The sequence below is a fragment of the Streptomyces sindenensis genome, assembly GCF_014649035.1.
In the GTDB taxonomy this organism is placed as follows: Bacteria; Actinomycetota; Actinomycetes; order Streptomycetales; family Streptomycetaceae; genus Streptomyces; species Streptomyces sindenensis.
In genome coordinates this window covers 285,074-400,416 of record NZ_BMSG01000002.1, presented here as the reverse complement: position 1 = coordinate 400,416, position 115,343 = coordinate 285,074, and the positions used below count along the sequence as shown (strand labels likewise).

At 71.8% G+C, this 115,343-nt stretch carries 96 protein-coding genes, 1 tRNA gene and 1 pseudogene (2 of these 98 running past the window's edge); 48 read left to right on the top strand and 50 right to left on the bottom strand.

Annotated features, from left to right (window positions below; translation table 11 throughout):
* A protein-coding gene (locus IE145_RS05045) for a PucR family transcriptional regulator (protein WP_189519175.1) crosses the window boundary here: on the bottom strand, positions 1 to 419 show its start. The gene continues 655 nt to the left of window position 1, outside the view; only the first 419 of its 1,074 coding nucleotides appear in the window; the start codon lies at positions 417 to 419; its stop codon lies beyond the left edge, outside the window.
* Between the two features lie 378 nt (positions 420 to 797).
* Here IE145_RS05045 and IE145_RS05040 point away from each other — a divergent pair, with 378 nt between their 5' ends.
* The 4 genes from IE145_RS05040 (at position 798) to IE145_RS05025 (ending at position 11,243) form a co-directional block, all read left to right on the top strand.
* Complete coding sequence (locus IE145_RS05040) at positions 798 to 1,451, top strand: hypothetical protein (RefSeq protein WP_189519173.1); 654 nt, start codon at positions 798 to 800, stop codon at positions 1,449 to 1,451.
* An 87-nt stretch (positions 1,452 to 1,538) separates the two neighbouring features.
* Positions 1,539 to 3,665 (top strand): flotillin family protein, encoded by a 2,127-nt coding sequence (locus IE145_RS05035; RefSeq protein WP_189519171.1) that lies wholly within the window; start codon positions 1,539 to 1,541, stop codon positions 3,663 to 3,665.
* 378 nt (positions 3,666 to 4,043) lie between these two features.
* Positions 4,044 to 9,188, top strand: coding sequence for a DNA repair ATPase (locus IE145_RS05030; protein WP_189519169.1), 5,145 nt, complete (start codon positions 4,044 to 4,046; stop codon positions 9,186 to 9,188).
* A gap of 51 nt (positions 9,189 to 9,239) precedes the next feature.
* Positions 9,240 to 11,243, top strand: a complete 2,004-nt coding sequence (locus IE145_RS05025; protein ID WP_189519167.1) for an NAD-binding protein — start codon at positions 9,240 to 9,242, stop codon at positions 11,241 to 11,243.
* Between the two features lie 238 nt (positions 11,244 to 11,481).
* Here the strand turns inward: IE145_RS05025 and trpS are convergent, their stop codons facing one another.
* Complete coding sequence (gene trpS / locus IE145_RS05020) at positions 11,482 to 12,555, bottom strand: tryptophan--tRNA ligase (RefSeq protein ID WP_189519165.1); 1,074 nt, start codon at positions 12,553 to 12,555, stop codon at positions 11,482 to 11,484.
* Between the two features lie 322 nt (positions 12,556 to 12,877).
* Entirely contained in the window at positions 12,878 to 13,018 is a 141-nt protein-coding gene (locus IE145_RS05015) for a DUF6126 family protein (RefSeq protein ID WP_164873509.1), read from the bottom strand.
* 168 nt (positions 13,019 to 13,186) lie between these two features.
* On the opposite strand from IE145_RS05015, the gene IE145_RS05010 reads away from it, so the two are divergent.
* The 4 genes from IE145_RS05010 (at position 13,187) to IE145_RS04995 (ending at position 19,365) form a co-directional block, all read left to right on the top strand.
* Positions 13,187 to 14,278 carry an LLM class flavin-dependent oxidoreductase gene (locus IE145_RS05010; RefSeq protein ID WP_189519163.1) on the top strand — a complete coding sequence of 364 codons (1,092 nt, stop codon included), beginning with the start codon at positions 13,187 to 13,189 and terminating at the stop codon, positions 14,276 to 14,278.
* Positions 14,279 to 14,283: 5 nt separating this feature from the next.
* On the top strand, positions 14,284 to 14,943 hold the full coding sequence (locus tag IE145_RS05005) for an FMN reductase (protein WP_189519161.1): 660 nt from the start codon (positions 14,284 to 14,286) through the stop codon (positions 14,941 to 14,943).
* A gap of 140 nt (positions 14,944 to 15,083) precedes the next feature.
* A complete protein-coding gene (locus IE145_RS05000; RefSeq protein ID WP_032764491.1) occupies positions 15,084 to 15,506 on the top strand; it encodes a universal stress protein in 423 nt (140 codons plus the stop codon).
* A 148-nt stretch (positions 15,507 to 15,654) separates the two neighbouring features.
* Complete coding sequence (locus IE145_RS04995) at positions 15,655 to 19,365, top strand: ATP-binding protein (protein ID WP_229825332.1); 3,711 nt, start codon at positions 15,655 to 15,657, stop codon at positions 19,363 to 19,365.
* A gap of 73 nt (positions 19,366 to 19,438) precedes the next feature.
* Here the strand turns inward: IE145_RS04995 and IE145_RS04990 are convergent, their stop codons facing one another.
* From IE145_RS04990 to IE145_RS04970, 5 genes are all read right to left on the bottom strand, one after another.
* Positions 19,439 to 20,773, bottom strand: a complete 1,335-nt coding sequence (locus IE145_RS04990; protein ID WP_189519157.1) for a MerR family transcriptional regulator — start codon at positions 20,771 to 20,773, stop codon at positions 19,439 to 19,441.
* Between the two features lie 240 nt (positions 20,774 to 21,013).
* Positions 21,014 to 21,871 (bottom strand): ABC transporter permease, encoded by an 858-nt coding sequence (locus IE145_RS04985; protein ID WP_189519156.1) that lies wholly within the window; start codon positions 21,869 to 21,871, stop codon positions 21,014 to 21,016.
* Entirely contained in the window at positions 21,868 to 22,839 is a 972-nt protein-coding gene (locus IE145_RS04980; RefSeq protein WP_189519153.1) for an ATP-binding cassette domain-containing protein, read from the bottom strand. Before IE145_RS04980 ends, IE145_RS04985 begins: the two co-directional genes overlap by 4 nt.
* 127 nt (positions 22,840 to 22,966) lie before the next feature.
* Positions 22,967 to 23,536: an NADPH-dependent FMN reductase gene (locus IE145_RS04975; protein WP_189519151.1), complete on the bottom strand. Its 570-nt coding sequence runs from the start codon at positions 23,534 to 23,536 to the stop codon at positions 22,967 to 22,969.
* A gap of 135 nt (positions 23,537 to 23,671) precedes the next feature.
* Complete coding sequence (locus tag IE145_RS04970) at positions 23,672 to 24,079, bottom strand: hypothetical protein (protein ID WP_189519150.1); 408 nt, start codon at positions 24,077 to 24,079, stop codon at positions 23,672 to 23,674.
* 131 nt (positions 24,080 to 24,210) lie between these two features.
* Between IE145_RS04970 and IE145_RS04965 the strand changes: the two genes are divergently transcribed.
* On the top strand, positions 24,211 to 25,140 hold the full coding sequence (locus IE145_RS04965) for a hypothetical protein (RefSeq protein ID WP_189519149.1): 930 nt from the start codon (positions 24,211 to 24,213) through the stop codon (positions 25,138 to 25,140).
* 61 nt (positions 25,141 to 25,201) lie between these two features.
* Positions 25,202 to 25,447: a DUF2630 family protein gene (locus IE145_RS04960; RefSeq protein ID WP_189519148.1), complete on the top strand. Its 246-nt coding sequence runs from the start codon at positions 25,202 to 25,204 to the stop codon at positions 25,445 to 25,447.
* A gap of 45 nt (positions 25,448 to 25,492) precedes the next feature.
* Here IE145_RS04960 and IE145_RS04955 read toward each other — a convergent pair whose 3' ends face one another.
* Positions 25,493 to 25,894, bottom strand: a complete 402-nt coding sequence (locus tag IE145_RS04955) for an RNA-binding S4 domain-containing protein (RefSeq protein WP_189519147.1) — start codon at positions 25,892 to 25,894, stop codon at positions 25,493 to 25,495.
* Between the two features lie 127 nt (positions 25,895 to 26,021).
* Positions 26,022 to 28,091, bottom strand: a complete 2,070-nt coding sequence (locus IE145_RS04950) for a PhoX family protein (protein ID WP_189519145.1) — start codon at positions 28,089 to 28,091, stop codon at positions 26,022 to 26,024.
* A gap of 305 nt (positions 28,092 to 28,396) precedes the next feature.
* On the opposite strand from IE145_RS04950, the gene IE145_RS04945 reads away from it, so the two are divergent.
* Positions 28,397 to 29,959 (top strand): VWA domain-containing protein, encoded by a 1,563-nt coding sequence (locus tag IE145_RS04945; RefSeq protein WP_189519142.1) that lies wholly within the window; start codon positions 28,397 to 28,399, stop codon positions 29,957 to 29,959.
* On the opposite strand, the gene IE145_RS04940 is transcribed toward IE145_RS04945, so the two are convergent.
* Together IE145_RS04940 and IE145_RS04935 are read right to left on the bottom strand one after the other, a co-directional pair.
* Positions 29,893 to 31,224 (bottom strand): sensor histidine kinase, encoded by a 1,332-nt coding sequence (locus IE145_RS04940; protein WP_189519140.1) that lies wholly within the window; start codon positions 31,222 to 31,224, stop codon positions 29,893 to 29,895. The two genes, IE145_RS04945 and IE145_RS04940, sit on opposite strands and share 67 nt — an antisense overlap.
* Entirely contained in the window at positions 31,221 to 31,913 is a 693-nt protein-coding gene (locus IE145_RS04935) for a response regulator transcription factor (protein ID WP_189519295.1), read from the bottom strand. Before IE145_RS04935 ends, IE145_RS04940 begins: the two co-directional genes overlap by 4 nt.
* A 182-nt stretch (positions 31,914 to 32,095) precedes the next feature.
* Between IE145_RS04935 and metG the strand changes: the two genes are divergently transcribed.
* On the top strand, positions 32,096 to 33,709 hold the full coding sequence (metG, locus tag IE145_RS04930) for a methionine--tRNA ligase (protein ID WP_189519138.1): 1,614 nt from the start codon (positions 32,096 to 32,098) through the stop codon (positions 33,707 to 33,709).
* Positions 33,710 to 33,793: 84 nt separating this feature from the next.
* On the opposite strand, the gene IE145_RS04925 is transcribed toward metG, so the two are convergent.
* Positions 33,794 to 34,585 carry a L,D-transpeptidase family protein gene (locus IE145_RS04925; protein ID WP_189519136.1) on the bottom strand — a complete coding sequence of 264 codons (792 nt, stop codon included), beginning with the start codon at positions 34,583 to 34,585 and terminating at the stop codon, positions 33,794 to 33,796.
* Between the two features lie 238 nt (positions 34,586 to 34,823).
* Positions 34,824 to 36,617 carry an aspartate--tRNA ligase gene (gene aspS, locus IE145_RS04920; RefSeq protein ID WP_189519134.1) on the bottom strand — a complete coding sequence of 598 codons (1,794 nt, stop codon included), beginning with the start codon at positions 36,615 to 36,617 and terminating at the stop codon, positions 34,824 to 34,826.
* A gap of 165 nt (positions 36,618 to 36,782) precedes the next feature.
* Here aspS and IE145_RS04915 point away from each other — a divergent pair, with 165 nt between their 5' ends.
* Positions 36,783 to 38,900, top strand: coding sequence for an ATP-binding SpoIIE family protein phosphatase (locus IE145_RS04915; RefSeq protein ID WP_189519132.1), 2,118 nt, complete (start codon positions 36,783 to 36,785; stop codon positions 38,898 to 38,900).
* A 141-nt stretch (positions 38,901 to 39,041) separates the two neighbouring features.
* On the opposite strand, the gene IE145_RS04910 is transcribed toward IE145_RS04915, so the two are convergent.
* The 3 genes and pseudogenes from IE145_RS04910 to IE145_RS04900 all read right to left on the bottom strand — a co-directional run bounded on the left by IE145_RS04910 (position 39,042) and on the right by IE145_RS04900 (position 41,679).
* Complete coding sequence (locus IE145_RS04910; RefSeq protein ID WP_189519130.1) at positions 39,042 to 40,208, bottom strand: AI-2E family transporter; 1,167 nt, start codon at positions 40,206 to 40,208, stop codon at positions 39,042 to 39,044.
* Positions 40,209 to 40,273: 65 nt separating this feature from the next.
* Positions 40,274 to 41,036 (bottom strand): annotated as a pseudogene (locus IE145_RS04905) (pirin family protein).
* A 175-nt stretch (positions 41,037 to 41,211) separates the two neighbouring features.
* Entirely contained in the window at positions 41,212 to 41,679 is a 468-nt protein-coding gene (locus IE145_RS04900; RefSeq protein ID WP_006125898.1) for an SseB family protein, read from the bottom strand.
* 168 nt (positions 41,680 to 41,847) lie between these two features.
* Here IE145_RS04900 and IE145_RS04895 point away from each other — a divergent pair, with 168 nt between their 5' ends.
* The 5 genes from IE145_RS04895 (at position 41,848) to IE145_RS04875 (ending at position 49,370) form a co-directional block, all read left to right on the top strand.
* Positions 41,848 to 43,674, top strand: a complete 1,827-nt coding sequence (locus IE145_RS04895; RefSeq protein ID WP_189519128.1) for an acyl-CoA dehydrogenase — start codon at positions 41,848 to 41,850, stop codon at positions 43,672 to 43,674.
* A gap of 175 nt (positions 43,675 to 43,849) precedes the next feature.
* Positions 43,850 to 45,148, top strand: coding sequence for a M18 family aminopeptidase (locus tag IE145_RS04890; RefSeq protein WP_189519126.1), 1,299 nt, complete (start codon positions 43,850 to 43,852; stop codon positions 45,146 to 45,148).
* Between the two features lie 103 nt (positions 45,149 to 45,251).
* Positions 45,252 to 45,473 carry a DUF6458 family protein gene (locus IE145_RS04885; protein WP_189519124.1) on the top strand — a complete coding sequence of 74 codons (222 nt, stop codon included), beginning with the start codon at positions 45,252 to 45,254 and terminating at the stop codon, positions 45,471 to 45,473.
* Positions 45,474 to 45,606: 133 nt separating this feature from the next.
* Positions 45,607 to 48,477, top strand: a complete 2,871-nt coding sequence (locus IE145_RS04880; protein ID WP_189519122.1) for an AfsR/SARP family transcriptional regulator — start codon at positions 45,607 to 45,609, stop codon at positions 48,475 to 48,477.
* 170 nt (positions 48,478 to 48,647) lie between these two features.
* Complete coding sequence (locus IE145_RS04875; protein ID WP_189519120.1) at positions 48,648 to 49,370, top strand: DUF4232 domain-containing protein; 723 nt, start codon at positions 48,648 to 48,650, stop codon at positions 49,368 to 49,370.
* Positions 49,371 to 49,457: 87 nt separating this feature from the next.
* Here IE145_RS04875 and IE145_RS04870 read toward each other — a convergent pair whose 3' ends face one another.
* Positions 49,458 to 51,275 (bottom strand): NHL domain-containing thioredoxin family protein, encoded by a 1,818-nt coding sequence (locus tag IE145_RS04870; RefSeq protein WP_189519118.1) that lies wholly within the window; start codon positions 51,273 to 51,275, stop codon positions 49,458 to 49,460.
* Between the two features lie 64 nt (positions 51,276 to 51,339).
* Between IE145_RS04870 and IE145_RS04865 the strand changes: the two genes are divergently transcribed.
* Positions 51,340 to 51,831, top strand: coding sequence for an LURP-one-related/scramblase family protein (locus IE145_RS04865; RefSeq protein WP_189519116.1), 492 nt, complete (start codon positions 51,340 to 51,342; stop codon positions 51,829 to 51,831).
* 77 nt (positions 51,832 to 51,908) lie between these two features.
* On the opposite strand, the gene IE145_RS04860 is transcribed toward IE145_RS04865, so the two are convergent.
* Positions 51,909 to 52,700 carry a carbon-nitrogen family hydrolase gene (locus tag IE145_RS04860; protein ID WP_189519113.1) on the bottom strand — a complete coding sequence of 264 codons (792 nt, stop codon included), beginning with the start codon at positions 52,698 to 52,700 and terminating at the stop codon, positions 51,909 to 51,911.
* Between the two features lie 201 nt (positions 52,701 to 52,901).
* On the opposite strand from IE145_RS04860, the gene IE145_RS04855 reads away from it, so the two are divergent.
* Positions 52,902 to 53,726, top strand: a complete 825-nt coding sequence (locus tag IE145_RS04855; RefSeq protein ID WP_189519111.1) for a maleylpyruvate isomerase family mycothiol-dependent enzyme — start codon at positions 52,902 to 52,904, stop codon at positions 53,724 to 53,726.
* Positions 53,727 to 53,780: 54 nt separating this feature from the next.
* Here IE145_RS04855 and IE145_RS04850 read toward each other — a convergent pair whose 3' ends face one another.
* Both IE145_RS04850 and IE145_RS04845 read right to left on the bottom strand, forming a co-directional pair.
* Positions 53,781 to 55,088 carry an MFS transporter gene (locus IE145_RS04850; protein ID WP_189519109.1) on the bottom strand — a complete coding sequence of 436 codons (1,308 nt, stop codon included), beginning with the start codon at positions 55,086 to 55,088 and terminating at the stop codon, positions 53,781 to 53,783.
* Positions 55,085 to 55,771, bottom strand: a complete 687-nt coding sequence (locus tag IE145_RS04845) for a GntR family transcriptional regulator (protein WP_189519107.1) — start codon at positions 55,769 to 55,771, stop codon at positions 55,085 to 55,087. Before IE145_RS04845 ends, IE145_RS04850 begins: the two co-directional genes overlap by 4 nt.
* Before the next feature lie 141 nt (positions 55,772 to 55,912).
* Here IE145_RS04845 and IE145_RS04840 point away from each other — a divergent pair, with 141 nt between their 5' ends.
* From IE145_RS04840 to IE145_RS04830, 3 genes are all read left to right on the top strand, one after another.
* A complete protein-coding gene (locus IE145_RS04840) occupies positions 55,913 to 56,248 on the top strand; it encodes an ArsR/SmtB family transcription factor (RefSeq protein ID WP_189519105.1) in 336 nt (111 codons plus the stop codon).
* Positions 56,248 to 56,922, top strand: a complete 675-nt coding sequence (locus IE145_RS04835) for a cation diffusion facilitator family transporter (RefSeq protein ID WP_189519293.1) — start codon at positions 56,248 to 56,250, stop codon at positions 56,920 to 56,922. Before IE145_RS04840 ends, IE145_RS04835 begins: the two co-directional genes overlap by 1 nt.
* 86 nt (positions 56,923 to 57,008) lie before the next feature.
* A complete protein-coding gene (locus IE145_RS04830; protein ID WP_189519103.1) occupies positions 57,009 to 57,908 on the top strand; it encodes a D-alanyl-D-alanine carboxypeptidase family protein in 900 nt (299 codons plus the stop codon).
* Positions 57,909 to 57,993: 85 nt separating this feature from the next.
* On the opposite strand, the gene IE145_RS04825 is transcribed toward IE145_RS04830, so the two are convergent.
* From IE145_RS04825 to pdhA (IE145_RS04815), 3 genes are read right to left on the bottom strand one after another with little or no spacing between them, the layout of a single operon-like run.
* Positions 57,994 to 59,433 carry a dihydrolipoamide acetyltransferase family protein gene (locus IE145_RS04825; RefSeq protein WP_189519100.1) on the bottom strand — a complete coding sequence of 480 codons (1,440 nt, stop codon included), beginning with the start codon at positions 59,431 to 59,433 and terminating at the stop codon, positions 57,994 to 57,996.
* Positions 59,434 to 59,444: 11 nt separating this feature from the next.
* Positions 59,445 to 60,425, bottom strand: coding sequence for an alpha-ketoacid dehydrogenase subunit beta (locus IE145_RS04820; protein ID WP_189519098.1), 981 nt, complete (start codon positions 60,423 to 60,425; stop codon positions 59,445 to 59,447).
* Between the two features lie 2 nt (positions 60,426 to 60,427).
* Complete coding sequence (gene pdhA / locus IE145_RS04815; protein ID WP_189519096.1) at positions 60,428 to 61,588, bottom strand: pyruvate dehydrogenase (acetyl-transferring) E1 component subunit alpha; 1,161 nt, start codon at positions 61,586 to 61,588, stop codon at positions 60,428 to 60,430.
* 348 nt (positions 61,589 to 61,936) lie between these two features.
* Between pdhA (IE145_RS04815) and IE145_RS04810 the strand changes: the two genes are divergently transcribed.
* The 3 genes from IE145_RS04810 to IE145_RS04800 all read left to right on the top strand — a co-directional run bounded on the left by IE145_RS04810 (position 61,937) and on the right by IE145_RS04800 (position 64,316).
* Entirely contained in the window at positions 61,937 to 62,596 is a 660-nt protein-coding gene (locus tag IE145_RS04810) for a response regulator (RefSeq protein ID WP_189519093.1), read from the top strand.
* Positions 62,597 to 62,695: 99 nt separating this feature from the next.
* Positions 62,696 to 63,148, top strand: a complete 453-nt coding sequence (locus IE145_RS04805; protein WP_189519091.1) for a pyridoxamine 5'-phosphate oxidase family protein — start codon at positions 62,696 to 62,698, stop codon at positions 63,146 to 63,148.
* 136 nt (positions 63,149 to 63,284) lie between these two features.
* Positions 63,285 to 64,316 (top strand): phosphotransferase, encoded by a 1,032-nt coding sequence (locus tag IE145_RS04800; protein WP_189519089.1) that lies wholly within the window; start codon positions 63,285 to 63,287, stop codon positions 64,314 to 64,316.
* 132 nt (positions 64,317 to 64,448) lie between these two features.
* Here IE145_RS04800 and IE145_RS04795 read toward each other — a convergent pair whose 3' ends face one another.
* Positions 64,449 to 66,044, bottom strand: a complete 1,596-nt coding sequence (locus IE145_RS04795) for a protein kinase domain-containing protein (protein WP_189519087.1) — start codon at positions 66,042 to 66,044, stop codon at positions 64,449 to 64,451.
* A gap of 362 nt (positions 66,045 to 66,406) precedes the next feature.
* On the opposite strand from IE145_RS04795, the gene IE145_RS04790 reads away from it, so the two are divergent.
* The 6 genes from IE145_RS04790 (at position 66,407) to IE145_RS04765 (ending at position 74,010) form a co-directional block, all read left to right on the top strand.
* Positions 66,407 to 68,041: a protein kinase domain-containing protein gene (locus IE145_RS04790; RefSeq protein WP_189519085.1), complete on the top strand. Its 1,635-nt coding sequence runs from the start codon at positions 66,407 to 66,409 to the stop codon at positions 68,039 to 68,041.
* A 147-nt stretch (positions 68,042 to 68,188) separates the two neighbouring features.
* Positions 68,189 to 68,920, top strand: coding sequence for a hypothetical protein (locus IE145_RS04785; protein ID WP_189519079.1), 732 nt, complete (start codon positions 68,189 to 68,191; stop codon positions 68,918 to 68,920).
* 93 nt (positions 68,921 to 69,013) lie between these two features.
* Positions 69,014 to 69,637 carry a PadR family transcriptional regulator gene (locus IE145_RS04780; RefSeq protein ID WP_189519076.1) on the top strand — a complete coding sequence of 208 codons (624 nt, stop codon included), beginning with the start codon at positions 69,014 to 69,016 and terminating at the stop codon, positions 69,635 to 69,637.
* 79 nt (positions 69,638 to 69,716) lie between these two features.
* Positions 69,717 to 70,499 (top strand): ABC transporter ATP-binding protein, encoded by a 783-nt coding sequence (locus tag IE145_RS04775; protein WP_189519074.1) that lies wholly within the window; start codon positions 69,717 to 69,719, stop codon positions 70,497 to 70,499.
* The gene (locus tag IE145_RS04770) at positions 70,496 to 73,351 is read left to right on the top strand and encodes an FtsX-like permease family protein (protein WP_189519072.1); all 2,856 of its coding nucleotides are present in this window, start codon (positions 70,496 to 70,498) and stop codon (positions 73,349 to 73,351) included. Before IE145_RS04775 ends, IE145_RS04770 begins: the two co-directional genes overlap by 4 nt.
* Before the next feature lie 110 nt (positions 73,352 to 73,461).
* Positions 73,462 to 74,010, top strand: a complete 549-nt coding sequence (locus IE145_RS04765; RefSeq protein ID WP_006125928.1) for a bacterial proteasome activator family protein — start codon at positions 73,462 to 73,464, stop codon at positions 74,008 to 74,010.
* Between the two features lie 51 nt (positions 74,011 to 74,061).
* Here IE145_RS04765 and IE145_RS04760 read toward each other — a convergent pair whose 3' ends face one another.
* The 7 genes from IE145_RS04760 to pdhA (IE145_RS04730) form a co-directional block, all read right to left on the bottom strand.
* Positions 74,062 to 75,051, bottom strand: a complete 990-nt coding sequence (locus IE145_RS04760) for an NAD(P)H-quinone oxidoreductase (protein ID WP_189519070.1) — start codon at positions 75,049 to 75,051, stop codon at positions 74,062 to 74,064.
* 49 nt (positions 75,052 to 75,100) lie between these two features.
* The gene (locus tag IE145_RS04755; protein WP_189519068.1) at positions 75,101 to 76,243 is read right to left on the bottom strand and encodes a potassium channel family protein; all 1,143 of its coding nucleotides are present in this window, start codon (positions 76,241 to 76,243) and stop codon (positions 75,101 to 75,103) included.
* On the bottom strand, positions 76,201 to 77,961 hold the full coding sequence (locus tag IE145_RS04750) for a molybdopterin molybdotransferase MoeA (RefSeq protein ID WP_189519066.1): 1,761 nt from the start codon (positions 77,959 to 77,961) through the stop codon (positions 76,201 to 76,203). The genes IE145_RS04755 and IE145_RS04750 overlap by 43 nt, the downstream gene beginning before the upstream one ends.
* Positions 77,958 to 78,923 carry a DUF6457 domain-containing protein gene (locus IE145_RS04745; RefSeq protein WP_189519064.1) on the bottom strand — a complete coding sequence of 322 codons (966 nt, stop codon included), beginning with the start codon at positions 78,921 to 78,923 and terminating at the stop codon, positions 77,958 to 77,960. Before IE145_RS04745 ends, IE145_RS04750 begins: the two co-directional genes overlap by 4 nt.
* Before the next feature lie 84 nt (positions 78,924 to 79,007).
* Positions 79,008 to 80,438, bottom strand: coding sequence for a dihydrolipoamide acetyltransferase family protein (locus IE145_RS04740; RefSeq protein ID WP_189519062.1), 1,431 nt, complete (start codon positions 80,436 to 80,438; stop codon positions 79,008 to 79,010).
* A complete protein-coding gene (locus tag IE145_RS04735) occupies positions 80,438 to 81,469 on the bottom strand; it encodes an alpha-ketoacid dehydrogenase subunit beta (protein WP_189519059.1) in 1,032 nt (343 codons plus the stop codon). Before IE145_RS04735 ends, IE145_RS04740 begins: the two co-directional genes overlap by 1 nt.
* Entirely contained in the window at positions 81,466 to 82,626 is a 1,161-nt protein-coding gene (gene pdhA, locus IE145_RS04730) for a pyruvate dehydrogenase (acetyl-transferring) E1 component subunit alpha (protein WP_189519057.1), read from the bottom strand. The genes IE145_RS04735 and pdhA (IE145_RS04730) overlap by 4 nt, the downstream gene beginning before the upstream one ends.
* Positions 82,627 to 82,902: 276 nt before the next feature.
* Between pdhA (IE145_RS04730) and IE145_RS04725 the strand changes: the two genes are divergently transcribed.
* On the top strand, positions 82,903 to 83,478 hold the full coding sequence (locus tag IE145_RS04725; protein ID WP_189519291.1) for an Lrp/AsnC family transcriptional regulator: 576 nt from the start codon (positions 82,903 to 82,905) through the stop codon (positions 83,476 to 83,478).
* Between the two features lie 81 nt (positions 83,479 to 83,559).
* Here IE145_RS04725 and IE145_RS04720 read toward each other — a convergent pair whose 3' ends face one another.
* Entirely contained in the window at positions 83,560 to 84,168 is a 609-nt protein-coding gene (locus IE145_RS04720; protein WP_189519056.1) for a TetR/AcrR family transcriptional regulator, read from the bottom strand.
* Positions 84,169 to 84,325: 157 nt separating this feature from the next.
* On the opposite strand from IE145_RS04720, the gene paaN reads away from it, so the two are divergent.
* Positions 84,326 to 86,026 carry a phenylacetic acid degradation protein PaaN gene (gene paaN, locus IE145_RS04715; protein ID WP_189519055.1) on the top strand — a complete coding sequence of 567 codons (1,701 nt, stop codon included), beginning with the start codon at positions 84,326 to 84,328 and terminating at the stop codon, positions 86,024 to 86,026.
* Here the strand turns inward: paaN and IE145_RS04710 are convergent, their stop codons facing one another.
* The 3 genes from IE145_RS04710 to IE145_RS04700 all read right to left on the bottom strand — a co-directional run bounded on the left by IE145_RS04710 (position 86,027) and on the right by IE145_RS04700 (position 89,141).
* The gene (locus IE145_RS04710; RefSeq protein WP_189519054.1) at positions 86,027 to 86,716 is read right to left on the bottom strand and encodes a TrmH family RNA methyltransferase; all 690 of its coding nucleotides are present in this window, start codon (positions 86,714 to 86,716) and stop codon (positions 86,027 to 86,029) included.
* The gene (locus tag IE145_RS04705; protein ID WP_229825354.1) at positions 86,713 to 88,059 is read right to left on the bottom strand and encodes an HTTM domain-containing protein; all 1,347 of its coding nucleotides are present in this window, start codon (positions 88,057 to 88,059) and stop codon (positions 86,713 to 86,715) included. The genes IE145_RS04710 and IE145_RS04705 overlap by 4 nt, the downstream gene beginning before the upstream one ends.
* Positions 88,060 to 88,235: 176 nt before the next feature.
* The gene (locus tag IE145_RS04700) at positions 88,236 to 89,141 is read right to left on the bottom strand and encodes a DUF5819 family protein (RefSeq protein ID WP_189519052.1); all 906 of its coding nucleotides are present in this window, start codon (positions 89,139 to 89,141) and stop codon (positions 88,236 to 88,238) included.
* 88 nt (positions 89,142 to 89,229) lie between these two features.
* Here IE145_RS04700 and paaA point away from each other — a divergent pair, with 88 nt between their 5' ends.
* From paaA to IE145_RS04670, 6 genes are all read left to right on the top strand, one after another.
* Positions 89,230 to 90,363, top strand: coding sequence for a 1,2-phenylacetyl-CoA epoxidase subunit PaaA (paaA, locus tag IE145_RS04695; RefSeq protein WP_189519051.1), 1,134 nt, complete (start codon positions 89,230 to 89,232; stop codon positions 90,361 to 90,363).
* Positions 90,360 to 90,650: a 1,2-phenylacetyl-CoA epoxidase subunit PaaB gene (paaB, locus tag IE145_RS04690; RefSeq protein WP_010060350.1), complete on the top strand. Its 291-nt coding sequence runs from the start codon at positions 90,360 to 90,362 to the stop codon at positions 90,648 to 90,650. The genes paaA and paaB overlap by 4 nt, the downstream gene beginning before the upstream one ends.
* A complete protein-coding gene (paaC, locus tag IE145_RS04685; RefSeq protein WP_189519049.1) occupies positions 90,647 to 91,363 on the top strand; it encodes a 1,2-phenylacetyl-CoA epoxidase subunit PaaC in 717 nt (238 codons plus the stop codon). Before paaB ends, paaC begins: the two co-directional genes overlap by 4 nt.
* Positions 91,357 to 91,854: a 1,2-phenylacetyl-CoA epoxidase subunit PaaD gene (paaD, locus tag IE145_RS04680; RefSeq protein ID WP_189519047.1), complete on the top strand. Its 498-nt coding sequence runs from the start codon at positions 91,357 to 91,359 to the stop codon at positions 91,852 to 91,854. Before paaC ends, paaD begins: the two co-directional genes overlap by 7 nt.
* Positions 91,855 to 92,913, top strand: a complete 1,059-nt coding sequence (locus tag IE145_RS04675; RefSeq protein ID WP_189519045.1) for a 2Fe-2S iron-sulfur cluster-binding protein — start codon at positions 91,855 to 91,857, stop codon at positions 92,911 to 92,913. It abuts the gene before it with no gap.
* A 100-nt stretch (positions 92,914 to 93,013) separates the two neighbouring features.
* Positions 93,014 to 94,195 (top strand): acyl-CoA dehydrogenase family protein, encoded by a 1,182-nt coding sequence (locus tag IE145_RS04670; RefSeq protein WP_189519043.1) that lies wholly within the window; start codon positions 93,014 to 93,016, stop codon positions 94,193 to 94,195.
* Between the two features lie 110 nt (positions 94,196 to 94,305).
* Here IE145_RS04670 and IE145_RS04665 read toward each other — a convergent pair whose 3' ends face one another.
* The 4 genes from IE145_RS04665 to IE145_RS04650 form a co-directional block, all read right to left on the bottom strand.
* Positions 94,306 to 94,650 carry a rhodanese-like domain-containing protein gene (locus IE145_RS04665; protein WP_189519040.1) on the bottom strand — a complete coding sequence of 115 codons (345 nt, stop codon included), beginning with the start codon at positions 94,648 to 94,650 and terminating at the stop codon, positions 94,306 to 94,308.
* A gap of 182 nt (positions 94,651 to 94,832) precedes the next feature.
* Positions 94,833 to 95,762: a J domain-containing protein gene (locus IE145_RS04660; RefSeq protein ID WP_189519038.1), complete on the bottom strand. Its 930-nt coding sequence runs from the start codon at positions 95,760 to 95,762 to the stop codon at positions 94,833 to 94,835.
* Between the two features lie 93 nt (positions 95,763 to 95,855).
* Positions 95,856 to 97,289 (bottom strand): DUF2252 domain-containing protein, encoded by a 1,434-nt coding sequence (locus IE145_RS04655; RefSeq protein WP_229825327.1) that lies wholly within the window; start codon positions 97,287 to 97,289, stop codon positions 95,856 to 95,858.
* A gap of 118 nt (positions 97,290 to 97,407) precedes the next feature.
* Positions 97,408 to 97,758, bottom strand: a complete 351-nt coding sequence (locus IE145_RS04650; RefSeq protein ID WP_189519036.1) for a winged helix-turn-helix transcriptional regulator — start codon at positions 97,756 to 97,758, stop codon at positions 97,408 to 97,410.
* 146 nt (positions 97,759 to 97,904) lie between these two features.
* Between IE145_RS04650 and IE145_RS04645 the strand changes: the two genes are divergently transcribed.
* A complete protein-coding gene (locus tag IE145_RS04645) occupies positions 97,905 to 98,516 on the top strand; it encodes an FMN-dependent NADH-azoreductase (RefSeq protein ID WP_189519034.1) in 612 nt (203 codons plus the stop codon).
* Positions 98,517 to 98,763: 247 nt separating this feature from the next.
* Here the strand turns inward: IE145_RS04645 and IE145_RS04640 are convergent, their stop codons facing one another.
* Together IE145_RS04640 and IE145_RS04635 are read right to left on the bottom strand one after the other, a co-directional pair.
* Positions 98,764 to 99,594, bottom strand: a complete 831-nt coding sequence (locus IE145_RS04640) for a ScbR family autoregulator-binding transcription factor (RefSeq protein WP_189519032.1) — start codon at positions 99,592 to 99,594, stop codon at positions 98,764 to 98,766.
* A 284-nt stretch (positions 99,595 to 99,878) separates the two neighbouring features.
* Positions 99,879 to 99,961 (bottom strand) — tRNA-Leu (locus tag IE145_RS04635).
* 314 nt (positions 99,962 to 100,275) lie between these two features.
* On the opposite strand from IE145_RS04635, the gene IE145_RS04630 reads away from it, so the two are divergent.
* From IE145_RS04630 to pknB, 6 genes are all read left to right on the top strand, one after another.
* On the top strand, positions 100,276 to 101,130 hold the full coding sequence (locus IE145_RS04630; protein ID WP_189519030.1) for an FHA domain-containing protein: 855 nt from the start codon (positions 100,276 to 100,278) through the stop codon (positions 101,128 to 101,130).
* A gap of 10 nt (positions 101,131 to 101,140) precedes the next feature.
* Positions 101,141 to 101,659 (top strand): FHA domain-containing protein FhaB/FipA, encoded by a 519-nt coding sequence (locus IE145_RS04625; protein WP_189519028.1) that lies wholly within the window; start codon positions 101,141 to 101,143, stop codon positions 101,657 to 101,659.
* A gap of 129 nt (positions 101,660 to 101,788) precedes the next feature.
* Positions 101,789 to 103,288, top strand: a complete 1,500-nt coding sequence (locus IE145_RS04620) for a PP2C family protein-serine/threonine phosphatase (RefSeq protein ID WP_189519287.1) — start codon at positions 101,789 to 101,791, stop codon at positions 103,286 to 103,288.
* A gap of 21 nt (positions 103,289 to 103,309) precedes the next feature.
* Positions 103,310 to 104,710 (top strand): FtsW/RodA/SpoVE family cell cycle protein, encoded by a 1,401-nt coding sequence (locus tag IE145_RS04615; RefSeq protein WP_189519026.1) that lies wholly within the window; start codon positions 103,310 to 103,312, stop codon positions 104,708 to 104,710.
* Entirely contained in the window at positions 104,707 to 106,164 is a 1,458-nt protein-coding gene (locus tag IE145_RS04610; protein ID WP_189519024.1) for a peptidoglycan D,D-transpeptidase FtsI family protein, read from the top strand. Before IE145_RS04615 ends, IE145_RS04610 begins: the two co-directional genes overlap by 4 nt.
* 171 nt (positions 106,165 to 106,335) lie before the next feature.
* Positions 106,336 to 108,312 (top strand): Stk1 family PASTA domain-containing Ser/Thr kinase, encoded by a 1,977-nt coding sequence (pknB, locus tag IE145_RS04605; RefSeq protein ID WP_189519023.1) that lies wholly within the window; start codon positions 106,336 to 106,338, stop codon positions 108,310 to 108,312.
* 95 nt (positions 108,313 to 108,407) lie between these two features.
* Here pknB and IE145_RS04600 read toward each other — a convergent pair whose 3' ends face one another.
* The 6 genes from IE145_RS04600 to IE145_RS04575 all read right to left on the bottom strand — a co-directional run bounded on the left by IE145_RS04600 (position 108,408) and on the right by IE145_RS04575 (position 113,034).
* The gene (locus IE145_RS04600) at positions 108,408 to 109,148 is read right to left on the bottom strand and encodes a class E sortase (RefSeq protein ID WP_189519021.1); all 741 of its coding nucleotides are present in this window, start codon (positions 109,146 to 109,148) and stop codon (positions 108,408 to 108,410) included.
* A gap of 25 nt (positions 109,149 to 109,173) precedes the next feature.
* Entirely contained in the window at positions 109,174 to 110,607 is a 1,434-nt protein-coding gene (locus tag IE145_RS04595; RefSeq protein WP_189519019.1) for a class E sortase, read from the bottom strand.
* Entirely contained in the window at positions 110,604 to 111,242 is a 639-nt protein-coding gene (locus IE145_RS04590; RefSeq protein WP_189519017.1) for an aminodeoxychorismate/anthranilate synthase component II, read from the bottom strand. The genes IE145_RS04595 and IE145_RS04590 overlap by 4 nt, the downstream gene beginning before the upstream one ends.
* The gene (locus IE145_RS04585; RefSeq protein WP_189519015.1) at positions 111,239 to 111,427 is read right to left on the bottom strand and encodes a hypothetical protein; all 189 of its coding nucleotides are present in this window, start codon (positions 111,425 to 111,427) and stop codon (positions 111,239 to 111,241) included. Before IE145_RS04585 ends, IE145_RS04590 begins: the two co-directional genes overlap by 4 nt.
* Before the next feature lie 89 nt (positions 111,428 to 111,516).
* The gene (locus IE145_RS04580; RefSeq protein WP_189519013.1) at positions 111,517 to 112,224 is read right to left on the bottom strand and encodes a class E sortase; all 708 of its coding nucleotides are present in this window, start codon (positions 112,222 to 112,224) and stop codon (positions 111,517 to 111,519) included.
* Between the two features lie 42 nt (positions 112,225 to 112,266).
* Complete coding sequence (locus tag IE145_RS04575) at positions 112,267 to 113,034, bottom strand: DUF881 domain-containing protein (RefSeq protein WP_189519011.1); 768 nt, start codon at positions 113,032 to 113,034, stop codon at positions 112,267 to 112,269.
* 151 nt (positions 113,035 to 113,185) lie between these two features.
* On the opposite strand from IE145_RS04575, the gene crgA reads away from it, so the two are divergent.
* Positions 113,186 to 113,440: a cell division protein CrgA gene (gene crgA, locus IE145_RS04570; RefSeq protein ID WP_003967902.1), complete on the top strand. Its 255-nt coding sequence runs from the start codon at positions 113,186 to 113,188 to the stop codon at positions 113,438 to 113,440.
* 347 nt (positions 113,441 to 113,787) lie between these two features.
* Here the strand turns inward: crgA and IE145_RS04565 are convergent, their stop codons facing one another.
* Together IE145_RS04565 and IE145_RS04560 are read right to left on the bottom strand one after the other, a co-directional pair.
* Positions 113,788 to 114,690, bottom strand: coding sequence for a rhomboid family intramembrane serine protease (locus IE145_RS04565; RefSeq protein WP_189519009.1), 903 nt, complete (start codon positions 114,688 to 114,690; stop codon positions 113,788 to 113,790).
* Between the two features lie 194 nt (positions 114,691 to 114,884).
* Positions 114,885 to 115,343 carry the 3' portion of a peptidylprolyl isomerase gene (locus IE145_RS04560; protein ID WP_189519001.1) on the bottom strand. It continues 69 nt past the right edge of the window, so 459 of the gene's 528 nt are visible here — the last part of the coding sequence; its start codon lies beyond the right edge, outside the window — the gene reads right to left on this strand; the stop codon is at positions 114,885 to 114,887.

The following is a 115,343-nucleotide window of genomic DNA, read 5'->3' as shown; positions in this document are numbered from 1 at the left end:
CGGGAAAGCCGCAGGCCGAAGCGGGTCGCCCGCTCCGCGAGCCGGACCAGGTCGCTGCGACCGTAGAGCAGGTCGTCGATGAACTCCCGGCGCGCCGCCTCCTCCCGCCGCACGGTGAGGCGTTGGGCCCGCTCGAAGCCCTCGGCGAACGCGTCGACCGCCTGCTCCACGGCGGCCAGGAGGGGGTCGGTCACGGCAGGGGCGTTTCCGGCAGCGGCGCGGGGCCAGGCTTCACGGGTCTGCGCCAGATGCATCGTCACCAGGGCACGCAACTGATGGCCCGCGTCCGCCGCGGCACGGCCCAGCGCGCGGCGTTCTTCCAGTTCGTTACGTGTCAGACGTCGGCCGGTGAGGGCGACTTCACCCAGAATGCGGGCATAATCGCCCAGCATTTCCTCGGGAATACTCGGCTCGGCCACGCACTCTCCCTCAGCCTCGCAACAGTCCTGTCATTTCCCCAACGCACGCGGGGCGATGCCGGTGCCCGGCATGAGCACAGCGTAAAGATTGCCGGGATCCGGCAATGCATCGGGCGGGCCCCGGATGACAGGATCAGGTCAGCAAGAACACGGGGGAAGCACGGGGGAATCGGGGGAAGCACGGGGGAGCAGGGGGAACAACCCGGCCGCCGCGGCAGGTTACGACCACGCCGCGGCAGCCGGGCCCTGTCACCCGCGGGCAGACCACCGGGCACCCGCCGACCGGCCGCTCGCCGACCGGCCGCCCGCCTTCCCCGTACCGGATGACGAAAGCGCACGCCGCAGGGCGGATGCGCCGAACCGCAGGGGGTGGGATCGATGGACGAGTTCCTGAGCGCGGCAATCGGATTCCCCGCCGTCATCTTCGGCGCCGCTCTGGTCGTCATCGTCTGCTTCTGGCTGCTGGTGCTCGCCGGGGCCGCCGGCCACGACTCCTTCGACGCCGACCTCGACACCGGTTCGGTCGGCCTCGGCGGCGTACCGGTCTCCGTCTCGGTCTCCCTGCTGATCGTCTTCGCCTGGTTCGGGAGCCTGACCGGCACGGTCCTGCTCCGCCACAGCGACACCAGCAGCGCCACCCGCGCCGTGCTCGCGGTCGCCGTGCTCGCCGGGTCGCTGCTGCTCGCCTGGGCGGCCGTCCGCCTCCTCGTGCACCGCTTCCGCCGGCTCTTCCCGGCACAACCTCCGCCATCCCGGCTGGACTTCGTCGGAAGCGTCTGCACGATCCGCACCGGCACCGTCACCACGACGTTCGGCCAGGCCGAGGTCGTCTCGCGCGACGGGTCGACCGCCATCGTGCAGGTCCGCCGGGCCGAGTCCTCCCCACCCTCCGCCGGCTCCCCGGGGCCGGACGCCGAGGACTCGCCGCTCGTCACGGGCGGCTCCGGGCTCCTCTACGCGTACGACGAGGACGGCGAGTTCTTCTGGGTCGCGCCCTACGACGCGGCGCTCGATCCGGGCCCGAACAGCTGACGCTCCTCCGGACGTCGCCCTGAACCGCTGGTCACCCGCTACCGCGCGGTGCCACTTCCGTACCAACCAGCCGCCAAGGACTCTTCTATGGATGCCATCTCCCTGGGCATCGGCGTGCTCGTCGCCGTTGTCCTGCTCATCGTCATCGCCATCGCCTTCGTCGTCACCCGGCTGTTCCGCAAGGTCGAGCAGGGCAAGGCGCTGATCATCTCCAAGACCAAGAAGGTCGACGTCACCTTCACCGGAGCCGTCGTCCTGCCCGTGCTCCACAAGGCCGAGACGATGGACATCTCGGTGAAGACGATCGAGATCCGCCGCGCCGGGCGCGAGGGTCTGATCTGCCAGGACAACATCCGCGCCGACATCCAGATCACGTTCTTCGTCCGGGTCAACAAGACCGTCGAGGACGTCATCAAGGTCGCCCAGGCCATCGGTACGGGGCGGGCCAGCGACAAGGACGCCATCCAGCAGTTCTTCGCCGCCAAGTTCTCCGAGGCCCTCAAGACCGTGGGGAAGCAGCTCGACTTCGTCGACCTGTACACCAAGCGCGAGGAGTTCCGGGACCGGATCATCCGGGTCATCGGCACCGACCTGAACGGCTACCACCTCGACGACGCCGCGATCGACTTCCTGGAGCAGACCCCGATGGCCCAGCTCGACGGGGCCAACATCCTGGACGCGCAGGGCATCCGGAAGATCACCGAGCTGACCGCGATCGAGCACGTGCGGACCAACGAGTTCCAGCGCACGGAGCAGAAGGAGATCACCCGGCAGGACGTCGACGCCCGCGAGACGATCCTGGAACTGGAGCGCCGGCAGGCCGAGGCCGAGATCAAGCAGCGCCGCGAGGTCGACACGCTGCGGGCCCGCGAGGAGGCGGCCACCGCCCGGGTGCAGGAGGAGGAGCGGCTCGGCGCGCAGACCGCGTTCATCAAGACCGAGGAGCAGCTCGGCATCCAGCGCGAGAACCAGGCGCGGGAGATCGCCGTCGCGCAGAAGAACCGCGAGCGGGTCATCGCCGTCGAGAGCGAGCGGATCGAGAAGGACCGGATGCTGGAGGTCATCGGGCGCGAGCGCGAGACCGAGCTCAACCGGATCGCCGCCACGAAGGAGGTCGAGGCCGAGCGGCGCGAGGTCGCCGACGTCATCCGGGAGCGGATCGCGGTGGACCGCACGGTCGCCGAGCAGGAGGAGTCGATCCTCACCCTGCGCGCCGTCGAGGACGCCGAGCGGGCCCGCAGGTCGGTCATCATCGCGGCCGAGGCGGAGGCGCAGGAGAAGCTGGTCAAGGACATCAAGGCGGCCGAGGCGGCGGAGGCGGCCTCCACGCACCTGGCGGCCGAGCAGCTCACGCTCGCCGAGGCGCGGCTGAAGACGGCCGACCTGGACGCGCAGGCCAAGCTGCGGCTGGCGGAGGGCGTCCAGGCCGAGACGGCCGCGCCCGGGCTCGCCGCCGTGCAGGTCCGTGACGCGGAGGCGGACGTCACCGAGAAGGCCGGTCTCGCGGAGGCCGAGGCGACGGCGGCCCGGCTCAAGGCCGAGGCGGAGGGCGCGCGGCTCAAGGCGCTCGCCGACGCGGAGGGAACCCAGGCGCAGGCGACCGCCGACGCGGCGGCCATCGGCGAGAAGCTGAAGGCGGAGGCCGCGGGGCTCACGGAGAAGGCGGCCGCGATGGCGGCGCTGGACGAGGCGTCCCGTGCGCACGAGGAGTACCGCCTGCGGCTCGACGCGGAGAAGGAGATCCGGCTGGCGGGGCTCGACGTGCAGCGGCAGGTCGCCGAGGCGCAGGCGACGGTCCTGGCGACGGGTCTGGAGAACGCCGACATCGACATCATCGGCGGGGAGTCCGTCTTCTTCGACCGGCTCGTGTCGTCGGTCTCGCTCGGCAAGGCGGTCGACGGGTTCGTCGACAACTCGCAGACGGCGCAGGCGCTGGCGGGGTCGTGGCTGGACGGTTCGTCGTCCTTCACGGACGACCTGAGCCGGGTGCTGGGGTCGGTCTCCACGGGTGATGTGCGGGACCTGACGGTCTCGGCGCTGCTGATGCGGCTGATGGGGTCGTCGGGTGCGGCGTCGGGCCAGGTGGAGCAGTTGCTGGCGGCGGCGAAGGACCTGGGGCTCGCGGATCTGCCGGTGTCCTCGGTGGCCGGCGGCACGACGGTGGCTCCCGCGGCGGTGTCACTGAACGGGGCCGGGGCCGGGGCCGCAGGCTAGCCACGGCCGCACTTCCACAGCCCGTCCGGTGCTCGGGGACAGCCCCTCGTGCCGAGGGGGGCGGGCGAGGCGGGGCGGGCCGCCGTTCGCGGCCCGCCCGGCGCTTGAGGACGGAACCCTTGGCCCGGGGGGCCGGAAGGTCTGCGTGTGCGTCCCACGGGGGTGGGCGCACGAGGGCCTGGCCCGCCCGGCAGGGCGGGCCCCCTCCGGGCCGGGGGTTCCGTCCTCAAGCGCCGGACGGGCTGAAGACCCTGGCCCGGGCCCACACGCCAGGAGTGAGCCCGCCAGCTCGCAGGCCCCGTCCTCGAACGCCGGACGGGCCGAAGACCCTGGCCGGGGCCCGGCGGCACATGACGAAACACGTAGGGAGCCGTACGCATGGACAGCGACATCACCGACACCGCCACCGAGCCCCAGGGCGGCCAGGGCGGCCAGGGCGATGTGGACGCCGGGGCCTACGAGGTGCTGCGGCGACGGCTCTCGGCGCAGGCCGGGGAGCTCGTGCGGCGGGCCGAGGCGCTCAACGCCCGGCGGACCGAGGAGTTCGGCTCGACCGGACTGCGGCTCCTGGCCACCGAGCAGGTGCGCACCGAGCACGCCTCCGTCCCGCGTGACCTCGTCGCCGTCGGCGGCAGGCTCCTCTTCGGGTTCGAGCGGGGCCCGGGGGCCCGGGGCGAGGCCGGGGTCGACGACGTCCTCCTCGTACGGGAGGCCGGGACCGAGGACGACGGCACCGCTCCGCCGCCCCCCAGCACCCTCCTCGACGACGACGGGTTCCGGCGCGAGTTCGCCTCGCTCCACCGCTACTTCCGCGACGCCCGGCTCCTCCGCCTGCGCCGGGCCGGCGGCAAGCTCCTCGCCGTCTTCCGGACGGGCGAGAACGCCGAGGACATCCGCGTGCTGCGCTGGGCCCTGGGCGCGGACGGGTCGCCCGGGGCGTTCCTGGACGCCCAGGGCGAGCGCGACCACGTGTTCCCCCCGTCCCACGACTTCGACTGGACCGTCGCCGGGCGCGAGGCCCACCGCACCGGCCGCCACCCGCACATCGCCATCGGCAAGGACGGCGGCCTCTTCGTCGACACGCTCGGCGGCACCCTGACCGTCAAGGTCACCGACGACACCGAGTCGCCGGACGGGATCTACGAGGAGCCCGTCGACGAGCCCTTGCAGTCGCTGGCCGACGCCGACGTCGAGTACGCGGAGGTCGGGCCGCTGACGCTGCTGCGCGTACGGCCGTACAAGGAGACCGCCCGGCGGTATCTCGTCTTCAACTCGCTGCTGGGCCACGTCCGGCGGCTCGACTCCATCGGGCCGTCCTGCCACCGGCTCCCCGAGGACCAGGGGATCATCTTCCCCGGCGGCTACTACCTCACCACCGGCACCGCGAAGACCTTCGACACCGCCGAGGAGCTGACCGAGCCGGTCTTCGAGGGCGCGGTCCGCTCGCCCAACGGGGAGGACGTGCTCTACGTCTTCCGCTCCCGCGACGGCCTGCGCAGTCTCCTCCTCCCCTACAACCTGATCCGCCAGGAGGTCGCCACCCCGCTCACCGGGCGCGGGCACGCGCTGCTGGACGACGGAACGCTGGTCCTGCTGCGGGACAACCCGGACGGGCCGGCCCGTGTGCACCCGTTGCAGCGCTGGCAGACGCCGTACGTCTCCGATACCTACGCCGCCGCCCGGCCGACCGGGACCGGGCCGCTCGCCCGGACCGGCAACGCCGATCTGGTGCGCGGGATCTCGGACTGCCTCGCGCTCGCGCACGGCGTCCAGGACATGACGCCGACGACCGCCGTGTACGGGCAGCTCGCCGCCGACTGCGCCCGCGCCCAGGACCGCTACCACTGGCTGTCCGACCCCGAACTGGGCTCGCTCGGTGAGCCGTTGTCCGAGCTGCGGGCCACCGCGCAGCAGGTGCTGGCCGAGTTCTCCGCCGTACAGGATCTGACCCGGCGGGCCGCCGACGCGCTGGAGGAGACCGCGGGGCGCATCACCGCGCTCGTGCGGCGGGTGCGCGGCGAGGTGCCCGGGTCGGCGTCCGCGTGGGTCGAGCGGCTCACCGAACTCCGGCAGGCGCACGGGCACTTGGCCACGGTCGGCGAGATGCGGTACGCCGACGTCGAGCGGATCGCGGAGCTGTCGGCCCGGACCGAGGACGACATCGCGTCGGCCGCCCAGCGGGCCGTCTCCTTCCTCGCCCGCGAGGACGCGTTCGACGGGTACCACGCGGACATCGCGGGGCTCGTGGCCGACGCGGGGGCGCTGGAGACCGTACGGGACGCCTCCGCCGTGACGGACCGGCTGGCGGCGATGACGGAGGGCCTTGCCACCGTCACGGACGTCGTCGCCGGTCTCGACATCGGCGACGCCACCGTGCGCACCTCGATCCTGGAGCGGATCGCGGAGGTGCTGGGCGGGGCGAACCGGGCCCGCGCCACCCTGGACGCGCGCCGTCGGGAGCTGCTGTCGAAGGAGGGGCGGGCCGAGTTCGCCGCCGAGTTCGCGCTGCTCGGGCAGGCGGTGACGGGCGCGCTGGCCGCCGCCGAATCGCCGGAGGCCTGCGACGACCAACTGGCACGGCTGCTGCTCCAGTTGGAGAACCTGGAGTCGCGTTTCGCGGAGTTCGACGACTTCCTCGCGGAGCTGGCCGAGCGTCGCACCGAGGTGTACGAGGCGTTCTCGGCGCGCAAGCAGACCCTCCAGGACGAGCGGGCGCGGCGCGCCGAGCGGCTGGCCGGGTCGGCCGACCGGGTGCTGGAGACCATCGCCCGGCGGGTGGCCGCGCTGGACGATCTCGACGCCGTCCACACCTACTTCGCCTCCGACCCGATGGTCGCCAAGATCCGGCGTACCGCCGACGAGCTGCGTGAACTCGGCGACCCGGTACGGGCGGAGGAGCTGGACGGGCGGCTGAAGGCGGCCCGGCAGGAGGCGGGCCGCGCCCTGCGCGACCGCACCGAGCTGTACGCGGACGGCGGGTCCGTGATCAAGCTGGGCCGTCACCGGTTCGCGGTGAACACCCAGCCGTTCGACCTGACGCTCGTGCCCTCCGGGGAGAGCCTCGTCTTCGCGCTGACCGGGACGGACTACCGGGCCCCGGTCACCGACCCGGCGTTCTCGGCGGCCCGGCCGTACTGGGAGCAGCTGCTCCCCTCGGAGAACGCCGCCGTCTACCGCGCCGAGCACCTCGCCGCCCGGCTCCTCGACGAGCACGGGGCGAGCCGTCTGACCGCGTTGTCCGACGCCGAACTGGCCCGGCTGGTACGGGAGTCGGCGGCCGAGGCGTACGACGAGGGGTACACCCGGGGCGTCCACGACGAGGACGCCACCGCGATCCTGGCCGCCCTGCTGCGCCTGCACGCGGGCGCCGGGCTGCTGCGCCACGAGCCGGGGGCCCGGGCCGCCGCCCAGCTGTTCTGGGCGTACGGCGTGGACGCGGCGCAGCGCACGGCGTGGGCCCGGCGGGCCGTGTCGCTGGCCCGCGCCCGCGACACCTTCGGGCTGGCCCCGGCCATCGCCGCGCTCCAGGAGGAGTGGGCGACGGCGATCGAGTGCGGTCCGGCGGCCGCGGACGGGGTACGGCCCGAGGCCGTCGCCGCGTACCTCTTCGAGGAGCTGACGAGCGGGCCGGCCGGGTTCGTCCGGTCCGCCGCGGTCCGGACGTTCCTCGACGGGTTCCACCGGGCCGCCGGGCCGGACGCGTACACGCAGGACCTGGCGGCCCTGGGCGACGACCTGGCCGCCCGCAAGCAGCTCGTGGAGGGCTGGCTGGTCCCGTACGCCGAGTCCACGGGGGCCGTCGCGTCCATGGGGGCCGCCGGGGCCGCGGGAGCCGCCGGGGCCGCGGGAGCCGCCGGGGCCGCCGGGGTCGCCGGAGCAACGGGAACGGGCACCGGCGGCGGCGATCTGGCGGAGGCCGTCGCGGTGGAGCTCTGCCCGGAACTGGAGCGGTACGCGTGCGACGCGCCGCTCACCGAGCGTCTTGAGGGCCTCCTCGGCGACCACCCGCGCATCGCGGGCGGCGGGGCCCTCACCGTACGGCTCGACGAACTCCTGGCCCGTGCCGCCGAGTTCCGCAACGACATCGTGCCCGGGTTCCGCGCCTACCAGCGGCTGCGCACCTCCCTGGTGGACGCCGAGCGCGGGCGGCTGCGGCTGGACGACCACCGGCCGCGCGTGATGTCGGCGTTCGTCCGCAACCGGCTGCTCGACGAGGTGTACCTGCCGCTGATCGGCGACAGCCTGGCCAAGCAGCTCGGCACCGCCGACGCCGACCGGCGCACCGACTCGCAGGGCCTGCTCCTGCTCGTCTCGCCGCCCGGCTACGGCAAGACGACGCTCATGGAGTACGTCGCGGACCGGCTCGGCATGGTCCTCGTCAAGGTCAGCGGCCCGAACCTGGGCCACGACGTGACCTCCCTCGACCCGGCCCAGGCCCCGAGCGCCACCGCCCGGCAGGAGATCGAGAAGATCAACTTCGCCCTGGAGGCGGGCAACAACACGCTCCTCTACCTCGACGACATCCAGCACACCTCGCCCGAACTCCTCCAGAAGTTCATCCCGTTGTGCGACGCCACGCGCCGCGTCGAGGGGGTGCGGGACGGTGAGCCGCGCAGCTACGACCTGCGGGGCAAGCGGTTCGCGGTGTGCATGGCGGGCAACCCGTACACCGAGTCCGGCGAGCAGTTCCGGATCCCCGACATGCTCGCCAACCGGGCCGACGTGTGGAACCTCGGCGAGGTGCTGAGCGGCCGCGAGGACGTCTTCGCGCTGAGCTTCGTGGAGAACGCGCTGACCGCCAACCCGGTCCTCGCCCCGCTCGCCGGGCGCTCCCGCGACGATCTGACGCTGCTGGTGCGGCTGGCGGGCGGCAGCGACCCGGCCGCCCGCGCCGAGCACCTGGAACACCCGTACAGCGCTGCGGAGCTGGACCGCATCCTGGCGGTGCTGCGCCACCTCCTCACGGCCCGGGACACCGTGCTCGCGGTGAACGCCGCGTACATCGCGTCGGCCGCGCAGACGGACGCCACCCGCACCGAACCGCCGTTCCGGCTCCAGGGCTCCTACCGCAACATGAACAAGATCGCCGAGCGGATCGTGCCGGTGATGAACGACGACGAACTGTCCGCCGTCATCGACGACCACTACGCGGGCGAGGCCCAGACGCTCACCACCGGGGCCGAGGCCAACCTGCTGAAGCTGGCCGCCCTGCGCGGCACGCTCACCGCCGAGCAGGCGGAGCGGTGGGCGGCGATCAGCGGTGCCTACGTCCGTACGCAGGCGCTCGGCGGGCCGGAGGGCGACCCGATGACCCGGGCCGTGGCCGCGCTCGGGCTGCTCGCGGACCGGATCGCGGCGGTCGAGACGGCGATCCAGCGGGCGGCGGACCCCCGGCACCTGCTGGCGGGCGCCCAGGGAGGCACCAACGGCGGGGCTCTCAACGGCGGGACGGTCAACGGCGAGTCGGTCAACGACCGGCCCACCCCCGGTCGTCATGCGAAGATCACCAACGCTCCACACTGATCGGTACCGACCGGCACCGATCGGGAAGACCGAGCCGGAAGGATCACGGGCATGCTGGGTTTCGTGCCTCCACTTCCTCAGCAGCCGGGACGGCCGCCGTCCTCCGGCCACATGATCGTCTGCGGTGACGACGCCCTGGCGCGCCGGCTCGCCGTGGAGCTGCGCTTCATCTACGGGGAACGGGTCACGCTGCTCCTGCCGCCGGGCCGGGACGCGAGCGGCCCGCAGACCCCGATGACCCAACGGGGCCGGGCAGCGGCCCTGTTCGGCCGGATGTCGGCGGCGATGAACCGCGCGGGCCACGGCAACGGGGCCACCGACGGCAGCGGCGACACCAACGCCGGGGTCGAGGCCGTCCGCATCATGGAGGCCCCCGAGCCCTCCGACGACGTCCTGGAGGAGGCGGGCATCGACCGGGCCGCCGCCCTCGCCCTCGTCTACGACGACGACGAGCGCAACATCCGCGCCGCCCTGACCGCCCGCCGCTTCAACCCCCGTCTGCGGCTGGTGATCCGGCTCTACAACCGCAAGCTCGGCCAGCACCTGGAGGAGCTGCTCGACCAGGCGGCGGCCGTCGCCATGCCCGGTATCGACCCGGCGCTGCTGGACGCCTCCACCACCGTCCTGTCCGACGCCGACACCGCCGCCCCGGCCCTCGCCGCCACCGCCCTGACCGGCAGCAGCAAGGTCATCCAGGCCGAGGGGCTGCTCCTGCGCGCCGCCGAGCGCCCGCCGCCCGGCCCCGGCGAGAGCGCCGACCCCGGCCTGTGCACCCTCGCCCTGCTCTCCTCCACCACCAACGACCCGGCGGGCGCGGAGGGTTCGGACAGCAGCGGCGACGAGGCCCCGCAGCTCCTGCCCGACGAGCGCGCCCTCGCCGAGACGACCGGCCGGGGCACGGTGGTCCTCGAAGCGATCAGCCGGGCCGATCCGGCCCGACCCGCGACCCGGATGGGGGGCAGGGGCGCACCGCTCTCGCAGGTCTTCTCCCGCAGGCTGCGCTGGTCGGCCCTCGGCATAGCGCTCGCGGCACTCGCCCTGGTGGTCGCCTCGCTCCTCACCACCCGGGACGGCCTGGTCCACTCCACCTATCTGACCCTGCTCGACCTGCTGGGCATGAACGACCCGTCGGAGGACGGCACGACCGCCCGGAAGGTCATCCAGCTGCTCTCCGGCGTCGCCGGGCTGCTCCTGCTGCCGCTGCTGATCGCCGCCGTCCTGGAGGCGTTCGGCACCCTGCGCACCGCCTCCTCGCTGCGCCGCCCGCCCCGCGGCCTCTCGGGGCACGTGGTGCTGCTGGGGCTCGGCAAGATCGGCACGCGCGTCCTCATGCGCCTGAGGGAACTCGACATCCCCGTGGTCGTCGTCGAGGAGGACCCCGAGGCGCGCGGTATCCCGCTGGCCCGGTCCCTGCACGTGCCGACCGTCATCGGCGACGTCACCCAGGAGGGCGTCCTCGAAGCGGCCAAGATCTATCGCGCCCGCGCCCTCCTCGCGCTCACCAGCATCGACACGACGAACCTGGAAGCCACGCTGTACGCCCGCTCGGTGAAGCCGGACCTGAGGGTCGCGCTGCGGCTGTACGACGACGAGTTCGCGACCGCCGTCTACCGCACCCTGCGCACCGCGCACCCCCAGGCCCTGACCCGCTCGCGCTCGGTCTCCCATCTCGCCGCGCCGGCGTTCGCGGGCGCCATGATGGGCCGCCAGGTCCTCGGCGCCATCCCGGTCGAGCGCAAGGTGATGCTGTTCGCCGCCCTGGAGGTCGCGGGACACCCGCAGTTGGAGGGCCGCACGGTCGAGCAGGCGTTCCGGGCGGGCGCCTGGCGGGTCCTGGCCATCGACGCCACCCCGCCCGCCGACCGCAACCCGGACCTCGCCGCCCCGCCCCCGTTCGACCCGGAGGGCGCCCCGCCCCCGCCGTCCTCCGGCCTGGTCTGGGACCTGCACCCCGGCTACGTGCTGCGCGCCCAGGACCGAGTGGTGATCGCCGCCACCCGCCGGGGCCTCGCGGAGCTGCTGCGCCGGCAGCGGTCGGCGGTGCCGGGGCGGTAGGCCGGTTCGCGGGCGGTAGGCCGGTTCACGGGTGGTAGGCCGGTTCACGGGTGGGCGCATCACCGGCCGGCAGCACGGCTCGGGCGGGCTGACCGCGCGCCGGGCAGTACAACTGGGCGGGCGGATCGCGCGCCGGGCCGTACGGCTCGGGCGGGCAGACCGCGCGACGGGCCGTACGGCTCGGGCGGGCAGACCGCGCGACGGGCAGCCCGGCTCGGGCGGGCGGATCGCGCGGCGGCTACCGGAACGCGCCCATCGCCTCCCGGACCTCGTCCAGCGTGGCCTCCGCCAGGGCGTTCGCCCGCTCGTTGCCCGCGCGGAGCACCGACCGTACGTACGTCAGGTCCTTCGCGTACTCCGCCCGCCGGGCCCGGAAGGGCGCCAGGTGGGTGTTGACCGCGTCGGTCACCGTCCGTTTCAGAGCGGCGGCTCCGCCGTCGCCGATCTCCGCCGCGACCTCGTGCGGGTCCCGGTCGAGACAGAGGGCGGCCAGCAGGACCAGCGAGGAGACGTTGGGGCGGGCGTCGGGGTCGTACGTGATGAGCCGGTCCGCGTCCGTCGTCGCGCCCTTGATCAGCCGGGCGGTCTCGTCGGCGGTGGCGGAGAGCGGCACGGAGTTGGCCCGGCTCTTGCTCATCTTCGTACCGTCCGTGCCGAGCAGCAGGGGCGCGGCGGAGAGCAGGATGTCCGGTTCCGGGAAGACCCGGCCGTACCGCTCGTTGAAGCGGCGGGCGATCGTCCGGGTGACTTCCAGGTGGGGCGCCTGGTCACGGCCGACCGGAACCAGGTTCCCCTTGCAGGACAGGATGTCGGCGGCCTGGTGGACCGGGTAGGTGAGCATCAGCCCGCTGACCGTGGACTGCCGGGAGTGCGCGATCTCGTCCTTGACCGTGGGGTTGCGGTTCAGTTCCGCGACGGAGACCAGGCTGAGGAACGGCAGCATGAGCTGGTTGAGCGCGGGGACGGCGCTGTGGCAGAAGACGGTGGACCGGGCGGGGTCGATACCGAGGGCCAGGTAGTCCAGGAGCAGCCCGTCGGTGTACTCCGCCAGCCGCTCCGCGGTGTCCCGGTCGGTGATGACCTGGTAGTCGGGGATGAGGACGATGACGTCCACGCCGAGATCCTGGAGGCGGACCCGGTTGCGCAGGGAGCCGAAGTAATGGCCCAGGTGAAGGGAGCCCGTGGGGCGGTCCCCGGTGAGGACCCGGAAGCTTCCGGGGTCCCGGGCGATGCGGTGCTCCAGCTCGGCGGCATGGTTCTCCGGGCTGCGGGGCTCGGCGGTGGTCGTGGTCGTGGCCGTGATCGTGGTCATGGTGGCTGTCTCTCCTCGCGTGAGTGCGGTGTGAGGGACGGCCCCGCCGGTGAGCGCCGCTGCGCTCCGTCTCCGTGTCCGCGCCGTACGAGGGCAGCAGAAAGGGCCGTCCATGTCGAACGGCCCTGGTTCCGTGCAGATGCTGTGGCCGCTCCTAGGAGGAGCGCCACCAATTGCGGCACGGGACGGAGGTCATGAGGGGAAGCGTACCGCCCCCCGGGGATGCCTCGGGGCGCCTGGAGGGCTTCGACACACCTGGGGGGCACCTGGAGGGCTTCGACACGTCTGGGGAGCCGCAGGACGCCCGGGGAGGCCGCGGGCCCTACTTCGGGGCGTGCTCACCCACGTAGAAGAGGAGCCAGACGAACCCGGCGAAGAGGTGGGTCACGAAGACATAGACGAAGACGCGCAGGAACACTCCGCGCGCTTTCCACTCCTCGCCGTTGCTCTTCAGCTCGCCCACCGCTCCAGGGTACGCCCGCCCGGGAAGGCCGCACGGCCGCGCGGAATAGGACGGGGAGGGGTCCCGTTGTAGGGTGTAGTTCAACGTTCAACCAAATTGGTCAGGGCCTCCGGTCTCCGCTTCCCCGGATTCCAGGACTCCCGGCCAGGTCTCAGGAAGGCGGACGCCATGCAGTTCGGGATCTTCACCGTCGGGGACGTCACGACCGACCCGACCACCGGCCGGACCCCCACGGAGAACGAGCGGATCAAGGCGACCCTGGCCATCGCGCAGAAGGCCGAGGAAGTCGGCCTGGACGTCTTCGCGACCGGCGAGCACCACAACCCGCCGTTCGTCCCGTCCTCCCCGACGACGACCCTCGGCTACATCGCCGCCCGCACCGAGAACCTGATCCTGTCCACGTCCACCACGCTGATCACCACCAACGACCCCGTGAAGATCGCCGAGGACTACGCCACGCTCCAGCACCTCGCGGACGGCCGCGTCGACCTGATGATGGGCCGCGGCAACACCGGGCCGGTCTACCCCTGGTTCGGCAAGGACATCCGTCAGGGCATCCCGATGGCCATCGAGAACTACGCCCTGCTGCACAAGCTGTGGCGCGAGGACGTCGTGGACTGGGAGGGCAAGTTCCGTACGCCGCTCCAGTCCTTCACCGCCACCCCGCGCCCGCTGGACGGCGTCCCGCCGTTCGTCTGGCACGGCTCCATCCGCTCCCCGGAGATCGCCGAGCAGGCCGCGTACTACGGCGACGGCTTCTTCCACAACAACATCTTCTGGCCCATGGAGCACACCAGGAAGATGGTGGACCTCTACCGCCGCCGCTACGCCCACTACGGGCACGGCACCGCCGACCAGGCCATCGTCGGGCTGGGCGGCCAGGTGTTCATGCGGAAGAACTCGCAGGACGCGGTACGCGAGTTCCGCCCGTACTTCGACAACGCGCCGGTCTACGGCCACGGCCCGTCCCTGGAGGACTTCACCCGCGAGACCCCGCTGACCGTGGGCTCCCCGCAGGAGGTCATCGAGCGGACGCTGACGTTCCGGGACGCGGTCGGCGACTATCAGCGCCAGCTGTTCCTGATGGACCACGCGGGGCTCCCGCTGAAGACGGTCCTGGAGCAGCTCGACATCCTCGGCGAGGAGGTCGTGCCCGTCCTGCGCAAGGAGTTCGCCAACCTGCGGCCGGCCGGCGTTCCAAAGTCCGCGCCCGTCCACCCCGCGGTGACCGCCGCCCGGACCTCCCGGAAGGAGGGCTGACCTCGATGTTCGCCACCACTCCCCTGCGTCTCGTCGCCGTATCGGCCGGGCTGAGCCAGCCGTCCTCCACCCGGCTGCTGGCCGACCGGCTGGCCGCCGCCACCCGTGAGCGCCTCGCGGCCGAGCAGGACCGAGACGTCGAGATCCACGTCATCGAGTTGCGCGATCTCGCCGTGGACATCGCGAACCACCTGGTCAGCGGGTTCCCGTCGGCCGGGCTGCGCGAGGCGATCGACGCGGTGACGGAGGCCGACGGGCTGATCGCCGTGACGCCGGTCTTCACCGCCTCGTACAGCGGTCTGTTCAAGTCGTTCTTCGATCTGATCGAGCACACCGCGCTGACCGGCAAGCCCGTCGTGATCGCCGCGACGGGCGGTACGGCCCGCCACTCACTGGTCCTGGAACACGCCCTGCGCCCGCTCTTCGCCTACTTGCGGGCCGTCACCGTGCCCACCTCCGTCTACGCGGCCTCGGAGGACTGGGGTTCCTCGGGCGACGAGTACACCGAGGGCCTGCCGTCCCGGATCCGGCGCGCGGGCGGCGAGCTGGCCTCCGCGGTCCTGGGCCGTACGGTCTCCGGAGCCTCGCGGGCCCCGGGCCTGGACGACGGGGAGGACGCGGTCGTCCCCTTCGAGCAGCAGCTCGCGGACCTGCGGCTGGACTGAGGCGGGGCGATCGGGGCGGGGCGACCCTGCCGAGGCGACCGGGGCGGGTCATATCGACCCGCCTCGATTGCCCTGTTTGATTACAGTGAGACCGAATGCTGTACCAAGCACGACCGAGCGCGACCGAGCTGGAGGCAGATATGGGCAGGATCGTTGTGGGCGTCGACGGCTCCGACTCCTCGATCAAGGCACTGCACTGGGCCGTACGCCAGGCCGAGCTGACCGGCGCCACGGTGGAGGCCGTGAACAGCTGGGAGTACCCCGCCACCAGCTGGGCGTCGATGATGCCGGGCATGCCGGAGGACTTCGATCCGCAGGCCGTGGCCACCGTCTCCCTCACCGAGGCGCTGGAGGAGGCCCTCGGCGCCGCGGGAGCCGCCGCGGTCAGCAAGGTCGTGGTCATCGGCAACCCGGCCCAGGCCCTGCTGGACCGTGCCCAGGGCGCCGACCTGCTCGTCGTGGGAGCCCGCGGCCACACCGGCTTCAAGGCCACCCTGCTCGGCTCGGTCAGCCTCCACGTCACCCAGCACGCGCCGTGCCCGGTGACGGTGGTCCGCGACTGAGAGGGGCCGGGAACCGGCGGAGGGGGGCCGGGAACCGGCGGAGGGGGGCCGGGAACCGGCGGAGGGGGGCCGGGAACCGGCGGAGGGGGCGGCCCGCTCCGGGAAGAAACCAGGGGCCGTTGTCAGTGGGGGCTCCTATCGTGTGGTCATGACCCCTGCTCTCTTCGGGCGCGACCACCCCGCGGGCGTCCTCCGCTCGGAGATCGTCCGGGCCACGGACAGCCACGGCGGTCTCGTGCTGGTCACCGGCGAGGCCGGGATCGGCAAGAGTACCCTCGTCACGGACGCCGCGCACGAGGCACGGCGGCGCGGGGCACTGGTGGTCGGGGGTTCCTGCTGGGACTCGGACAACACCCCGGGGTACTGGCCCTGGGTGCAGATCCTGCGCGGCCTGCGCCGGTCGGCCACGGCGGCGGAGTGGGCGGCGGCCCAGGAGGCGTCGGACGGTCGGCTGGCCGTACTCCTCGGCGATCCGGCCGGGGTCGCCACAGGCGGTGCTCACGGGGGCGAGCCCGGCGCGGAAGCCGGTGCGGTCGGTGGGCGCGGTGGCGGGCCCCACGCGGACGGGGGACCGGGCGAGGGGCCGCCCGGCCGGGGTCCGTCGGATGGCCCGTCGGAGGGTGCCGAGACCTTCGGGCTCTTCGACGCGGTGACGACGGCCCTCGTCACGGTCTCGCAGAGCCGGCCGCTGGTGGTCGTCCTCGACGATCTGCACAGCTCCGACCCGGCCTCCCTGCGGCTGCTCGAATTCGCCGCCCAGCACGCCTGGTTCGAGCGGCTGCTGCTGATCGGCACCTATCGGGACGTCGAGGTGGAGGCCCCCGGGCACCCGCTCCAGCAGCTGATCCTGCCGCTGGTCTCACGCGCCGCCGCGACCCTCACCCTGACCGGCCTCGGCCGGGACGAGGTGGGTGCGCTGATGACGGTGACGACGGGCCGCGAGCCCGCACCGCAGCTGGTCGACGAGGTCCACCGGCGTACCGGCGGCAACCCCTTCTTCGTCGAGCAGACCGCCCGCCTCTGGCACAGCGGAGCTCCGGTCTCCACCATTCCGCCCGGTGTGCGGGAAGCGGTCCGGCAGCGGCTCGCGCTGCTGCCCGAGCCGGTCGTCTCGCTGCTGACCAGCGCCGCTCTGCTCGGCCGGGAGTTCCGCCGGCAGGTGCTGGCCGTCGTGCACGGCGCGCCGGTCCCCCATGTGGACCGGCTGCTGGAGTCGGCCGTCGTCGCCCGGGTCGTCGTTCCCCGCCCGTCCGGGCAGTACGCCTTCGCCCACGACCTCCTGCGCGAGACGCTGTACGCCTCGCTGGACGACGCCGAGGCCCGCGAACGCCATGCCGCCGCCGTACGCGCCCTGGACGCGCACGGCGGCCTCGCCGACGCGGTGCCGCCCGGCGCCCTGGCCCGGCATGCCCATCTCGCCGGTGCCGCGCTGGAGCGCGACCGCCGGATCGACCTGCTGCTGGCGGCGGCCCGGGACGCCTCGGGGCGCCTGGCCGACGAGGAGGCCACCGAGCACTACCGGCGCGCCCTCGCGGTGGCCTCCGGCGAGGACCCCGACCTCCGGCGGGCCACGCTGATCGGTCTCGACCTCGCCGGACAGCTCCGGCACGCGGGGGAGGCCGCCGAGGCGCAGCGCCTGCTGGACGGGGCGGTCGCCCGGGCCCGGGAGCTGGACGACCCGGAGCTGCTGGGCCGGGTCGCGGTCACCCTCCACGGCGACGGGTTCCTGGGCCACCACGGCGTGGCCACGAAGGGCCTGCTCGCCGAAGCGCACCGCAGGATCACCGGCAAGGAGGGCCAGGAGAGCCTCTCCGACGACCGGCTCGCCCAGGAGCTGGCCATCCACTTCATGGCGCTGGCCCGGAGCGGCTCGGACGACGAGGCGCTCGCCTTCTCGCTCTGGGCGCGCCACGACTCCGTGTGGGGTCTCGGTTCGGCGGTGGAGCGGCTCGGGCTGACCGACGAGATGACCGTCGTCGGCCGGCGCTCCCGGCACCTGGACATGGAGCTGCACGCGGCGTCCATGCGCTGGGTGGCGCTGCTGGAGCTGGGCGACCCGGCCTTCCTCGACCAGTTCCGTACGTTCGTCCGGCTCGCGCAGGTGACCGCGCTGCCCCGGTTCGCCCTGGGGGTCGCCGTCGACAGCAGTCTGATCGCCTCCCTGCAGGGCCGGTTCGCCGAGGCGTCCACCGCGCTGGAGGACGACTCGCTCGACCCGGAGAACAACGACCACGCGGCCTTCCGATTCATGGGGCACCACCTGCGCTGGGCGATGCACCTGCTCCGGGGCCACTTCGCCGAGGCCGAGGAGGTCCTCGCCGAGCTTCCGGCCTCCGGGTACCCCTTTCCCGGGCTGCTGGAGGCGCTCACCGCGGTGGAGCAGGGCGACGCCACGCCCGCGCTGCGCCTGATCGCCGAGCACGCGGACCGCGCCGCCCCCTACCCCCGGGCGTTCATGCCGCTCTGGCTCAGGCTGCTGGCCCAGGCGGCCGCGGTGACGGGCGACCCGCGTCTGATCGCCCGCGCGGAGGACGAGCTGACCCCGTACACGGGCCAGTGGGTCGTCTCGCTGTACGGGTGCGACATCGGCGGCCCCGTCGACCTCTGGCTCGGGATGCTCGCCGCCGCGCGCGACGACCAGGACGCGGCGGTCGCGGCGCTCACCGAGGCCGCCGCCTCCTCGGACCGCCTCGGCGCCCGCCCCTGGGCCGTACGCGCCCGGCTCTGCCTGGCCCGTTCCCTGCTCGCCCGCTCCGGTTCGGGTGGTGCCGGTGCGGGCGGGGCCGGCCAGGGTGCGGTCGAGACCGGTCAGGATGCGGGCGGTGCCGGTCAGGGTGCGGTCGGTGCGGTCGGTGTCGACGTGGCCGTGGCTCAGGGCTTCGGCGCCGACGACGCCGGGCGGGCGCGCCGGCTGCTCGGTGAAGTGGCCCGGGAGGCCGGCGAGTTGTCCCTGGACCATGTGGAGGCCGAGGCCGCCTCCCTGCGTACGCCCCCATCCCCGGCGGCTTCCGGGACCCCGGCCGCCGCGACTGTCGCCACTGCCGCCCTTGCCCCGGGTGCCACGGCTGCCGATGCCTCGGCGGCTACTTCCGTCTCACGGACCTCGACGCCGGACCAGGGGCCGATCCCGGCGTCGAGCCCGGCCCCGGAGTCGACCCCGGCGTCGAGCCGGAGCGCCGCCGGGTCGGGCCGTGGCGAGGCGGGGGGTGGCGAGGCGGGCGATGGCGAGGCGGCCGGGTCAGGCCATGGCGAGACGGCCGGTGGCGAGGCGGCCGGGGCGGGCGGTAGTGAGGCCTCCGACTCGGCCGGGCAGTCCGCCGAGTTCCGGCGGAACGGGCCGGTGTGGCAGCTGCGGTGGGACGGGGTGACCGTGCACGTCCCGGACGCCAAGGGCCTGCGGGACCTGCACAGCCTGCTCGGACTGCCCGGCGCCGACGTCCCGGCCGTCCGGCTCCTCGCCCCCGAGGGCGGGGACCTCGTCGTCGCGGCCGGGCAGCTCGGCGCCGATCCGGTGCTCGACGAAGAGGCCAAGCGCCGCTACAAGGAACACCTGGACCGGCTGGACGCCGAGATAGACCGAGCGGCCGCCCGGGACGACACCCAGCAGGTGGAGAAGTACGACCGGGAGCGGCAGGCCCTCCTGGACGAGCTGCGCACCGCGGCGGGGCTCGGCGGCCGGACCCGTCGGCTGGGCGACCAGACCGAGCGGGCCCGCAAGACGGTCACCGCCCGGATCCGCGACACCCTGCGCAAGCTGGAGACCCTGCACCCCTCGCTGGCCGCCCACCTCAAGGCCTCCGTGACGACCGGGACCACCTGCGCCTACCGCCCCGAGCACTCTCCCGCCTGGCGCCTCTGACCCACGGGACCACGTCCTCCGCCCCACGGAGCCTCGGCCTCCTGGCCCACGGGGCGCTGCGGGGCCGGCGCCGCTATTCCTCGACCACCACGTCGGCCACGGCACACGCCACGTTGTCGGGGGCGCCCGCCTCGCGGGCCAGGCCGACCAACCGGCGTACCGCCTCCTCCGGGTCCTCCGCCGCGACGACCGCCGCCCGCAGGCCCGCCGCGTCCACCACCGCCGACAAGCCGTCCGAACACAGCAGATAACGGTCCCCCGCCAGCACCTCCTGCAAGCGGACGTCGGGGCGGCACGCCACGGCCGCCGCTGCGGGCCGCGCCTCGCCGACCAGTGCCTTCAGCAGGAGCGCGGGCCCCGGCTGCGAAGCGACCTCCTCCGGGCTCAGCGAACCGTCGTCGAGCATCGACTGGACCAGGCTGTGGTCGTGCGTGATCCGGAACAGCTCCCCGCCGCGCAGCAGATAGGCGCGCGAGTCCCCTATGTGCACGAGTCCGAGCCGCGATCCGGTCCAGAGCATCGCGGTGAGCGTGGTCCCCGAACCGTCCGGGGTCTCGCAGGGCGCGACCGCGTCCCGGACCGCCCCCGCAGCCGAATCCGCCGTGTCCTGCAGGGCGTTCAGCAGATCCACGGAAGACAGCACACCGTCCCGGCCCCATGTGGAGGGCTTGAGCGCCCCGATCGCCGCGGCACTCGCCTCGGCGCCGCCCTCCCCGAAACCGTCCGCGACCGCCAGCGTTTGGGGGCCCGCGAACGCCGCGTCCTGGTTCGCCGTGCGCACCACGCCGATATCGGTCAGCGCGGCGCCCCGGATCGCCAGCGCCACGGGCCCCGCCCCCGGACCGCCCGGCAGCCCGGGCCCGCCCGAGGCTCCAAGGCTGCCCGGCGCTCCGGGCCCGACCGGAACGCCAAGCCCGACCGGAACGCCAAGCCCGGTCGGCGCACCCGCGCTACCCCCGCTCCTTGCAGTCCCCGCACTTCCCAGGTTCTCTGGCTTCCCTGTGCTCTCCCCGTTGTCCGGCATCCGCGACATCGTCCTGCCCTCCGCTGACAGATGGTCGACGAGGTACATCGCCAGATCGCGCCGGGCCGCCGTCTCGCTCTCCACCCGCGCCCAGTAGGCCCGGATCTCCACGGCCGCGGCACCCGCGTCGAGCGCCACGACCCGGCCGATCCGGTTCAGCGGCATGCCGATCCTGCGCAGCCACGCCACGAGCCGGGCCCCCTCCACCTGCGCCGGGTCGTAGTACCGGTAGCCGTTCACCGGGTCGACCAGGGCGGGCCGGAGCAGACCCAGTTCGTCATAGCGCCGGAGCGCCTTGGCGGAGAGCCGGGACAACCGGGCGAACTCCCCGATCGTCACCAGCTCCCCGCCCGCGGCGCCCATCGCACGGCCTTCGCGTGCCACCCCGTACCTCCTCGCACCGGACGCCTTCCGCCCGGCCCCACCGATGCTGGGCCTTCCCCCGCGGGGAAGGTCAAGGATGCCGGGGCGAGCCCTCCCGGGGCCCACCGGTGGATACGCGCCGGGGCCCACCGGTGGATACGCCTGGAGCCCACCGGCGGGCACCCCCGTGACCCGCCGGCAGGCCCCTGGGCCCATCGGTGAACAAGCGCGAAGGCCACCGGCGGGCGCGCCCGCGGTCGGTCACTTGCGGTTGTACAGCCGCATCGTCACCACGCCGAAGACCACCAGGAGCACCCCGGCCCACCCCAGCGACCAGGCGATGTCGGCGGCCGGCCAGTTGCCCGCCATCAGCTCGCGCACCCCCGTGGCGAGATGGGTGACCGGGCTGTTGTTCACGAAGGCCTGGAGCCAGCCCGGCATCGTCTTGGGGTCGACGAAGACGTTGCTGAGGAAGGTCAGCGGGAAGATCACCATCATGCTGACGCCCATCACCGACTTCTCGGAGCGCAGCAGCAGCCCGAACATGGTCCAGATCCAGGAGAACGCGAACGAGAACACGATCAGCAGGGCGACGCCCGCCAGCACGCCGAGCGCCCCGCCCTCGGGACGGAACCCGATGAGCATGCCGATGGAGAGCATGACCGCCGACGCCAGCAGATAGCGCAGGACGTCGCCGAGCAGATAGCCGACCATCGGAGCCGGCCGCCAGATCGGCAGTGTGCGGAACCGGTCGAAGACGCCCTTGGCGATGTCCGTGTTCACCGCGACACCCGTGTACATCGTGATCATCACGACGCTCATCACCATGATGCCGGGCAGCAGGAACTGGATGTACTCCTCCGTGGAGCCGGCCAACGCCCCTCCGAAGAGGTACGTGTACATCAGGACCAGCATGATCGGGAAGGCCGTCACATCGAAGAGCTGCTCCGGCACATGCTTGATCTTCAGCATGGCGCGCCAGCCGAACGCCAGCGATGCCGACAGTGCGCTGGGCCTCGGCGGGCGGTCCTGGCCCACCAGGAGCGCCGAGAGGCGTTCCTGGTCGGGCGCGGCGAGCGCGACGTCCTCGATATCCGTCTTGGCGGTCGCGGTGCTCATGCCGCCACTCCCTTCTTGTCCGTGAGTGCGAGGAAGACCTCGTCGAGGCTGGGCTGTCCCAGCGAGAAGTTGTCGACCGTGATGCCGCACCGGGCCAGCTCGGCCAGTGCACGCCCGGCGTGCTCCGCAGCGCCCTGCTCGGTGCTCTGCCCGTCGACCCGGGCGGTCAGCGCCACCGGGTCCGCGTCCAGCTGGACCTCCGCGTTCAGCGCGATCGCCAGCACCTTCTGCGCCTCGGCCCGCTGATCGGCGTCCCGCAGCCGCAGATGAACCGTGCCGGCGCCGACGGATGCCTTGAGCTCGCCCTTGGTGCCCTCGGCGATGACCTTGCCCTGGTCGATCACCGCGATCCGGGAGGCCAATTGATCGGCCTCGTCCAGATACTGCGTGGTCAGCAGGACCGTGGTGCCGTGGGCGACGACTGCCCGCACGATGTCCCACACCTGGTTGCGACTGCGGGGGTCGAGTCCGGTGGTCGGCTCGTCCAGGAACAGCAGGTCCGGGGTGTTCAGGATGGACGCGGCGATGTCGATGCGCCGCCGCATGCCTCCCGAGTAGTTCTTCACCTGCCTGCCCGCCGCCTCGCTCAGCCCGAACCCGTCGAGCAGCTGTTCCGCCCGGTTCCGGGCGGCCGGCCTGGAGTGACCCAGCAGCCGGGCGAGCAGGACGAGGTTCTCCGTGCCGGTCAGGTCCTCGTCCACCGAGGCGTACTGTCCGGTCAGGCTGACCCGGCTGCGGACCGCGTCGGCGTCCTTCACGACGTCCTTGCCGAAGACCCGGGCGGAGCCGCCGTCGGGGCGCAGCAGCGTCGCGAGCATGCGGACGGCGGTGGTCTTGCCGGCCCCGTTGGGTCCGAGGACGCCGTAGACGGTGCCCTTGGGGACCGCGAGGTCGATGCCGTCCACCGCGCGGTTGTCGCCGAAGACCTTCACCAGCCCCGTGGTCTCGATGGCCAGTTCAGTACTCATGATCCATTCCTTGGTGGTCGTCGGTGGAAGTCTGTGGTCCGCGTGGGGGATCCGCGTCCTGACGCGTGCTGCTCCGGCTCCGGCTCCTGCTGCTCGTGAGACGTCGTCGTTCAGGAGACGTAGCCGCTCAGGAGACGTAGGGGCGGACGGCGCGCGCCTCGCGCAGGGCCCAGCCCCACCAGCCGAGCTGGTCGAGCATGAGGCTCACGGACCGGTCCCGTCCGGTGTCGCCGGGGTGCTCCTCCAGCGGCTGCTGGAGGACGTCGAGCGCGACCCCGTTCCGCAGGGTCACCGTGTGCAGCTCGGTGAAGACCGAGCGGAGCTGCTCAACGGCGTACAGCCCGGCGGACCCGTGACCGTAGCTCACGAAGGCGACCGGTTTGGTCTGCCACTCGTCGTAGGCGAAGTCGATGGCCTGCTTCAGGGAGGCGGGAAACGAGCGGTTGTACTCCGGAGTGACCACGACGAAGGCCTCGGCCCTGGCGATCTCCGCGGTGAACTCCGTCATCTGGTCGGTCGCCCGCCCCGGGTAGTGCACGGGGAAGTCGAAATCGGCGAGGTCGAGCACGGCGAGATCCAGGTCGCTCCGGTGCTGGGTCCGCTCCATGAACCAGCGGCCGACCGCATCGCCGATGCGGCCCTCTCGGGTACTGCCGATGATCACCGCTACCCGCAGCGGAGCGCTGTCCGTCGTCATCGCTCGTTCCTCCTCCCGGTCCGGTCGAGCCGCTCCGCTCCCTCACCTCATGGGCGCCAGACGCGGAGGCGCGGCCGCCAGATTCAATCTGGCGGCCGCGCACACGGTCGGAGAAGCCCGGACACCCGACGGGCCTCAGGTCTCCCGCGAGTAGAGGTAGTAGTACGAGACGACGAGGACGCCCGCCCCGACGGCCAGCCCCAGGCCGGTCGACCGCAGCACGCTGGTATCGGTGAGGCTCACCAGGAAGCCGATCGCACACGCGGTCAACGCACCGTATGCGGCGGCTCGCAGCTCGCGCGGCAGAGAGCGCTGGATCCGGCCCAGCGCGAAGCAGAGGGCCGCCAGAGCGGCCCCGGAGACGAGACCGAGCAGGACCTGCCCGCCGGTGCTGGGACCGCCGTCGCGGCGGATGAACGCCGCGTAGAACCCGTAGATCACGCCGAGCACCAGAGGCAGTGCCCAGGCGAGCGGGGTGTGGTGACGGGTCCGCGCATGGGCGCGGGCCCCCCTTCGGCCGGGCATGGCTGCGTGTGTGGCCATCGCGGACAGCTCCTTCCGTCGCCCCCGTCGCACGCTCCCGTTCCTCCAGAGCACACCCGCCCGCGCCGCCCGGCAACTCGAATGGCGTACGGTCCGGAGCGGCCCGGCTCCGGACGGGATTGTCTGGAGACGTGCGGACCTCTCCCCCGGCCACCTCCCCGCCCTCCTCGCCCGCCCCGGCCTCGGCGTTCTCGGCGGCATCGGCGGCTCTCTCGGCGGTCCTGCTCGTCCTGCTCACCGTCCTCGTGCCGCTGAGCGCGCTCTCCGCCTGGGTCGACCTGGAGATCGACGACACCGACCGGTACGTCGCCGCCGTGTCCCCGCTCTCCTCCGACCCGGCTGTCCAGGCCACCGTCACAGACCTGGTCACCGAGGAGGCGATGCGGCAGATCGATCTCGGTCCGCTCCAGGACACGGTCCAGAAGTTCCTGCACGAGGCCGTGCGGTCATTCACCACCACCGAGGCCTTCCGCAACGCCTGGGACAGCGCGAACCGCGCTGCCCACCGAGCAGTGAAGGCCGCCCTGGACGGCGACAGCGGACAGGCCGTCACGATCGATCTGGCCCCGGTGATCGACCAGGTCAAACAGGACCTGGTGCGCGACGGAGTGCCGTTCGCGGACCAGATCCCCGTCCAGCGGACGGAGATCACCCTCCTCGGCCCAGGTCAGGCCGACGAACTCCGGGATTCCTTCCGGTGGCTCCGCTACTGCAGCATCTGGCCGGCCGTCGCCACGCTGGTGCTCCTCGTTCTGGTCGTGGGCATCGCGAGCGTGCGGGGCGGGCTACGGGCCGGGCTGTGGGCCACCGCGGTCGTGGGTGCGGGGTTCGTGCTCGGCGCGATCGTGCTCCGGGTGCTGATCGCGATCGGCCGCGGCCGAGTGCTGGACGAGGTGCCGGGCAGCGACCGGGACGCGGCCGCGGCGGTGGTCGACGCCCTGACCTCCTCCCTGCGGACCACGGTGTGGTGGGTACTGGCGGTCGGTGCGGTCCTGCTGGTGGGAGCGGTGGTGGCCCGGGTGCTCCTGCGGCGCGGGCAGGCCCCGGCCCACGTGCGATGAGGCGGTGCCCGGGTGAGAGTGGGATCCGGGACCGCCACCGAGCGAACCCGAAAGAGGCGTCATGGCCGACAGCGACATCTTCGAGCACATCGACGAACTGGTCTCCGAAGAGCGCGTCCTGCGCGACCGCTCCGTGGCGAAGATGGGCCTTTCCACGGACGAGAAAGCCCGGCTGCGGGCGGTGGAGGTCCAGCTCGACCAGTGCTGGGACCTGCTGCGCCGACGGCGGGCGCTCAGCGAGTACGGCGAGGACCCCTCGACGGCGAAGGTCCGCCCCGCGGACGAGGTGGAGGGGTACCAGAGCTGACCCGGTGTTTCACGTGAAACACCGGGCCGACGTTCCGCCGCGGCCTCAGCTCTCCGGCGGACGGCCCTGAAGACGTTCCATCTCCCGGCGGTCGCGCTTGGTCGGGCGGCCCGCGCCCCGGTCCCGTACGGGCACCTGGATCGCGAGCTCGCGGGGCGGCGGGGGCGGGCTGTGGTCGACGAAGCACTCCACGGCCACCGGCGGGCCGACCCGCTTCTTCACGATCTTCGAGACGACCACCACCCGGTCCCGCCCCGCGTGCCGGAGCCGCACCTCGTCGCCGACGCGTACGGCCTGTGCGGGCTTGGCCCGATCGCCGCCGACCTTCACATGTCCCGCCCGGCAGGCGGCGGCCGCCTGGGCGCGGGTCTTCGTCAGCCGGACCGACCAGATCCACACGTCGACCCGGACGCTTCCCTCCGCCTGTGGCGCGTCACCGGAAACCATGCCGCCGACTCTAATGCGGACCGGGCGGCGGGCGAGAGGCAATAAGCCCCGCCCGCCGCCCGGTCCGCGATTCATGCCGGGCCTCGCGTGAGTCCTGCCGGGCCTCACGCGTACTCCCGGCCGGGCCTCACACGCCGATGTCGCGCCCGTCCTTGCGCCAGACGGCGACGACCGAGGGGCGGACGATCCTGCCCGGCCCGTCGGGCCAGACGCTCGCCGGCTTCTCCACGGAGGCCCCGTCGATCTCACCCGGGTGCTGGACCGCCACCAGGACCCGGCGGTCCTGGATGACCGGACCGCAGGTCTCGGCCCCGGCCGGGACGGTGAGGAACTGCTTCAGCTCGCCGCGCCGGTCACCGTGGGTAGCCACGCCGAACAGCCCGTCGTGCGAGCCGAGCTTGTTGCCGTCCGTGGAGATCCACAGGTTGCCGTGGGCGTCGAACGCCACGTTGTCCGGGCAGGAGATGGGGCTGACGCTCTCCTTGGGGAAGCCGGCGAAGTACGTCGCCGGGTCGTCCGGGTCACCCGCCACGAGGAACAGCCGCCAGGCGAAGCCGTCGCTCGCCGGGTCGTCCCAGTTCTCCGCGAGCTCCAGGATCTGACCGTGCTTGTTGGCGTTGCGCGGGTTCGCCTCGTCCGCGCCGGGCTTGCCCTCCTTGCCGCGGTCCGAGTTGTTGGTGAGCGCCACGTAGACCCGGCCGCTGCGCGGCGAGGGCTCGACGTCCTCGGGGCGGTCCATCTTGGTCGCGCCGACCTTGTCACCGGCGAGCCGCGTGTAGACGTACACCTCCTCGGCGGTCATGCCCGGGACGTGCGAGGTGGTGCCGGTGGCCAGCGGAATCCAGACCCCGCTGCCGTCGAACTCCCCGTCGTTGGGGAGCTTTCCGGTGCCGTCGATCTCGTTGACCGGCGAGTCGCCGGTCAACTTGGCGACGTACAGCGTGCCCTCGTCGAGCAGCGTCAGGTTGTGCTCGCGGGCGGCACGCGAGTTCCCCTTCTTCATCCGCTTGCTGGAGACGAACTTGTACAGGTAGTCGAACTTCTCGTCGTCGCCCATGTAGACGACCGGGCGGCCGTCGGAGGTGAGCCGGGGCTGCGCCGCCTCGTGCTTGAACCGGCCCAGCGCGGTCCGCTTGCGCGGGGTGGAGTCCGGGTCGTACGGGTCGAGTTCGACGACCCACCCGAAGCGGTTGGCCTCGTTGGGCTCCTTCGCCAGGTCGAACCGCTGGTCGAACTGCTCCCACTTGCGCTCGGAGGCGCCGGTGCCGATTCCGTACCGCTTGTGCATGGCGGTGGTGCCGTTGGCGAAGTACTGGTTGAAGTTCTCCTCGCCGTGCAGCGTGGTGCCCCACGGAGTGGTGCCGCCCGCACAGTTGTTGAGGGTGCCGAGCACCTTGCGGCCGGTGCGGTCGGCCGATGTGCGCAGGAGGGCGCTCCCCGCTGCCGGACCCGTCATGCGGAACTCGCTGGTCGCGGTCAGCCGGCGGTTCAGCGGGTGCCGGTTGACCGGGCCCAGCTTTCCGGTGCGGTGCTCCTCCTGGACGACGACCACGGAGAGTCCGTGTGCCGCCCAGGCGATCTCCACCTGCTCACGGGTCGGGTTGGCCGGATCGTAGCCGCGGAACATGAGGATCTCGTCCGTGTACTCATGGTTCGCGACCATCACCTGCCGGCCGCGCTCGCCGCGCAGCGGGAGCAGGGAGAGGAAGTCGTTGTTGTAACCGAACTGGCCCGCCTGCGCCTTCGCCGTCTGCTTGTCCGGGTCGAAGGCGGGCGCGCCGCGCAGGATCGGCTCGCCCCAGCGGATCACCACGTTCTGGGCGTACCCGTCGGGGACCGTGACCTTGTCGTCCTTGTTGGGTGCGACCGGCGAGAACCGCAGGCCACGCGCGCCGGACGCCCCCGGTTTGTGGGGGCGACCCGGCTTGTTGCCGTGTCCGGCCAGCGCGGCGGCCTCGGCCTGCGGGGCGCTCGGGCCGGTCAGCGCGGCGGTCCCGGCGGCGGTGGCGACGGTGACCACGGCGGCGGCGCGCATCATCGAACGGCGCGACACGGCACCGGCGATGATGTCGCCGGCGTACTCGTTGTCGCTGTTGTTGGGCGTCTCCTTGAAGCAGGCGTCCCCACAGCGGAAACGGCAGGTCAGGGCGGAACGCCCACCGGGATGCGGGCTGATGAACGGCAGCAGATGACGCACGTGGATTCCCTCCGTCTGGTGTCGTGCGTGACGGTAGGTGCGCCTCCACCCGGTCCGAGGGACACCCGGTGAACGGCGGGTGAAGTCCGGGCCACCGCTGTTCCTTCGGGGCCGGTGGTGGACATCGGCATGGACACCGCGGTGGACTCGGTCCGGGAACGGTTTCGGCTCGGTTGACGCAGGGGCGGGCCGCACCGGCGAACGGCCGGATCCGGCCGCTAACCTTACGTATCCGTCCTGGCCAGGGATGAATTCACCTCAGGTCGGACATTCACCGCACCCAACTCATGCGAAAGGCCTCGCCCATGGGCATTCGGAGCTTGCTGCGTAAGGTGTTCGGCCGCACGGAGCAGGACGAGCCGACCACGGCCACCGTCCCGCCCCAGGCCGAGCGCACTCAGCCCAAGGAGACGGAGCCGGAGACCACTTCGGCGGCCGAGCCCGCGGCGGAGCCGAAGGCGTCGATCCCGGCCCCGGCTTCGCCCTCTGTCTCGCCCTCCCCCTCGTCCTCCGACGCCGGGTCCACGGACCGTGACGACTCACTCGCCGTCGACCTGGTGGCAGAGGCCTTCGACAAGGCGTCCGCCGCGTCGGCGTCACCGACCGTCCCGGCCCAGGGGTCCGCCCCGGAGGACGCCGTGGACGACGCTCCGGCGGACGCCCCGGAGAACTCGCCGAAGGCCGAGGAGCCGGTGGCCGAGGAGCCGGTGGCCGCCGAGAAGGCCCAGGAGCCCGTCCCGGCGGACGAGCCGGCGGACGCCGAGGAGCCCGTCGCGACCGAGGCAGCCAAGGCGGCCGAGTCGGCGCCGGAGCCGATCACGATCGACCTCGACCTCGACGAGCCCTCGAAGGCCGCACCGGCTCAGGAGTCCACGCCTGAACCGACCCCGGCGGAAGCACCGGCCGAGGCCCCGAAGAGCACCCCCGAGGCGCCTCAGGCCGCCGCCGAGGCCCCGGCGGCCGACACCTCCGAGGCCCCCGAAGCCGCGACGGCACCGGAGCCCGCAGAGGCCCCGGTCGTCGCAGAGACCCCGGACCCCGCGGAAACCCCGGCGGCACCGGAGGCCCCGGCGGCCACCGACGTCCCGGAGACCCCCGCCGCACCCGCGACTCCGGAGCCGACGGCCCCCGTCGCGGCCGAGGAGCCGGCTCCGGCCGCACCGGAGCCCGCCCCCGGCAAGCCCGCGACCACGCTCGCGCGGGTCAAGTCGCGTGCTCCGCAGCTCACCGCCCCGTACAAGGCGGCACAGGCGGCGCTCAAGGCACACGGGCTGACCGGGCTCCGCGCCCGCGTCTACCTGGTGCTCGACCGCTCCGGCTCGATGCGGCCGTTCTACAAGGACGGCAGCGCCCAGCACCTGGGCGACCGGACGCTCGCGCTCGCCGCGCACCTGGACGAGGACGCCACCGTGCGGGTCGTCTTCTTCTCGACGGACATCGACGGCACCGGAACCCTCGAACTCTCCGGCCACGAGGGCCGCGTCGACGAACTGCACGCGGGCCTCGGCCGACTGGGCCGGACGCACTACGAGCGCGCGGTCGAGGAGGTCGTCGCGGACTACGAGAAGGCGGGGGCCACCGGTCCGGCTCTCGTGGTCTTCCAGACGGACGGCCCGCCGGACGCCAAGCAGGCCGCCCGGCAGGCCCTCACGGACGCGGCGCGGCTGCCGCTGTTCTTCCAGTTCGTCGCCTTCGGCGACCAGGACGCGAAGGGCTTCGACTTCCTGCGGAAGCTCGACGCCCCGAACGCCGGGTTCTTTCACGCGGGACCGGCGCCCCACGAGGTCGCGGACGCCGAGCTCTACCGGGAGATCCTCGCCGGACTGCCGGACTGGGTCGCCGCCCGCGAGGCCGACTCCGGGGCCTGATCGACCGGCAGCCGTACGGTCACGGCGAGACCGCCGCCCTCCGGGCCCGGTACCGCCGTGGCCGTACCGCCGTGGGCCACCGCGATCGACCGGACGATCGACAGACCGAGGCCCGCCCCCGGTCCCATCCGGTCCCGGCCCTCGCCCCGCCGGAACGGCTCGAAGAACCCCGCGACATCGGCCTCGGAGACCACCGGCCCGGTGTTGCGCACCAGCAGGTCCCCCTCTCCGCTCAGGCAGACCTCCACCGAGCCGCCCGGCACGTTGTACGTCACCGCGTTGGCAAGCAGATTCGCCACCAGCTGGGCGAGGAGCAGCCGGTTGCCGCGCACGGAACAGGCGGCCACCGCGACGTGCACCACCGGCCCGTCGCCGCCCCTCCCCCGGGCCTCAGGCCCGTCGCCGCCCCCGCCCCCCGCCTCCGGCCCGTGGCCGTCCGCGCTCCGTACCGTCGGGTTCGGGTACCGGGCCGCCTCCTCCCTGACCACCTGATCGAGGCGGACCGCCTCGCGTTCGTCCCTGGCCAGGCCCCGTTCGCTACGGGCCAGCACGAGCAGCCCCTCGATGAGCCGCTCGCTGCGCCGGTTGGTGTCCAGCAGGGTCTGCCGGGTGCGGACGAGGTCTTCGGGGGACGGGTCGTCCAGGCCGATCTGGATCGCGGCGCGCTGGGTGGCCAGTGGGGTCCGCAGCTCGTGCGAGGCGTTCGCGATGAATCTCCGCTGGCTGTCGAAGGCCTTCTCCAGCCGCCCCAGCAGCCCGTCCAGCGTCTCGCCCAGCTCCTTCAGCTCGTCGTCCGGGCCGCTGGACGCGATCCGCTCGTGCAGGGTCTTCTCCGAGAGCCGGCGGGCCTTCGCGGTCATCGCGTGGACCGGCCGCAGCACCCGGCCCGCTATCCACCAGCCGACCCCGACCGCGCCCGCCGTCATCACGAGCAGCGCGGCGAACGACCAGTTCAGGAGCTGCTTGCCCGCCGCGTCGCTGACATGGTCGGTGAGCTCGTAGGCGTCGGGCGAACCGGTGAAGCCGCGGGCGATGAAGGGACCGTTCACGGTGTACCCCGGCGGAACGACGACGACCGCCGTGGAGGCGATGGCCCGCGCCTCGGTCTCCGTACCGGCGCGGGAGGCCAGGTTGACCGTGGCCAGCAGGGCGGTGCCGAGCACCAGGAAGACACCGCCGTACACGAGCGCGATGCGGGTGCGGATCGTCGAGTGCGGCAGCTTCGCGGCCTCCACCAGTCGCCGCAGCGGGGCCGGCCGCTTCACAGGGCGTACCCGCCGCCCTGCACGGTGCGGATCAGCGCGGGCTCGCCGAGCTTGGCACGGAGCTCGCTCATGCACGCGTGCACGGCCCCGGGATGGGGTCTCCCCTGCTCGGACGGCAGCTGAGGGTCTGGGGAAGGGTCGGCGCCTGCGTCCCAGGCCCGCTCCAGCAGCTCTTCCGCGCCGACCGTGCCACCGTCGGCCTCCAGGAGCAGTTGCAGCACGGTGAACTCCTTCGGGGAGAGGTCGAGGTCCCGGCCGTCGCGGAGCGCGGACCGCCGCACGGTGTCGAGCCGGATGCCGTGGCGTTCCAGCTGGGGCGGTACGGGCCGGGCGCTGCGCCGACGCAGGGCCCGTACCCGGGAGACCAACTCGGGGAACTCGAACGGTTTGCTGACGTAGTCGTCGGCCCCCAGGTCCAGCCCGGCGACCCGGTCCTCCACGGCTCCGGAGGCGGTGAGCATCAGGATCCGGGTACGGGAGCCGGAGGCGACCAGGCGGCGGGCCACGTCGTCGCCGTGCACCCGGGGGAGGTCGCGATCGAGCACGACGACGTCGTAGTCGTGGAGGCCGAGGTAGGCGAGGGCCGCGTCCCCGCTGTACACCGTGTCGACCGCGAATCCGGCCCGGCGCAGTCCGGTGGCGACCAGCTCCGCGAGGGTCTCTTCGTCCTCGGCGACCAGTACCCGCATGGTGATGTCCCCTGCCTCGTGCACGCTTGTCCGCTCCCTGCCAGGATGCGACGTTCCTACGGGAACCCTTGCATGAGGGGCTGTTTCGCGAAGCTCTCCACCGGAGGGGCTTCCTCCGTCCGCGCAGGGGCCTCCGTTTATGGATGTGAGTGGATCTTGATCGGGCCGTTAGGATTTCGACCATGGCGGCCACTGGATCCGAGAAGCAGGGGGCGACGGCGTACTACGTCTCGACCCCCATTTACTACGTCAACGACGCTCCTCACCTGGGCCACGCCTACACGACCGTCGCAGGCGACGTGCTCACGCGCTGGCACCGCCAGCGCGGCGAGAAGGTGTGGTACCTCACCGGCACGGACGAGCACGGTCAGAAGATCATGCGCACGGCCGAGGCGAACAACGTGACTCCGCAGGCCTGGGCGGACAAGCTCGTCGAGGAGGCGTGGAAGCCCCTCTGGGAGCATCTGAACATCGCCAACGACGACTTCATCCGGACGACGGAGAAGCGGCACACCGACCGTGTGCAGGAGTTCGTGCAGGACCTGTACGACAAGGGCGAGATCTACAAGGGCGGGTATGAGGGCCCGTACTGCGTGGGCTGCGAGGAGTACAAGCTCCCCGGCGATCTGATCGACGGCGAGGGCGAGTTCGCCGGTCAGAAGCTCTGCCCGATCCACAAGAAGCCGGTGGAGCTCCTCAAGGAGGAGAACTACTTCTTCAAGCTCAGCGCGTACGGCCCGAAGCTGCTGGAGTTCTACGCGGCGAACCCGGACTTCATCCAGCCCGAGTCGGCGCGCAACGAGGTCGTGAACTTCGTCGAGCAGGGTCTGCAGGACCTGTCGATCTCGCGCTCGACGTTCGACTGGGGCGTCCCGGTGCCGTGGGACGACAAGCACGTCATCTACGTGTGGGTCGACGCGCTGCTCAACTACGCGACGGCGGTCGGCTACGGCGCCAACCAGGAGAAGTTCGACGGTACGTTCCCGGCGAACGTGCACCTGATCGGCAAGGACATCCTCCGCTTCCACTCGGTGATCTGGCCCGCGATGCTGATGGCGCAGGGTCTGCCGCTGCCGGGCAAGGTCGTCGCCAACGGCTGGCTGATGGTCGGCGGCGAGAAGATGTCCAAGTCGAACCTGACCGGCATCAAGCCGCAGGACCTGACCTCGCACTTCGGCGTGGACGCGTACCGCTGGTACTTCCTGCGGGCCATCTCCTACGGCAGCGACGGGTCGTTCTCCTGGGAGGACTTCTCCGCCCGCTACACCTCCGAGCTGGCCAACGACTACGGGAACCTCGCCTCGCGCGTGGCGGCGATGGTCGGCAAGTACTTCGGCGGGGCACTGCCTCAGGACACGGCCGCCGGCAACGCGGAGCAGGCCGTGCGGGACGGTCTGGCGAAGGCCGTGGCGACGGCCGACCGGAAGATCGGCGAGGAGCTGGACTTCCAGGGCGGCATCCTGGCGGTCTTCGACTTCGTGAAGCAGGTCAACGGCTACATCACGGAGCAGGAGCCGTGGAAGGTGGCCAAGGACACCACCCCGGAGGGCCAGGCGCGCCTGGCGACCATCCTCTACACGGCCGCCGAGTCGCTGCGCGGGGTCGCGGTGCTGCTCAACGCGGTGATGCCGGAGACCTCGCAGAAGCTCTGGGAGTCCCTGGGCGCCGAGGAGTCCCTGGGCGCCCTGGCCGACCAGAGGGTCCAGGACGCGGGCGCGTGGGGCGTCCTGCCCGCGGGCGCGACGGTGACGAAGGGCGCGGTGCTGTTCCCGCGCCTGGAGGAGAAGCCCGCGTAACCCCTCCATACGTACGCCGGGAGCCCGGAACCGCGAACAGCGGTCCCGGGCTCCCGGCGTATTCCCCCTCCTCCCCGGCTTCCCTCACCGCCTCAGCGACTCCGCGTCCCCCATCACGATCACCGGGTTCATCTCCGGGTCCAGGGTGCGCAGGAGTTCCTCCACGCGTTCCTCGGGGAGGGAGACGCACCCCTGGGTCGGGCCGCCGTGGTCCACGTGGATCCAGATGCCGCCGCCGCGTTCCGGGCCGAGCGGGCGGGTGCGGTTGAGAGGGCTGACGCCCTCCTCGCGGTTGTAGTTGATCGCGACGACGTAGTCGAAGGACCCTTCCAGCGGCTCACCGAAGAACCCCTCGCCGTCGACCGCGAACCGGGGGTGCTCGTCGTACGGCAGCAGCGCCCCGGGGTCGGGGAGCCGCCCGCCCGCGTCGGTGAGGGTGTAGACACCCTTGGGTGATCTGCGGTCGCCCGCCATGTGGTGGTCCGTCCACCCCTCCATGCCGTTGTGGGCCGGCCAGGGGCCCGCGACCGGCTCCCAGCCCTGGGCCGGGTCGGCGCGGCCGTACAGGACCGCGCTGGAACGGTAGGAGTCGGCCTCCTCGCCGGTCACCACGAAGGCCTGCCGGGCCTCGGCGGGGATCTGGGCCAGGGTCTCCGGTCCGAGGTCCGGGATCTCGGCGGGGCTCGGAGCGGGCGCCGGGCTGGGGGAGGACCGGAGGGCGGACGCGGCGTCGGACTGCGGGCCCGCGGCGCCCTGCCCCGGGACCCCGACCGGGGTCTTCTCCGGCGCGGCACCGGAGGAGCAGCCGGTGAGCAGGAGGGCCAGGGCGAGGAGAGGTGCGGCGAGCAGGGCGGGTGGGCGGCGGGGGAGGGACACGGCGGTGGGCTCCTCGGGATGGCGGCAGGCGGCGCGACGCGGCAGGACGGGCTGCAAGAGGGGTGTCTCGGTGCCAGTCTTTGCCGGGCCCGCCCCGGCCGAACCCGAACCGGGGCCATCCGGCTGTACCGCGTCGCCCGGCCGTCACCGGCGCTCGCGGGTATGCAACGAAACAGCCCCCGATCGGGTGATCGGGGGCTGTTTCACGTGAAACATCCGCGGGGCGGGACCGTACGGACTACTTGTCGGCGGGCTTCTCCGACGCGCCCTTCGCGGCGACCGGCTTGCGCAGCTGGATGTTCAGCTCGCGCAGACGGGTCTCGTCCAGCTCGGTCGGGGCGCCCATCATCAGGTCCTGGGCGTTGCCGTTGAGCGGGAAGGCGATGGTCTCGCGGATGTTCGGCTCGTCCGCCAGCAGCATGACGATGCGGTCGACGCCGGGGGCGATGCCACCGTGCGGCGGGGCGCCGAGGCGGAAGGCGCGGAGCATACCCGCGAACTCGTGCTCGACGGTCTCGCGGTCGTAACCGGCGATCTCGAAGGCCTTGAGCATCAGCTCGGGCTCGTGGTTACGGATGGCGCCCGAGGACAGCTCGATGCCGTTGCAGACGATGTCGTACTGCCAGGCGAGGATGTCCAACGGGTCCTTCTCCTCCAGGTCGGCCAGGCCGCCCTGAGGCATCGAGAAGGGGTTGTGCGAGAAGTCGATCCTGCCGGTCTCCTCGTCCCGCTCGTACATCGGGAAGTCGACGATCCAGCAGAACCGGAAGACGCCCTCCTCGAAGTGGCCGGCGCGCTTGGCGGCCTCGACCCGGACCGCCGACATGATCTTGGAGACCTCGTCGAACTCGCCCGCGCCGAAGAAGACGGCGTGGCCCGGGACCAGCGAGAGGCGCTCGGTGAGCGTCTTGACGTCGGTCTCGGTGAGGAACTTGGCGATCGGTCCGGCGAGCGTGCCGTCCTCGCCCACGCGCACCCAGGCCAGGCCCTTGGCGCCGTGCTCGACGGCGTACTCACCGAGGCCGTCGAAGAACTTCCGGGACTGGCCCGCGGTGTCCGGGACCGGCAGCGCGCGGACGTGCTTGCCGGCGAACGCCTTGAAGCCGGAGTCGGCGAAGACGTCGGAGATGTCGACGAGCTCCAGCTTGGCCCGCAGGTCCGGCTTGTCGTTGCCGTACTTCAGCATCGACTCGCGGAACGGGATGCGCGGGAACGGCGAGGTGACCTCGCGGCCGTTGCCGAACTCGGTGAAGAGCTCGGTCATCAGCTTCTCGATCGGCTGGAAGACGTCCTCCTGCTCGACGAACGACATCTCGACGTCGAGCTGGTAGAACTCGCCCGGCGAGCGGTCCGCGCGGGCGTCCTCGTCGCGGAAGCAGGGCGCGATCTGGAAGTAGCGGTCGAAGCCCGAGATCATCAGCAGCTGCTTGAACTGCTGCGGCGCCTGCGGCAGCGCGTAGAACTTGCCGGGGTTCAGCCGGGACGGGACGACGAAGTCACGGGCGCCCTCGGGGGAGGTCGCGGTGAGGATCGGGGTCGCCATCTCGTTGAAGCCGAGGGCCACCATCTTGGAGCGGATGGAGGCGATCACGGCCGAACGCAGCATGATGTTGCGGTGCATGCGCTCGCGCCGCAGGTCGAGGAAGCGGTACTCCAGGCGCCGTTCCTCGTTGACGCCGTCCTCGGTGTTGATCGTGAAGGGCAGCGGGCCGGCCTCCCCGAGCACCTCGACCTCGGAGACCTCGATCTCGATCTCGCCGGTCGGCAGCTCCGGGTTGACGTTGTCCGCGCCGCGCGCGGAGACCTTGCCGTCGATCCGGACGACGGTCTCCTTGGTCAGCTTCGCCAGGGCCTCGTTGCCGGGGGTGCCGGGGCGGGCGACGAGCTGCACCAGACCGTAGTGGTCGCGCAGATCGATGAAGAGGATGCCGCCCAGGTCTCGGCGATTGTGCAGCCAGCCGCTCAGCCGGACGTCGGTGCCGACGTCAGAGGCGCGGAGCTCGCCGCAGGTGTGGGACCTGTACCGATGCATCGTCGTTCATCCAGTCTTCGCGGTTAGGTGTGGATTGAGCCTCCCCAGGCTACCGCCCGGGGCCGGGAGGCTTCATTTCCCTTTGCGCAGCCGCACCCGTCCGCCCCTGGGCAGGTGGCGGCCTCTCGGTGGCGTCCACCGAGCACATCTTCCTAAAGTGGGGCAATGCGCACCGAGGAAGTCCTGGCCGCGATCGCGACGGGCCTGTGGCGCTGGGACAACGCAGCCGGCACGGTCACGCTCGACGCGGAGGCGGCCCGGCTGATCGGCCTGCCTCCCGAGCCCGGCAGCTACCGGGAGTCGGCGGTGCGCTCCCGTTTCCACCCGGTCGACTGGAACGAGATCTACGGCGTCGTGAACCTCGCGGTCGCCGAGGGCAGCCTCGCCGAGGCGCGGCTGCGGATCGTGGACGAGCGCGGACAGGTCCTGCGTACCGTGCGCAGTCGCTCCAAGCCGGTCCACCGGACGGGCGAGGAGGACGACAGCGAGGCCTACGTCCTCTACGGCACGCTCCAGGAGGTCGCCGAACCCCAGCCCGGCGCCACCGACGCCGCCCACACACCGATCACCGGGGACTGGCGGCGGTCCCGGGAGGCGTTCCTCCTGGACGCCGGACGCGCGCTGGCCGAGGCCCGGTCCACCGCGGAGGTGCTGCGGGTCGCCGGGTCCCTGTCCATGCCGGGCTTCTCCCCGGACGGCCTCGCGGTCTTCGGTGCCGCCGGGGAGCGGCTGACGATCATCGGGCATCACGGGCACAGCATGGGGGACGAGGAACCCTTCACCGACATGCCCCTGGACACCGATTACCCGGCTGCCGAGGTCGTCCGCACCGGCCGTGCGATCTACCTGCCCTCCCCCGACGAGTACCGCCGTCGCTACCCGACCACCTGGCCGCTCGCCCGCCGCTTCGGACGGCAGTCCTGGGCCTTCCTGCCCCTGGTGTCGTCCGGCCGCACGATGGGGGCCTGGATGGCCGAGTTCCAGCACCCGGTGGCATTCTCCCCGGACGAGCGCGCGGTGCTCTCGACGGTCGCGCGGATGCTCGCCCAGGCCCTGGCCCGCGCCGGGGTCGCCGAGACGGAACGCGAGCTGTCCCTGGGGCTCCAGCGTTCGATGATGCCGACCCTGGGGCCGGAGATCCCCGGGATGACGGTGGCCGCGCGGTACGTGCCGACCGGTGGCGGGCTCCAAGTGGGCGGCGACTGGTACGACATGATCCCGCTGCCCAACGGCCGTATCGCCCTGGTCATCGGTGACGTCCAGGGGCATGACGTGCGGGCCGCCGGCCTGATGGGCCAGCTCCGCATCGCCCTGCGCGCCTACGCGTCCGAGGGGCACCGCCCGGACGCCGTGCTCGCCCGGGCCTCACGCTTTCTGTCCGGGCTCACCGACGCGTACGAGAGCGTCGAGGGCGACGAGGAACCCGCTGCGCCGCGCTTCGCGACCTGTCTGTACGCCGAGGTCGATCCGGAGGCCGGGACCCTGGACATCGCCCGCGCGGGCCACCCCGACCCGGTGGTGATCAGCGCCGACGGGACCGCGGTGATCCGGCAGACCGCCGGCGGGCTCCCGCTCGGGATCGAGGCGGACTCCGACTACCCCACCACGCGGGTGGTCCTGGAACCCGGCGAGACGATCATGCTGTGCACGGACGGCCTCATCGAGACCGGCGGGCACGACATGGCCACCGGCTGGTCCCGGCTGCGCCCGGTCCTGGAGAAGCCGGTCGAGGACCTGGAACAGCTCGCCGACTCCCTGGTCCAGGCCGTCCACGGGCCGACCTCCCACTACACGACAGGGCCGCTTGCGGACCGGCGGGAGGACGACATCGCGGTCCTGGTGCTGCGGCGCGAGAGTGCCCGGGCCCCGGAGACGCCGCCCCGCCGGAGCGTCCTGACCATCGCGCAGGCCGAGCCGGAGCGGATCTCGGTGGGGCGGCAGCTGGTGCGCGAGCTGCTGCACGACTGGAGCGATCCCGAGCAGGTCGACTCGGCGGTCCTGATGGTCTCCGAGATGGCCACCAACGTGCTCGTCCACACGGACGGGGACGCGCTGATGGTGGCGGAGGTCTCCGGCGAGCAGGGCGGGCGGCGGCTGCGCGTCGAGGTCGCGGACGCCAGTGATGAGCTGCCGCACAAGCGGAGACCGGGCGAGATGGCGTCCAGCGGGAGGGGGCTCGTGCTGATGGAGATGCTGGCGGACGCGTGGGGGGTGGATCCGCGGGGGGAGGGAAAGTCGATCTGGTTCGAGCTGTACGAGTCGGACGAGCCGGGGGTTTCCTGAGCGGGTGAGGGCCCCCGCACCGTGGCACTCTCCGAGCTCGGGCCCGTCCCCGTGACGGTTCGGTCCTCGAACGCCGGACGGGCCGGTCTGCCCGGCCACGAGCCACTGAGAGCGCGGGCCCACCGCGCAAGGGTTCCGTCCTCAAGCGCCGGACGGGCTGGGACGGGCGCCGCCCGACGGACCGGGGTAGTCGCCCGGCGGGCCTGGGTGGCTGCCCGGCGGACCGGAGTGGCTGCCCGGCGGGCCTGGGTGGTCGCCAGGAGGGCTGGGCTGGCCTCCCCCGCGCAGTTCGCCCAGTACGCCGAACGCCGCCGCGCACAGCGGGACCGCCAGCAGCATGCCCAGCAGGCCGGCCACGCTTGCTCCCGCCGTCAGGGCGATCATGATCATCGCGGGGTGCATCTGGACCGTACGGCTCTGGATCATCGGCTGGAGCACATGGCCCTCCAGCACCTGGACCGCGAGCACCACTCCCAGCGCCCACAGCGCGATCACGAACCCCCGGTCGGCCAGTGCGACCAGCACCGCCACCGCTCCGGAGAGGAACGCCCCCAGGTACGGGATGTACGCGCCGACGAACACGAGCGCGCCGAGCCCCACCGCCCCCGGAACGTCCAGGATCAGCAGGCCCACCGTGATGCACACGGCGTCGATGAGGGCGATGAACGTGGTGCCGCGCATGAAGCCCTCGACGGCCTCGAACGCCCGCCGCCCCATGGCCTCCACCAGGCCCCCCGTGCCGCGCGGGGCCACCGTGTGGGCCAGGTTCACCGCCCGGTCCGAGTCGCGCAGGAAGAAGAAGGTCAGCAGCAGGGCCAGCACACTGGTCGCCACCAGCGAACCGATCAGGCTGATGCCGCTGAGCAGACCGCCCGCCGCGCTCGCCCCGAACTTCTCGACCAGGCCCTTCGCGTTGTCGGCCAGATCGTCGACGTCCGTCGCCCCGGCGATCTCCAGATGGTCGACGACCCACTGGCCCGCGTCCTTGAGCGAGGCGACGATCTGGTCGCCCGTGTCGACGAGGGCGGTGACGACGATGTATCCGGCACCGCCGACCACCGCGACGAGGGCGGCGCAGGTCAGCCCCGCGGCCAGCGAACGGTTGAGGCGGCGCGCGATGAGCCAGCGGTGGACGGGTCCGAGCAGCGCGGTGCCGAGCAGGGCCAGCAGCACCGGGGTGACCGCGGTCTTGAGGACGACGACCAGCCAGATCGCGACGGCGGCGACACCCACGACGAGCAGGACGACACCGCACCAGGCGGCGGCGCGGCGGGCGCTGTCGGGCAGGAGGGGCGTGGACGCGGGCACCCTCCCAGCCGATCACGGTGTGCGCCGGCGAGCCCGCCGACGCACACCGTACGGGTGAGGACCGGTCACATGCCGTGGACCGCGGGGACCGTGCCCAGGCGGCCGGCCTGGAAGTCCTCGAAGGCCTGCTTCAGTTCGGCCTGACTGTTCATCACGAACGGCCCGTAGTGGGCCATCGGCTCCCGGATCGGGCGGCCGCCGAGGAGGACGACCTCCAGGTCCGGGGTGTGGCCGTCCTGGCGCTCGTCCGCGCGGACGGTCAGCGAGCCCCCGGTGCCGAACACGGCGGTCTGGCCCATCGCGATCGGACGGCGCTCCGCGCCGACCGTGCCGCGCCCGGCCAGGATGTACGCGAGGCCGTTGAAGTCCTCGCGCCACGGCAGAGTCACCTCGGCGCCGGGCCGGACGGTGGCGTGGATCATCGAGATCGGGGTGTGGGTGATGCCCGGGCCCTGATGGCCGTCGAGTTCACCGGCGATGACCCGGAGCAGCGCGCCGCCGTCCGGGGAGGCGAGGAGCTGGACCTCGCCGCCGCGGATGTCCTGGTAGCGGGGGGCCATCATCTTGTCGGCCTTGGGCAGGTTCACCCAGAGCTGGAGGCCGTGGAAGAGACCGCCGGAGAGGACCAGCGACTCCGGCGGGGCCTCGATGTGCAGCAGCCCCGAGCCGGCGGTCATCCACTGGGTGTCGCCGTTCTCTATGGTGCCGCCGCCACCGTTGGAGTCCTGGTGGACGAAGGTCCCGTCGATCAGGTACGTGGGCCGCGGCGTCACCCGAAGCGGCCACCTTGGGCAGGGTCAGCGGGTTGTCGACAGTCACTGCGGGCATGGAAGCTACCTCCGGGCGAGTGTTCTGGAATCAATTTAGTTGAATGATGAACATCTCGCAAGGCGTCGGGCATTCCCGGAGGGCGGTGCGACAGGGCGAGGGCCCGCGCCGAGTCGGCGCGGGCCCTCGCCCGAGAGAACAAACCGCAGGTCAGCGACGCGCGGGTACCGAATCCCTACCCATACATCCGGCGCATCGCGAAGTCGACCATCTGCTCGACCGCCTTGGCGTCGAAGACCATCCGGTGGTCGCCCTCCATATCCAGGACGAAGCCGTACCCCGTCGGCAGCAGGTCGATCACCTCGGCCCCGGTGATGACGAAGTACTTCGACTCCTTGCCCGCGTACCGCCGCAGCTCCTTGAGCGTGGTGAACATCGGGATCACCGGCTGCTGCGTGTTGTGCAGCGCCAGGAAGCCGGGGTTGTCGCCGCGCGGGCAGTAGACCTTCGAGGTCGCGAAGATCTGCTGGAAGTCCTCGGCGGAGAGGGAGCCGGTGGTGAAGGCCCGGACCGCGTCGGCCAGGGAGGGCGGCGACGGTTCGGGATACAGCGGCTGCTCCCCGTAGCCGCCGCCCATCTGACCCATCTGGCCCATCTGACCCATCTGCTGCTGAGCACCAGGGTTCTGGTCGTAGCCGTACATGCTGCAAAGAGTAATCGGACACATCTACGGCTTGAGGGGTTGCGCCTTATTACTGACGGGTAGCATCATCGGAGAGGTCAGCTGATAGACCTACGCCTGCCTGTCGCCCGACCCGCATCACTCCCCGGGGCGCTGTGGCGCCACTGCTATTGATTACGGAGCCTTCCCATGGGGCACTACAAGTCGAATCTCCGCGACATCGAGTTCAACCTGTTCGAGGTTCTCGGGCGCGACAAGGTGTACGGCACCGGTCCGTTCGGTGAGATGGACGTCGACACCGCGAAGAGCATCCTGGAAGAGATCGCCCGCCTCGCGGAGAACGAGCTCGCCGACTCCTTCGCCGACGCCGACCGCAACCCGCCGGTCTTCGACCCGGAGACCAAGACCGCTCCGGTCCCGGCGAGCTTCAAGAAGTCGTACCAGGCCTTCATGGACTCCGAGTACTGGCGTCTGGGCCTGCCCGAGGAGATCGGCGGCACCACCTCGCCCCGCTCCCTGATCTGGGGCTACGCGGAGCTGCTGCTCGGCTCGAACCCGGCCGTGTGGATGTACTCCTCCGGCCCGGCCTTCGCCGGCATCCTCTTCGAGGAGGGCAACGACGAGCAGAAGAAGATCGCGGAGATCGCCGTCGAGAAGCAGTGGGGCTCGACGATGGTGCTGACCGAGCCGGACGCCGGCTCGGACGTGGGCGCCGGCCGGACGAAGGCCGTGCAGCAGGAGGACGGCTCCTGGCACATCGAGGGTGTGAAGCGCTTCATCACCTCGGGCGAGCACGACATGTCCGAGAACATCATCCACTACGTGCTGGCCCGCCCCGAGGGCGCAGGCCCCGGCACCAAGGGCCTCTCGCTCTTCATGGTCCCGAAGTTCCACTTCGACTGGACGACCGGCGAGCTGGGCGAGCGCAACGGCGTGTACGCCACGAACGTCGAGCACAAGATGGGTCTCAAGGCGTCCAACACCTGCGAGATGACGTTCGGCGACCAGCACCCCGCCAAGGGCTGGCTGATCGGCGACAAGCACGACGGCATCCGCCAGATGTTCCGCATCATCGAGTTCGCCCGCATGATGGTCGGCACGAAGGCCATCGCCACCCTCTCCACGGGCTACCTGAACGCGCTGGAGTACGCCAAGGAGCGCGTCCAGGGTCCGGACCTGGCGAACTTCATGGACAAGTCAGCGCCCAAGGTCACCATCACGCACCACCCCGACGTGCGCCGCTCGCTCATGACGCAGAAGGCGTACGCCGAGGGCATGCGCTCCCTCGTGCTGTACACCGCCTCCGTCCAGGACGCGATCCAGGAGCAGGAGGCCGCGGGCGAGGACGCCAAGGCGCTCAACGGCCTCAACGACCTGCTGCTGCCGATCGTGAAGGGCTACGGCTCCGAGAAGTCCTACGAGCAGCTCGCGCAGTCGCTCCAGACCTTCGGCGGCTCCGGCTACCTCCAGGAGTACCCGGTCGAGCAGTACATCCGGGACGCCAAGATCGACACCCTCTACGAGGGCACCACGGCGATCCAGGGCCAGGACTTCTTCTTCCGGAAGATCGTCCGCGACCAGGGCGCCTCGCTCAACACGCTCTCCGAGGAGATCAAGAAGTTCCTCGCGGGCGCCCAGGGCAACGAGGAGCTGGCCCCCGCGCTGGACTCCCTCGCCAAGGCCGCCGTGGACCTGGAGGCGATCGTCGGCACGATGATCACCGACCTGACCGCGACCGGCGAGGACGTCAAGAGCATCTACAAGGTCGGTCTCAACACGACCCGCCTGCTGATGGCCTCCGGCGATGTCGTCGTCGGCTACCTGCTGCTCAAGGGCGCGGCCGTGGCGGCCGAGAAGCTGCCGACCGCCGCCGCCAAGGACGTCGCCTTCTACCAGGGCAAGATCGCCGCCGCGAAGTTCTTCGCCGCGAACGTCCTGCCGGGCGTCGCGACCGAGCGCGCGCTCGCCGAGTCCATCGACAACTCGCTGATGGAGCTGGACGAGGCGGCGTTCTAGGAATCGCTCGCCTGTCTCGTCAACACGTGCCGCCATCCGGACTTCGTTCGGGTGGCGGCACTGTCGTATCCCGTACGACAGCGGCACCGACCTGACCTCGATCGACGACCTGCAGAGTCACCGATCTCCCCGGTCACCGGATACCGGACCCGCCGTCCTCGTTACAGTGAAGAACATGAGTTCCCCTCCCCGGTTCGACCGTGCGCACACCGATGACCTGATGACCTTCCTGGCGGCCAGCCCGTCCCCGTACCACGCCGTGGCCAACGCCGCCGCACGGCTGGCGGAGGCCGGCTTCCGGCAGGTCGAGGAGACCGCCGCCTGGGACGGCTCGGCGGGCGGGAAGTACGTGCTGCGCGGCGGGGCGATCGTCGCCTGGTACGTGCCGCAGGGCGCGCAGCCGCACACCCCGTTCCGGATCGCGGGGGCGCACACCGACTCCCCGAACCTCCGGGTGAAGCCACTGCCCGACACCGGGGCGCACGGCTGGCGCCAGATCGCCGTCGAGGTCTACGGCGGCACCCTGCTCAACACCTGGCTCGACCGGGACCTCGGTCTGGCCGGGCGGATCTCGCTGCGCGACGGCACCCACCGCCTGGTCAACATCGACCGGGCGCTGCTGCGGGTGCCCCAGCTCGCCGTCCACCTGGACCGGTCGGCCAACACGGAGGGGCTCAAGCTCGACCGGCAGAAGCACATGCAGCCGATCTGGGGACTCGGCGATGTGGAGGAGGGCGACCTGATCCGGTTCGTCGCCGAGGAGGCGGGGGTCGACGCGGAGGACGTCACCGGCTGGGACCTGATGCCGCACGCCATCGAGCCGCCCTCCTACCTGGGCCGGGACCGGGAGCTGGTGGCCGGGCCCCGGATGGACAACCTCCTCTCGGTGCACGCCGCGACCGCCGCCCTGGCCGCCGTCGCCGGGCTCCCCGACGCCGACATCCCGTACATCCCGGTGTTCGCGGCCTTCGACCACGAGGAGAACGGCTCGCAGTCCGACACCGGGGCCGACGGGCCGCTGCTGGGCTCGGTGCTGGAGCGCTCGGTGTTCGCGCGCGGCGGCACGTACGAGGACCGCGCCCGCGCCTTCGCGGGGACCGTCTGCCTCTCGTCCGACACCGGCCACGCCGTGCACCCCAACTACGCGGAGCGGCACGACCCGACGCACCACCCGGTCGCCAACGGCGGGCCGATCCTCAAGGTCAACGTCAACATGCGGTACGCCACCGACGGCAGCGGCCGCGCGGTGTTCGCCGCGGCCTGCGAGAAGGCGGGCGTGCCGTGGCAGAGCTTCGTGTCCAACAACGCGATGCCCTGCGGCACGACCATCGGACCGATCACCGCGGCCCGGCACGGTATCCAGACCGTGGACATCGGCGTGGCGATCCTCTCGATGCACAGCGCCCGTGAGCTGTGCGGGGCGGACGACCCGTATCTGCTGGCGAACGCGCTCACCGCGTTCCTGGCCGGCTGACCGGAGGGCAGCCAGCCGCCTGCGCGCACATGGTTGTTGCCGGGCCGGGTACGCGAGTCGTACACCGGCCCGGACTCACCGGGCGGTCGAGGAGGCGGAATTCATGGGACTCGGAGGATGCATTCTCCTGATCGGTGGGGGCGCGATCCTGGCGTTCGCCACCAACTGGAAGATGGACACCGTCAACGTCGACCTGGTCGGCTGGATCATGATGCTCGTCGGCCTCGTCGGGGTCTTCGTCTACATGAGCATCGCGCGGCGCCGCCGGATGGTCGTGCCGCCCAGCACCACCGTCGTCCAGGACGACGAGCGGCGCTACCACTGACGGCCCGCGACGACGGCCGCATCGCGCGGCGGCTGTGCACCCGCGCCGCGTCGGCCCTGCGGAGACCCCGATATTCTGGGACGGATCCCGCGCCCCCACCGTGGGTGCGCACCGCCCGGAAGAGGAGCCGTTCGTGGAGTTCCGGCTGCTCGGCACGGTCTCTGTCGAAACGCTCACCGGGCCGCTGCCGCTGGGCCCCGCCAAGCGCCGCAGCCTGCTCGCCGCGCTGCTGCTGTCGGCCAACACCCCGGTCTCCGTCGCCCGTCTGACGGACTCCCTCTGGGACGACGCCCCGCCGCTCCAGGCTCGTGGCGTCATCCAGGGGCATGTGTCGCGGCTGCGCGCCCTGCTGGTGGGCGCGGACGCGGAGGCGTACGGGGTCGAACTGGCCACCCTCGGCGACGCGTACGTCCTGCGGGTCCCGGAGACGCTGATCGACGCGCAGCGGTTCGAGGAACTGCTAATGCTGGCGCGGGAACAGCGCGGGCCGGCGGACACCGTACTGATGCTGAAGGAAGCCCTGTCGGTGTGGCAGGGCCCGGCTCTCAGCGGTGCGTTCACCGGGCCGCCGCTCCGGGCGGCCGCGCACTCCCTGGAGGAGTCGCGGCTGGCGACGGTCGAGCAGCTGGCCCGTACGTACGGAGTGCTCGGTGAGCACCACCGGGCCGCGGCCCTGCTGGCGGCGGAGACCGCGGCGCATCCGCTGCGCGAGTCGCTGGCCGCGGAGCTGATGCTGGCGCTGTACCGGGCGGGGCGCCAGTCGGAGGCCCTGGACCGTTTCCACCGGACGAGGCGGCTCCTCGCCGACGAGCTGGGCATCGATCCGGGGCACGAACTCGCCGACGCGTACGCGCTGATCCTTCGCGGTGACCCGGGAAGCGGCGAGCCGGGACCAGTGCCGGGGCCCGTGACAGCTCCTGTCCCGGATCCGCTCCCCGCCCAGGCGTCGGCCCCGGGCCCGGACCGTACGGCTGATCCGGCCCGTGCCGCGGCCCAGGATCCTGCCGGGGTGGCGGGCCGCGCGGTGGGCCCGACCGCCCCGGCCGCCGCGTCGCCGGCCCCGTACCCTCCGCACCCCGGCGAGCCGCTCCCCGTCGACCTGCTCCCCCGGGCGCCGCGCGGCTTCCACGGGCGGGCCGCCGAACTGGCCGCGCTCACCCGGGCGGCGGCGGGCGAGGCGCCCGTCTGTCTGGTCACGGGTCCGGCCGGGGTCGGCAAGACCGCGCTGGCGCTCCAGTGGGCGCACCGCAGTGGCGCGCTCTTCCCGGACGGCCGGCTCTTCGCCGATCTGCGCGGCTTCAGCGACGCCGGCGAGCCCGCGCTCATCGACGTCCTGCGGGAGTTCCTGCTCGCGCTCGGCGTCGCACCGCGCCGGGTCCCGGAGTCCACCCCGGCGGCCGCCGCGCTCTTCCGCTCGCTGACCGACCGGCGCAGGGTGCTGGTCATCCTCGACAACGCCCGCGACTCCGCCACCGTCAGGGCGCTGCTGCCGGGCGGCAGCGACTGCGTCACGCTGGTCACCAGCCGGCACCGGCTGGAGGGGCTCATCGCCTCGGACGCCGCCCGCCCTGTCCCGCTCGACACGCTGGAGGCCGACGACGGGACGGCGCTGCTCGCCGGGGTGCTGGGGGAGGAGCGGGTGCTCGCCGAACCGGTGGCGGCCCGCCGGCTCGCCGAACTCTGCGGCGGGCTGCCGCTCGCGCTGCGGGTCACCGCGGCCCGGCTGGCGGGACGGCCGCGCTGGACACTGGCCGCCCTCGCCGACGAACTCGCCGACGAGCAGGGCCGGCTGGCGTATCTCGACGTGGACGACACGGGCGTCGCAGCCGCGCTGCGGCTGACCGTCCAGCACCTGCCGCCGGACGCCGTCCACCAGCTGGCGCGGCTGGGGCACCATCCGGGCGGCCATTTCGATCCCTACGCGGCCGCCGCGCTCGCGGGGACGGACCCGGTCGCCGCGGCGGCGGCGCTGGAGCGCCTGGCCGCCGCCCATCTCGTCGCCGAGACCGCCCCGGGCCGGTGGGTCCTCCACGACCTGGTGCGCCTGTACGCCCGCGGCCTCGACCCGGAGTCCGCGCACGAGGCTCTCACCGGGGTGCTCGACCACTGCATCGCCACCGCGCTGGCCGCCGCCGATACGGCGGAGCCCGGCGGCGAGCCCTGTTTCGTGCTCCCGGACGGATACCGCAGGCCCGCCGCCGTACGGGACTTCGCCGACCGTGCGGAGGCGATGCGCTGGCTTGCGGCGGAGCGCGAGAACCTGGCACTGGCCGCGGTAGCGGCGCGGGAGGCGGGTCTTGAGGACCGGACCTGGCGGATCATCCTGCTCCAGTGGCCGCAGGTGGTGTGGCGGGTCCGGGACAACTGGACGCCCCTGCTGGAACTGGCCCTGGATTCGGCCCGCGCCGGGAAGGACGCGTACGCCGAGTCGCGGGTGCTCACCCTGCTGGGCTGGGTGCTGACGGAGGAGGGCCGGACCGCCGAGGCAGCCGCCCTGCTGGAGCGCTCACCGGTGCTGGCCCGGGAGGCCGGCGACCCGATGGGCGAGGCGACCGCGCTGATCAACCTGGCCGTCGTCCAGGCCGAACTGGGCGAGCTGCCCGCCGCGTCGGAGAACTGCACCCGGGCGGTGGCGCTGTGCCGCGAGGAGGGGGACCGGCACACCGAGATGCTCGGCCTCCAGCACCTCGCCCGGATGCGGCTCACCGCGCGCCGCCCGCAGGAGGCGCTGGACTGCGCGCTGGCCGCGCTCGATCTGGGCCCCGAGCATGAGGAGGCGGTGCGCCGGTCGCTGCTGCTGGCGATCTGCGGCGAGGCCCGCCTGGCGCTGGGCGAGGAGGAGGACGGCATCCGGCTGCTGGACCGGGCCGCGCGGGAGGCGGAGCAGGCCGGTTACGACGACGGCGCCGTACGGGCGCTGGAGGCGCTGTCGCGGGTCTCGGCGCGGGCGGAGTACCGGCGGCGGTACGACGAGGCACTCCGGCGGCTCACCGCCGAAAGCTGATCCGCTGACCCGCTGACCTGCGGTTCGTCGCTGCTGCCCGGGACATCAGCGGTACGTCAGTGGGACGGCAGCGATACGTGAGCGGCGGCGGTCAGAGTCGTTCCTGTCAGCAGTTCGCGGCGGGCGCCTCGACCGGGCGTCCGCCTCACCGTCTCCCCGGGGGAATCTCCATGCGTACCTTCCGCAACCGCACCACCGTCCTGGCCGCCGCGACCACGGCCGCCCTCGCGCTCGCCCTCACCGCCTGCGGCGACAACGGCTCGGGTACCCGCTCGGAGGGGGCGGCGACCGACACGTCCGCGACCGTCGCCGCGTCACCCGCCGCGTCCGGAAAGGGCGCCGGGACCGAGAAGGCCGCCGACGACGCGACCGGGACCGGCACCACGGGCTCCACCGGCACCGGCACCGCTCAGGCCGCGGGCGCGGCCAAGAGCTCCGGAAACACCGGCGGCACGTCCGCCAAGGCGACCGTCACCCTCTGCACGGCGCAGGGCCTGAAGATCACCGCCGAGCATCAGGACGGCCCGCCCTACACCCACCTGACGCTGTCCGCGAAGAACACCTCCGGCACGAGCTGCGAGATGAAGGAGTACCCGCACATCCACTTCCTGGACAACGCGCGGGGCGTCGTCCCGCCCGTCGCCAAGAGCAAGCCGCAGGCCCCGGTGGTCCTGGAGCCCGGCCAGTCCGCCTACGCCGCGGTCCGCATGTCCGAGGGCGGCCGCAAGGAGACCACCGAGACGGTGAAGGAGTTCACGGTCACCCTGAAGGCCAACGGGGGCGGCATGGCGGTCGTGAAGTCCCCCGCCGCCGAGGGCCTCGCCGTCAACCCGCAGAAGTGGGCGACCGGTTACTGGACCCCCGAGCTGCGCAACGGCGCCGACGAGTTCTGATCCGTCAGGCGGGTCGCGAAGGGGCCGGCAAGGACATCAGCGGGCAGCGGTCACGAACGGGCCGGCAAGGGCATCAGCAGGCAGCGCTCACGAAGGGCTGTCCATCCCGGCGAGCACCAGCGCCAGCCGGGATTCACCCTCCGCCGTGACGCGGACCGGCACCCCCCAGTCCTGCTGGTGCACATGGCAGGCCGGGTACTCGTTGGCCGGGTCGTCGTCGCAGGACGCCGCCATCGCGGAGACGTGCAGCACGCCCTCGGTGACGCCGTCCGCGAGGACCAGGTCGCGCCCGAGATCCGTCCCCGCGCCGGAGCCGTCCGCCAGCAGCTCGGGCGGGGTGGCGGAGACCAGGAGCCGGGTCGAGGGCCCGTAGCGGGTGTCCAGCTTCTGCCCGGCCGGTGCCTGGAAGACCACGTCGAGACGGAGGGTGCCCGGGGCGATCTCGGTGGCGGCCCGCTGGGTGCGGTGCGCCTGGTCGGCGACCTGGACCGCCTCCTCGGGCAGCCGGAGACGGGTCAGCCGGTGGCGGGCCGATTCGACGACGACGAGATCGCCGTCGACCAGCACCGCGTCGCTGGGTTCGCGGACATCGGTGGCCAGCGTGGTGACCTCTCCGGAGTCCGGGTCGTACCGGCGCAGGGCGTGGTTGTAGGTGTCGCTGATCGCGACGGACCCGTCGGGCAGCGCGGTCACGCCGATCGGGTGCTGGAGGAGCGCCTGGTCGGCGGCCCCGTCCCGGTGGCCGAAGTCGAAGAGGCCGGTCCCGACGGCGGTGTGCACGTGCTCGTCGCGGTCGACCCAGCGCAGCGCGGAGGTCTCCGAGTCGGCGACCCAGAGCCGCTCCCCGTCGGCGGACACGGCCAGCCCGGACGGCTGGGCGAACCAGGCCTCGGCGGCGGGCCCGTCGACCAGGCCCTCGTTGGTGGTCCCGGCGGCGACGCGCACGGTCGCGCTCCGCGGGTCGTACGTCCACAGTTGGTGCACGCCCGCCATGGCGATCCACAGGCGGTCGCCGAACCAGGCGAGGTCCCACGGCGAGGAGAGGTCCACCTCGCGCGCCGGGCCGCTGGTCGGGGCCCCCTGCCACCACTGGCGGCCGGTCCCGGCGAGGGTGGTGGTCACCCCGGTCGTCAGGTCCAGGGCGCGGAGGGCGTGGTTGACGGTGTCCGCGACGGCGACGCGGCCGTCCGGGAGCACGGCGAGCCCCTGCGGTTCGCTGAACCGGGCCTCGTCCGGGCCGCCGTCGCTCAACCCGCGGTCGCCGGTGCCGAAGTGACGTCGTACGGTCTCGCCATCGGCGTCCAGCTCGACCAGGCGGTGCCGGGTGGTGTCGGAGACCAGGAAGCCGCCGTCCGGCAGGAGCAGCGCCTTGCCGGGGAAGCGCAGATGCGTGGCGACGGGCTCGGGCGCGACATAGGGGCCGTCGCCCCGGCGGAGCGTGCCCTTGGCCGCGTGCTCGGCCTCCAGCTCCTCGACGAGCTTCTCGATGGCGTGCGCGTGGCCCTCGCCCGCGTGCTGGGCGACGACATAGCCCTCGGGGTCGATGACGACGAGCGTCGGCCAGGCGCGGACGGCGTACTGCTTCCAGGTGGCCAGCTCGGGGTCGTCGAGGACGGGGTGGTGGACCTCGTAGCGCTCGACGGCGTCGACGACGGCCTGGTGCTCGGCCTCGTGGACGAACTTGGGCGAATGGACGCCGATGATCACCACGGTGTCGCGGTGCTTCTCCTCCAGCTCGCGCAGCTCGTCCAGGACATGCAGACAGTTCACACAGCAGAACGTCCAGAAGTCGAGGATGACGATGCGTCCTCGCAGGTCAGCGAGGGTGTACTGCTGGTCGCCTGTATTGAGCCAGCCGCCCTTGCCGATGAGTTCGGGGGCGCGGACGCGTGCACGTGTAGCCATGTCACCAGTCAACACCGTCCCGGCCTGCGCGCATTCCGCCGGGCCCCGGGGCAACCTGTGCCCCATGAGACTTCTCGTACGTGAGCGGATGTTCGCCATCGGCGACGACTACTGGATCGAGGACGACGGAGGCCGGAAGGTCTTCCTGGTCGACGGCAAGGCGATGCGGCTGCGCGACACCTTCGAGCTGAAGGACGCCGACGGCCGGGTCCTGGTCGAGCTGCGGCAGAAGCTGGTCAGCCTGCGCGACACGATGATCATCGAGCGGGGCGGCGAGGAGCTGGCCAAGGTCAAGCGCAAGCGGCTGTCGCTGCTCCGCAACCACTACCGGGTGACGCTCGTGGACGGGACGGAGCTCGATGTCAGCGGCAAGATCCTGGACCGCGAGTTCGCCATCGAATACGACGGTGAGCTGCTGGCCCAGATCTCACGCCGCTGGCTGACCCTCCGGGACACGTACGGCATCGACGTCGTCCGGGACGACGCCGACACCGCGCTGCTCATCGCCGTGGCGATGTGCGTGGTCGTGCTGGCGGAGAAGGAGAACGAAGGCTGAGCCCCGCCGGGCGCGGCGGCCTTGTTTCACGTGAAACGTGGACGGAGTCCGCCGGGCCATCCTCCGTGCGGGCGCCCTCAGAGCGGTGACGTGAGCCCCAGGCGGCGGTCCTTCAGGGCCGGGAACTGCTCGCGGGTCGCGCGTACCTTGTCCGCGTCCAGCTCCACGGTCAGGACCTCCTCGTCCGCGCCCGCCTGGGCCAGCACCTCGCCCCAGGGGTCGACGACGATGCTGTGGCCGGCCTGCTGGATGTCGCCATGGGTGCCCGCCGTGCCGACGGCGAGCACGTACGCCTGGTTCTCCACGGCGCGGGCCTGCGCGAGGAGCGTCCAGTGGGAGCGGCGGCGCTCGGGCCAGCCCGCCGCGACGACGAGCGTCTCGGCGCCCGCGTCGACCAGCCCCCGGAACTGTTCGGGGAAGCGGAGGTCGTAACAGGTGGCGAGGCCCAGGGTGGTGTCGGGCAGGGCGACGGTCACCAGTTCCTCGCCCGCGCCCATCATCACCGCCTCGCCCTGGTCGAAGCCGAAGCGGTGGATCTTGCGGTAGGCGGCCACGCGCTCACCCTCGGGCGAGAAGACCAGGCTGGTGTTGTAGAGGGTGCCGTCGGCCGCGCGTTCGACGAAGGAGCCCGCGTGCAGCCAGACCCCGGCCTCGGCCGCCGCCTTCGCCATCGCCTCGTGCGTGGGGCCCTCCAGCGGCTCGGCCTCCGCCTCGAAGGCGGTGTACGCGAACGCCCCGACCGGCCAGAGTTCGGGAAGAATCACCAGGTCAGCGCCGCGCTGGGCGACCACCAGGGAGGCCGCTCGTACCCTGCGGGCCTCGACGGATTCGTCCGGGTCCACTGCGATCTGGATGAGGGAGGCGCGCACACTACCACCGTCCTGGCATTGAAGCCGTCAACACGGGCCTACGATCGTCACACGAAAGCACTGCCGGGGTGCCTGCTCGCAGCGTAACTTAGCGGTCGAACCTCCCACGCAGCTCGCCGACAGTGCCGTCAGAGCCGGCCCACCCGCCAGCACTCCCTGCTCTCTCCAGCCCATGCACCGCAGAACCGCACGAGGGGTCCCGTGACCGTCCATCCCAGCCTCCAGCCCTACACCGACGCCGCGACCCACTCCATCGAGGCGATAGCCGAGCTGGTGAAGCCTCTCGCCGAGAGCGAGTGGAACCGCCGTACGCCCTGCCCGGGGTGGTCGGTGCGCGACATCGTGTCGCACGTCATCGGCATGGAGTGCGAGATGCTCGGCGATCCCCGGCCGATCCACACCCTGCCGCGCGACCTGTACCACGTGCAGAGCGACTTCGCCCGCTACATGGAGATGCAGGTCGACGTCCGACGGCACCACACCTCCCCGGAGATCACCGCCGAGCTGGAGTACGTCCTCATCCGCCGGGCCCGCCAGATCCGCAACGAGTCGCGCAGCCCCGAGACCAAGGTGCGCGCTCCCCTGGGCGCCGAGCAGACCCTCGAAATGGCGCTGAATCTGCGGGCCTTCGACGTGTGGGTGCACGAGCAGGATCTGCGCACCACGCTCGGGCAGCCGGGCAACCTGGACTCCCCCGGCGCCCTGATCACCCGGGACATGCTGCTCGCCGGGCTGCCGAAGGTGGTCGCCAAGAGCGCGGGCGCGCCGGCCAATTCAGCGGTCGTCTTCGACGTGCACGGCCCGGTGGAGTTCCTGCGGACGGTCCGGGTCGACGCGGAGGGCCGCGGTTCGATAGACGGCGCGCCGTCGCTGGGCCCGCTCGTGACGCTGTCGCTGGACTGGGAGACGTACGTCCGCCTCGCCTGCGGCCGGGTCCGTCCCGCGGCCGTCGCCGACCGGATCAAGATCGAGGGCGACCAGGAGCTGGCGACCGCGATCCTGGACAACTTCGCCGTGACCCCGTGAACCCGTTACCCCGTCCCCGCCTCACGTGTACGTGCCCGCACCCCCGTCCGACGGTCACGCGGGCACGTGCACGGCCTCGACACGGCTGACCACGTGGTGCTCGCGTTCCCTGCGGGCCGCCCGGCGGCGCAGCCGCAGGATCTGGGCGACGCCGAGCGCCTCCAGGACGAAGATTGAGGCGAACGCGACACGGTAGTTGTCGCCCGTGGCGTCCAGCAGGACCCCGACGGCCAGCAGGGTCGTCATCGAGGCGATGAACCCGCCCATGTTGACGATGCCGGAGGCGGTGCCCTGGCGCTCGGGCGGGTTGGCCGGGCGGGCGAAGTCGAAGCCGACCATCGAGGCCGGTCCGCAGGCGCCCAGCACCAGGCAGAGGACGATCAGCAGCCACATCGGCGTGTGGTCGGCCGGGTAGAAGATCGCGGACGCCCAGAGCAGGGCCGTCGTCGCCACCGTGCCGAGCGCGATCGGTGTCCGCGCCTCTTGGTGGCGGGCGATGATCTGCCCGTAGACGAGCCCCACCACCATGTTGGACAGCACCACCAGGGTGAGCAGCGTGCCCGCCGTGCCCCGGCTCAGCTCCTGGGCCTCGACCAGGAACGGCATCCCCCACAGCAGCAGGAACACCATCGCCGGGAACTGGGTGGTGAAGTGCACCCACATCCCGAGCCGGGTCCCCGGCTCCCGCCAGGCGGCGGCGATCTGGCGGCGGACGTACGCGGCCCCGGCGTGCTCGGCGGGCGGCGGCTCATGGCCCTCGGGGTGGTCCTTCAAAAACAGCAGGAGCAGCACCAGCACCACCACGCCCGCCAGCGAACTACCGACGAACGTCGTGGTCCAGCCGTAACTGTGCAGCGCCCGCGCGATGAACAGCGTCGAGACGAGGTTGCCCGCCATCCCGAACAGTGCGGCGACCTGTCCGATCAGCGGTCCGCGCCGGGCCGGGAACCAGCGGCTGCCGAGCCGCAGCACGCTGATGAACGTCATCGCGTCGCCGCAGCCGAGCAGGGCGCGTGCGGCCAGCGCCATTCCGTACGAGGGGGAGAGCGCGAAGCCGAGCTGCCCGACGGTGAACAGCACGACCCCGATGGTGAGGACCTTCTTGGTGCCAAGCCGGTCCACCATCAGCCCCACGGGTATCTGCATGCCCGCGTAGACCAGGAGTTGGAGGATGGAGAACGTGGAGAGCGCCGAGGCGTTGACGTCGAACCGGTCGGCGGCGTCGAGTCCGGCGACGCCCAGGCTCGTACGGAAGATGATCGCGACGAAGTAGACGGCGACGCCGATGCCCCAGACCCGGGCGGCACGCCGGCCGCCGGGCGGGTCACCGGGCAGCGGGAGCGTGGGGGAGGCCGAACTCACCGTTCCTCACCCCGCACCAGCTCCCGGACCCGGCCGACGTGGCGGCGCACGACCAGGGCCGCCCCGTCCGCGTCCCCGGCCCGGATCGCCTCCAGCAGCTCACCGTGCTCGGTGATGTTGGCCTCGATCCTCCCCGGGTGCGCCTCCATCACCGCGACGCCCATCCGCAGCTGACGGTCGCGCAGCTGGTCGTAGAGGCGCGAGAGGATCTCGTTGCCGGCGTGCTTCACGATCTCGGCGTGGAAACAGCGGTCCGTGACGGCCACCGCCGCCAGATCGCCGGCCTCCGCCAGCCGCCGCTGCTCCTCCAGGAGCTGTTCCAGGCGCTCGATCAGCCGCGGGGAGGCGGGCACCGCCTTGCGCGCCGCGAACTCCTCGACCAGCAGCCGGGTCTCCACCACGTCCTTGATCTCCTGCGCGGAGACGGCGAGGACGAGCGCACCCTTCTTCGGGTAGAGCTTGATCAGCCCCTCGACCTCCAGGCGCAGCAGCGCCTCGCGCACGGGCGTCCGCGAGACCCCGACCGCGTCCGCCAGATCCCCCTCGGTGAGCAGCGTCCCGCCCTCGTAACGCCGGTCCAGGACGGCTTCCTTGATGTGCGTGTAGACCCGCTCGGCGGCGGGCGGGCGCTTGAGGGAGGAGGACGCGGACCGAGCGGGAGCGGAGGAGGACGCGGCAGACATGCGCACAGCATAGATACAACATGCACGCATGGGCGCCGACGTCCGGATTCTGGACCTCCGCACCGCCCGGAGAGGCACCGGAACTCACCTCCGCGACAGTTCAGAGTTTCCTGAATTCACATATCTCTGTACTGTCACCTCATGCTGACCGTCGCTTCCGACATCGAGGTGCTCGCGCGGTTCGGCCGCGCGCTCGCCGACCCGATCCGCTGCCGCCTCCTGCTCGCGCTCCGCGAGGCCCCGGCGTACCCCTCCGACCTCGCCGAAGCCCTGGGCATCTCCCGTACCCGGCTCTCCAACCACCTGGCCTGCCTGCGCGACTGCGGACTGGTCGTCACCTCGCCGGACGGCCGTCGCACGCGCTACGAGCTGGCCGACGAACGCCTCGGCACCGCCCTGGACGACCTGCGCTCCGTGGTGGTGGCCGTCGAGACCGATCGCACCTGCCCGGACGCCGAGAAGCGAGCGTGCTGCTGATGACGGCGCTCTCCCTCGGCCCCTCGCCGGCCCGCCGGGACGCGCTCGCCCGCCGGATACGGCTGCTGGTCGCCGCCACCATCGTCTACAACGTCATCGAGGCGGTCGTCGCCCTCACCGCCGGAACGCTCGCCTCCTCCAGCGCGCTGATCGGCTTCGGCCTGGACTCCGTCATCGAGGTCTCCTCCGCCGCCGCGGTCGCCTGGCAGTTCTCCGCCCGCGAGCACGCGGTGCGCGAGGCCCGGGAGCGGACCGCCCTGCGGATCATCGCCATCTCGTTCCTCGCCCTCGCGGCGTACGTCGCCGTCGACGCGGTCCGCGCGCTGACCGGCACCGGCGAGGCCGAACCCTCCCCACCCGGCATCGTGATCGCCGCGCTCTCGCTGGCGGTCATGCCGTTCCTGTCGGCCGCCCAGCGGCGCGCGGGGCGCGAGATCGGCTCCGCGTCGGCCGTCGCCGACTCGAAGCAGACCCTGCTGTGCACGTACCTCTCCGCCGTCCTGCTCGTCGGCCTGATCCTCAACGCCGCGTTCGGCTGGTCCTGGGCGGACCCGGTGGCCGCCCTCGCCATCGCCGCGATCACGGTCAAGGAGGGCCGCGAGGCATGGCGCGGCAAGAGCTGCTGCGCCCCGACGGCCCAGGGGCAAGCCTGCGCAGATTCACCCCTTCGATAACGCATCCATTGCCCCTCCCCAGGAGTCTCCTTCACCGAGCGGCACCCTTATGTGGCCGCATATCAGGGGCATTGGGGAGCGTTCAGTTGAAAATCGGCATCAAGCGCATCAATCGCGTCTCCGTCACGGCCACCGTGACGCTCACCGCCGGTGCGGTGCTCGCGGGCGGCGCCTTCGCCTCCACGGCACACGCCGCCACGCCGCCGGCTCCGAAGATCGTCGCCAAGGGCGGCTTCCTGATGAACGACGGCACCGGCAAGACCCTCTTCACCAAGTCCGCGGACACCCGCCGGGCCACCGGCTCGACCACGAAGATCATGACGGCGCTGGTCGTCCTGTCCCAGAAGAACGTGAACCTGAAGTCCAAGGTCACGATCCAGAAGGCGTACAGCGACTACATCGTCTCGAAGAACGCCTCGTCCGCCCGGCTCATCGTCGGCGACAAGGTCACCGTGGGCCAGCTCCTCTACGGCCTGATGCTCCCCTCCGGCTGCGACGCCGCGTACGCCCTGGCCGACAAGTTCGGCTCCGGCACGACCCGTGCCGCCCGGGTGAAGTCGTTCATCGGCAAGATGAACTCCACGGCGAAGAGCCTCAAGCTGAAGAACACCCGCTTCGACTCGTTCGACGGCATCGGGAACGGCAACAACTACTCGACCCCCCGTGACCTGACGAAGATCGCCAGCCAGGCGATGAAGAACTCCACGTTCCGCACGGTCGTCAAGACCAGGTCGACAAAGCAGAAGGTGACCACCAAGAACGGTGGCTACCGCTACATGTCGTGGACCAACACCAACAAGCTGCTCGGCAGTTACAGCGGCGCGACCGGCGTCAAGACCGGCTCCGGCCCGACCGCCAAGTACTGCCTGGTCTTCGCGGCGACCCGCAAGGGCAAGACGGTCATCGGCACGGTGCTCACGTCCTCCTCCGAGGCGAACCGCACCGCCGACGCGAAGAAGATGATGGACTACGGCTTCAAGAAGTAGCCGCAGGCGTCGCATGGCGAAGGGGCCCGGCCCGCACGGTGTGTGCGGGCCGGGCCCCTTCGTTCTGCCCGTTCGCGAGAACGCGTTACGCCCAGGTGATCAGGCGCTTCGGCTGCTCCAGGATCGCCGCCACATCGGCCAGCACCTTGGAGCCCAGCTCGCCGTCGACCAGACGGTGGTCGAACGACAGGGCCAGCGTCGTGACCTGACGCGGCTTCACCTTGCCCTTGTGGACCCACGGCTGGAGCTTGATCGCACCGACGGCCAGGATCGCGGACTCGCCCGGGTTCAGGATCGGCGTACCGGTGTCGACGCCGAAGACGCCGACGTTGGTGATCGTCACCGTGCCGCCGGCCATCGCCGCCGGGGACGTCTTGCCGTCCCGGGCCGTGGTGACCAGCTCGCCCAGCGCTTCCGCGAGCTGCGGCAGCGTCTTGTCGTGCGCGTCCTTGATGTTCGGCACGATCAGGCCGCGCGGGGTGGCCGCCGCGATGCCCAGGTTGACGTAGTGCTTCTGCACGATCTCCTGGTTCGCCTCGTCCCAGGCGGCGTTGACCTCGGGGTTCCGCTTGATCGCGACGAGGAGGGCCTTGGCGATGATGAGGAGCGGGTTGACCCGCACCCCCGCCATGTCCTTGTCCTCCTTGAGCTCGGCCACGAGCTTCATCGTGCGCGTCACGTCGACCGTGACGAACTCGGTGACGTGCGGCGCGGTGAACGCGCTGCCCACCATCGCCTGCGCGATGGCCTTGCGGACGCCCTTGACCGGGATCCGGGTCTCGCGGGCGGAGTCGGAGACGACGGCAGGAGCAGCGGCTGCCGGGGCCTCGGGAACCGCCGGGGACGCGACCGCCGCGGGAGCCTCGACCGCGGGCGGAGCCGCCGCCGCGTGGACGTCCTCGCGGGTGATGATGCCGTCCTTGCCGGTCGGCACCACCGTCGCCAGGTCGATGCCCAGGTCCTTGGCCAGCTTGCGGACCGGCGGCTTGGCGAGCGGACGGCCGCCCCCAGCCGGAACAGCCGGAGCCGGGGCGGGCGCCCCGTGCCCGTTCAGTTCGGCCTGCACCGCCGCCGCGACGGCGGCGGCCTCGGGCGCGGCGGCCGCCCCCTTGCGCGGGCGGCGCTTGGTGGAGCTCTCGGCGACGCCGTAGCCCACGAGGACCGGCGTACGGCCCTTCGGTTCGGCTTCCGCCTCGGGCTCGGACACCGGCTCCTGTGCCGGGGCGGCGGCGGCCGGGGCGGGCGCGTCGCCGCTGCCGGGGGCCACGTCGATCGCGATGATCACCTGGCCGACGTCGACGGTCGTGCCCTCGGGGAAGCGCAGCTCGTGCACCACCCCGTCGAACGGGATCGGCAGCTCGACGGCCGCCTTCGCGGTCTCGACCTCGCACACGACCTGGCCGTCGGTGACGGTGTCGCCGGGCTGGACGAACCACTTGAGGATCTCGGCCTCGGTCAGTCCTTCGCCCACATCGGGCATCTTGAACTCACGGAAGCGAGCAGACGTTTCGGTCATCGTCGTCACGAACCCTCTCCTCAGAACGCCAGCGAGCGGTCGACGGCGTCGAGCACCCGGTCCAGGCCGGGCAGGTACTCGTCCTCCAGCCGGGCCGGCGGGTAGGGGACGTGGTAGCCGCCGACCCGCAGTACGGGGGCTTCGAGGTGGTAGAAGCAGCGCTCGGTGATCCGGGCGGCGATCTCCGCGCCGGAGCCGTAGAAGACGGGCGCCTCGTGGACGACCACGACCCGGCCGGTCTTCTCCGCCGACTTCTGGATGGCGTCGAAGTCGATGGGAGCCATCGAACGCAGGTCCAGGACCTCGATCGACTTGCCCTCCTCCTGGGCGGCCGCGGCCGCCTCCAGGCAGACCTTGACCATCGGCCCGTACGCGACGAGCGTGAGGTCGCCGCCCTCGCGGGCGGTGACGGCCTTGTGCAGCGGGCCCGGGATGGACTCGGTGTCGACCTCGCCCTTGTCCCAGTAGCGCCGCTTGGGCTCGAAGAAGATCACCGGGTCGTCGCTCTGGACGGCCTGCTGCATCATCCAGTACGCGTCGCTCGCGTTGGACGGCGAGACCACCTTCAGGCCCGCGACATGCGCGAAGAGCGCCTCGGGGGACTCGCTGTGGTGCTCGACGGCGCCGATGCCGCCGCCGTACGGAATGCGCACGACGACCGGCAGCTTGACCTTGCCGAGCGCGCGGGCGTGCATCTTGGCGAGCTGCGTGACGATCTGGTCGTACGCGGGGAAGACGAAGCCGTCGAACTGGATCTCGACGATGGGGCGGTAGCCGCGCAGGGCCAGGCCGATCGCCGTGCCGACGATGCCGGACTCGGCGAGCGGGGTGTCGATCACCCGGTCCTCGCCGAAGTCCTTCTGGAGCCCGTCGGTGATCCGGAACACGCCGCCGAGCTTGCCGACGTCCTCACCCATGATGAGGACCTTGGGGTCGCTGTCGAGGGCGAGGCGGAGCGACTCGTTGAGCGCTTTCGCGATGGACATCTTTTCCACGGCCATGGCTACTTGCCCTCCTCGGCAGAGTCGGCGAACGATGCCTGGTAGGCGGCGAACTGGGCGCGCTCCTCGTCCACGAGGGAGTTGCCGTCGGCGTAGGCGTGCTCGAACAGGGCCATCGGCTCCGGGTCGGGCATCGCGCGTACCGCTTCCCGTACCCGCTTGCCGAGGGTCTCGCTCTCGGCCTCCAGCTCGGTGAAGAACGCCTCGTCGGCGTGGCCGGCCTTCTCCAGGTACGTCCGCAGCCGCAGGATCGGGTCCTTGGCCTCCCAGGCGGCCCGCTCCTCGTCGGCCCGGTACTTCGTCGGGTCGTCGGAGGTGGTGTGGGCGCCCATGCGGTAGGTGAACGCCTCGACGAGGGTCGGGCCCTCGCCGCGGCGGGCCCGCTCCAGCGCGGAGCGGGTGACGGCGAGGCAGGCGAGGACGTCGTTGCCGTCGACGCGGACGCCGGGGAAGCCGTAGCCCTGGGCGCGCTGGTAGAGCGGCACGCGGGTCTGGCGCTCGGTGGGCTCGGAGATCGCCCACTGGTTGTTCTGGCAGAAGAAGACGACCGGGGCGTTGTAGACCGCGGAGAAGGTGAACGACTCCGCGACGTCGCCCTGACTGGAGGCGCCGTCACCGAAGTACGCGATCACCGCGGAGTCCGCGCCGTCCTTGGCGACGCCCATGGCGTAGCCGGTGGCGTGCAGCGTCTGCGAGCCGATGACGATCGTGTACAGGTGGAAGTTGTTGCTGTTCGGGTCCCAGCCGCCGTGGTTCACGCCGCGGAACATGCCGAGCAGGTTGGTCGGGTCGACGCCGCGGCACCAGGCGACCCCGTGCTCCCGGTAGGTCGGGAAGACGTAGTCGTCGTCGCGCAGGGCGCGGCCGCTGCCGATCTGGGCGGCCTCCTGGCCGAGCAACGAGGCCCACAGGCCCAGCTCGCCCTGACGCTGGAGGGCGGTCGCCTCGGCGTCGAAGCGGCGGGTGAGAACCATGTCCCGGTACAGGCCGCGCAGCTCTTCCGCGCTCAGGTCGATGCTGTAGTCCGGGTGCTCGACGCGCTCGCCCTCGGGCGTCAGCAGCTGTACGAGCTGGGGCCCGGCGCTCTGCGGCTTCTTCGCGGCGCTGGTCCGCTTGCTGGCGCGTCGCGGTTTACGCGCGGCGGCAGTGCTCTCCACGGTCACGTGCGTGCTCCTCCGTCGGTCCGGCCCCCGGGGTCTGCCGGGAACCAGTGCGGCTCGCCTGAGTCCGGAGCCGTGCACGGGGTGGGTGCCGGTCGGGCCGGGATCAGGCGTGACAGGTGCCCCGGCGAGCGCCCTGTCCTAGGCACGTTACCCAGTGCTTCGCATAACTGCGAAACCCTATCTGACCTGCGATTTTGCTTGGATTTCCAAGTAAATCGAAAAAAACGCGAAGCGCTGCTGGTCAGGGCACTGGAAACAGCCTTGCAGGCCGCCGGAACAACGGCACGTTATCCCGCGGATCAGCGTCAGGGAAGAGCGGAGAGGAAGCGAGTATGTGAGACTGCGACCGTGCGCGAAGATGGAAAAATCACGGTATTTCTGCTCGACGATCACGAGGTCGTCCGGCGCGGCGTCCACGAGCTGCTCGCCTCCGAACCGGATATCGAGGTGGTCGGCGAGGCCGGTACGGCCGCGGACGCCCTGGCGCGGATCCCGGCGACGCGGCCCGATGTGGCGGTGCTCGACGTGCGGCTGCCGGACGGCAGCGGGGTGGAGGTGTGCCGGGAAGTCCGTTCCCAGGACGAGAACATCACATGCCTGATGCTCACCTCGTACGCCGATGACGAGGCACTTTTCGACGCGATCATGGCGGGCGCCTCGGGCTATGTACTGAAGGCGATCCGCGGCAGTGAACTGCTGAATGCCGTACGGGACGTGGCGGCCGGAAAATCCCTGCTGGACCCGGTGGCGACCGCCCGGGTGCTGGAGCGGCTGCGCGACGGCGGGTCCGCCAAGGGCGACGACCGGCTGGCGGGCCTCACCGAGCAGGAGCGCAAGATCCTGGACCTGATCGGGGAGGGGCTGACCAACCGGGTCATCGGGGAGCGGTTGCACCTCGCCGAGAAGACCATCAAGAACTACGTGTCCAGCCTGCTGTCCAAGCTGGGCATGGAGCGCCGCTCGCAGGCCGCCGCGTACGTCGCCCGGCTCCAGGCCGAGCGACGCTGAACCGCCCCGGACGGCGGGGCCGCGGCGGGACTTTGGTCCCGCGCCACCCGGGGCAGGCGACTCTTACGCGGCCCCTACGCCCGGGGGACAGTGGAAGCCATGTCCTTCGACTCCCACGGCTCCCCCAGCGAACGCCGCGCGGTCGGCACGGTCGAGCGGCCCGGGCCGGCCGAGCCGCTCGATCTGCTCGGCCGGGTCCCCTACGGCCGTCTCGCGACCAGCATGCGGGCCCTGCCGTTCCTGGCGGTGGCCCGGCACATCGTGAGCGACGGCCACATCCTGCTGCGGATGCACCGGGGTTTCGGCCACCACGAGGCGTGCAACGGGAGCGTCGTCGCGTACGGGGCGGACAACTACAACGACGCCGCCTCGGGCGACGGCGGCAACCTCTGGTCGGTGCAGTTCACCGGGCCCGCCGAGATCGTGCACCCCTGCCCCGAGCAGGAGGAGCTGTTCGGGGCGGCCCCCGTGAGCGTCAACGGGGATCCGTACGCGCCGGCGTACCTCCGGGTCGATCCGCACTTCGTCACGGAACACCGGCTGGACTTCTGAGACGTCGGCTCCGTGGTGCTTTAGCGCACCGATGGGCGTCACCGCAAGTCCGCGAAGTGGCCACGCAGAGTGATCTAACATCTGGTAAGTGCCGCGCTCATATGTCACTCGTCCACCTGTTCCCCCGGTCGGCAAAGTGCTGCGCCGATATCCGGGCGTGGGCGAGCCGCTCGCCTGCGAGCCGATCACCAAGGGCCTGCTGAACCACGGATACCGCGTCTCCACCACGAGCGGTTCCTACTTCCTCAAGCACCATCTCGACAAGAAGCACCTGGACGACACCAGCGGCGAACGCGCCGCGATCGTGCGCCAGCACCGTGCCACCCAGCGCCTCCAGTCGCTCGGCGTCCCCGTCGTCCCGCCCCTGTCGGACACCCGGGGCGAGACCGTCACCGTGATCGGCGAACGCTGCTACGCCCTGCACCCCTGGGTCGACGGCCTCCACCGGGCCGGCGCCCAGCTGACCCTCGCCCAGTCGCGCCGGCTCGGCACGCTCCTCGGCACCGTGCACACCGGCCTGGAACAGGTGATGGCGCCGCGCGACGGCCCGCCCCGCGCGAGCCCGCCCGCCCGGCCGGGACACCACAGCCCCGACGCCGCCGACACGTTCGCGCTGATCGACGACCTGCTGGCCGCCGCGCGCGGCGAGGACGGCCGCTCCACCCCGCGCGACGCCTTCGACGAACTCGCCGAGCACCGGCTCGTGGAGCGCCGCGCCCTCCTCGAACAGCACGCCCACCGCCGCCCGCCCACGCCGGAGGGGCCCGCGACCGGCTGGGTGCACGGGGACTTCCACCCGCTGAACCTGCTCTACCGGGGCGCCGACCCGGTCGCGATCGTGGACTGGGACCGGCTGGACGTACAGCCGCGCGCCGAGGAGGCGGTACGGGCGGCGGCGATCTTCTTCGTCCGGCCGGCCGGGGAGCTGGACCTCGCGAAGGTACGCGCGTACGCCCGGGCGTACCGGCGGGCCGCCGGGGCGGGGGCCGGGGAGCTGGCGGCCGCGGTGCACCGGGTGTGGTGGGAGCGGCTCAACGACTTCTGGATACTGCGCTGGCGCTACCGCCTGGACGACCGCAGGGCCGACCCGCAGTTTCCCGCGGTGTCGGCCCTGGCGGTGTGGTGGACACGCGAGTACGAGGCGGTGTGCGCGGCCTTCACGGAGTAGGAGTGGTGCAGCCCGCACGGAGTGGGAGCGGTGCCGCCCGCACGGGGTGGGAGTGGCGCGGACGCGCGTGAGCCCGGCGCACGCCCACGAGGGGCGTGCGCCGGGCTCATACGATGGTGCGGCCGTGTCCGCCTACGAGGTGGTGGCGCCGGCCGACGCCTCTCCGGGCGTCGTGCCCGAACCGCCGTCGTCGCCGCCCCCGGCTCCGCCGTCGTCACCGGCTCCGCCCGGGGTGCCGGGGTCGGTCGTCGGTTCCGTGGGCTCGCCCGTGGGCTCCCCGGTGCCGCCCTCGTTGGTGCTGCCGTCCGACGCCCCGGCGTCCGTGTCGGTCGGCGTCGGGGACGGGCTGAACGTGGGCTCGCTCGGGGTCGGGTCCGGGGTGAACGGCGGCGGGTTCGGCTGCGTCTGGCCGCCGGTGGAGGTGTCCGGCTCCTCCGGCTCCTCGCTCTCCTCCTCGGTCGGCTCGTCCGACGGCTCCTCCTCGGACTGGCTGACCGAGGTGGACGGGGTGACCGGATCCTTCTCGTTGCCGCCGTCGCCCTTCGCCGCGTTGAGGGCGAAGGCGACGCCAGCGCCGATCGCGATCAGGGCCAGCAGGACGAAGAGCCACATCTTGCCGCGCCCGCCGGGACGCCCCTGCCCGCCGTCGTACCCCCCGTCGTCCGGGTTGTACGGGGGCAGGATCGGGCCCTGCGAGGTGTCCCCGTGCATCGGGTGCCCCGCGCCCATCACCTGGGTGGAGCCGGCCATACCGTGCGGGGGAGTCCGGCCGCCCTCGTGCAGCGCGACCGGGCCGGTGTTCCACGTGCCCGTGTGACCGCCCTGGACCTGGAGCATCTGCAGGCCGTACTGGACGAGCCCGCGCATCTCCTCGGCGCTCTGGAACCGGTCGTCCGGGTCCTTCGCCAGCGAGCGCATCACCATGCCGTCCAGCTCCGGCGGCACCACGTCCGAGACCTCGGAGGGCGGCACCGGGATGTCCTGAACGTGCTGGTAGACCACCGAGAGCGGGGTCTCACCGGTGAACGGGGGACGCAGCGCCAGCAGCTCATAGAGCAGGCAGCCGGTGGCGTACAGGTCGGACCGGTGGTCGACGGCCTTGCCGAGCGCCTGCTCGGGGGAGAGGTACTGCGGGGTGCCCATGACCATGCCGGTCTGGGTCATCGTCGACTGCGCGCCGTGCAGCGCGCGGGCGATGCCGAAGTCCATCACCTTGACCGCGCCGGAATCCGTGATGATCACGTTGGCGGGCTTGATGTCGCGGTGCACGATCCCGTGCTGGTGCGAGTACGCGAGGGCTTCCAGCACCCCCGAGACGATGATCAGCGCCTGCTCGGGCGGCGGGGCCTCGGCGGTCAGGAGCAGATCGCGGATCGTGCGGCCCTCGACCAGTTCCATCACGATGTACGGGACGGTCTGGCCGCCCACGACGTCCTCGCCGGAGTCGTACACGGCGACGATCGCGTGGTGGTTGAGGCCTGCGACGGACTGTGCCTCGCGGGTGAAGCGGGCCTTGGAGACCGGGTCCTCGGCCAGATCGGAACGGAGCAGCTTCACCGCGACCGTGCGTCCGAGCCGGACGTCCTCCGCCGCGTAGACCTCTGCCATGCCGCCCCGGCCGAGCCGGTGGGTCATCCGGTAACGGCCGTCACCGACGACGCCGCCGACGCCCCAGGAGTCGGTGCCATCCGAAACTCCGCCGCCGTTTGCTTCGGAATCGGGTGCCATCAGTCCTCGCCGTCGTATCTGTCCGCGCGTCCGCGGGTTCTCACGGTGCCTTGCTGCACTTGCTGCATTGCCACGTCACGCTACAGCCTTCGCCGGACACCCCGGTTCCGCTCCAGCAGGATCCTCGGACCGCCCGGCGCGCCCTCCCCATGATTTTGATGCGTTTCCTGTAACGCTTCCGAGACGCTTCTTGTGCGTAGGGTCACGGAACGGGCACCCGGCTTGACGTGTCGGACCCCTACGGCAGACTTGGCGCGTAATCGCGTTGTACGGGAACCGCGCCGCACGCAATCACGTCAGACAGAAACACGTCGGACAGAGAAACCGCGTGCGACCGCGCGCCGCCGAGGGGGATGCAAGTCATGAGCCAGGACGGCGCACAGGGCCGCTATGCGGGCGGGGCGGTCGCGGGCGGCCGCTACCAGCTGCGCGACCTGCTCGGCGAGGGCGGGATGGCTTCCGTCTACCTGGCCTACGACTCCGCTCTGGACCGGCAGGTCGCGATCAAGACCCTGCACACCGAGCTCGGCCGCGAGCAGTCCTTCCGCGAGCGCTTCCGGCGCGAGGCGCAGGCCGTCGCCAAGCTCCAGCACACCAACATCGTCTCCGTCTTCGACACCGGCGAGGACGAGCTCGGCGGTGCGCTGATGCCGTACATCGTCATGGAGTACGTCGAGGGGCAGCCGCTCGGCTCCGTGCTGGCCGCCGATATCCGTCAGCACGGCGCGATGCCCGCCGACAAGGCCCTCAAGGTGACGGCGGACGTGCTCGCCGCCCTGGAGACCAGCCACGAGATGGGCCTGGTCCACCGGGACATCAAGCCCGGCAACGTGATGATGACCAAGCGCGGCGTCGTCAAGGTCATGGACTTCGGTATCGCCCGCGCCATGCAGTCCGGCGTCACCTCGATGACCCAGACCGGCATGGTCGTCGGCACCCCGCAGTACCTCTCCCCCGAGCAGGCCCTCGGCCGCGGCGTCGACGCCCGGTCCGACCTGTATTCGGTGGGCATCATGCTCTTCCAGCTGCTCACCGGCCGGATCCCGTTCGACGCGGACTCGCCGCTGGCCATCGCGTACGCGCATGTGCAGGAGGAGCCGGTCGCGCCCTCCAGCATCAACCGTTCGGTCACCCCGGCGATGGACGCCCTCGTGGCCCGCGCCCTCAAGAAGAACCCGAACGAGCGCTTCCCCAGCGCCGCCGCGATGCGCGACGAGATCGCCCGTGTGCTGAACGCCGCCGGCGGCCAGACCGGCGCCCCGATGATCGTGTCCGGCGGCGGGCCCGCCAACAGCGGATCCGGCGTCGGCTCGGCGGTGTTCCCGCCGGTCGACCAGAGCACTCCGGCACCCCAGAGCGTCCAGACTCCGTACCAGCCCCACCCGCACCAGCAGCCGGGGCCGTACAACCAGCCCACCCCCGCGCCGAGCTACGGCTACCCGCAGTCCGGCCAGGTCCAGGGCTACCCGACCCCGGGCCCGCTGTCCCACCAGACCCCGCCGCCGTACTCGATCAACCCGCAGCACGCGACGGCCGTGGGCACCACCGACCGCGCCGGCTCGAAGCGGAACATGCCGGTCATCGTCGGCTCGATCGTCGTGGCCCTGCTGGCCGTCGGCGGTCTGATCACCGCGATCGCCCTCCAGGGCGGTGGCAAGGACGACGAGGCGGGCAAGGACGGCGAGACGGGCACCGAGCAGGTGGAGGGCTACCGTCCGCCGGAGCGCAACCGGACGATGAAGGAAACGGAGTGCTCGAACGCCTCCGAGGACTCCAACGACCCGAAGAAGGTCCGCGCACCGAACTTCATCTACAAGGACATCCTGTCGGCGAAGGCGTGCGCTCTCGCCGCGGGCTGGACGATCAAGGTGATCGAGGAGCCGGGCAACACGTACGCCGAGGACCAGGTCGTCGGCCAGTTCCCGTCCTCCGGTGCGGCGGTCGACGAGCGCGGCGCCCACTTCGAGCTGAAGGTCTCCACGGGCAAGCCGTCGTGAAACGCCGGTGTCCGAAGGTGACCGTTACGGTTCGCGGATCTCGCCGGATCTTCGTCATGGACCGGTACGTGGACGGTTGACAGCCCCCTGACTTCCGGATAGCGCGTCCGGGATGCCGGATGCGGGGGCCCGTGTGACGCTGATCTCATGGCTCCAGGACTTCCGGCCGCATGGTCGTCGAGGTGTGCGGTCTGTCTGCTGGCGGCGGCCGGAGCGGCGCTGGGGCCGTCGGCCGGCTCCGCCCACGGTTCATCGGCGCCCGACGGTCCGCCGTCCGTCACCGCCACCGTCCCCGGAACGTCGACCCCCGGCGCCACCGCGTCCTCGCCGCCCGGCCCCTCCGCCTCCGCGTCGCCCTCGGCGCTCCCCTCCGCGCTGCCCCTGCCGTCCCGCGTTCCGGCTTCCGGAGCGCCGGGGACCGGGCCGGCCGCGTCCGCTTCGGCCCCGGCGGCGACCGGGAGCGGGGCGCAGCCGCCTTCCGGAGCCGGTTCCGGGCCCGAGGCCGGCCCGCCGGAGCCCACCTCCCCCCCTTCCGCTTCGCCCGACGTATCGGGGTCGACCGCCCCTCTGGCCGGGCGCGAGGCCGGAGCCGGCAAGGCGCGTCCCGGGCGGTCGCTGTCGCCGATGGAGCTGGCGCGGGCCGAGGACGCCGCCGGGGAGGATCCTCCGGAGGAGGCCGACGAGAGCCTCGCGGACCCGGTTGACCTGCCTGCTTCCACCCCGCCGCCCGACGCGTTCAGCGATCCGGGACAACGGTCCGGGCAGGCGCTGGACGCCGCTGCCGTACGGCGGGTGCAGGAGGTCTCGCTCGGTACGGGCATCGCCCTGGTCGGACTGGGACTCGGCTTCCTCGCGTTCCGTATGCGCCGGGCGAACTGAGCGTCATCGCCCCACGAATGCGGCGTCGCGCCCCCTTCCGCCCGGCTCCGACGAGACTTGCCAGAGTGAACATACTCGGTATACATACTCAGTATGTCCATTCGCCACGGCCTGCTGGCCCTGCTGGAACGGGGCCCTCGTTACGGGTCCCGGCTCCGCACCGAGTTCGAGTCGCGCACCGGCTCCACCTGGCCCCTGAACGTCGGCCAGGTCTACACGACGCTCAGCAGGCTGGAGCGTGACGGCCTGATCGTCCAGGAGGGCTCGGACGACGCCGGGCACGACCTCTACGCGATCACCGACGAGGGCCGCGCGGAACTGCGCGCCTGGTTCGAGACCCCCGTGGACCGCACCAGTCCGCCCCGCGACGAACTGGCCATCAAGCTCGCCATGGCCGTGGGGGCCCCGGGCGTCGACATCCGGGACGTCATCCAGTCCCAGCGCCACCACACGCTCAAGGCGATGCAGGACTACACCCGGCTCAAGGCCCAGGCCCTGGCCGACGTCCCCGCCAACCGGGACGAGGTCGCCTGGCTCCTCGTCGTGGAGCAGCTGATCTTCCAGGCGGAGGCCGAGGCCCGCTGGCTCGACCACTGCGAGTCACGGCTCGTCCGCCTCGCCGAGGCCGCCGCCACGGAGCCCTCCGCCGAGCCCAGCCCCACGGCAGCCCGCGGTCCGTCCCGTACGCCGGCCGACCGGGCCCGCTCCCGGCGCTGACACACCGGTGCCTCCGCTCCTGCCTGATCCAGACCATTCCCGCTTCGTCACAAGCTGTTCCTAGGGGGAACCACCCGTCATGCCCGCGTCCGCCACCCAGCCACCCCCGTCGTCCTCCGGGACGCCCGGCGGCAGCCCCGTACTCGAACTGCGGGCGCTGACCCGTACCCATGGCTCCGGCGTCGCCGAGGTGCACGCCCTGCGCGGGATCCACCTCGCGGTGTACCCGGGCGAGCTGGTCGCCGTGATGGGCCCCTCCGGCTCCGGCAAGTCCACGCTGCTGACCCTCGCGGGCGGGCTCGACACCGCCACCAGCGGCCAGGTCGTCATCGAAGGCCAGGACCTCGCCGCCCTCGGCGCCAAGGGGATGGCCGCCCTGCGCCGCCGCAGCGTCGGCTACGTCTTCCAGGACTACAACCTCATCCCCGCCCTGACCGCCGCCGAGAACATCGCACTGCCCCGCGAACTCGACGGCGTCTCCGTGCGCAAGGCCCGCAAGGAGGCCCTGGCCGCACTGGCCGAGATGAAACTCGAAGCGATCGCCGACCGCTTCCCCGACGAGATGTCCGGCGGCCAGCAGCAGCGCGTCGCCATCGCCCGCGCCCTCGTCGGCGACCGGCGCCTGGTCCTCGCCGACGAGCCGACCGGAGCCCTCGACTCCGAGACCGGCGAGGCGATCCTCGCCCTGCTGCGCACCCGTTGCGACCAGGGCGCGGCCGGCGTCATGGTGACCCATGAGCCCCGGTACGCGGCCTGGGCCGACCGGGTCGTGTTCCTCCGGGACGGCTCGATCGTCGACCAGACGGCGACCACGGGAGCCGACGCCCTGCTCGCCGCCGGAAGCACCGAGGCCACCGCGTGAGCCCTCTCCCCGGCTGGCGCGCAGCCTTCCGCATAGCCCGGCGCGACGCGGCACGGGCCAAGGGCCGCAGCGCCCTGGTCGTCGCGATGATCGCTCTGCCGGTCCTCGGCGTGACCGCCGCCGACCTCACCTACCGCAGCGCCCTGCCCACCAAGGCCGAGGAGCTGACGGCGGAACTGGGGTCGGCCGACGCGCGGTTCATGGCCACGAGCGTCGGCCCGCTGAAGCTCCAGCAGATGCCTGACGGCATCAACTGGAGCACCCCCGAAGGCACCCCCGGCCCGACCCCCGAGGAGCAGGCACAGCCGGTCGACGTACCGGCCGCCTTCCCGGAGGGTTCGCGATCCCTGACCGAGCGGAGCGTGCCCGCGTCGGTGACCACGCGGCACGGCATCGCCGACACCGAGATCAGCGAGCTGCGCATCTCCGACCCGATGCTCCGCGGCCGGATCGAGCTGACCGACGGCGCCTTCCCGCGCAAGCCGAACGAGATCGCCGGGACCTCGGACTTCGTCGAGGCGGCCGGGCTGTCCATCGGCGACCGCGTCACCGTGCGCGGCCCCGAGCAGGCCTACACCCTCACCGGCACGGTCGAACTCCCCGCCGACCTGCGGGCCGACGCCCTTTACGCGCTCCCCGGCTCGGTCATCGCCCCGTGGCAGAAGACCGCCGACCGCGACAAGTCGATCCTGCCGCCCCAGCCGAGCGACCCGAAGTGGCTGGTGAAAGGACCGCCCGGGGCGGGCGTGACCTGGCAGGACATCCTCGCGGCCAACGAGCGGGGCGTGGTGGTCAAGTCCCGCCAGGTCGCCCTGAACCCGCCGCCGGACTCCGAGGTCCCGATGTCCTCGATGAGCAGCGGGTACTCCACCGAGACGGAGACCACCGCCGCGGTTCTCACAGTGGCCGCCATGGCCGTCCTCGAGATCGTGCTGCTGGCCGGTCCGGCGTTCGCCGTGGGCGCGCGGCGTTCGCGCCGCCAGTTGGGCCTGGTCGGCTCGTGCGGCGGCAGCCGGGGCCAGGTCAGGGCCGTGGTGCTCGCGGGCGGCGCGGTGCTCGGCGCGGGAGGCGCGGTGGCCGGGGTCGGCGCCGGGTTCGGTCTGACCGCGCTGTTCCGCCCGATGATCGAGGACTTCACCGGCAACCGCTTCGGCGAACTGACCGTACGGCCCTGGGAGATCCTCGGCATCGCCGTGCTCGGCCTGGTCACCGGTGTCCTCGCCGCACTTGCCCCGGCGATCGTCGCGGGCCGCCAGTCGGTCCTGGAGTCGCTCACCGGCCGGCGCGGCACCCGTCGCAGCTCCCGCGTACTGCCCGTGATCGGCGTCATCGCGCTCACCGCGGGTGTCGGCATCGCGGTCTACGGCGGGGTGGCCGGAGACACCGCCTTCGTCGCCGGCGGTTCCGTCCTGGCCGAACTGGGCGTGCTCGGCTGCATCCCGGTGATCGTCGGCTTCCTCGGCCGGCTCGGCCGACGCCTCCCGCTGACGCCCCGGATCGCCCTGCGCGACGCGGCCCGCAACCGTGGCCGCACCGCCCCCGCCGTCGCCGCCGTCATGGCGGCCGTCGCGGGCAGCGTCGCCATCGCCACGTACACCAGCAGCAGCGCCGCGCAGCACGCGTTCGACTTCGAGCCCAACCTGACCCCGGGCACCGTCGCGCTGACGGCCTCCGACATCGGCGCGGACGCCGAACTCCCCCGCTCCCGGGCAGCCGTCGAGCAGAACTACCCGGTCAGCGGCAAGGCCGCCGACTTCGGACGGGTCTGGGCCGGCAGCGACTGCTCGGTCTACTACGAGGAGGAGAACGGCTGCGGCACCCTCGAACTCGTCAAGCCCACCGGCAAGGGCCACAGCTGCCCGCTGAAGGGCAAGGGTGCCAAGGAACTCGCCCTGCGGCTCTCCGCCGACGAGCACAAGCGGATGGTGAACTCCCCGGCCTGCACGGACGAGAACTACACGATGGTCGCGTTCGGCACCGGCGACCACAAGATCATCATTGGCGGGGCGGACGTCCTCGACACCTACGTGAAGCTCGACGACCCGGCGGCGGCGAAGGCCCTGGCCGACGGCACCCCCGTCCTGCTGAACTCGGCGTACGCGAAGAACGGCGAGGTCACCCTCAAGGCAACCCACCTCTACAACGACCGGGACAAGGAGAACCGGGCCCAGCACCCCGGCAAGGCCCGCACCACCACCGACCGGCTGAAGGTGTACGTCGCGCCGGACCGCTTCGCGGCGACCCCCGGCATCCGCATGGTCATGCCGGAGAAGACCGCCGAACGGCTCGGACTGCACGTCGAGGACTACGGCAGCTTCTACGCGCTCGGCCGCGATGCCACGGACGCCGAGAGCCAGGCGGCCTACGCGGCGCTCGACCGGGCCGGGAACCGTGCCTACCTGATGAGCTCGAACGAGGTGTTCCGGACCCAGGACGACACGATCCTGCTGATCCTCGCCCTCTTCGCCGGAGTCGTGACCCTGGGCGCGGCCGCCATCACCACCGGGCTGTCCAAGGCCGACGCGGAGGCCGATCTCACCACCCTCAGCGCGGTGGGCGCGCCCCCGGGCGTACGGCGTTCGCTGTCCGGCTTCCAGTGCCTGGTCGTCGCCCTGACCGGGGTCCTGCTGGGGACGGTGGCGGGGCTCGTCCCCGCGGTCGCCCTGCGCCTGACCGACCTGCGCGCGGCGCTGGAGGACATGCGGGCGGATCCGATGCAGTCGGCGTACACGCCGATCGTGATGCCGTGGGAGACCGTCGGGCTGCTGGCCGTGGTCGTCCCGGTGCTCGCCGGACTGCTGGCCGCGGCTCTCACCAGTTCCCGGCTGACCCTGGCCCGGCGCGCGGGCTGAACGGCACATCCGGGCTTCCCGGAAGGGTTCCGGTGCCCCCGAAGACGGTGGATCTTCCGTTTTCGGGGGCACCACCGTGGTGTACGGCACGTGTGCGAGACAATGGCGGCATGGAAATGCCGAGGAATGACCGGTCGCAGGAGCACCCGCAGGTCCTTGTCGTGGGCCAGGACGGAATGGCTATCGGCGGCGGTGCCAGTGACGACGAGTCGCGCGAGGTCCCGGTGACGGAAATGGTGGAACAGCCCGCGAAGGTCATGCGCATCGGCAGCATGATCAAGCAGCTTCTGGAGGAGGTCCGGGCGGCTCCTCTCGACGAGGCGAGCCGCGTCAGGCTCAAGGAGATCCACGCCAGCTCCGTGAAGGAGCTGGAGGACGGTCTGGCGCCCGAGCTGGTCGAGGAGCTGGAACGGCTCTCCCTGCCGTTCACCGAGGAGTCGGTGCCCTCCGAGGCCGAGCTGCGGATCGCCCAGGCCCAGCTCGTGGGCTGGCTGGAGGGCCTTTTCCACGGCATCCAGACGGCGCTGTTCGCCCAGCAGATGGCGGCCCGCGCCCAACTGGAGCAGATGCGCCGCGCCCTGCCGCCCGGCATGGCCCACGAGGACGAGGAGGGCGGCGCGGACCCGCACGGCCCGATCCGCTCCGGCCCCTACCTGTAAATCCGCCTCCGTTCCCGGTCCGGGTCACGCCCGGACCGGGAACGGTCCTGATCAGCCCGCCGCAGGCGCCACCAGCAGCACCTTGCCGATGTGCGCACTGGACTCCAGCACCCGGTGCGCCTCGGCGGCGTCCGGCATCGGCAGCGCCCGGTCCACCACGGGCTTGACCACCCCGCCGCCGATCAGCGGCCACACGTGCTCGCGTACGGCGGCGACGATGGCGGCCTTCTCCTGGAGCGGGCGGCCCCGCAGGGAGGTCGCGGTGACGGCGGCCCGCTTGGTCAGCAGGGCCCCGAGATTCAGCTCGCCCTTGGCCCCGCCCTGGAGACCGATGATCGCGAGACGGCCGTTGACGGCGAGCGCCTGGACGTTCCGGTCCAGGTATTTGGCGCCGATGAGGTCCAGGATGACATCGGCCCCCGCCCCGGCGGTGTTCTCCCGGATCTCCTCGACGAAGTCCTGCTCGCGGTAGTTGATGAGGATGTCCGCCCCCAGCTCGGCGCACCGCGCGAGCTTCTCCGGGCTGCCCGCCGTGACCGCCACCCGGGCCCCGACCGCCTTCGCCAACTGGATCGCCATCGTCCCGATGCCGCTGGAGCCGCCGTGCACCAGGAAGGTCTCGCCCGGGCGCAGATGGGACACCATGAAGACGTTGGACCACACCGTCGCGGTGACCTCGGGCAGCGCCGCGGCCTCCACCAGGCCGACACCCTCCGGTACGGGAAGGAGCTGCCCGGTCGGCACGGCGACCTTCTCCGCGTAACCGCCGCCCGACAGCAGCGCGCACACCTCGTCGCCGACCGCCCATCCGGTCACCCCGGGACCGAGCGCGGCGATACGGCCCGCGCACTCCAGGCCGGGGTAGGGGGACGCGCCGGGCGGCGGGTCGTAGAAGCCCTGCCGCTGGAGCACGTCGGCACGGTTCACAGCGCCGGCGACGACCTCGACGAGGACCTCGCCGTCACCGGGTACGGGATCGGGCACCTCGGCCCACACGAGCGCCTCGGGGCCACCGGGTTCGGGAATCGTGATCGCATGCATGGCCGCGAGGCTACTCCCGCCGCGCTCGCCCGGGCGGACGCCTCGTCGATCAGGGTCGCTGGTGCGGAGGCATCGGGTTCTTCGGCGCCCCGGCGGAACTGGGGCTCGCCCGGACGATGGTGATGACCCGGTCCGTCAACTGCAGGGGGCTGGCCGCCGGGTCGTCGTAACCGAGCAGCCGGTGTCCGCGCAGCACACTGACGACCAGGTCATCGGTCTCCCGTACGTTCTTGCCCACCTCGGCCTTTATGACCGGGCGTTCGACGAGGTCGAGGCCGCTGCCCTGCTGGATCAGGTCCTCCATCACGGTGCCCGCGCTCGGGCTGAGCACGGAGAGGCCGAGCAGCCGTCCGGCGGCACTGGCGCTGGTGATCACCGCGTCCGCGCCGGACTGCCGGAGCAGGGGCGCGTTCTCCTCCTCACGGACCGCGGCCACGATCTTCGCTCCGCGGTTCAACTGGCGCGCGGTCAGCGCGACCAGGACGGCGGTGTCGTCGCGCTGGGTCGCGATGATGATCTGACGCGCCTTCTGGAGCTCGGCGCGCAGCAGCACATCGCTGCGGGTGGCGTCACCGAGCACGCCGGTGTATCCCTCGGCGTTGGCGGCCTCGATCACCTTGGAGGCCGGGTCGACGACGACGATCTGTTCCTTCGACAGGCCGGTGGTACAGAGGGTGAGAATCGCCGAACGGCCTTTCGTGCCGAAGCCGACGACGACGGTGTGGTCTCGCAAGTTGGCTCTCCAACGCTTCAGCCGGAAGTCCTCCCGGGTCCGCTCCGTGAGGACCTCGAGAGTGGTACCGACCAGGATGATCAGGAACATCACGCGCAGCGGTGTCACGACCACCACATTGATCAGCCGGGCTCCGTCGCTCTGCGGCGTGATATCGCCGTACCCGGTGGTGGAGAGGGTGACCGTCGCGTAGTAGATCGCGTCCAGCAGGTCGACCTCGCCGTCGGCGTTGTCGTTGTAGCCGCTACGGTCGAGCCAGACGATCAGCACGGTCGCGGCCAGTACGAGCAGCGCCATCAGCAGGCGCTTGGCGACCTGGCGGGCCGGGCCGACGGCCACCCGGCGCGGGAGCATCACCCGGGTCGGCAGGACCAGTTCGTCGGCTCGCCTGGCCATCGCATCGTGGCCGGGAAGTTTCACGTGAAACACCCTTCTGTCCACGGCGTCGCCGGGGCCCATGGGAGATCCAGAATCTCCACCTCGGTGCCGGACCGTACCCCGCCCGGCGGCACTACAGCCAGTCCGTCCGCCGCGGCGATCCCGCGCAGCATCGCGGGCCCGTTGTAGCGCAGCGGCGCGACATGGTCCCGGCCGCCCGCCCGGCCCGGCCGGTGGACCACGGGGACGAGGCGGGTGTCGTGGGGATGGCCGTGCACCTCGGCATGGACGAGGGCCCGGTACGGGTCCTGGGCGGGGCGGCCCGCGAGGCCCGCGAGCAGTGGTTCCGCGAGCGTGAGCAGACCCGATACGGCCGCGAGCGGATTGCCGGGCAGCCCGACGAGATACGGCCCGTCCGGCGCCAGCCGGGCCAGCAGCATGGGGTGGCCGGGACGGACCGCGACCCCGTCCACCAGCAGTTCGGCCCCAAGGGCGTCGAGGACCGGGTGCACATGGTCGACCGGACCGGCGGCGGTGCCCCCGGTGGTGACGATCAGGTCGGCGTCGGAGGAGGTGAGGGCGGAGCGCAGATCCCCGGCGTCGTCCCCGAGCCGGCGCGGGGCGGAGACCTCGGCGCCGAGGGCCCGCAGCCAGGGGCCGAGCATGGGGCCCAGAGCGTCCCGGATCAGCCCGTCGTGCGGCAGACCGGCGTTGAGGAGCTCGTCGCCGAGGACGAGGACGTCGACGCGCGGACGGGGCACGACGGGCAGTGCGTCGTACCCGGCGGCCGCGGCGAGGCCGAGCACCGCCGGGGTCACGACCGTCCCGGCCGGGACGAGCTGCTCGCCCGAACGGCACTCCTGGCCCCGGGGTCTGATGTCCTGTCCGGTGACCACGGACCGCCGGGCGTGCAGCAGCCCCCTGGCCTCGTCGACATGGGCGTGCTCGCTGCGGATGACCGCCGTGGTGTCGGGCGGTACGCGGGCGCCGGTGGCGATCGGTACGGCGGTGCCGTCGGCCAGCGCGGCGGCCGCGCCGCGGCCGGCGAGAAGCCCCGCCCCGGTCTCGAACGCCCAGGGCCCGGGCCCGGCGACCGCCCAGCCGTCCATGGCCGAGGTGTCGAAGGACGGCAGATCGGTGAGCGCGCCGAGCGCCTCGGCCAGCACGTGCCCCAGGGCGCGGTCGAGCGGCAACCGGATCGTCGCGGTCGGGCCGCCCCGCCCCGCCCGGGCCGCGATGGCCCGCGCCCGGTCCCAGGAGGGGGGTGTGGGCGTGGGCTTCGCGGTGCCGCCCGGGGAGGGCCGGCCGGGGTGGGGCGGCCGTCCGCTGCCGGGTGCCGAAGCGTTGGCGGCGGTGGCGGTTCCGGCGGTGGTGGCGGTGGTGGCGGTGGTGGCGGTGGTGGCGGTGGTGCGATCGTCGTGCGGGGCGTTGTCGCGATCGTTGTACGGGGCGCTGTCGCCGCTCCGGCGGGTGTGCGGGTCGTTGCTCGGGCCGGGGTTCGGGTTCTCGTCCCGGGGGTCGTGGGGGTCCCGGGGGTCCTGGGGGTCCTGGGGGTCCTGGGGGTCCTGGGGGTCCTGGTGGTCCTGGGGGTCCTGGTGGTCCTGGGGGTCCTGGTGGTCCTGGGGGTCCTGGCTGCGACTGGGACGCCCGCCCGGCCCGCCGGTCCGGTCGGACCCGCCGACCAGGGCGAGTGCCTGCTCGACGGCCCGCTCCTCCTCCTCGCGTGCGCGATCACTCGCGGGCCCGGCGGGACGGAAGTCGCTGCCGGGCTCGCGGTGCGGCCCGTCGGAGCCGGTCACGGTGCCCCGGTCCCCTCGCGGCCCGTGCCGGGCTTCGCCCCGCCCGTCGACCCGCCCGCCGCATCGCCGCCCTCACTCGCCGGTTCTGCCGACCTCGTCGGCTTCGCCGCCTCCGCCGCCTCCGCTTCCCAGCGCAGCGCGAGGGCGGTGGCCTTGCGCGAAGCCTCCGCGACCGCCGCGGCGGCCTCGTCGGGGCCCGCACCGGCGCTCGCCCTGGCCGCCGCGTACCCGACCAGGAAGGTCGTGAGCGGGGCGGCGGGCCGGGCGACTCCGTGCGCGGCGTCACGGGCGAGGTCGAGCAGGACACCGGTGTCGACGTCGAGTTCGATTCCCAGTTCGTTCTTGACCGAGGTGATCCATTCGTCCAGCACGGCCCCATGCTCCCTGATCCGGGCTCGGGCGGCGGCGATGTCGTCCCAAGTGTCGCAGTCGAACGCGGCGTCAGGGCCCGCGTCGATCCGGGCGAGGTCCAGTTCGGCCGTCAGCAGCCGGAGCGGAAGCCCGGCGAGGCTCCCGTGCTCCGTGGCGATCAGGGCCAGCTCCCGGCGGAGCGGCTCGGCCCGGTACGCGGCCACGAGCGGCTGGTCGCGCCCGTCGGGACCGGTGCACAGGGCCCCTTCCCCTCCGGGCTGTACGGCGACGGCGAGCAGCGCGTCGACGGTGCCCGGCCCGAGGAACGGAAGGTCGGCGGAGAGTACGAGAACGAGGTCCGCCGTCGTCAGCCGCAGCCCCGCGTCCAGCGCCGCCAACGGACCTCCGCCCCGAGGCACTTCCCGGGTCCAGAGGACCGGCCGGACGGTCACGCGACGGTCGCCCACCACGACGGTACGCGTCGCGCCGTCGCATGCCGCGAGGACCCGGTCGAGCAGCGCCCGGCCGCCCACCCGGACTCCTGGCTTGTCGGCGCCGCCGAGCCGCTTCGCGGCCCCTCCGGCAAGGACGATCACGTCGTAGGCGGTCATACGTCGAGTATGGGCGGCGCCCCGGAGCGACGCCCCCGCCGGGGTGGCCGGAAGACCGGCCACCGCGACAGGGGCACCCGGCGGCTACAGGGTGCGCAGCAGCACCGCCGGCTGCTCCACGCAGTCCGCCACGTACCGGAGGAAGCCGCCCGCCGTTCCGCCGTCGCACACCCGGTGGTCGAAGGTGAGGGACAGCTGGACGACCTGACGTACGGCCAGTTCGCCCTGGTGCACCCAGGGTTTGGGCATGATCCGGCCCACGCCGAGCATCGCCGCCTCCGGGTGGTTGATGATCGGCGTCGAACCGTCGACCCCGAACACCCCGTAGTTGTTCAGCGTGAACGTGCCTCCGGTCAGCTGGGCCGGGCTGAGCTTCCCGGTGCGCGCCAGCTCGGTCAGCCGGGCGATCTCTGCCCCGATCGACTCGGCGTTACGGGTGTGCGCGTCCCGGACGACCGGGACGACGAGGCCCCGCTCGGTCTGGGCGGCGAACCCGAGGTGCACGCCGGGCAGCCGGACGATCTCCCGGGCCTCCGTGTCCACGGTGGCGTTGAGCTCGGGGAACCGGCCCAGCGCCGCCGTGCAGATCCTCGCCAGCAGGGCCAGGACCGACACCTTCGGCCCGGCGGACGGGCCCGTGGCGGCGTTCATCGCGGCCCTGACCGCCATCAGCTCGGTGGCGTCGGCGTCGACCCAGCAGGTGGCGTCGGGAATCTCGGTCCGGCTGCGCGAGAGCTTGTCGGCGACCGCTCCGCGGACTCCGCGCAGCGGGATCCGCTCGGCGTCCGCGGCGGCGGCTACGCCGTTCGGGGCTGCCGCCACGGCTGCCGTCGGGGCCTGGGCCTGCACCGGGGCCCGGGCCGCACGCGCCGTCGCCGCCGCGGTCTCCTCCGCCGTCCGGATCGCCCGGTCGACGTCGGCGCGCAGGATCAGCCCGTCGGGGCCCGAACCCGCCAGCCGCCGCAGATCGATGTCGTTCTGCCGGGCCAGCCGGCGTACCAGCGGAGAGACCACCGGCACGGGCCCCTCGGACGCCGCGGCGTCGGCGGCCGGGACCGTGACCACGGGGGCTTCGAGCACCGGGGCCTTCACCACCGGCGCGCGGGAGACCGGGGCCTCGGTCACCGTCCGGTCGAGCCGGTTCGGGCGGATGCGCCGGCGGCGGGCGGCCGGCGCGCCGGTCCCGTACCCCACGAGCACGTTCCCCGAGCCGCCCGAGGGCTCCGTGCCGGAGCCGGAATCCTCGCCGGAGCCGGAAGACCCCTCAGGAACTCCGACGGCGACCGTCAGCAGCGGGGCGCCGACGGGGAGTTCCGTGCCCTCCTCGCCGAACCGCGCGGTCACCACGCCCCCGTAGGGGCAGGGCACCTCCACCATCGCCTTGGCCGTCTCGACCTCGACGACGGGCTGGTCGATGGCGACGACATCGCCGACCTCCACCAGCCAGCGGACGATCTCGGCCTCGGTCAGTCCCTCGCCGAGGTCCGGCAGCTTGAATTCGAGCACCTGGGCCATCAGCTGTCCGCCTCCCACTGCAACCGGGCCACCGCGTCGAGCACGCGGTCCACTCCCGGCAGATGATGCCGCTCCAGCATGGGCGGCGGGTAGGGGATGTCGAACCCGGCCACCCGCAGCACCGGAGCCTCCAGATGGTGGAAGCACCGCTCGGTGATCCGGGCCGCGATCTCGCCGCCGGGACCGCCGAATCCGGGGGACTCGTGCACGACGACCGCCCGCCCGGTGCGCCGCACCGACGCGGCCACCGTCTCGTCGTCGAACGGCACCAGCGACCGCAGGTCGACCACTTCGAGGTCCCAGCCCTCGGCGAGGGCCGCCTCGGCGGCCTCCATGCAGACCGGCAGCGAGGGCCCGTACGTGATCAGGGTGGCGCTGCGCCCGGGCCGGCGCACCACGGCCCGGCCGATCGGCTCGACCGCGGCGGGGGCTTCGGGCGACCAGTCGGCCTTGGACCAGTAGAGCCGCTTGGGCTCCAGGAAGACCACCGGGTCGTCCGAGGCGATCGACTCCCGCAGCAGCCCGTACGCGTCGTCGACCGTGGCCGGTGTGACGACGTGCAGGCCGGGGGTGGCCATGTAGTACGCCTCGGAGGAGTCGCTGTGGTGCTCGACCCCGCCGATCCCGCCGCCGTACGGCACCCGCACGGTGATCGGCAGCGGCATGGCTCCGCCGGTGCGGTTGCGCATCTTGGCGACATGGCTCATCAGCTGCTCGAACGCCGGGTAGGCGAACGCGTCGAACTGCATCTCCACCACGGGCCGCAGCCCGTACATCGCCATGCCGACGGCCGCGCCGAGGATGCCTGCCTCGGCCAGCGGGGTGTCGGTGCAGCGGTCGTCGCCGAACTCCTTCGCCAGCCCGTCGGTGATCCGGAAGACCCCGCCGAGCGTGCCCACGTCCTCACCGAGCACGTGGACGGTGGGGTCCTCGGCCATCGAGTCGCGGAGCGCGCGCCCGAGTGCCTGCGCCATCGTGGCCGGTTTCGCCTTCACGGGGCGGCCGTCGGCCGTCACTGCCGCCGTGGTCATCGTCCTGCCTCCGGGCCGTGCTCGTCGTGGTCCTGCTCGGCGTCCAGCTCGGCGCGCAGGGCGGCGGCCTGCTCCCGGAGCTGGCTCGTCTGCTCGGCGTACACATGGGTGAAGAGGTCCATCGGGGTCAGCTCCGGATCCGCGTTCATCCTCTCGCGCAGGGCGGCGGCCATGCGTTCGGCGGCCTCCTTCGCCTGCTCGATGCCCGCGTCGTCCAGCAGCCCGCGCTCCGTCAGCTCACGCTCCAGCAGCCGCACCGGGTCGTGCGCCTTCCACGCCTCGACCTCGCTGTCGACCCGGTAGCGGGTGGCGTCGTCGGCGTTGGTGTGGGCCTCCATGCGGTAGGTGACCGCCTCGACAAGCGTCGGCCCCTCGCCGCGCCGGGCCCGCGCCACGGCCTCGCTCAGCACCTGGTGCACCGCCGCCGCGTCGTTGCCGTCGACCAGGCGGCCCGGCATCCCGTATCCGACGGCCTTGTGGGCGAGGGAGGGGGCGGCGGTCTGCTTGGCCAGCGGCACGGAGATCGCGAAGCCGTTGTTCTGGACGAAGAAGACGACCGGGGCCTTCCAGACGGCCGCGAAATTCAGCGCCTCGTGGAAGTCGCCCTCGCTGGTGCCGCCGTCGCCCACCATGGCGAGCGCCACCACGTCGTCGCCCTTCAGCCGGGCGGCGTGCGCCAGCCCCACGGCGTGCGGGAGCTGGGTGGCGAGCGGGGTGCACAGCGGGGCGATGCGGTGCTCGCGCGGGTCGTAGCCGGTGTGCCGGTCGCCGCGCAGCAGGGTCAGCGCCTCGACCGGGTCCAGACCGCGCGCGACGGCCGCGAGCGTGTCGCGGTAGCTGGGAAAGAGCCAGTCCCGCTCCTCCAGCACCAGGGCGGCGGCGATCTCGCACGCCTCCTGGCCGGTGCTCGACGGGTAGACCGCCAGCCGGCCCTGCTTCGTCAGCGCGGTGGCCTGGGCGTTGTAGCGGCGCCCGCGCACCAGCTCCGCGTGGAGGCGCAGCAGCAGCTCGGGGTCGGCGTCGGCGACCGCGTCCGTACCGAGCACCCGGTAGGGCTCCGGGTCCGGGAGCAGCGGGGCGGGGTCGGTGATCGGCTTCCAGGCCGGGGGCGGCGTGGGCCGGTAGGCGGCCGCGCCGGGCAGCTCTTGGACCGTCATGAGAAGCACCTCCTGGCATCGAGGGAAATCGAGGGGTGTCGATCGGCGGTGTCGAGTCGATCGGCGGTGTCGATGGGTGTCGAGGGTGTCGATCGGGAGCGGGGCATCGGGAGCTGGACGGGGCACAGGTGTGGCGTGCCTCACCTACCGATTGTTCGGTCGCAAGCGCATTTTGGCTACAGGCGCCGCCAGCCTGTGGACAAACGGTTCTCCACAGCCTGGGATGGGTACAGGTCGTCCACGACAGGGAGGCGCGGGCCGATGGCAGCTGAACAAATGGCCGACAGGGGCGAGGAGCAGGACCGGACCCCGCCCGCCCCGACACCGTCGGCCGCCGCCCCCGCGGGCCCGGAGCCGGGGCCGGCTCCGGGCCCGGTTCCGCCCGCGCGGCCGCTGGACGCCATCGACCGCGACATCCTGCGGATCCTCCAGACGGACGGCCGCGCCTCGATACGGTCCGTGGCCGAGCGGGTCCACGTCTCGCGCGCCAACGCCTACGCCCGGATCAACCGGCTCGTCGAGGACGGCGTGATCCGCGGCTTCGGCGCCCGGGTCGACCACGAGCGGGCCGGCCAGGGGGCGTCCGCGTACATCACGCTCAAGATCGTGCAGAACTCCTGGCGCACCGTGCGCGAGCAGCTCCAGGCGCTGCCGGGGGCCACGCACATCGCCCTGGTCAGCGGCGACTTCGACGTACTGCTGCTGGTACACACGCCGGACAACCGGGCGCTGCGCGAGCTGGTCCTCACCCGGATCCAGTCCATCCCCGAGGTGCTCTCGACGCGCACGCTGCTGGTGTTCGAGGAGACGGACCTCGGGCCGCTCCCGGACCGGTCGGCCGAACTCGCCTGAGCGCGCCGTGCGCGGTCACCCGATGCCCGGACGGGCTCGGCGAGCTCAGCCGGCTCGGTGAGCTCAGTCGGCTCGGTGAGCTCAGTCGGCTCGGCGGGCGCCGCTCGCCCGCATTCCCTCGAAGGCCAGCTGGACGACCGTGTCCGCGAGCTGCTCCTCCCCGGGAAAACCGCCCGGCTGCGGCCGGTACCACTCGACCAGGGAGTTCACCATGCCGAACAGCAGCCGGGTCGCCAGCCGTATGTCCACGTCGGCCCGGAGATCGCCCTCGGCGACCGCGGCCTGGAGCAGCTCCGCCACCCGCTGGTCGAACTCGCGGCGCCGCTCCAGCGCCCAGCGCTCCGTCTTCGTGTTGCCGCGCACCCGCAGCAGCAGGGTGACGTAGGGGACCTCCTCCATCAGCACGTCGACGGTCCGGCGCGTGACGTACTCGACCCGCTCCACCGCGCGCCCGCGCTGCGCCCCCGGCTCGTCGAGGATGGCGAAGAGCCCGTCGAGCGCCCGGCTCACGGCCAGGCGCAGGAGCTCCTCCTTGCCCGCCACATGGTGGTAGATGGAGGATTTCGAGATACCCGCCGCCCGGGAGAGATGCTCCATGGACGTGCCGTCGTAGCCGCGCTCGTTGAAGACACGGACGGCGACGGTGAGCAGGGTCTCCGGTGTGTACGTGTCCCGCTTGGCCGTGGTCATGTCCGCGATCCTCCCCCATGAGGGATCAGCCCCGCACAGGCGGGGACCATCGAAGTTGTCCACAGGTTCCCGGAGGGCCCCTTGTCCCGACCGATCGTTCGGTTACTCTAACTCCGTCCGTACGTCCCCGCCCGGCTCGATGAGGAGTTGGTCCGCCATGGCCTCCGCGCTCACCCCCCAGCAGCTGTCCGAGACCCACCGGCCCACGCTCGACCGGGCCCTCGACGTGATCAGTACCCGCGCGTACTGGTCGCCGCACCCCGAGCACCCGAAGGCCTACGGCGAGGGCGGCGCCCCGGGCAGCCTCGGGGCGGCGGAGGGCAAGGCCGCCTTCGACGCGCTGCTGGGCACCCGGTTCGACCTGGGGCAGCCGGGCACCGATGGCTGGGTCGGCGGCGAGACCTCGCCGTACGGCCCCGAGCTCGGCGTCGAGTATCCGCACGCCGACCCGGACGTCCTGCTGCCGGCGATGAAGGCCGGCACGGCCGCCTGGCGGGCGGCGGGACCGGAGGTCCGGGCCCTGGTCTGTCTGGAGATCCTGTCGCGGATCAGCGCCCGCACCCATGAGCTGGCCCACGCCGTGATGCACACGAGCGGTCAGGCCTTCATGATGGCGTTCCAGGCGGGCGGCCCGCACGCCCAGGACCGCGGCCTGGAGGCCGTGGCGTACGCCTATCGCGAGCAGGTCCGCACTCCCGACACGGCCGACTGGTCGAAGCCGCAGGGCAAGCGCGATCCGCTGAAGCTGCACAAGTCGTTCATCGCCTCCGGACGCGGCGTCGCCCTGGTCATCGGCTGCAACACCTTCCCCACGTGGAACGGCTATCCCGGCCTCTTCGCCTCCCTCGCCACGGGCAATCCGGTGCTGGTCAAGCCCCACCCGCGCGCCGTGCTCCCCCTGGCCCTCACGGTGTCCATCGCCCGCGACGTCCTGGGAGAGGCGGGCTTCGACCCGAATCTGGTCGCGCTGGCCGCCGAGCGGCCCGGCGAGGGCATCGCCAAGACCCTGGCGGTCCGCCCCGAGATCCGGATCATCGACTACACCGGCTCCACCGCGTTCGGCGACTGGCTGGAGGAGAACGCCCGCCAGGCCCAGGTCTACACGGAGAAGGCCGGCGTCAACACCATCGTCGTCGACTCGACCGACGACTACCGGGGCATGCTGGCCAACCTGGCGTTCTCGCTCTCGCTGTACAGCGGCCAGATGTGCACCACCCCGCAGAACCTGCTGATCCCCCGGGACGGCATCGCCACCGACGCCGGCGCCAAGTCCTACGACGACGTGGTCGCCGACCTCTCGGCCGCCGTCACCGGTCTGCTCGGCGACGACGCCCGCGCCGCCGCCCTGCTCGGCGCACTGGTCAACCCGGATGTCAGGGCCCGGGTGGAGGCCGCGGGAGCGCTGGGCGAGGTCGCGCTGGAGTCGCGGACGGTCGCCAACGCGGAGTTCCCGGACGCGGTCGTCCGTACGCCGGTCGTCGTGAAGCTCGACGGCACCAAGCCCGACGACGGCGCCGCCTACCTCTCGGAGTGCTTCGGACCGGTGTCCTTCGCCGTCGCCGTCGAGTCGACGGACGCCGCCCTGGACCTGCTGCGCCGCACGATCCGGGAGAAGGGCGCCATGACCGTCGGCGCGTACACCACCTCGCCCGAGGTGGAGCGCGCGATCGAGGACGTCTGCCTGGACGAGTCGGCCCAGCTCTCGCTGAACCTGACCGGCGGGGTGTACGTCAACCAGACCGCCGCCTTCTCCGACTTCCACGGCTCCGGCGGCAACCCGGCGGCCAACGCGGCCCTGTGCGACGCGGCGTTCGTCGCCAACCGCTTCCGGGTGGTGGAGGTGCGCCGCCAGGCGTGACTAGCGGGTCTCCCGCGGGTCCGGGACATCGGCGTACCGCTGGATCCACGCGTGCATCGCGATGGCCGCGGCGGCTCCGGCGTTGATGGACCGGGTCGAGCCGAACTGCGCGATCGAGCACACCGTCGTGGCGTGCTCGCGCGCCTCCTCGGTGAGGCCCGGCCCCTCCTGTCCGAACAGCAGGACGCAGCGGCGCGGCAGCTCGGTGCGCTCCAGGGGTACGGCGCCGGGGAGGTTGTCGATGCCGATGATCGGCAGCCCCTCGGCCGTCGCCCAGGCGGTCAGGTCGGCCGTGTCGGAGTGGTGGCGGACGTGCTGGTAGCGGTCGGTGACCATGGCGCCCCGCCGGTTCCAGCGCCGCCGGCCCACGATGTGGATCTCCTTGGCCAGGAAGGCGTTGGCGGTCCGGACGACCGAGCCGATGTTGAAGTCGTGGGTCCAGTTCTCCACGGCCACGTGGAAGTCGTGCCGCCGCAGGTCGAGATCGGCGACGATCGCCTCCCGCGTCCAGTAGCGGTAGGCGTCGCCGACGTTGCGCCGGTCGCCCCCGGCCAGCAGCTCCGGGTCGTAGCGCTCGTCGTCGGGCCAGGGCAGCGGGTGCGGCCCGACGCCGATCGGCTGGCCGTAGCCCTCGTCGTACTGGAAGGGTTCCGCAGGGGGTTCTTGGGTTCTGCCGGTCTCACTGCTCACCCGACGAGCGTATGGCCCCCGCCGCCGCCCTGGAGCCGGGGCTCCTCCGTACCGCCGTGGCCGTCCCGCGCCGGACCGTCCGCCGGCCGGCCGGCCGGGCCGTCCGGGCCGTCCGCGCGGGCGGGCGTCCCGGGCTTCCCCTGCGTACGGGACCGGCCGGGCAGCCGGGAGAGCAGTCGCCGCCTGCCGATCGTGGCCCGGGTGCCGAGCCACACGAGGAAGGCCGTCGGCAGGAACACCGCGTCGGCCGCGATCATCGCCATGGAGAAGAAGGGCAGCCCGAGCAGCAGGGCGATCCCCGCGTGCTCGCCGATCATCATGACCAGCAGGACGTTCTTGACCCGCCGGTTGAACAGCGTGAACGGGAAGGCGACCTGGACGATGACCGTGCCGTACGTCAGCACCATCACCATCAGCCCGCTGGCGCCCAGGGTCTCCGAGAGGGCGGGCCAGGGGGTGAAGTAGTCGAGGTTGAGCGGGTAGTGGAGCGCGGTGCCGTCCTGCCAGCGCGAGCCCTGGATCTTGTACCAGCCGGCGGTCGCGTAGATCAGGCAGACCTCGGCCATGATCACGGCGAGCGTGGCGTTGTGCGTGAGATTGGCCAGCACGTCGAACAGGGTGCGGGGCTCGCCGTGCGGCGCGTACCGGTTCACGACCCACCAGGCGGCGGCGGAGAGCCAGAGGATCCACAGCAGCGTCGGCAGCCACCAGGTGCCGCCGAGCCCGCCCATCAGGGTGGCCGTCACGAGAACGTGGCCGAGGACCACCCAGAGCACCGGGCCCACGATGTCCCGGAGGGGCGGGAGTCCCTCGGCGGCACGCTGCGCGTTGCGCGCCGCGCGGCGGGCGTCCAGCGACCAGACCTGGGCGCAGCGTGTCAGCACCAGGTAGATCGCCATGAGGTGGACGACGTTGTCGCCGCCGTCGCCCATGAAGATGCTGCGGTTCTGCACGGAGAGCACGCCGACCATGAAGAGGACGGACATGGTCCGGGTCCGCCAGCCGAGCATCAGCGCCGCCGCTGACAGCAGCGTGAGGGCGTAGACCGCCTCGAACCAGACCGTGCTGTCGGTCCACATCAGGACGGAGAAGGCCCGGTTGCCCTCCGTGAGCTGACGGGCGAGGTCCCAGTGCCACGGGCTGTCCGGACCGTACAGCTCATGGCGGTGCGGCAGCTCGCGCAGCAGGAAGAAGAGGTAGGTGGCGGCGAAACCGATCCGGACGACGGCGCTCTGGTACGGGCCGAGGGCCGAAGCGGTGACGCGCTGAAGGCCACGGGCCAGCCCACCACCGGGGCCGCCGGAACGTGGTGCCCGGGGCCCGGCGGGCTGCGGGCCGGTCAGCCGCGATGCAACCGACGGCGGGGCCGGGTTCTGCGGGACCGGGTTCTGCGGGGCCGGGTGCTGCGGGACCGGGTTCTGCGGCGTCGGATCCTGCCGGGCCGGATCCCGTGGTGTCGGGGCCTGCCGGGCCGGGTCCTGTGGCGTCGGGTCCTGCGGGGTCTGGGGCGAGGGGATGGTCACTGGTTGGCCTCCGCACGTGCCGCTTCCCGGCTCTTCTCCGCCGCGTGCTCGGGAAGATCGTCGGAGGTCACGGTCCACCAGGGGAGTACCCGGTAGACGGGCTTGGTGCTGATCTTCTCGGCGCTCCACGGGGGCGGGGCGATGGAGCTGGTGGCGGAGCGGAGCTGGATGCGTTCGATCGTGCCGCCGTAGTCACGCTCGCTCAGCCGCAGCATCGCGATCCGCCGCACGTAGCGCTCGGAGAGGTCCCCGCGCAGCCCGTTGGGGCGGTTCTCGCTGTCGTGGGAGTTGACGTAGAAGTCCCAGCCCCGGCGGAGCTCGTTCTGGTTCACGTGGCTGGGGAAGAAGTTGCCGCGTATCCCTTTGGCGTCCTCGTGGGTCAGGTTCATCCACCGGGTGGTGCGGCGACCGTCGGCATCGGCCACTTCGGCCCGCACATGGACGGCGACGTTCTGCTGGAGCGGGTTGGGCGCGAAGAGCTTCCAGTTCTGCTCGAACTCCGGGTAGATCCAGCGGTCGATCGTCTTCCCGTGCTCCTTCGTCAGCGTGTTGGACGGGGCGACGTGCAGGAACACCATGGCCACGTGCGTGCAGGCGAGCAGCCCGATCAGGGACAGCGCCAGGGCCGCGACCACCTGGTACGGAGACGAGAGCCCGGCTATGCCCCGGCCGGTGACCGAGGGCTCGGCCTGGGGCGTCGAGGGCGCCGGGGGCGTGGTGACCGCTTGGTCCGGCGGTACGGCTCCGTCGGGCGGGACGACGCCGTTCGGCGGTATGGCTTCGGGGGTGTCCCGCGCTTCCGCCGGCCGGTTCAACGCCTGCGGCCAGGCGTTCTTCCCCCCGCCCGCAGAGCTCCTGTCGTGGTCCGAATCCATCCCGCCCCGCTCACCGTCGATCACCACTCAGTTATCCACAGGGTTGACACCCTACGGGCCTCCGACTCACCATTGAAGTCAAGGAACCGAACGATCGGTCGGTAGGGAGCCCGGGATGGCGGCAGTGACTGCGCACCAGACGACGCAGAAGACGCTCGGCACGGCGAATGCGGCGGGTGGACCGGGTTCGACCGGTGCGGCGGACGCGACGAACGCGGCGGTTGCGGACCACCTCGCGGCCTTCGACGCGGCCGTGGCGGCGGACGAGCGGATCGAGCCGCGCGACTGGATGCCCGATGCCTACCGGGCGACGCTGATCCGCCAGATGGCCCAGCACGCGCACTCGGAGATCATCGGCATGCAGCCCGAGGCCAACTGGATCACCCGGGCGCCCTCGCTGCGCCGCAAGGCGATCCTCATGGCCAAGGTGCAGGACGAGGCGGGCCACGGCCTGTATCTCTACAGCGCCGCCGAGACCCTGGGCACCAGCCGCGAGGAGCTGCTCGACAAGCTCCACGCGGGCCGCCAGCGCTACTCCTCGATCTTCAACTACCCCACGCTGACCTGGGCCGACGTCGGCGCGATCGGCTGGCTGGTGGACGGCGCGGCGATCACCAACCAGGTGCCGCTCTGCCGCTGCTCCTACGGCCCCTACGCCCGCGCGATGGTCCGTATCTGCAAGGAGGAGTCCTTCCACCAGCGCCAGGGGTACGAGCTGCTGCTCGCCCTCAGCCGTGGCACCGAGGCCCAGCACGCCATGGCCCAGGACGCGGTGAACCGCTGGTGGTGGCCCTCCCTGATGATGTTCGGCCCGCCCGACGACGCCTCGTCGCACTCCGAGCAGTCGATGGCCTGGAAGATCAAGCGGCACTCCAACGACGAGCTGCGCCGGCGCTTCGTCGACATCTGCGTACCCCAGGCCGAAGCACTGGGCCTGGAGCTCCCGGACCCCGACATCCGGTGGAACGAGGAGCTGGGCAGCCACGACTTCGGCGCGATCGACTGGTCGGAGTTCCAGGAGGTCCTCAAGGGCAACGGCCCCTGCAACGAGCAGCGGATCACCCAGCGGCGCAGGGCCCACGAGGAGGGCGCCTGGGTCCGGGACGCGGCAGCCGCGTACGCCGCCAAGCACGCCCCGGCACAGACATCGCCCCAGACACCGACACCGACACCGGCACCTGCGCCGGCACCGGCATCGGCATCGGCACAGACCAGCGCGTCCGCGCAGCATGTGGAGGAGACGGCATGAGCAGCTCGACCGACTGGCCTCTGTGGGAGGTGTTCGTGCGCTCGCGGCGCGGACTGTCCCACACCCACGCGGGCAGCCTGCACGCGCCGGACGCCGAGATGGCCCTGCGCAACGCCCGCGACCTCTACACCCGCCGCTCGGAGGGCGTCTCGATCTGGGTGGTCCCGTCCACCGCGATCACCGCCTCCTCCCCCGACGAGAAGGACTCCTTCTTCGAGCCGGCCGGCGACAAGCCCTACCGCCACCCGACGTTCTACGAGATCCCGGACGGGGTGAAGCACCTGTGAGCGCCGCACTCGCCCTCGGCGACGACGCGCTGGTGCTCTCGCACCGGCTGGGGGAGTGGGCCGGTCACGCCCCCGTCCTGGAGGAGGAGGTGGCGCTCGCCAACATCGCCCTGGACCTGCTGGGGCAGGCGCGGGTGCTGCTCTCGCTCGTCGGCGACGAGGACGAGCTGGCCTACCTCCGCGAGGAGCGCGCCTTCCGCAACCTCCAGCTGGTCGAGCAGCCGAACGGGGACTTCGCCCACACCATCGCCCGGCAGCTCTACTTCTCCGTGTATCAGCATCTGCTGTACGAGCGACTGGCGGCCGGGGGCGGCGAGTTCGCCGCTCTGGCGGCCAAGGCCGTGAAGGAAGTGGCCTACCACCGCGACCACGCCGAGCAGTGGGTCCTGCGGCTCGGGGACGGCACGGAGGAGAGCCACGGCCGGATGCAGAGCGGACTGGACGCGCTGTGGCGGTTCACCGGTGAGATGTTCCAGCCGGTCGAAGGGCTGGACTCCCCGGAATCCGGCGTCGACCGGGAGGCGCTGGAGAGCAGTTGGCTCGCCGCCGTCACCGATGTCGTCGAACGCGCCACGCTGACTCTCCCCGCGGGACCGCGGTCCGGGGGCTGGGCGGCGGGCGCGGGCCGACAGGGTCTGCACACCGAGCCGTTCGGCCGCATGCTCGCCGAGATGCAGCACCTGCACCGCAGTCACCCGGGGGCGTCATGGTGACCGACACGCTGCTGGAGGCGGAGCTGCGCGAGCTGGCCGGCTCCGTGCCCGACCCCGAGCTCCCGGTGCTGACCCTGGCGGAGCTGGGTGTCCTGCGGGATGTCCAGGTGGAGGGCCCGGGCCGGGTGACCGTGCGGCTCACCCCGACGTACACCGGCTGTCCGGCGATCGAGGCGATGTCCGCCGACATCGAGCGGGTGCTGCACGACCACGGCGTGCCGGAGGTCTCCGTGGTCACGGTCCTCGCACCGGCCTGGTCGACGGACGACATCAGTACCGAAGGGCGCCGCAAGCTGGCGGAGTTCGGCATAGCGCCGCCACGCCCGCACAGCGCCGACGGCGGCCCCGTGCCGCTGACGCTCTCGGTGCGCTGCCCGCACTGCGGCTCCACGGACACGCAGTTGCTCAGCCGGTTCTCCTCCACGGCGTGCAAGGCCCTGCGCCGCTGCGCCGCCTGTCGTGAACCGTTCGACCATTTCAAGGAGTTGTAGATGTTCCATCCGCTCCGGGTCAGCGCGATCGAACGGATCACGGACGACGCGGTGGCCGTGACCCTCGCCGTGCCGGCCGAGCTGCGCGAGACCTTCCGCCACACCCCCGGCCAGCATCTGAATGTGCGCTACACCGTGGACGGCCAGGAGGTCCGCCGTTCGTACTCGATCTGCGCACCGGCCACCGAGCAGCCCGGCGAACCGGTGCTGCGGGTGGGCATCCGCATGGTCGAGGGCGGAGCGTTCTCCACGTACGCCCTGAAGGAGCTGGCCGTCGGGGACCAGGTGGAGGCCATGCCTCCGATGGGCCGCTTCGTCCTGAAGCCGCGCCCGGGCCTGTTCGCGGCGGTGGTCGGCGGCAGCGGCATCACCCCGGTGCTGTCGATGGCGGCCACCCTGCTCGACCGGGAGCCGACGGCCCGGTTCTGTCTGATCCGCAGCGACCGCACGGCGGCCTCGACGATGTTCCTCGACGAGGTGGCCGACCTCAAGGACCGCTATCCGGACCGCTTCCAACTGGTCACCGCGCTCTCCCGGGAGGAGCAGTCGGCCGGTCTCCCCTCCGGGCGGCTGGACACCGAACGGCTCACCGGTCTGCTGCCCGCCGTGCTCCCGGTGGCGGCGGTGGACGGCTGGTTCCTGTGCGGGCCGCTGGGTCTCGTCCGGGGCACGGAGAAGGCCCTGAAGGCGCTCGGCGTCGACCGTTCCCGGGTTCATCAGGAGATCTTCCACGTCGACGAGGGCCCCGCCGACGCGACGGTGGCCAAGGTCGCCGCCCCGTCCGACTCCGTGCTGACGGCCACCCTTCACGGCCGCTCGGGCAGTTGGCCCGTGGAGAACGCGGAATCCCTGCTGGAGACGGTGCTGCGAAGCCGCTCGGATGCTCCGTACGCGTGCAAGGGCGGAGTCTGCGGGACCTGCCGGGCGTTCCTCGTCTCGGGCGAGGTCCGGATGGACCGCAACTTCGCCCTGGAACCGGACGAGACGGAGGCGGGCTTCGTGCTGGCCTGCCAGTCGCATCCGCTCACCCCGGAGGTGGAGCTGGACTTCGACCGCTGAGGCCCGGACGAGCCACAGCGCCATTCCCTTCCCATCCCATAGAAACTGTTCTATCTTGACGGACCGTCAGCTAGCTCAGGGCCAACGGGAGGCTGGGACAGTGGACTTCACCTTCACCGAAGAACAGCGGGCGGCGGCCGAGGCGGCCCGGGCCGTCTTCTCGGATGTCGCACCCGACCGCACGCCCAGCCCCGCCCTGACGCCGGGCGCGGTGGCGGAGGACATCGACCGGCAGCTGTGGCGCGAGCTGGCCCGCACGGACCTGCTCGGGCTCACGCTGTCGCCGGACCACGGGGGCGCGGGCCTGGACCCGATCGCGCTCTGTCTGGTCCTGCGGGAGTCGGCCAAGGCGCTGGCCAGGGTCCCGTTGCTGGAGACCTGCGCAGTGGCGATGGCCATCGAGCGGTACGGCGAGCGCGGCCTCGCGGCGGAGCTGCTGCCCCGGGCCGGCCGGGGCGAGCTGGTCCTGACCGTCGGCGCCAACGGACGCAGCGGCCACGATCCGGCCGAACTGGCCGTCTCCGCACGGCCGTACGGGGAAGCCGACGGAGAAGCCGACATGAAGACCGGTGGTCCGTCCGGGGGATCCGGCTGGGTGCTCGACGGGGTCCAGTCCGCGGTTCCCTGGGCCCAGGTGGCCGACTGGATCGCCGTCCCCGCACACACCGCCGAGGGCCGATCGGTCCTCGCCCTCGTGCCCCGGACCCGCGACGGGGTCGCCTTGGCCGACCAGGTCTCCACCAGCGGTGAACGCCTGGCGGAGGTCCGGCTCGACGCCGTGCGCGTGGAAGCGCGCGAGCTGATCGAGACCGCGGGCTGCTGGGACTGGCTGCGGTCCCTGCTCACCACGGGGACGTGCGCGCTGGCGCTCGGGCTGGGCGAGCGAGTGCTCGCGATGACCGCCGAATACACCGGCAAGCGCGAGCAGTTCGGGTTCCCGGTCGCTACGTTCCAGGCGGTGGCCGTCCAGGCCGCCGACCGGTACATCGATCTGCGGGCGATGGAGGCGACCCTCTGGCAGGCCGCCTGGCGGATCTCCACCGACGCCGGCGGCCCGCTGCCCGCCGCGGGCGATGTCGCCGTGGCGAAGATCTGGGCCTCCGACGGCGTGCGCCGCGTCGTGCAGACCGCCCAGCATCTGCACGGCGGCTTCGGCGCGGACACCGACTACCCGCTGCACCGCTACCACGCCTGGGCGAAGCAGATCGAGCTCTCCCTCGGCCCGGCAGCGGCCCACGAGGAGACGCTGGGCGATCTGCTGGCCGCCCACCCACTCGGGTGACACCGGCAGACCTGACCGGGCCCGGGGCCCGGGGCCCGGGGCCCGAGACCCGGCCCGGGCCCGGCTCCCACTCGGCGGACACCGACCGCGGCCGGGCCCGAAGGACGGACTCAGAGGACGAAGGCGGGCGTCCCGTTGTCCGTGACCATCGGGCGGCCGGCGCCGTCCCAGGCCTGCATGCCGCCGTCGATGTTCACCGCGTCGATGCCCTGCTGGACCAGGTACTGGGTGACCTGGGCCGACCGGCCGCCCACCCGGCACATCACATACACGCGCCGGCCGTCCTCGGACGCCTCGGTCAGCTCGCCGAACCGGCCCACGAAATCGCTCATCGGAATGTGCAGCGCACCCTCGACGTGACCGGCCGCCCACTCGTCGTTCTCACGGACGTCCAGGACGAAGCCGTCCGACGGCACCGCGGCGGCGTCCACCGAGGGCAGCGGGGCGAAATTCATGGGTCATGCCTTCTCTCGTACATACGCGGAAGAGTCGTCCACTCGCGGAAGAGTCACCGGGAACGCTACTGCACCCGACTCCCGCACCCGGCCCACTGCACCTAGTGCACCCACTGCACCCACTGCACCCACTGCACCCACTGCGTCACTACGCCCTACCGCGCCCACCGCCCCCACTCCGCCTACTGCGCCATCTCCGCGAGCTCGGCCTCACGCCGGGACACCTCGCCCAGCAGCTGCTCCGCGATGTCCTCCAGCAACTGGTCCGGATCGTCGGGGGCCATCCGCAGCATCGAGCCGATCGCGCCGTCCTCCAGCTCCTTGGCGAGCACCGTCAGCAGCTCCTTGCGCCGGCTGAGCCACTCCAGCCGGGCGTAGAGCTCCTCGCTCTCGCTCAGCGGAGCCGGCGGCTGCACCGGGCCGGCCTCCCACTCCGCCACGAGCTCCTTGAGCAGCTCGACGTCACCGCGGCCGTAGGCGGCGTTCACCCGGGCGATGAACTCGTCCCGGCGCTGCCGCTCCACCTCGTCCTGGGCGAGGTCAGGGTGCGCCTTGCGGGCCAGCTCCCGGTAGAGCCTGCGGGCCTCCTCGCTCGGCCTGACCCGCTTCGGCGGCCGGACCGGCTGCTCGGTGAGCATGGCCGCGGCCTCGGGGGAGAGCCCGTCGGTGTCCATCCAGTCGTGGAACAGCTCGTCGACCCCGGGCATCGGCATGACGACCGCCCGCGCCTCCCGCGCCTTGCGCTCGTCCTCCGGGTCCCCGGTCTTCGCCGCCCGCGCCTCCGCGATGAGCGCGTCCAGCTCGTCGAGACGCGCGTACATCGGGCCGAGCTTCTGGTGGTGCAGCCGGGAGAAGTTCTCGACCTCCACCCGGAAGGTCTCCACCGCGATCTCGAACTCGATCAACGCCTGCTCGGCGACCTGCACCGCCCGGGCCAGCCGGGCCTCGGGCCGCTGCTCGGCGTCCTCCGGAGCGGGGGCCTGCCCGGCCTCGTCCCGCCGGACGTCCTGGGCGTCCTGAACGTCCTGGACGTCGTCGCTGTCCTGCGGGACGTTGTCCTGCCGGTCTTCATCGTTCCGGGTGGTCGGCACCCCGGCGGCTTCGTGGGTCACCCGTCCAGCGTATGGCCACAGCCCGGCGGCGCGGCACACCCGGTGGGACCGAACCGTACCCACCGCTTCACGCGCGCGCCGGACCCGGACCCGTCACACACCGAACTCGGCGGCCAGCCTGCCGGTCTTGATCCCCCGCAGCAGCTCGGCGTGATCCGCTTCCGTACGGTCGGCGTACGTCACGGCGAAGGCGGCCACCGCCTCGTCGAGCTCGTCGTTCTTGCCGCAGTAGCCCGCGAGCAGACGGGGGTCTGCGCTGTGGGCGTGCGCCCGGGCCAGCAGCGCACCGGTCATCCGCCCGTAGTCGTCCACCTGGTCGGCGGGGAGCGCCGCGGGGTCCACGCTGCCCTTGCGGTTCCGGAACTGGCGGACTTGGAACTGCCGGCCGTCGACGTCCGCCCAGCCGAGCAGGATGTCGCTGACGACCTGCATCCGCTTCTGCCCGAGCACCACCCGACGACCCTCGTGCGCCACCTCCGGTACGTCGAACCCGACCGCGGGCAGATAGGGGGCGAGCACCGAGGGGCGCGCCTCCTTCACCTGGAGGACCAGCGGCTCTCCCTGGTGGTCGAGCAGCAGCACCACGTACGACCGGGTGCCCACGCTGCCGGTGCCGACCACCCGGAACGCCACGTCGTGGATCGTGTACCGGGCCAGCAGCGGCAGCCGGTCCTCGGAGACGGTGGAGAGATAACCGCCGAGACCGGCGGCCACGACCGCGGCCTCGGCGTCCGGCACCCGGCGCAGCACGGGCCGCGCGTCGACGAAGCGCCGGCCGCCGTCGGGGCACTCCTCGGTGGACCGGGCGGCGAACCGGGCGCTGGTGTTGTTACGGGCCTTCTCCGAGACCCGTTCCAGGGTGCCGACCAGGTCGCGCGCGTCCGTGTGCGAGACCAGCTCCTCGTCCGCGATCGCGTTCCAGGCGTCGAGAGCGGGCAGCCGGGCCAGCAGCCGCATCGTGCGCCGGTAGGCGCCGACAGCGTCGTACGCGCCCCGTCGGCAGGTGTCCTCGTCGGCCCCGGCGGCCCGGCCCGCGAGCACCAGGGAGGTGGCAAGCCGCTTGAGGTCCCACTCCCACGGCCCGAAGACGGTCTCGTCGAAGTCGTTGAGATCGATGACCAGGCGGCCCCGGGCATCGCCGTAGAGGCCGAAGTTGGCCGCGTGCGCGTCGCCGCAGAGCTGGGCTCCCACACCGGTGACCGGGGTGCCCATCAGGTCGTGGGCCATCAGCCCGGCCGCACCCCGCAGGAAGGCGAAGGGCGTGGCCGCCATCCGGCCCACCCGTATCGGTGTCAGCCCCGGCACGCGGCCCCGGTTCGACTCCTCGACGGCCCGCACCGCGTCCGGCCGTCCCGGCGGCAGGACCAGCGAGGCGTGCGAGGACCGCGGCACCCGGTCGCGCAGCGCCTTGCCCGCCGCCTTCGGTGAACTCGCGGCCCCGCGCCGGGCGAAGCCGGTCACGACGGGAATACGCGGATCCGACTCCTCGGCACGCTGTTCAGGCATCGTCGTCCCGGTCACGCTCATGGCGCGTCGCCTCCCCCACCCTCGTACACGCTCTTCGGCTGCCCGGCTGTCCCGCCCGGCCGGCGGCCCTGCCCAGCAGTGGCCGAGCACGACGGTACCGCCGATTCGTCAGCGTGTGTCAGCAGCCGCCACGGGCCTCCGGGGACAGGTAGGTGTCCGCCCACTGCCCCAGCTCCTTGAGCGCGGGTTCCATCGCGGCGCCTGCCTCGGTGAGCCGGTACGCGACGCGCAGCGGCGGCCCCTCGTCGACCTCGCGGATCACCAGGCCCGCGGCGCCGAGTTCGGTCAGCCGGTCCGAGAGCATCCGCTCGCTGATCCCGGGAATCGCCCTGCGCAGCTCGGCGAAGTGCACCGGCCGCTGCATCAGCACCGAAACGATCGGGCCGGTCCAGCGCTTGCCGAACAACTCGAAGACCCGACTGATCCCCACATCGACCCGCCGACAGGCCTCTTCGTTGTGATCCGCCATACCCCCAGCGTACTGCGCCGACGTCGGGAGCTTACTAAAAATAAGTAGCTATGTTATTAGTAGTTACGTACGCAATGGCTAGCCAGCGACGCCCCCGAGGTCTCGTCGGCCGCCCGCACCCCTTCCCCCTCTCTGTGGAGATCCCCATGGCCACGCTCCTGCACCTCGACTCCGCCGTCTTCCCCCAGGGCTCCGCCTCCCGCGACATCACCGCGGCGTTCGTCGAGGCCTGGCGCGAGCAGCACCCGGACGGCACCGTCGTCCACCGCGACCTCGCCGCCGATCCACTGCCCCACCTGGACGCCGGCTCCACGGCCGCGGGCGCCGACGACCCGCTGCGCCGCGAGCTGGCCGACGAACTGGCCGCGGCGGACGCCGTCCTGATCGGCGCACCGATGTACAACTTCACGATCCCGTCCACCCTCAAGGCATGGCTGGACCAGGTGATCATCGTCGGGCACAACGCCGGACCGGACTCCCCCGTCGCCGGAACCCCGGTGACCGTCGTCGCCAGCCGCGGCGGTTCCTACGCTCCGGGCACTCCTCGCGAGAGCTTCGAATTTGTCCAGAATTACTTGGAGAAGGTGTTCGCGGGCATGTTCTCCACCGAGGTGGACTTCATCGTTCCGGAGCTGACCCTCGCCCACTCGCAGCCGTCGATGGCCGAACTGATCCCGCTCGCCGAGGCCTCCCGCACCCAGGCGCTCGAAGACGCCCGGAAGAAGGCGAAGGCCCTGGCCACCCGCCTCGCCGCCTGAACGAACGGCAGACAGCGGAATGCGGCGGGGCCGCGGAGTTTCTTCTACGAACTCCGCGGCCCCGCCGCATCACGATCAATCGGACGTTTCACGTGAAACATGGCCCGTGCGCATGGCCCGTGCGCATGGCGCGTGAACGTGGCACGTGGAGGTCCCGCATGAACGTGCCGCATGAACGTGCCGCATGAACGTGCCGCATAAACGTGGCTGTAGACGTCGCACACGGACATGGCACGCCCCTCGCGGATCAGGCAGCCCCTCCGGCCGCCGCCACCCCCGCGCCCGCAGGCTCCTCGTCACCCTCGTCACCGGTCTGCCCGGCCCGCGTACCGCGACCGGATCCGCCGCCCCGCAGGCCCGCCCCGCCCGACCGGGAGCCCGTGTCCGCAGCGGGATCGGAACCGGCTTCCTTGGCCTCCGCGGCGATCCTGGCCTCCTGCTCCTCCCGCTCCGCCTTCTCCCGCGCCTGAGCCGCCAGATCCACCCGGCCCTCGGGCTTGATGTGGGCGATGACCCCGGGGTGAGCGATCGACGGGAGGATGTGCCGCCACATCTCCGCGACTTGCTCGCGCAGATCGGCACGGCCGGAGTCGGCCTCCGAGACCAGCTGGATACCGGTGAAGGAGGCGACGATGATTTTGGCCGACACCATCGGGTCGATCTGCGGAAACACCTCGCCGCGCTCCTGACCCAGCTCCAGCATCCGGGCCGTCGCGTCGATCCACTCGCCCCAGGGGTGCGGTCCGCCGAGGAAGACGCCCTCGATGGAGAGCCTGGTGCCGGCCCGGGCCATCGCGTTGTGGCGCAGGGCGAAGGCGAACTGCTGGCCGCCGTCCACCAGGGACTGGAGCGGCGATCCCTCCTGCTCGAACTCGACCGTGGAGGTCTGCTCGTCCATGATCGCCTGCGCGATCGCCTCCTTGGAGGCGAAGTGGAAGTACAAGGCCCCCTTGGTGACCTTGGCACGGCGGAGAATCTCCGAGATGGCGGCACGCTCGTAGCCGTAGTCGTCGAAGACACTCGCCGCGGCGTCCACGATCGACCGCCACGTCTGGACCGCGCGAGCCTGCTTCGCCATTTCCTGCCTCCGGGACGTTCTGTGCGCTCAGCCCTTCACCGCCGAGCCGCCGTCGATCCAACCTCTGCGGCCAGCGTATGCAAGTGCGCCGTTGCACCGGCCATCGGTCTGTCCGGAAACCGTGCCCACACCCGCTGTCCGTACCCCGCCCGTCCACCGAAAACACGGAAACGACACCGACGAGACGGTCGCGAACACACAACGACGAAGAACCCCCGCTCCGGATCTCTCCGAAGCGGGGGTTCTCCCGATTCAAGCTCGGCAGCTGCAAGCACCTGCCGTTGTGCGCGAGGGGGGATTTGAACCCCCACGTCCCTAAGGACACTGGCACCTGAAGCCAGCGCGTCTGCCGTTCCGCCACTCGCGCATGAGTGGTGTTTTCAGACTCTCACCTTGGGGGGCGAGCGCCTGGCGACAAACGGAAGATTAGCACGCTGGACAGGGTGGATTCACATCCGTTGTTTCGTCGGCTCCGGGAGGGGAAGCGGGAACCCCGAACCATCGCCCCCCACTCCTCCTGAGTGCGTCCCGGGTGCGGGACACTGTGAGGAGGCCACCTCTACGATCCGTGTGAGGGGTGACACTCATCCACAGGCCGGACAAGGGGAACCAGCCGATTTCCCGACGCGTGGATACGATCAGTAAGCAGTACAGGGACGATGACAACGGAGGAGGTGCCCCATGGGGGTGATGAAGCGTTTCGAGCAGCGCCTCGAGGGGCTGGTCAACGGCACCTTCGCCAAGGTCTTCAAGTCCGAGGTGCAGCCCGTCGAGATCGCCGGCGCCCTCCAGCGCGAGTGCGACAACAACGCGACGATCTGGAACCGCGAGCGGACCGTCGTCCCCAACGACTTCATCGTCGAGCTCTCCACCCCCGACTACGAGCGGCTCAGCCCGTACTCGGGCCAGCTGGGCGACGAGCTCTCCGGCCTGGTGCGCGACTACGCCAAGCAGCAGCGCTACACGTTCATGGGCCCGATCAAGGTCCACCTGGAGAAGGCCGACGACCTCGACACCGGGCTCTACCGGGTCCGCAGCCGCACGCTGGCGTCGAGTACGTCGCAGCAGGACCCGTCGGCCCACCACCAGCCCCCGGCCGGGCGTCCCGGCGCCCCGCAGGCCCCCGGCGGCTACGGCTACCCCCCGAGCGCCGCTCCGCCGATGCCCGCGGCCCCGCCGCCCGGCGCCGGACGGCCCTCGGCCCCCACGAGCGACCGGCGCCCGCCGGCCGCGCCCGGTGCCATGCCGGACGCCCGGACACGGCGCTGGATCGAGATCAACGGCACCCGCCATCAGATTTCCCGCCCGACGTTGGTGATGGGACGATCCACCGACGCCGACGTGCGGATCGACGACCCCGGCGTATCGCGCCGGCACTGTGAGATCCGGACCGGAACGCCCTCGACGATCCAGGATCTCGGGTCCACCAACGGCATCGTGGTGGACGGGCAGCACACCACCCGCGCTACGCTCCGCGACGGCTCGCGGATCGTCGTGGGCAGCACCACCATCGTTTACCGGCAAGCCGAAGGGTGAAGCGGGGGCAATGTCAGAGCTGACCCTGACGGTCATGCGGCTAGGTTTCCTGGCCGTTCTGTGGCTGTTCGTCATCGTGGCCGTGCAGGTCATCCGCAGCGACCTGTTCGGAACGCGCGTCACGCAGCGCGGCTCACGCCGCACTGCCGCCGACACGCGCCCCCAGCAGGGCCGCCAACAACAACCAGCGGCGCCGCCCCAGCAGCGTCAGCAGTCCGGGCGGCAGCGCCGCGGTGCGCCCACCAAGCTGGTCGTGTCCGAAGGCACGCTCACGGGCACCACGGTCGCGCTCCAGGGCCAGACCATCACCCTGGGCCGGGCCCACGATTCAACGATCGTGCTGGACGACGACTACGCGTCCAGCAGGCATGCCAGGATCTACCCGGACCGTGACGGCCAGTGGATCGTCGAGGATCTCGGGTCCACCAACGGCACGTATCTGGAGCGGACCCGGCTCACCACCCCGACACCAGTTCCGCTGGGCGCGCCGATCCGTATCGGCAAGACCGTCATCGAGCTGCGGAAGTAGTACGACAATGAGCGAGCGGAGCGAGCGAGCCGCGGCGGTCCCGACGGTGGACGCTGCCCGGTTCCCGACCGGAGGGTGGGCAGTGTGGCTCGAGACAGGCTGTACCCCGAGCCGACGGGCGAGGTGCGCATGAGTCTGTCGCTGCGCTTCGCCGCCGGGTCGCACAAGGGCATGATCCGGGAGGGCAACGAGGACTCCGGCTACGCCGGTCCCCGGCTCCTCGCCATCGCCGACGGCATGGGCGGCCAGGCGGCCGGTGAGGTCGCCAGCTCCGAGGTGATCTCCACGCTCGTCCCGCTCGACGACGACGTACCGGGATCCGATCTCCTGACCTCGCTCGGCTCAGCCGTGCAGCAGGCCAACGACCAACTGCGTGTCATGGTCGAGGAGGACCCCCAGCTGGAGGGCATGGGCACCACGCTCACCGCCCTGCTCTGGACCGGTCAGCGCCTCGGCCTGGTGCACGTCGGGGACTCCCGCGCGTATCTGCTGCGCGACGGCGTCCTGACGCAGATCACCCAGGACCACACCTGGGTGCAGCGCCTGGTCGACGAGGGCCGGATCACCGAGGAAGAGGCCACCACCCACCCGCAGCGCTCCCTGCTGATGCGGGCGCTGGGCAGCGGCGACCACGTCGAGCCGGACCTCTCCATCCGCGAGGTCCGGGCCGGCGACCGCTATCTGATCTGCTCGGACGGCCTCTCCGGCGTGGTCTCGCACCAGACGATGGAGGAGACCCTCGCCAGCTACCAGGGCCCGCAGGAGACCATCCAGGAGCTGATCCAGCTCGCCCTGCGCGGCGGCGGCCCCGACAACATCACCTGCATCGTCGCCGACGTCCTGGACGTCGACAACAACGACACCCTGGCCGGGCAGCTCAACGACACACCGGTTGTCGTCGGCGCGGTCGCGGAGAACCAGGCCCAGCTGGGCGACGGCGGGGCCATGCAGACGCCGGCCGGACGCGCGGCGGGCCTCGGCCGCCCCGTGCCCCCGCCCTCCGGCGGCTTCGGCCCGCCCGGCAGCGGCGACACCGGCTACGACGGCATGCCGGACGGCTCCTACGACTCCTATACGGACGACGACTTCGTCAAACCGCGCGGCGGCCGTAAATGGCTGAAGCGTTCCGTCTACATCGTGCTGGCGCTGGCCGTGATCGGCGGCGGTCTCTACGGCGGCTACCGCTGGACGCAGACGCAGTACTACGTCGGCGCGAAGGACGAGAACGTCGCGCTCTTCCAGGGCATCAGCCAGGACCTCGCCTGGGTCTCGCTCTCGAAGGTCGAGAAGAACCACCCCGAGATCGAGCTCAAGTACCTGCCGCCGTACCAGCGCAAGCAGGTCGAGTCGACGATCGCCGAGGGCAACATCGAGGACGCCCGCGAGAAGATCGCCGAGCTGGCCGCCCAGGCCTCCGCCTGCAAGAAGGACGCGCAGCGCCGTGCGGCCGAGGCCGAGACCAGGGCCCGTACGGGCGAGGGCGAGGCCGGCGGCACCGCCGGAGCCCCCGCCACCAGGACTTCCGCCACGTCCCCCGCCAAGGGGACCAAGCAGACCACCGCTCCCACTCCCGGCCCCAGCCTCTCGGAGGAAGAGAAGAAGCTGGTCCCGCAGTGCGGTAAGCAGTAAGCCGTAGGGGGCCTCAGCACCATGAGCGTTGTCACCAACACGACCACCATCGGCGCGATCGACGCACCGAGCCGCCGCAACACCGAGCTGGTACTCGTCGTCTTCGCCGTCGCCATCTCGGTGTTCGCCTACGCCAACGTGGGCCTCGCCCTCAACGGCGAACTGCCCTCCGGGATGCTCGGCTACGGAGCGGGGCTCGCCCTGCTCGGCGGGGTCGCGCACCTCGTGGTGCGCAGGTTCGCCAAGTACGCCGATCCGCTGCTGCTGCCGCTGGCGACCCTGCTCAACGGCCTGGGCCTGGCGCTGATCTGGCGCCTGGACCAGTCGGAACGCTTCCAGGCACTGACCAGTTTCGCCCCGGCCGCCTCGAAGCAACTGCTGTTCTCCGCCATCGGAGTGGCCACGCTGGTCGCGGTCCTGGCCATCCTGAAGGACCACCGCATCCTGCAGCGCTACACGTACATCTCCATGGTCGTGGCGCTGTTCCTGCTGATCCTGCCGATGTTCTTCCCCGCCGTGAACGGCGCCAAGATCTGGATCAAGATCCCGGGTTTCGGAACGCTTCAGCCCGGCGAGTTCGCCAAGATCATCATCGCCGTTTTCTTCTCGGGTTACCTGATGGTCAAGCGGGACGCGCTGGCCCTGGCCAGCCGCCGCTTCATGGGCCTGTACCTGCCCCGCGGACGGGACCTCGGCCCGATCCTCGCCATCTGGGCGATGTCGATCCTGATCCTCGTCTTCGAGACCGACCTCGGCACCTCGCTGCTCTTCTTCGGCATGTTCGTCGTCATGCTCTACGTGGCGACCGAGCGCACCAGCTGGATCGTCTTCGGTCTGCTGATGTCGGCGGTCGGCGCGGTCAGCGTCGCCACGTTCGAACCGCACGTCCAGCAGCGCGTGACCGCCTGGCTCGACCCGTTCGCGGGCTGGGGCAAGGTCGCCGCGAGCGAGCAGATGGCGAAGTCCCTGATGGCCTTCGGCTCCGGAGGCACGCTCGGGACCGGGCTCGGGCAGGGCAACTCCGACCTGATCGGCTTCGCGGCCAACTCCGACTTCATCCTGGCCACGGTCGGCGAGGAGCTCGGGCTCGCCGGGATGATGGCCGTGCTCCTCATCTACGGCCTGATCGTCGAGCGGGGCGTACGCACCGCTCTGGCGGCCCGTGACCCGTTCGGCAAGCTGCTCGCGATCGGTCTCTCCGGGTCGTTCGCCATCCAGGTGTTCGTCGTCGCCGGCGGTGTGATGGGCCTCATCCCGCTCACCGGTATGACGATGCCGTTCCTGGCCGCGGGCGGTTCCTCCGTGCTCGCCAACTGGGCGCTGATCGCCATTCTGATCAGGATCAGCGACACCGCCCGCCGCCCGGCTCCGTCCCCCTCACCGTCGCCCGACGCCGAAATGACCCAGGTGGTCCGACCGTGAACAAGCCGCTGCGTCGGATCGCCATCTTCTGCGGGATCCTCGTCCTCGCACTCCTCATCCGGGACAACTGGCTCCAGTACGTCCGTGCCGACGAACTGACCAGCCACAAGTACAACCGCCGCGTCGAGATCGAGCGGTACGCCCACGAACGCGGCGACATCATCGTCGACGGCAAGGCGATCACCGGCTCCGCGGAGACCGAGGACAGCGACTTCAAGTACAAGCGGGTCTGGAAGAACGGCCCCCTGTGGGCCCCGGTGACCGGCTATTCGTCCCAGGCCTTCGACTCCTCGCAGCTGGAGAACCTGGAAGACGGCATCCTCACCGGCAACGACGACCAGCTGTTCTTCGACCGGACGCTGTCGATGTTCACCGGCGAGAAGAAGCGCGGCGGCAACATCGTCACCACGCTGAACGGCGACGCCCAGAATGCCGCCTTCAACGGGCTCGGCGACAAGAAGGGCGCGGTGGTCGCCCTCGACCCCAAGAGCGGCGCCATCCTCGCCCTCGCGAGCACCCCGTCCTACGACCCCTCGGTCTTCGCCGGAAACTCCATGAAGGACTCGGACAACCGGCAGAAGCTCCTGAAGGACAAGGACAAGCCGATGCTCAACCGGGCATTGCGCGAGACCTACCCCCCGGGCTCCACCTTCAAGGTCGTCACCGCCGCCGCCGCCCTGGAGAACGGGCTGTACGACGACATCGACGCCAAGACGGAGTCGCCGCTGCCCTGGACGCTGCCGCAGTCCACCACCGAGCTCAAGAACGAAGGCACCATCCCCTGCAAGGACGCCTCGCTGCGGGAGGCCCTGCGCTGGTCGTGCAACACCGTCTTCGGGAAGATCAGCGACGACCTCGGCAACGAGAAGATGATCGAGCAGACGGACAAGTTCGGCTTCAACGAGGAAGTCTTCACGCCCGTCCGCGCCGACGCGAGCATCTACCCCGAGGACAACAGGCCGCAGAACGCGATGGCCGGCATCGGTCAGGCGTCGAACCGGGCCACCCCGCTCCAGATGGCCATGGTGGCGTCCGCGATCGCCAACGACGGCAAGCTGATGCAGCCGTACATGGTCGCCGAGCGCCAGGCGCCCAACCTGGACCCGGTCTACACCCACGAGCCCGAGGAGCTGGGCCGCGCGGTCTCCGGGGAGAACGCGCAGAAGCTCCAGCAGATGATGGAGACCGTCGTCAAGGACGGCACGGGAACCAACGCGCAGATCCCCGGCGTCACAGTGGGCGGCAAGACCGGTACCGCCCAGCACGGTCTGAACAACAGCGAGAAGCCGTACGCCTGGTTCATCTCGTACGCGAAGACCGACAACGGCTCCCCGGTCGCCGTCGCCGTCGTGGTCGAGGACGGCAACGCCAACCGGGACGACATCTCCGGTGGCGGCCTGGCCGCCCCCATCGCACGCGATGTGATGAAGGCGGTCATCGACAGCAAGAAGTGAGACCTGTCACGGCCGTCGCCCGTCATACCGGACATCGCATACCGGTCGGATATCGGCTGACGGGTGCGGGCTGATCACGTCACCCGTGCCCGGTAGCGTATGCGCGAACAGCGCACCGCCGCGGACCACACACGGGTGCGGTCGGGACTGACGGAGAGGGCTGGAACAGTTATGGAAGAGCCGCGTCGCCTCGGCGGCCGGTACGAGCTGGGCTCGGTGCTCGGCCGTGGTGGCATGGCCGAGGTCTACCTCGCCCACGACACCCGGCTCGGCCGCACCGTAGCTGTGAAGACGCTCCGGGCCGATCTGGCCCGTGACCCGTCGTTCCAGGCCCGGTTCCGCCGAGAGGCCCAGTCGGCCGCCTCGCTCAACCACCCCGCGATCGTCGCCGTGTACGACACCGGCGAGGACTACGTCGACGGGGTCTCCATCCCGTACATCGTGATGGAGTACGTCGACGGGTCGACCCTGCGGGAACTGCTGCACTCCGGCCGCAGACTGCTCCCCGAGCGCACGCTGGAGATGACGGTCGGGATCCTCCAGGCCCTGGAGTACTCGCACCGCGCCCAGATCGTCCACCGCGACATCAAGCCGGCGAACGTCATGCTGACGCGCACCGGCCAGGTCAAGGTCATGGACTTCGGCATCGCCCGCGCCATGGGCGACTCCGGGATGACGATGACGCAGACCGCCGCGGTCATCGGCACCGCCCAGTACCTCTCCCCGGAGCAGGCCAAGGGTGAGCAGGTCGACGCCCGCTCCGACCTGTACTCCACCGGCTGCCTTCTCTACGAGCTGCTCGCCGTGCGGCCCCCGTTCGTCGGGGACTCGCCCGTCGCGGTGGCCTACCAGCACGTCCGCGAGGAGCCGCAGCCGCCGAGCAACTTCGACCCCGAGATCACGCCCGAGATGGACGCGATCGTGCTGAAGGCGCTCACCAAGGACCCGGACTACCGCTACCAGTCCGCCGACGAGATGCGCGCCGACATCGAGGCCTGCCTCGACGGCCAGCCGGTCGCGGCCACGGCGGCGATGGGCGCGGCCGGGTACGGGGGCTACGACGGCTACAACCCCGACCAGCCCACCACCGCCCTGCGCCCGGCCGATCCGAACAACGCGCAGACCTCGATGCTGCCGCCGGTCAACCCGGACGACGGCGGCTACGGCTACGACGACCGCCAGGGCCGCCGGGGCCGGCAGAAGAAGAGCAACACCTCGACGATCCTGTTGGTCGTCGCGGGCATCCTGGTGCTCATCGGCGCGATCCTGATCGGCCGGGTGATCTTCTCCGACAACGGGGGTGCCGACGAGGTCAAGGCCCCGAACCTGGTGGGCTCCACGCTCGAGGAAGCGCAGACGCTCGCGTCCAGATCCGGCGTCACTGTGCAAAAGGGCGCCGAAGAGCCGTGCGAGGAGCAGGAGAAGGGCCAGATCTGCTCCCAGGACCCGAAGGCCGACGCGATGATGGACAAGGACGGCACCGTCACGGTCGTCGTCTCCTCCGGAGCGCCGAAGGTCGAGGTCCCCAACGTCCTGGAGAAGTCCGAGGACGGCGCCCGCGAGGTGCTGGAGAACAAGGGCTTCTCGGTCAACGTCACCACGGCGGAGTCCGAGGCGGCCGAGGGGACGGTGATCAAGCAGAACCCCAAGGGCGGCCAGAAGGCCGACGAGGAGTCCGAGGTCACCATCACCATCGCCAAGCAGACGACCGACCCGATGCCCGACGTGCGCGCCCGGCAGTACGACGCCGCCGTCGACCAGCTCAACCAGCTCGGGTTCACCAACGTCTCGCGGACCGACGTGGACTCGGACAAGCCGGCCGGAGAGGTGATCGAGCAGACCCCGGCGGGCCCGAGCAACCAGGCCAAGGACGTGCAGATCGTCCTGAAGGTCTCCAAGGGGCCGGCCGAGCCGGAGAAGGTCCAGATCCCCGGTGACATCGCGGGCATGTCATACCAGGACGCGAAGGGCCGGCTCGAAGGGCTCGGCTTCGTGGTCCAGCTCGCCCCGGGTTCGGTCGACAAGCCGAACTCCAAGGTGATCACCAGTAACCCGGGGCCGAACACCGAGGCGGACAAGGGCAGCACCGTCATGCTGGTGACCATCGAGAACGGCGGGGGCGGCCTCTTCGGAGGCCCGGGCGGCTGAGCCCCTCGCGCGCCCCGCGACGTACGACGGAGGGCCCCGGTCACCACGATGGTGACCGGGGCCCTTCCGGTGTGCGGGGGCCTGCGGGCGAGGGCTCAGCCCAGCAGTTCCACCGGCTTCGTGCGGTCCTTGTCGACCTTCTCCGTGCGCTCCAGCTCGCCCCACACGATGTACCGGTACTTCGAGGTGTAGACCGGGGTGCAGGTCGTCAGCGTGATGTAGCGGCCGGGCTTCTTGACGCCCGACTCCTCCGGGACCGGCTGGATGACGTCGACGTTGAACTTCGAGGTCTCGGGGAGCGTCTTGTAGACCTTGTAGACGTACCAGGTGTCCTTGGTCTCGAAGACGACCGGATCGCCGTTCTTCAGCTTGTGGATGTTGTGGAACTTCGCGCCGTGCCCGTCGCGGTGCGCGGCCAGCGTGAAGTTGCCCTCGTCGTCCCAGGGGAGGGCCGACTCGACGGGATCGGTGTAGTAGCCGGCGATGCCGTTGTTGAGGGTCTTGGGGTCGGTGCCCTTCTTGACCAGCACCTCGCCGTTCTTCATGGCGGGCACGTGCAGGAAGCCGATGCCGTCCTTGGTGTCCAGGGCACCGGGCCCGGCGTCCGCCCACTTGTCGCGTACGGTGTCGCCCTGCCGGTCGGCCTCACGGTCGGCGAGCACGTTGGTCCACCACAGGGAGTAGACGACGAACAGCGCGAGCACCAGGCCCGCGGTGATGAGCAGTTCGCCGAAGACGCTGACGGCCGTTGCCACGGGGTGGCGGACGCGGCGGCGTGCCGGGGGCGGCGACGCGGACGTGTCGGTCCGCTCGTCGTGCTCGGTCCTCGCTGCCACCGCACCGTCCCTGTCGTGAGGATGTTCAGCCGACGAGCGCGTCGGGCTTTCCCTCGCTGCGTGGCCGTTCGTCGACCATCTTGCCCCAGACGATCAGCCGGTAGGTACTCGTGAACTCCGGCGTACACGTCGTCAGCGTGAGGTACCTGCCCGGCTTCGTGAACCCGGAACCGACCGGGATCGGCTCGATCACCGAGATGTTCGACGGCGAGGTCTGCGGAAGGATGCTGGCCATCTCGTACGTGTAGTACGCGTCCCGGGTCTCGACCACGATCGGGTCGCCGGGCTTGAGCTTGTTGATGTAACGGAACGGCTCGCCGTGGGTGTTGCGGTGACCGGCCACGGAGAAGTTGCCCTGCTTGTCGGAGGGCATCGCCGTCTTGAGCTTGCCCTCGCCGTAGTGGCCGATCATCCCCCGGTCGAGGACCTTCTCCTTGTCGATGCCCTCGGCGATCGGGGCGACGACGTCCAGCTTGGGGATGTGCATGATCGCGAAGCCCTCGCCGGGCGCGAACACCCCTGGTTTCCGGTCCCCGTTGGCCCACGCGTCCTGGATCCGGCTCGTCTCCTTGCCGGCGATCCGGTCGGCCCGGATGTTGGTCCACCACAGCTGGTAGGTGACGAACAGCAGCATCAGGACGCCCAGCGTGATGAAGACCTCGCCGACCGCCCGGCTGGCGATGACCGCCGGGCTGTCCTTGGCGGCCCGCGCCGCGCGCCGGGCCTCCACCCGGGACATCGGGGCGGCGGCCGGAGCGGCCTGTTCCGCTGTGGGAGCCGGGCGCCGCCGCCCGCGCCCCTTGGCCGCCCGCCGCCGCTCGGCCCGCCCGCCAGGGGCGGGGGCGGGAGACGGCGTGGGATCGGGCTCCGGCTGAGGCTCGGACTCCGGCTCCGCCGGTATGCGGGCCATGACTTCGGTACGCGGTTCGGCGCGGAGGTCCGGTGTGTCCGGGACCGGGGCCGGAATCCGAGCCGGCTCACCGGGCGGAGCCAGAGGAGCCACAGGAGCCACCGGGCCGACCGGGGCCACGGGAGCCACCGGGTCGGCCGGGGCCACGGGGGCCACCGGGTCGGCCGGAGCCACCGCGGCCATGCCCGCAGGCGGCTCCTGAGGCCCGTACCAGTCGCGTTGGTACCCGGCGGGGTCGTACCACTCGTCCGGGACTCCCTGGGGCTGCTGAGGCCCCTGAGGGGGCGCCTGGTGAAGCCCTTGGTGTGCCGCGTACCCGGTCTCGTACGGGGATGGCGCCGCGGACCGCACCGCGTGCGGCGCCGGGGGGTCCGCCGCCGGGATGTTCTCCGACCAGGACCAGGGCGACGCGTGCCCGCCGGGCAGCGGATCGCTCAGCGGATCAGCGAGGCCGTCCACCGCCGCCACGAACGCGCCGTCGGTCCCGTACGCCCCGTACGCGTCGGGGCCTTCCGGTCCGGCGGCGTGCCCGGGGCGGCCTGCGGTCACGCGACGGCCTTGCCCACCACCGGCGCGAGCCCCGCCGAGCGCGCGACGGCCCCCTGGTCTCCGCACTGCTCCAGCCAGTTGGCGAGCATCAGGTGACCGTGTTCGGTGAGCACCGACTCGGGGTGGAACTGCACGCCCTCCACCGCCCGGTCGCGGTGGCGCAGCCCCATGATGATGCCGTCCGCCGTGCGGGCGGTGACCTCCAGCTCGGGGGGCAGCTCAACGGGTTCGGCGGCGAGCGAGTGGTACCGCGTCGCGGTGAAGGGGGACGGCAGCCCGGCGAAGACGCCCTTGCCCTCGTGGGTCACGGGGGAGGTCTTGCCGTGCAGCAGCTCGGGGGCCCGGTCGACGACACCGCCGTACGCCACCGCCATCGACTGCATCCCCAGGCAGACGCCGAAGACCGGAACGCCGGTGTCCGCGCAGTGGCGCACCATCTCGACGCAGACGCCCGCCTGCTCGGGCGTACCGGGGCCCGGCGAGAGCAGGACGCCGTCGAAGCCGTCCTGGGCGTGGGCGGGGGTCACCTCGTCGTTGCGCAGTACCTCGCATTCGGCTCCGAGCTGGTACAGATACTGGACGAGGTTGAAGACGAAGCTGTCGTAGTTGTCAACGACGAGGATGCGTGCGCTCACTGTCCGACTCCTGCTCCACCGGCGCTCGCGCCGTCGACGGTCACATCACCGAACGGGAGCAGCGGCTCCGCCCACGGGAACACGTACTGGAACAGTGCGTAGACGACCGCCAGGACCAGCACGAGCGCGATGATGCTCCGCACCCATGCGTTGCCCGGCAGATGCCGCCAGATCCAGCCGTACATGCTGCCCCCTCCATTCGGTCTCCGCACCAGACTAGAGGGCCGCGACCAAAGCGTGGGGCCCCTGTGGAAAACCATGAGCCGGGCGCGGGTCAGCCGGCGAGCTCCGGCGGCTCGCCCTCGCTCACCGGCCGCGTCGCGTCCAGATGGGCCCAGGCGACCAGCCGGTGGCTGCTGCCCCATTCCGGTTCGCACGTGGTGAGGGTCAGATAGCGGCCGGCGCCCTCGAAGCCGGAGCCGCGGGGCACCGGGGCGACGACGGCGGTGTCGGTGGGCACGGTCCGGTGGGGCCTCTTCGCGATGCGGTACGTGAACCAGGTCGTGCCGTCGTTGACGACGACGGCGTCCCCGGGGCGCAGTTTCGGGAAGTCCTTGAAGGGGTCGCCGTACGTCCGCCGGTGCCCGGCCACCGCGAAGTTGCCCGTGTCGCCGGGGCGGGCGGTTCCGCTGTAGTGCCCGAGCCCCTTCTGCAAGGTGCTGACCTCGGTGTTCTCCAGGACGGGCCACTCCCAGCCGGAGCCGAGGCGGGGGATGCGCATCGTCGCGAAGGGCTTTCCGTCGCGGTACGGGGCAGGGGCGGGGGGCTCCGCGGAAGCGGAAGAGGCAGGAGAAGGGGGCGGCGGGGCCGCCGCCACGGGTTCGCGTGCCCACTCGCGCCGGAGGGTGTCGATCTCACCCTCGGCCGCGTCGGCCGCCTTCACACCCGTCCAGAACAGGAAGTAGACGACGAAGAGGATGATCAGCGCGCCCACGGTGACGCACAGTTCGCTGAAGGTCCTGACGACGCTTCGCACCGACACCGGACCGGCCTCCCCGGGGCTCAGCTGGCGCTCGGCCAGGGCTCACTCCACAGGCTGTGCGTAGTGCAGATCCACTGTGCCCGAGTACCCGGGAAGAGTCACCGCCTCGTCCTCGTCGACTTTCCAGCCCAGCCCGTACGCCTTCACGTAGAGCAGGTAGTTCTGGATCGCGGTGGACCTGTTGAGCGCCTGCTTGAGCTTTCCGGGGTCGCCGACCGCGGTGACCTTGTACGGCGGGGAGTAGACGCGGCCCTGGAGGATCAGGGTGTTGCCGACGCAGCGGACCGCGCTGGTGGAGATCAGCCGCTGGTCCATCACCTGGATTCCGCGCGCCCCGCCCTGCCACAGCGCGTTCACCACGGCCTGCAGGTCCTGCTGGTGGATGACCAGGTCGTTGGGCTGGGGCTCGGGGTAGCCGGGGTTGGCGGTGGCGTCGGGAGGGGCGTCGTTGAGGGTCACGCTGACGGAGTCGCCGGTGATCTTCGTCGTGCCGGCCGCCTTCTCCAGGGCCTTCAGCCGGGCGTCCTCGGCCCGGGTGGAACCGTCGTCGCGCTGGGCGAGGGCATCGATCTCCGCGCGCAGGGAAGCGGCCGAGTCGTTCAGCTCGGCGTTCTTCTCGCTGCGCTCCCTGATCAGGTCGGAGAGCTTGAGGAGCGAGGAGTCGCTGCGCAGATTGGTGCCCTTGGCCGTGTTGGCGCTGGTGACGAAGATGAGTCCGGCCAGGGCGAAAACCGCAGCGGTGAGCCCCCGGACCGCCCACACGGAGGTGCGCCGGGCCGGGCCTTCGGGGGAGTCGGCAGAATTGCTCAACGTACCCTTATCTCATCAGGCGCCAGGGAAGCACTACGCTAACGGACGCTCGGGGGAGGCAGCATTCCCCCTGGCATCCCCTGGCACCCGCCCCCGGCGCCCGCCACAGATCCCTGCGCGGTCACGCAGCGCATCGACAGGAGAGTCCCTCGTGCCGAAGTCACGTATCCGCAAGAAGGCCGACTTCACGCCGCCCCCGGCGAAGCAGGCAACGGCCATCAAGCTGACCAACCGCAGCTGGGTCGCTCCGGTGATGCTGGCCCTGTTCCTCATCGGGCTGGCCTGGATCGTGGTGTTCTACGTGACCGAAGGCGATCTGCCGGTCGACGCCCTGGGCAACTGGAACATCGTGGTCGGCTTCGGCTTCATCGCCGGCGGCTTCGCCGTGTCGACCCAGTGGAAGTAGCGGACCCCTTCCGCTCCGTCGCCCCCGGGCCGGGTACGGGCTCCGTGCCCGTCTCCGTATCTGGTCGACACCCTTCCGCGCAAGCCTTGCCCTGAGTTACCCACAGCGTTATCCACAGTCGGGGGAAAAGGTCAGACGATCTGTGGATAACCTCCACTCAAGTTGACGCCGGTGTGACTGCAGCCTCCCTCGCCGAGGGGGGCTGCACGGCGTTGTCCGGGCGGAAAGGCCCAGCTCAGCGACGATGGGCACACCTGTTCCTCTTGCCATACACAAGAATCCGCGCACACTGTGGACAACTTCGGTCAGCCTGGGGGTGGAGAGCCCCCTCTCGCCGACAAATCCGCTCAGGCGAGCGCGATCGTCCGGGCGACGATGATCCCGAGGGACGCCAGCAGGACGAGCGCACACGTGCCGGCCTGCACCGCCGTACGCCGCTCACGCGGGGCGTGGACCATGCCGACGGCGATGGCGACGCCCGCGATCAGACCGCCGACGTGCGCCTCCCAGGCGATACCGCCCCAGGTGAAGGTGAAGACCAGGTTGAGCGCCAGCAGCACGAGCACCGGGCGCATGTCGTAGTTCATCCGCCGCATCAGGACGGCGGTCGCGCCGAAGAGGCCGTAGACCGCGCCGGAGGCACCCAGCGAGGGCTGGTTCTGCGCGGCGATCAGATAGGTCAGCGCGCTCCCGGCGAACCCGGACAGCAGATAGAGCGCGAGATAGCGGGAGCGGCCGAGCGCCGCCTCCAGCTGTCCGCCGAGCCACCAGAGACCGAGCATGTTGAACCCGATGTGCATCAGTTCCTGGTGGAGGAACATCGAGGTCACCAGGCGGTACCACTGGCCCTCGGCGACGCCTTCGATCGATCCCGGCGGCGGGCTCGGGTCCCAGGCCCGGCCGAGCAGCGTCAGATCGCCCACCAGCCCGGGGCGGACGGTGACCAGGAGGAAGACGGCCAGATTGATGCCGAGCAGGATCTTGGTGACCAGGCGCGGATCGGCGGCCACCGTGCCGCCCGCCAGCGTCCGCGGCCGACTGGCCGCCGGGTGGTGCCCGGTGCCCGAACCCTGGCGTACGCAGTCGGGGCACTGGAAGCCGACCGAGGCGCTGACCATGCACTCGGGGCAGACCGGCCGCTCGCAGCGCGTACAGCTGATGCCGGTCTCGCGGTCGGGATGGCGGTAGCAGGTCGGCGTCGGCACACCGCTTCCCGCGGCGGCACGGTCTCCCGGCGGCTGCTGGTCCATCGGTCCTGGCCTGCCTCTCGGTCCTCGTCCCTGGTCGCTCGGGCGGCGGCACGGACAGGGCCGCCCCGCTCGTCCGCTATGTATCACTACGGACGGGCAGGGCGGTTGGTTCCCCGCGGGGGACCCACAGGTGCGCGGGGCTTCCCCCGGGGCCAGGTGCGCGGGGCTTCCCCCGGGGCCCGGTGTGCGCGACGTCAGCGGGTCTCGACGACCACGGACTCGATCACCACGTCCTGGAGCGGGCGGTCGGTGCGCGGATTGGTCGGAGTGGCCGCGATGGCGTCGACCACCTTGCGGCCCGCGTCATTGGCGACCTCGCCGAAGATGGTGTGCTTGTTGGTCAGCCACGCGGTCGGCGAGACAGTCAGGAAGAACTGCGAGCCGTTGGTGCCCGGCCCCGCGTTCGCCATGGCCAGCAGATACGGCTTGGTGAAGGCCAGCTCCGGGTGGAACTCGTCGGCGAACTGGTAGCCCGGGCCGCCGGTGCCGTTGCCCAGCGGATCGCCGCCCTGAATCATGAAACCGCTGATCACGCGGTGGAAGACGGTGCCGTCGTACAGCGGGTCCCTGGTGGTCTCGCCGGTCTCCGGGTTGACCCACTCACGCTGCCCCGTGGCCAGTTCGACGAAGTTCTTCACCGTCTTGGGCGCGTG

Bases quoted from the DNA above. Each gene is read 5' to 3' on its own strand.
- IE145_RS04915 (WP_189519132.1), top strand. From the start codon at position 36,783: ATGCGCACCGAGGAAGTCCTGGCCGCGATCGCGACGGGCCTGTGGCGC.
- IE145_RS04565 (WP_189519009.1), bottom strand. From the start codon at position 114,690: ATGGACCAGCAGCCGCCGGGAGACCGTGCCGCCGCGGGAAGCGGTGTG.
- IE145_RS05040 (WP_189519173.1), top strand. From the start codon at position 798: ATGGACGAGTTCCTGAGCGCGGCAATCGGATTCCCCGCCGTCATCTTC.
- IE145_RS05000 (WP_032764491.1), top strand. From the start codon at position 15,084: ATGGGCAGGATCGTTGTGGGCGTCGACGGCTCCGACTCCTCGATCAAG.
- paaB (WP_010060350.1), top strand. From the start codon at position 90,360: ATGAGCAGCTCGACCGACTGGCCTCTGTGGGAGGTGTTCGTGCGCTCG.
- IE145_RS04785 (WP_189519079.1), top strand. From the start codon at position 68,189: ATGGCTCCAGGACTTCCGGCCGCATGGTCGTCGAGGTGTGCGGTCTGT.
- IE145_RS04820 (WP_189519098.1), bottom strand. From the start codon at position 60,425: ATGGCCGTGGAAAAGATGTCCATCGCGAAAGCGCTCAACGAGTCGCTC.
- pknB (WP_189519023.1), top strand. From the start codon at position 106,336: ATGGAAGAGCCGCGTCGCCTCGGCGGCCGGTACGAGCTGGGCTCGGTG.
- IE145_RS04805 (WP_189519091.1), top strand. From the start codon at position 62,696: ATGTCCTTCGACTCCCACGGCTCCCCCAGCGAACGCCGCGCGGTCGGC.
- IE145_RS04975 (WP_189519151.1), bottom strand. From the start codon at position 23,536: ATGACGACGGACAGCGCTCCGCTGCGGGTAGCGGTGATCATCGGCAGT.
- IE145_RS05035 (WP_189519171.1), top strand. From the start codon at position 1,539: ATGGATGCCATCTCCCTGGGCATCGGCGTGCTCGTCGCCGTTGTCCTG.
- IE145_RS04895 (WP_189519128.1), top strand. From the start codon at position 41,848: ATGGGGCACTACAAGTCGAATCTCCGCGACATCGAGTTCAACCTGTTC.
- IE145_RS04980 (WP_189519153.1), bottom strand. From the start codon at position 22,839: ATGAGTACTGAACTGGCCATCGAGACCACGGGGCTGGTGAAGGTCTTC.
- IE145_RS05030 (WP_189519169.1), top strand. From the start codon at position 4,044: ATGGACAGCGACATCACCGACACCGCCACCGAGCCCCAGGGCGGCCAG.
- IE145_RS04865 (WP_189519116.1), top strand. From the start codon at position 51,340: ATGAGACTTCTCGTACGTGAGCGGATGTTCGCCATCGGCGACGACTAC.
- IE145_RS04720 (WP_189519056.1), bottom strand. From the start codon at position 84,168: ATGACCACGGCCAAGCGGGACACGTACACACCGGAGACCCTGCTCACC.
- IE145_RS04740 (WP_189519062.1), bottom strand. From the start codon at position 80,438: ATGGCCCAGGTGCTCGAATTCAAGCTGCCGGACCTCGGCGAGGGACTG.
- IE145_RS05005 (WP_189519161.1), top strand. From the start codon at position 14,284: ATGTTCGCCACCACTCCCCTGCGTCTCGTCGCCGTATCGGCCGGGCTG.
- IE145_RS04675 (WP_189519045.1), top strand. From the start codon at position 91,855: ATGTTCCATCCGCTCCGGGTCAGCGCGATCGAACGGATCACGGACGAC.
- IE145_RS04655 (WP_229825327.1), bottom strand. From the start codon at position 97,289: ATGAGCGTGACCGGGACGACGATGCCTGAACAGCGTGCCGAGGAGTCG.
- IE145_RS04745 (WP_189519064.1), bottom strand. From the start codon at position 78,923: ATGACCGCCTACGACGTGATCGTCCTTGCCGGAGGGGCCGCGAAGCGG.
- IE145_RS04945 (WP_189519142.1), top strand. From the start codon at position 28,397: ATGGGCATTCGGAGCTTGCTGCGTAAGGTGTTCGGCCGCACGGAGCAG.
- IE145_RS04900 (WP_006125898.1), bottom strand. From the start codon at position 41,679: ATGTACGGCTACGACCAGAACCCTGGTGCTCAGCAGCAGATGGGTCAG.
- IE145_RS04995 (WP_229825332.1), top strand. From the start codon at position 15,655: ATGACCCCTGCTCTCTTCGGGCGCGACCACCCCGCGGGCGTCCTCCGC.
- IE145_RS04755 (WP_189519068.1), bottom strand. From the start codon at position 76,243: ATGGGCCCCGGCGACGCCGTGGACAGAAGGGTGTTTCACGTGAAACTT.
- IE145_RS04935 (WP_189519295.1), bottom strand. From the start codon at position 31,913: ATGCGGGTACTGGTCGCCGAGGACGAAGAGACCCTCGCGGAGCTGGTC.
- IE145_RS04790 (WP_189519085.1), top strand. From the start codon at position 66,407: ATGAGCCAGGACGGCGCACAGGGCCGCTATGCGGGCGGGGCGGTCGCG.
- IE145_RS04875 (WP_189519120.1), top strand. From the start codon at position 48,648: ATGCGTACCTTCCGCAACCGCACCACCGTCCTGGCCGCCGCGACCACG.
- IE145_RS04735 (WP_189519059.1), bottom strand. From the start codon at position 81,469: ATGACCACGGCGGCAGTGACGGCCGACGGCCGCCCCGTGAAGGCGAAA.
- IE145_RS04835 (WP_189519293.1), top strand. From the start codon at position 56,248: ATGACGGCGCTCTCCCTCGGCCCCTCGCCGGCCCGCCGGGACGCGCTC.
- IE145_RS04840 (WP_189519105.1), top strand. From the start codon at position 55,913: ATGCTGACCGTCGCTTCCGACATCGAGGTGCTCGCGCGGTTCGGCCGC.
- metG (WP_189519138.1), top strand. From the start codon at position 32,096: ATGGCGGCCACTGGATCCGAGAAGCAGGGGGCGACGGCGTACTACGTC.
- IE145_RS04640 (WP_189519032.1), bottom strand. From the start codon at position 99,594: ATGGCGAAGCAGGCTCGCGCGGTCCAGACGTGGCGGTCGATCGTGGAC.
- IE145_RS04870 (WP_189519118.1), bottom strand. From the start codon at position 51,275: ATGGCTACACGTGCACGCGTCCGCGCCCCCGAACTCATCGGCAAGGGC.
- aspS (WP_189519134.1), bottom strand. From the start codon at position 36,617: ATGCATCGGTACAGGTCCCACACCTGCGGCGAGCTCCGCGCCTCTGAC.
- IE145_RS04620 (WP_189519287.1), top strand. From the start codon at position 101,789: ATGAGTCTGTCGCTGCGCTTCGCCGCCGGGTCGCACAAGGGCATGATC.
- IE145_RS04960 (WP_189519148.1), top strand. From the start codon at position 25,202: ATGGCCGACAGCGACATCTTCGAGCACATCGACGAACTGGTCTCCGAA.
- paaA (WP_189519051.1), top strand. From the start codon at position 89,230: ATGGCGGCAGTGACTGCGCACCAGACGACGCAGAAGACGCTCGGCACG.
- IE145_RS04955 (WP_189519147.1), bottom strand. From the start codon at position 25,894: ATGGTTTCCGGTGACGCGCCACAGGCGGAGGGAAGCGTCCGGGTCGAC.
- IE145_RS04795 (WP_189519087.1), bottom strand. From the start codon at position 66,044: ATGGCACCCGATTCCGAAGCAAACGGCGGCGGAGTTTCGGATGGCACC.
- IE145_RS05010 (WP_189519163.1), top strand. From the start codon at position 13,187: ATGCAGTTCGGGATCTTCACCGTCGGGGACGTCACGACCGACCCGACC.
- IE145_RS04765 (WP_006125928.1), top strand. From the start codon at position 73,462: ATGGAAATGCCGAGGAATGACCGGTCGCAGGAGCACCCGCAGGTCCTT.
- IE145_RS04725 (WP_189519291.1), top strand. From the start codon at position 82,903: ATGGCCGACAGGGGCGAGGAGCAGGACCGGACCCCGCCCGCCCCGACA.
- IE145_RS04585 (WP_189519015.1), bottom strand. From the start codon at position 111,427: ATGTACGGCTGGATCTGGCGGCATCTGCCGGGCAACGCATGGGTGCGG.
- IE145_RS04985 (WP_189519156.1), bottom strand. From the start codon at position 21,871: ATGAGCACCGCGACCGCCAAGACGGATATCGAGGACGTCGCGCTCGCC.
- pdhA (WP_189519057.1), bottom strand. From the start codon at position 82,626: ATGACGGTCCAAGAGCTGCCCGGCGCGGCCGCCTACCGGCCCACGCCG.
- paaN (WP_189519055.1), top strand. From the start codon at position 84,326: ATGGCCTCCGCGCTCACCCCCCAGCAGCTGTCCGAGACCCACCGGCCC.
- IE145_RS04645 (WP_189519034.1), top strand. From the start codon at position 97,905: ATGGCCACGCTCCTGCACCTCGACTCCGCCGTCTTCCCCCAGGGCTCC.
- IE145_RS04615 (WP_189519026.1), top strand. From the start codon at position 103,310: ATGAGCGTTGTCACCAACACGACCACCATCGGCGCGATCGACGCACCG.
- paaD (WP_189519047.1), top strand. From the start codon at position 91,357: ATGGTGACCGACACGCTGCTGGAGGCGGAGCTGCGCGAGCTGGCCGGC.
- IE145_RS05025 (WP_189519167.1), top strand. From the start codon at position 9,240: ATGCTGGGTTTCGTGCCTCCACTTCCTCAGCAGCCGGGACGGCCGCCG.
- IE145_RS04630 (WP_189519030.1), top strand. From the start codon at position 100,276: ATGGGGGTGATGAAGCGTTTCGAGCAGCGCCTCGAGGGGCTGGTCAAC.
- IE145_RS04845 (WP_189519107.1), bottom strand. From the start codon at position 55,771: ATGTCTGCCGCGTCCTCCTCCGCTCCCGCTCGGTCCGCGTCCTCCTCC.
- IE145_RS04665 (WP_189519040.1), bottom strand. From the start codon at position 94,650: ATGAATTTCGCCCCGCTGCCCTCGGTGGACGCCGCCGCGGTGCCGTCG.
- IE145_RS04650 (WP_189519036.1), bottom strand. From the start codon at position 97,758: ATGGCGGATCACAACGAAGAGGCCTGTCGGCGGGTCGATGTGGGGATC.
- IE145_RS04780 (WP_189519076.1), top strand. From the start codon at position 69,014: ATGTCCATTCGCCACGGCCTGCTGGCCCTGCTGGAACGGGGCCCTCGT.
- IE145_RS04625 (WP_189519028.1), top strand. From the start codon at position 101,141: ATGTCAGAGCTGACCCTGACGGTCATGCGGCTAGGTTTCCTGGCCGTT.
- IE145_RS04890 (WP_189519126.1), top strand. From the start codon at position 43,850: ATGAGTTCCCCTCCCCGGTTCGACCGTGCGCACACCGATGACCTGATG.
- IE145_RS04970 (WP_189519150.1), bottom strand. From the start codon at position 24,079: ATGGCCACACACGCAGCCATGCCCGGCCGAAGGGGGGCCCGCGCCCAT.
- IE145_RS04775 (WP_189519074.1), top strand. From the start codon at position 69,717: ATGCCCGCGTCCGCCACCCAGCCACCCCCGTCGTCCTCCGGGACGCCC.
- IE145_RS04760 (WP_189519070.1), bottom strand. From the start codon at position 75,051: ATGCATGCGATCACGATTCCCGAACCCGGTGGCCCCGAGGCGCTCGTG.
- trpS (WP_189519165.1), bottom strand. From the start codon at position 12,555: ATGACCACGATCACGGCCACGACCACGACCACCGCCGAGCCCCGCAGC.
- IE145_RS04885 (WP_189519124.1), top strand. From the start codon at position 45,252: ATGGGACTCGGAGGATGCATTCTCCTGATCGGTGGGGGCGCGATCCTG.